This window comes from Streptomyces sp. 7N604, from assembly GCF_052245475.1.
Classification (GTDB): domain Bacteria; phylum Actinomycetota; class Actinomycetes; order Streptomycetales; family Streptomycetaceae; genus Streptomyces.
In genome coordinates this window covers 113,810-217,206 of record NZ_JBQQBX010000011.1, presented here as the reverse complement: position 1 = coordinate 217,206, position 103,397 = coordinate 113,810, and the positions used below count along the sequence as shown (strand labels likewise).

At 69.2% G+C, this 103,397-nt stretch carries 96 protein-coding genes, 1 tRNA gene and 10 pseudogenes (1 of these 107 cut by a window edge); 46 read left to right on the top strand and 61 right to left on the bottom strand.

What is annotated here, in order from left to right; translation table 11 throughout:
* Window positions 1–218: 218 nt before the first annotated feature.
* From ACTWP8_RS14670 to ACTWP8_RS14635, 8 genes are all read right to left on the bottom strand, one after another.
* Window positions 219–1,925: an MFS transporter gene (locus ACTWP8_RS14670; protein WP_443322573.1), complete on the bottom strand. Its 1,707-nt coding sequence runs from the start codon at window positions 1,923–1,925 to the stop codon at window positions 219–221.
* A gap of 467 nt (window positions 1,926–2,392) precedes the next feature.
* Complete coding sequence (gene fbaA, locus ACTWP8_RS14665; RefSeq protein ID WP_443318267.1) at window positions 2,393–3,415, bottom strand: class II fructose-bisphosphate aldolase; 1,023 nt, start codon at window positions 3,413–3,415, stop codon at window positions 2,393–2,395.
* Between the two features lie 222 nt (window positions 3,416–3,637).
* Window positions 3,638–4,183: an orotate phosphoribosyltransferase gene (gene pyrE / locus ACTWP8_RS14660; RefSeq protein WP_443322572.1), complete on the bottom strand. Its 546-nt coding sequence runs from the start codon at window positions 4,181–4,183 to the stop codon at window positions 3,638–3,640.
* Between the two features lie 49 nt (window positions 4,184–4,232).
* A complete protein-coding gene (locus tag ACTWP8_RS14655; protein ID WP_443322571.1) occupies window positions 4,233–5,057 on the bottom strand; it encodes an aldose epimerase family protein in 825 nt (274 codons plus the stop codon).
* Window positions 5,058–5,090: 33 nt separating this feature from the next.
* Window positions 5,091–6,152, bottom strand: coding sequence for an SRPBCC domain-containing protein (locus ACTWP8_RS14650; protein WP_443322570.1), 1,062 nt, complete (start codon window positions 6,150–6,152; stop codon window positions 5,091–5,093).
* 258 nt (window positions 6,153–6,410) lie between these two features.
* Window positions 6,411–7,073: a PepSY domain-containing protein gene (locus tag ACTWP8_RS14645; RefSeq protein ID WP_443322569.1), complete on the bottom strand. Its 663-nt coding sequence runs from the start codon at window positions 7,071–7,073 to the stop codon at window positions 6,411–6,413.
* Window positions 7,074–7,110: 37 nt separating this feature from the next.
* Window positions 7,111–8,685 (bottom strand): polyamine aminopropyltransferase, encoded by a 1,575-nt coding sequence (locus ACTWP8_RS14640; RefSeq protein WP_443322568.1) that lies wholly within the window; start codon window positions 8,683–8,685, stop codon window positions 7,111–7,113.
* An 81-nt stretch (window positions 8,686–8,766) separates the two neighbouring features.
* Entirely contained in the window at window positions 8,767–9,309 is a 543-nt protein-coding gene (locus ACTWP8_RS14635) for a DUF2617 family protein (RefSeq protein WP_443318273.1), read from the bottom strand.
* A gap of 857 nt (window positions 9,310–10,166) precedes the next feature.
* On the opposite strand from ACTWP8_RS14635, the gene ACTWP8_RS14630 reads away from it, so the two are divergent.
* A complete protein-coding gene (locus ACTWP8_RS14630) occupies window positions 10,167–11,369 on the top strand; it encodes a pyridoxal phosphate-dependent aminotransferase (RefSeq protein ID WP_443322585.1) in 1,203 nt (400 codons plus the stop codon).
* Window positions 11,370–11,847: 478 nt separating this feature from the next.
* Window positions 11,848–13,080, top strand: coding sequence for a hypothetical protein (locus ACTWP8_RS14625; protein ID WP_443322567.1), 1,233 nt, complete (start codon window positions 11,848–11,850; stop codon window positions 13,078–13,080).
* Between the two features lie 53 nt (window positions 13,081–13,133).
* Here the strand turns inward: ACTWP8_RS14625 and ACTWP8_RS14620 are convergent, their stop codons facing one another.
* The 9 genes and pseudogenes from ACTWP8_RS14620 to dnaK all read right to left on the bottom strand — a co-directional run bounded on the left by ACTWP8_RS14620 (window position 13,134) and on the right by dnaK (window position 21,738).
* Window positions 13,134–13,676, bottom strand: a complete 543-nt coding sequence (locus ACTWP8_RS14620; RefSeq protein ID WP_443322566.1) for a YbjN domain-containing protein — start codon at window positions 13,674–13,676, stop codon at window positions 13,134–13,136.
* Window positions 13,677–13,713: 37 nt separating this feature from the next.
* Window positions 13,714–14,790: pseudogene (locus tag ACTWP8_RS14615) on the bottom strand (AAA family ATPase); the annotation flags it as partial.
* Window positions 14,791–14,924: 134 nt separating this feature from the next.
* Window positions 14,925–16,437, bottom strand: a pseudogene (locus ACTWP8_RS14610) (Clp protease N-terminal domain-containing protein); the annotation flags it as partial.
* A gap of 214 nt (window positions 16,438–16,651) precedes the next feature.
* A complete protein-coding gene (locus tag ACTWP8_RS14605; RefSeq protein ID WP_443322565.1) occupies window positions 16,652–16,948 on the bottom strand; it encodes a hypothetical protein in 297 nt (98 codons plus the stop codon).
* Window positions 16,949–16,953: 5 nt separating this feature from the next.
* Entirely contained in the window at window positions 16,954–17,322 is a 369-nt protein-coding gene (locus ACTWP8_RS14600; RefSeq protein WP_443322584.1) for a cupin domain-containing protein, read from the bottom strand.
* Between the two features lie 138 nt (window positions 17,323–17,460).
* Complete coding sequence (locus ACTWP8_RS14595; protein ID WP_443318278.1) at window positions 17,461–17,931, bottom strand: heat shock protein transcriptional repressor HspR; 471 nt, start codon at window positions 17,929–17,931, stop codon at window positions 17,461–17,463.
* A gap of 1 nt (window position 17,932) precedes the next feature.
* Window positions 17,933–19,117: a molecular chaperone DnaJ gene (dnaJ, locus tag ACTWP8_RS14590; RefSeq protein ID WP_443322564.1), complete on the bottom strand. Its 1,185-nt coding sequence runs from the start codon at window positions 19,115–19,117 to the stop codon at window positions 17,933–17,935.
* A 42-nt stretch (window positions 19,118–19,159) separates the two neighbouring features.
* Window positions 19,160–19,882 (bottom strand): nucleotide exchange factor GrpE, encoded by a 723-nt coding sequence (grpE, locus tag ACTWP8_RS14585; protein ID WP_443322563.1) that lies wholly within the window; start codon window positions 19,880–19,882, stop codon window positions 19,160–19,162.
* The gene (dnaK, locus tag ACTWP8_RS14580; RefSeq protein WP_443322562.1) at window positions 19,879–21,738 is read right to left on the bottom strand and encodes a molecular chaperone DnaK; all 1,860 of its coding nucleotides are present in this window, start codon (window positions 21,736–21,738) and stop codon (window positions 19,879–19,881) included. Before dnaK ends, grpE begins: the two co-directional genes overlap by 4 nt.
* 287 nt (window positions 21,739–22,025) lie before the next feature.
* Between dnaK and ACTWP8_RS14575 the strand changes: the two genes are divergently transcribed.
* Entirely contained in the window at window positions 22,026–24,290 is a 2,265-nt protein-coding gene (locus ACTWP8_RS14575) for a heterodisulfide reductase-related iron-sulfur binding cluster (protein ID WP_443322561.1), read from the top strand.
* Window positions 24,291–24,380: 90 nt separating this feature from the next.
* Here the strand turns inward: ACTWP8_RS14575 and ACTWP8_RS14570 are convergent, their stop codons facing one another.
* Window positions 24,381–27,125 carry a SpoIIE family protein phosphatase gene (locus ACTWP8_RS14570; RefSeq protein ID WP_443322560.1) on the bottom strand — a complete coding sequence of 915 codons (2,745 nt, stop codon included), beginning with the start codon at window positions 27,123–27,125 and terminating at the stop codon, window positions 24,381–24,383.
* Between the two features lie 364 nt (window positions 27,126–27,489).
* On the opposite strand from ACTWP8_RS14570, the pseudogene ACTWP8_RS14565 reads away from it, so the two are divergent.
* From ACTWP8_RS14565 to ACTWP8_RS14545, 5 genes and pseudogenes are all read left to right on the top strand, one after another.
* Window positions 27,490–28,779 (top strand): annotated as a pseudogene (locus ACTWP8_RS14565) (FG-GAP repeat protein); the annotation flags it as partial.
* A gap of 640 nt (window positions 28,780–29,419) precedes the next feature.
* Window positions 29,420–30,400, top strand: a complete 981-nt coding sequence (locus ACTWP8_RS14560; RefSeq protein ID WP_443322559.1) for a hypothetical protein — start codon at window positions 29,420–29,422, stop codon at window positions 30,398–30,400.
* Window positions 30,401–30,570: 170 nt separating this feature from the next.
* Window positions 30,571–31,848, top strand: coding sequence for an FG-GAP repeat protein (locus tag ACTWP8_RS14555; protein WP_443322558.1), 1,278 nt, complete (start codon window positions 30,571–30,573; stop codon window positions 31,846–31,848).
* 179 nt (window positions 31,849–32,027) lie between these two features.
* Window positions 32,028–33,488, top strand: a complete 1,461-nt coding sequence (locus ACTWP8_RS14550; RefSeq protein WP_443322557.1) for an FG-GAP and VCBS repeat-containing protein — start codon at window positions 32,028–32,030, stop codon at window positions 33,486–33,488.
* Window positions 33,489–33,806: 318 nt separating this feature from the next.
* Window positions 33,807–34,772 (top strand): Yip1 family protein, encoded by a 966-nt coding sequence (locus tag ACTWP8_RS14545; protein WP_443322556.1) that lies wholly within the window; start codon window positions 33,807–33,809, stop codon window positions 34,770–34,772.
* Between the two features lie 117 nt (window positions 34,773–34,889).
* On the opposite strand, the pseudogene ACTWP8_RS14540 reads toward ACTWP8_RS14545, so the two are convergent.
* Window positions 34,890–35,207: pseudogene (locus ACTWP8_RS14540) on the bottom strand (phosphoribosyltransferase); the annotation flags it as partial.
* Between the two features lie 359 nt (window positions 35,208–35,566).
* Between ACTWP8_RS14540 and ACTWP8_RS14535 the strand changes: the two are divergent.
* Both ACTWP8_RS14535 and ACTWP8_RS14530 read left to right on the top strand, forming a co-directional pair.
* A complete protein-coding gene (locus ACTWP8_RS14535) occupies window positions 35,567–36,259 on the top strand; it encodes a hypothetical protein (RefSeq protein ID WP_443322555.1) in 693 nt (230 codons plus the stop codon).
* 30 nt (window positions 36,260–36,289) lie between these two features.
* A complete protein-coding gene (locus tag ACTWP8_RS14530) occupies window positions 36,290–37,381 on the top strand; it encodes a helix-turn-helix domain-containing protein (RefSeq protein ID WP_443322554.1) in 1,092 nt (363 codons plus the stop codon).
* A gap of 267 nt (window positions 37,382–37,648) precedes the next feature.
* On the opposite strand, the gene ACTWP8_RS14525 is transcribed toward ACTWP8_RS14530, so the two are convergent.
* From ACTWP8_RS14525 to ACTWP8_RS14500, 6 genes are all read right to left on the bottom strand, one after another.
* Window positions 37,649–38,893 (bottom strand): tyrosine-type recombinase/integrase, encoded by a 1,245-nt coding sequence (locus tag ACTWP8_RS14525; protein ID WP_443322553.1) that lies wholly within the window; start codon window positions 38,891–38,893, stop codon window positions 37,649–37,651.
* A gap of 42 nt (window positions 38,894–38,935) precedes the next feature.
* A complete protein-coding gene (locus ACTWP8_RS14520; RefSeq protein WP_443322552.1) occupies window positions 38,936–39,127 on the bottom strand; it encodes a helix-turn-helix domain-containing protein in 192 nt (63 codons plus the stop codon).
* Complete coding sequence (locus tag ACTWP8_RS14515) at window positions 39,124–40,512, bottom strand: replication initiator (protein ID WP_443322583.1); 1,389 nt, start codon at window positions 40,510–40,512, stop codon at window positions 39,124–39,126. The genes ACTWP8_RS14520 and ACTWP8_RS14515 overlap by 4 nt, the downstream gene beginning before the upstream one ends.
* A gap of 295 nt (window positions 40,513–40,807) precedes the next feature.
* The gene (locus ACTWP8_RS14510; protein WP_443322551.1) at window positions 40,808–41,002 is read right to left on the bottom strand and encodes a hypothetical protein; all 195 of its coding nucleotides are present in this window, start codon (window positions 41,000–41,002) and stop codon (window positions 40,808–40,810) included.
* The gene (locus ACTWP8_RS14505) at window positions 40,999–42,303 is read right to left on the bottom strand and encodes an FtsK/SpoIIIE domain-containing protein (protein WP_443322550.1); all 1,305 of its coding nucleotides are present in this window, start codon (window positions 42,301–42,303) and stop codon (window positions 40,999–41,001) included. The genes ACTWP8_RS14510 and ACTWP8_RS14505 overlap by 4 nt, the downstream gene beginning before the upstream one ends.
* On the bottom strand, window positions 42,304–42,657 hold the full coding sequence (locus ACTWP8_RS14500; protein ID WP_443322549.1) for an SCO3933 family regulatory protein: 354 nt from the start codon (window positions 42,655–42,657) through the stop codon (window positions 42,304–42,306).
* A gap of 160 nt (window positions 42,658–42,817) precedes the next feature.
* On the opposite strand from ACTWP8_RS14500, the gene ACTWP8_RS14495 reads away from it, so the two are divergent.
* The 6 genes from ACTWP8_RS14495 (at window position 42,818) to ACTWP8_RS14470 (ending at window position 47,579) form a co-directional block, all read left to right on the top strand.
* Window positions 42,818–43,600, top strand: coding sequence for a GntR family transcriptional regulator (locus ACTWP8_RS14495; RefSeq protein ID WP_443322548.1), 783 nt, complete (start codon window positions 42,818–42,820; stop codon window positions 43,598–43,600).
* Window positions 43,601–44,020: 420 nt separating this feature from the next.
* On the top strand, window positions 44,021–44,656 hold the full coding sequence (locus ACTWP8_RS14490; RefSeq protein ID WP_443322547.1) for a hypothetical protein: 636 nt from the start codon (window positions 44,021–44,023) through the stop codon (window positions 44,654–44,656).
* Between the two features lie 84 nt (window positions 44,657–44,740).
* Window positions 44,741–45,094 carry a phage holin family protein gene (locus ACTWP8_RS14485; protein WP_443316255.1) on the top strand — a complete coding sequence of 118 codons (354 nt, stop codon included), beginning with the start codon at window positions 44,741–44,743 and terminating at the stop codon, window positions 45,092–45,094.
* The gene (locus tag ACTWP8_RS14480; RefSeq protein WP_443322546.1) at window positions 45,070–45,780 is read left to right on the top strand and encodes a DUF3618 domain-containing protein; all 711 of its coding nucleotides are present in this window, start codon (window positions 45,070–45,072) and stop codon (window positions 45,778–45,780) included. Before ACTWP8_RS14485 ends, ACTWP8_RS14480 begins: the two co-directional genes overlap by 25 nt.
* Before the next feature lie 112 nt (window positions 45,781–45,892).
* Entirely contained in the window at window positions 45,893–46,867 is a 975-nt protein-coding gene (locus ACTWP8_RS14475; RefSeq protein ID WP_443322545.1) for a YihY/virulence factor BrkB family protein, read from the top strand.
* 139 nt (window positions 46,868–47,006) lie between these two features.
* Entirely contained in the window at window positions 47,007–47,579 is a 573-nt protein-coding gene (locus ACTWP8_RS14470; protein ID WP_443322544.1) for a phosphatase PAP2 family protein, read from the top strand.
* Between the two features lie 665 nt (window positions 47,580–48,244).
* On the opposite strand, the gene ACTWP8_RS14465 is transcribed toward ACTWP8_RS14470, so the two are convergent.
* From ACTWP8_RS14465 to ACTWP8_RS14450, 4 genes are all read right to left on the bottom strand, one after another.
* On the bottom strand, window positions 48,245–48,532 hold the full coding sequence (locus tag ACTWP8_RS14465) for a hypothetical protein (protein WP_443322543.1): 288 nt from the start codon (window positions 48,530–48,532) through the stop codon (window positions 48,245–48,247).
* Between the two features lie 412 nt (window positions 48,533–48,944).
* Window positions 48,945–49,208 (bottom strand): hypothetical protein, encoded by a 264-nt coding sequence (locus ACTWP8_RS14460; protein ID WP_443322542.1) that lies wholly within the window; start codon window positions 49,206–49,208, stop codon window positions 48,945–48,947.
* Window positions 49,205–49,435, bottom strand: a complete 231-nt coding sequence (locus tag ACTWP8_RS14455; RefSeq protein ID WP_443322541.1) for a DUF7848 domain-containing protein — start codon at window positions 49,433–49,435, stop codon at window positions 49,205–49,207. Before ACTWP8_RS14455 ends, ACTWP8_RS14460 begins: the two co-directional genes overlap by 4 nt.
* Window positions 49,436–49,910: 475 nt before the next feature.
* A complete protein-coding gene (locus tag ACTWP8_RS14450; protein WP_443322540.1) occupies window positions 49,911–50,402 on the bottom strand; it encodes an ATP-binding protein in 492 nt (163 codons plus the stop codon).
* Window positions 50,403–51,146: 744 nt separating this feature from the next.
* Here ACTWP8_RS14450 and ACTWP8_RS14445 point away from each other — a divergent pair.
* Entirely contained in the window at window positions 51,147–52,043 is an 897-nt protein-coding gene (locus tag ACTWP8_RS14445) for a hypothetical protein (RefSeq protein WP_443322539.1), read from the top strand.
* A gap of 6 nt (window positions 52,044–52,049) precedes the next feature.
* Here ACTWP8_RS14445 and ACTWP8_RS14440 read toward each other — a convergent pair whose 3' ends face one another.
* The 4 genes from ACTWP8_RS14440 to ACTWP8_RS14425 form a co-directional block, all read right to left on the bottom strand.
* Complete coding sequence (locus ACTWP8_RS14440; RefSeq protein ID WP_443322538.1) at window positions 52,050–52,970, bottom strand: phosphotransferase enzyme family protein; 921 nt, start codon at window positions 52,968–52,970, stop codon at window positions 52,050–52,052.
* Window positions 52,971–53,349: 379 nt separating this feature from the next.
* Window positions 53,350–53,847, bottom strand: coding sequence for a phosphoribosyltransferase (locus ACTWP8_RS14435; protein ID WP_443322537.1), 498 nt, complete (start codon window positions 53,845–53,847; stop codon window positions 53,350–53,352).
* A gap of 31 nt (window positions 53,848–53,878) precedes the next feature.
* Window positions 53,879–54,454, bottom strand: a complete 576-nt coding sequence (gene dcd / locus ACTWP8_RS14430; protein WP_443318291.1) for a dCTP deaminase — start codon at window positions 54,452–54,454, stop codon at window positions 53,879–53,881.
* 213 nt (window positions 54,455–54,667) lie between these two features.
* Window positions 54,668–54,838: a hypothetical protein gene (locus ACTWP8_RS14425; protein ID WP_443322536.1), complete on the bottom strand. Its 171-nt coding sequence runs from the start codon at window positions 54,836–54,838 to the stop codon at window positions 54,668–54,670.
* A gap of 267 nt (window positions 54,839–55,105) precedes the next feature.
* Here ACTWP8_RS14425 and ACTWP8_RS14420 point away from each other — a divergent pair.
* Window positions 55,106–55,179, top strand: a tRNA-Gly gene (locus tag ACTWP8_RS14420).
* A gap of 39 nt (window positions 55,180–55,218) precedes the next feature.
* Here the strand turns inward: ACTWP8_RS14420 and ACTWP8_RS14415 are convergent.
* The 5 genes and pseudogenes from ACTWP8_RS14415 to ACTWP8_RS14395 form a co-directional block, all read right to left on the bottom strand.
* Window positions 55,219–55,971: pseudogene (locus tag ACTWP8_RS14415) on the bottom strand (site-specific integrase); the annotation flags it as partial.
* A 74-nt stretch (window positions 55,972–56,045) separates the two neighbouring features.
* Complete coding sequence (locus ACTWP8_RS14410) at window positions 56,046–56,474, bottom strand: ester cyclase (protein WP_443322535.1); 429 nt, start codon at window positions 56,472–56,474, stop codon at window positions 56,046–56,048.
* Between the two features lie 348 nt (window positions 56,475–56,822).
* A complete protein-coding gene (locus ACTWP8_RS14405; RefSeq protein WP_443322534.1) occupies window positions 56,823–57,197 on the bottom strand; it encodes a hypothetical protein in 375 nt (124 codons plus the stop codon).
* Between the two features lie 391 nt (window positions 57,198–57,588).
* Window positions 57,589–58,452, bottom strand: a complete 864-nt coding sequence (locus ACTWP8_RS14400) for an alpha/beta fold hydrolase (RefSeq protein WP_443322533.1) — start codon at window positions 58,450–58,452, stop codon at window positions 57,589–57,591.
* Between the two features lie 1,857 nt (window positions 58,453–60,309).
* A complete protein-coding gene (locus ACTWP8_RS14395; protein WP_443322532.1) occupies window positions 60,310–60,501 on the bottom strand; it encodes a hypothetical protein in 192 nt (63 codons plus the stop codon).
* Window positions 60,502–61,700: 1,199 nt separating this feature from the next.
* On the opposite strand from ACTWP8_RS14395, the gene ACTWP8_RS14390 reads away from it, so the two are divergent.
* From ACTWP8_RS14390 to ACTWP8_RS14375, 4 genes and pseudogenes are all read left to right on the top strand, one after another.
* Entirely contained in the window at window positions 61,701–61,904 is a 204-nt protein-coding gene (locus ACTWP8_RS14390) for a cold-shock protein (protein WP_443322531.1), read from the top strand.
* 372 nt (window positions 61,905–62,276) lie between these two features.
* Window positions 62,277–63,809 (top strand): DEAD/DEAH box helicase, encoded by a 1,533-nt coding sequence (locus tag ACTWP8_RS14385; RefSeq protein ID WP_443322530.1) that lies wholly within the window; start codon window positions 62,277–62,279, stop codon window positions 63,807–63,809.
* A gap of 47 nt (window positions 63,810–63,856) precedes the next feature.
* Window positions 63,857–64,249: pseudogene (locus ACTWP8_RS14380) on the top strand (CBS domain-containing protein); the annotation flags it as partial.
* Window positions 64,250–64,298: 49 nt separating this feature from the next.
* Complete coding sequence (locus ACTWP8_RS14375) at window positions 64,299–64,607, top strand: SCO5918 family protein (protein WP_443322529.1); 309 nt, start codon at window positions 64,299–64,301, stop codon at window positions 64,605–64,607.
* A 138-nt stretch (window positions 64,608–64,745) separates the two neighbouring features.
* Here ACTWP8_RS14375 and ACTWP8_RS14370 read toward each other — a convergent pair whose 3' ends face one another.
* Window positions 64,746–65,120 carry a hypothetical protein gene (locus ACTWP8_RS14370; protein WP_443322528.1) on the bottom strand — a complete coding sequence of 125 codons (375 nt, stop codon included), beginning with the start codon at window positions 65,118–65,120 and terminating at the stop codon, window positions 64,746–64,748.
* A 776-nt stretch (window positions 65,121–65,896) separates the two neighbouring features.
* On the opposite strand from ACTWP8_RS14370, the gene ACTWP8_RS14365 reads away from it, so the two are divergent.
* Window positions 65,897–66,235, top strand: a complete 339-nt coding sequence (locus ACTWP8_RS14365; RefSeq protein ID WP_443322527.1) for a helix-turn-helix domain-containing protein — start codon at window positions 65,897–65,899, stop codon at window positions 66,233–66,235.
* 134 nt (window positions 66,236–66,369) lie between these two features.
* Here the strand turns inward: ACTWP8_RS14365 and ACTWP8_RS14360 are convergent.
* Window positions 66,370–66,753, bottom strand: a pseudogene (locus ACTWP8_RS14360) (IS5/IS1182 family transposase); the annotation flags it as partial.
* On the opposite strand from ACTWP8_RS14360, the gene ACTWP8_RS14355 reads away from it, so the two are divergent.
* Both ACTWP8_RS14355 and ACTWP8_RS14350 read left to right on the top strand, forming a co-directional pair.
* Window positions 66,729–66,986: a transposase domain-containing protein gene (locus ACTWP8_RS14355; RefSeq protein WP_443322526.1), complete on the top strand. Its 258-nt coding sequence runs from the start codon at window positions 66,729–66,731 to the stop codon at window positions 66,984–66,986. The pseudogene ACTWP8_RS14360 and the gene ACTWP8_RS14355 overlap by 25 nt on opposite strands.
* Window positions 66,908–67,129: a transposase domain-containing protein gene (locus ACTWP8_RS14350; protein ID WP_443322525.1), complete on the top strand. Its 222-nt coding sequence runs from the start codon at window positions 66,908–66,910 to the stop codon at window positions 67,127–67,129. Before ACTWP8_RS14355 ends, ACTWP8_RS14350 begins: the two co-directional genes overlap by 79 nt.
* Window positions 67,130–67,965: 836 nt before the next feature.
* On the opposite strand, the pseudogene ACTWP8_RS14345 reads toward ACTWP8_RS14350, so the two are convergent.
* Both ACTWP8_RS14345 and ACTWP8_RS14340 read right to left on the bottom strand, forming a co-directional pair.
* Window positions 67,966–68,330: pseudogene (locus ACTWP8_RS14345) on the bottom strand (IS5/IS1182 family transposase); the annotation flags it as partial.
* A 47-nt stretch (window positions 68,331–68,377) separates the two neighbouring features.
* Entirely contained in the window at window positions 68,378–68,581 is a 204-nt protein-coding gene (locus ACTWP8_RS14340) for a hypothetical protein (protein WP_443322524.1), read from the bottom strand.
* A 176-nt stretch (window positions 68,582–68,757) separates the two neighbouring features.
* On the opposite strand from ACTWP8_RS14340, the gene ACTWP8_RS14335 reads away from it, so the two are divergent.
* Entirely contained in the window at window positions 68,758–69,309 is a 552-nt protein-coding gene (locus ACTWP8_RS14335; RefSeq protein WP_443322523.1) for a tellurite resistance TerB family protein, read from the top strand.
* 543 nt (window positions 69,310–69,852) lie between these two features.
* Here ACTWP8_RS14335 and ACTWP8_RS14330 read toward each other — a convergent pair.
* Entirely contained in the window at window positions 69,853–70,254 is a 402-nt protein-coding gene (locus ACTWP8_RS14330) for a DUF4234 domain-containing protein (RefSeq protein WP_443322522.1), read from the bottom strand.
* A gap of 663 nt (window positions 70,255–70,917) precedes the next feature.
* Between ACTWP8_RS14330 and ACTWP8_RS14325 the strand changes: the two genes are divergently transcribed.
* From ACTWP8_RS14325 to ACTWP8_RS14300, 6 genes are all read left to right on the top strand, one after another.
* Window positions 70,918–72,387 (top strand): FG-GAP repeat protein, encoded by a 1,470-nt coding sequence (locus ACTWP8_RS14325; protein ID WP_443322521.1) that lies wholly within the window; start codon window positions 70,918–70,920, stop codon window positions 72,385–72,387.
* A 378-nt stretch (window positions 72,388–72,765) separates the two neighbouring features.
* Window positions 72,766–72,930 (top strand): hypothetical protein, encoded by a 165-nt coding sequence (locus tag ACTWP8_RS14320; RefSeq protein WP_443322520.1) that lies wholly within the window; start codon window positions 72,766–72,768, stop codon window positions 72,928–72,930.
* 144 nt (window positions 72,931–73,074) lie between these two features.
* A complete protein-coding gene (gene lanKC, locus ACTWP8_RS14315) occupies window positions 73,075–75,672 on the top strand; it encodes a class III lanthionine synthetase LanKC (RefSeq protein WP_443322519.1) in 2,598 nt (865 codons plus the stop codon).
* 63 nt (window positions 75,673–75,735) lie between these two features.
* Window positions 75,736–75,867, top strand: a complete 132-nt coding sequence (locus ACTWP8_RS14310; RefSeq protein ID WP_443318312.1) for a SapB/AmfS family lanthipeptide — start codon at window positions 75,736–75,738, stop codon at window positions 75,865–75,867.
* 125 nt (window positions 75,868–75,992) lie between these two features.
* A complete protein-coding gene (locus ACTWP8_RS14305; RefSeq protein WP_443322518.1) occupies window positions 75,993–77,759 on the top strand; it encodes an ABC transporter ATP-binding protein in 1,767 nt (588 codons plus the stop codon).
* A 5-nt stretch (window positions 77,760–77,764) separates the two neighbouring features.
* Complete coding sequence (locus ACTWP8_RS14300) at window positions 77,765–79,510, top strand: ATP-binding cassette domain-containing protein (RefSeq protein WP_443322517.1); 1,746 nt, start codon at window positions 77,765–77,767, stop codon at window positions 79,508–79,510.
* A gap of 15 nt (window positions 79,511–79,525) precedes the next feature.
* Here the strand turns inward: ACTWP8_RS14300 and ACTWP8_RS14295 are convergent, their stop codons facing one another.
* On the bottom strand, window positions 79,526–79,828 hold the full coding sequence (locus ACTWP8_RS14295) for a LuxR C-terminal-related transcriptional regulator (protein WP_443322516.1): 303 nt from the start codon (window positions 79,826–79,828) through the stop codon (window positions 79,526–79,528).
* 869 nt (window positions 79,829–80,697) lie between these two features.
* Here ACTWP8_RS14295 and ACTWP8_RS14290 point away from each other — a divergent pair.
* The 3 genes and pseudogenes from ACTWP8_RS14290 to ACTWP8_RS14280 all read left to right on the top strand — a co-directional run.
* A pseudogene (locus ACTWP8_RS14290) lies at window positions 80,698–81,156 on the top strand (Na+/H+ antiporter NhaA); the annotation flags it as partial.
* A 61-nt stretch (window positions 81,157–81,217) separates the two neighbouring features.
* On the top strand, window positions 81,218–81,727 hold the full coding sequence (locus ACTWP8_RS14285; RefSeq protein ID WP_443322515.1) for a S8 family serine peptidase: 510 nt from the start codon (window positions 81,218–81,220) through the stop codon (window positions 81,725–81,727).
* A 248-nt stretch (window positions 81,728–81,975) separates the two neighbouring features.
* Window positions 81,976–82,137 (top strand): hypothetical protein, encoded by a 162-nt coding sequence (locus tag ACTWP8_RS14280; RefSeq protein ID WP_443322514.1) that lies wholly within the window; start codon window positions 81,976–81,978, stop codon window positions 82,135–82,137.
* Window positions 82,138–82,233: 96 nt separating this feature from the next.
* Here ACTWP8_RS14280 and ACTWP8_RS14275 read toward each other — a convergent pair whose 3' ends face one another.
* Window positions 82,234–82,404, bottom strand: coding sequence for a hypothetical protein (locus tag ACTWP8_RS14275; protein WP_443322513.1), 171 nt, complete (start codon window positions 82,402–82,404; stop codon window positions 82,234–82,236).
* Between the two features lie 36 nt (window positions 82,405–82,440).
* The gene (locus ACTWP8_RS14270) at window positions 82,441–82,797 is read right to left on the bottom strand and encodes a PRC-barrel domain-containing protein (RefSeq protein ID WP_443322512.1); all 357 of its coding nucleotides are present in this window, start codon (window positions 82,795–82,797) and stop codon (window positions 82,441–82,443) included.
* Window positions 82,798–83,549: 752 nt separating this feature from the next.
* Here ACTWP8_RS14270 and ACTWP8_RS14265 point away from each other — a divergent pair.
* Together ACTWP8_RS14265 and ACTWP8_RS14260 are read left to right on the top strand one after the other, a co-directional pair.
* Window positions 83,550–84,266, top strand: coding sequence for a GAF and ANTAR domain-containing protein (locus tag ACTWP8_RS14265; protein WP_443322511.1), 717 nt, complete (start codon window positions 83,550–83,552; stop codon window positions 84,264–84,266).
* A 77-nt stretch (window positions 84,267–84,343) separates the two neighbouring features.
* Window positions 84,344–85,072, top strand: coding sequence for a GAF and ANTAR domain-containing protein (locus ACTWP8_RS14260; RefSeq protein WP_443322510.1), 729 nt, complete (start codon window positions 84,344–84,346; stop codon window positions 85,070–85,072).
* 24 nt (window positions 85,073–85,096) lie between these two features.
* On the opposite strand, the gene ACTWP8_RS14255 is transcribed toward ACTWP8_RS14260, so the two are convergent.
* The 3 genes from ACTWP8_RS14255 to ACTWP8_RS14245 all read right to left on the bottom strand — a co-directional run bounded on the left by ACTWP8_RS14255 (window position 85,097) and on the right by ACTWP8_RS14245 (window position 87,813).
* Entirely contained in the window at window positions 85,097–85,585 is a 489-nt protein-coding gene (locus ACTWP8_RS14255; protein ID WP_443322509.1) for a hypothetical protein, read from the bottom strand.
* A gap of 488 nt (window positions 85,586–86,073) precedes the next feature.
* The gene (locus ACTWP8_RS14250; RefSeq protein WP_443322508.1) at window positions 86,074–86,502 is read right to left on the bottom strand and encodes an STAS domain-containing protein; all 429 of its coding nucleotides are present in this window, start codon (window positions 86,500–86,502) and stop codon (window positions 86,074–86,076) included.
* 768 nt (window positions 86,503–87,270) lie between these two features.
* On the bottom strand, window positions 87,271–87,813 hold the full coding sequence (locus tag ACTWP8_RS14245; RefSeq protein ID WP_443322507.1) for a GNAT family N-acetyltransferase: 543 nt from the start codon (window positions 87,811–87,813) through the stop codon (window positions 87,271–87,273).
* Window positions 87,814–88,055: 242 nt separating this feature from the next.
* Here ACTWP8_RS14245 and ACTWP8_RS14240 point away from each other — a divergent pair, with 242 nt between their 5' ends.
* From ACTWP8_RS14240 to ACTWP8_RS14230, 3 genes are all read left to right on the top strand, one after another.
* Complete coding sequence (locus tag ACTWP8_RS14240; protein WP_443322506.1) at window positions 88,056–88,634, top strand: DUF5994 family protein; 579 nt, start codon at window positions 88,056–88,058, stop codon at window positions 88,632–88,634.
* Window positions 88,635–88,639: 5 nt separating this feature from the next.
* Window positions 88,640–88,939 carry a hypothetical protein gene (locus ACTWP8_RS14235; RefSeq protein WP_443322505.1) on the top strand — a complete coding sequence of 100 codons (300 nt, stop codon included), beginning with the start codon at window positions 88,640–88,642 and terminating at the stop codon, window positions 88,937–88,939.
* A gap of 120 nt (window positions 88,940–89,059) precedes the next feature.
* On the top strand, window positions 89,060–89,365 hold the full coding sequence (locus ACTWP8_RS14230; RefSeq protein ID WP_443322504.1) for a GNAT family N-acetyltransferase: 306 nt from the start codon (window positions 89,060–89,062) through the stop codon (window positions 89,363–89,365).
* Window positions 89,366–89,400: 35 nt separating this feature from the next.
* Here the strand turns inward: ACTWP8_RS14230 and ACTWP8_RS14225 are convergent, their stop codons facing one another.
* The 8 genes and pseudogenes from ACTWP8_RS14225 to ACTWP8_RS14190 form a co-directional block, all read right to left on the bottom strand.
* Window positions 89,401–90,465: an NAD(+)/NADH kinase gene (locus tag ACTWP8_RS14225; protein ID WP_443322503.1), complete on the bottom strand. Its 1,065-nt coding sequence runs from the start codon at window positions 90,463–90,465 to the stop codon at window positions 89,401–89,403.
* A gap of 311 nt (window positions 90,466–90,776) precedes the next feature.
* Window positions 90,777–91,718 carry an NAD-dependent epimerase/dehydratase family protein gene (locus ACTWP8_RS14220; RefSeq protein WP_443322502.1) on the bottom strand — a complete coding sequence of 314 codons (942 nt, stop codon included), beginning with the start codon at window positions 91,716–91,718 and terminating at the stop codon, window positions 90,777–90,779.
* A 79-nt stretch (window positions 91,719–91,797) separates the two neighbouring features.
* Window positions 91,798–92,412 (bottom strand): GAF domain-containing protein, encoded by a 615-nt coding sequence (locus tag ACTWP8_RS14215; RefSeq protein ID WP_443322582.1) that lies wholly within the window; start codon window positions 92,410–92,412, stop codon window positions 91,798–91,800.
* Window positions 92,336–93,007: a GTP-binding protein gene (locus ACTWP8_RS14210; RefSeq protein ID WP_443322501.1), complete on the bottom strand. Its 672-nt coding sequence runs from the start codon at window positions 93,005–93,007 to the stop codon at window positions 92,336–92,338. Before ACTWP8_RS14210 ends, ACTWP8_RS14215 begins: the two co-directional genes overlap by 77 nt.
* Complete coding sequence (locus ACTWP8_RS14205) at window positions 92,985–93,377, bottom strand: DUF742 domain-containing protein (RefSeq protein WP_443322500.1); 393 nt, start codon at window positions 93,375–93,377, stop codon at window positions 92,985–92,987. Before ACTWP8_RS14205 ends, ACTWP8_RS14210 begins: the two co-directional genes overlap by 23 nt.
* A gap of 3 nt (window positions 93,378–93,380) precedes the next feature.
* Window positions 93,381–93,776 carry a roadblock/LC7 domain-containing protein gene (locus ACTWP8_RS14200; protein WP_443318609.1) on the bottom strand — a complete coding sequence of 132 codons (396 nt, stop codon included), beginning with the start codon at window positions 93,774–93,776 and terminating at the stop codon, window positions 93,381–93,383.
* Window positions 93,777–93,808: 32 nt separating this feature from the next.
* The gene (locus ACTWP8_RS14195; RefSeq protein WP_443322499.1) at window positions 93,809–95,437 is read right to left on the bottom strand and encodes an ATP-binding protein; all 1,629 of its coding nucleotides are present in this window, start codon (window positions 95,435–95,437) and stop codon (window positions 93,809–93,811) included.
* A gap of 256 nt (window positions 95,438–95,693) precedes the next feature.
* Window positions 95,694–96,289, bottom strand: a pseudogene (locus ACTWP8_RS14190) (DUF2867 domain-containing protein).
* A 96-nt stretch (window positions 96,290–96,385) separates the two neighbouring features.
* Here ACTWP8_RS14190 and ACTWP8_RS14185 point away from each other — a divergent pair.
* Complete coding sequence (locus ACTWP8_RS14185) at window positions 96,386–96,946, top strand: TetR/AcrR family transcriptional regulator (RefSeq protein WP_443322498.1); 561 nt, start codon at window positions 96,386–96,388, stop codon at window positions 96,944–96,946.
* 125 nt (window positions 96,947–97,071) lie between these two features.
* Here ACTWP8_RS14185 and ACTWP8_RS14180 read toward each other — a convergent pair whose 3' ends face one another.
* The gene (locus ACTWP8_RS14180) at window positions 97,072–97,755 is read right to left on the bottom strand and encodes a DUF899 family protein (protein WP_443322497.1); all 684 of its coding nucleotides are present in this window, start codon (window positions 97,753–97,755) and stop codon (window positions 97,072–97,074) included.
* 338 nt (window positions 97,756–98,093) lie between these two features.
* Between ACTWP8_RS14180 and ACTWP8_RS14175 the strand changes: the two genes are divergently transcribed.
* The 3 genes from ACTWP8_RS14175 (at window position 98,094) to ACTWP8_RS14165 (ending at window position 100,912) form a co-directional block, all read left to right on the top strand.
* The gene (locus ACTWP8_RS14175; protein ID WP_443322496.1) at window positions 98,094–98,537 is read left to right on the top strand and encodes a MarR family winged helix-turn-helix transcriptional regulator; all 444 of its coding nucleotides are present in this window, start codon (window positions 98,094–98,096) and stop codon (window positions 98,535–98,537) included.
* Window positions 98,538–98,700: 163 nt separating this feature from the next.
* The gene (locus tag ACTWP8_RS14170; RefSeq protein WP_443322495.1) at window positions 98,701–99,822 is read left to right on the top strand and encodes a catalase family protein; all 1,122 of its coding nucleotides are present in this window, start codon (window positions 98,701–98,703) and stop codon (window positions 99,820–99,822) included.
* Window positions 99,823–100,012: 190 nt separating this feature from the next.
* Window positions 100,013–100,912 carry an SCO6745 family protein gene (locus ACTWP8_RS14165; protein WP_443322494.1) on the top strand — a complete coding sequence of 300 codons (900 nt, stop codon included), beginning with the start codon at window positions 100,013–100,015 and terminating at the stop codon, window positions 100,910–100,912.
* Here the strand turns inward: ACTWP8_RS14165 and ACTWP8_RS14160 are convergent.
* Window positions 100,825–101,010, bottom strand: a complete 186-nt coding sequence (locus tag ACTWP8_RS14160) for a molybdopterin-dependent oxidoreductase (protein ID WP_443322493.1) — start codon at window positions 101,008–101,010, stop codon at window positions 100,825–100,827. The two genes, ACTWP8_RS14165 and ACTWP8_RS14160, sit on opposite strands and share 88 nt — an antisense overlap.
* Window positions 100,925–101,110 carry a hypothetical protein gene (locus ACTWP8_RS14155; RefSeq protein WP_443322581.1) on the bottom strand — a complete coding sequence of 62 codons (186 nt, stop codon included), beginning with the start codon at window positions 101,108–101,110 and terminating at the stop codon, window positions 100,925–100,927. The genes ACTWP8_RS14160 and ACTWP8_RS14155 overlap by 86 nt, the downstream gene beginning before the upstream one ends.
* A gap of 198 nt (window positions 101,111–101,308) precedes the next feature.
* Between ACTWP8_RS14155 and ACTWP8_RS14150 the strand changes: the two genes are divergently transcribed.
* Both ACTWP8_RS14150 and ACTWP8_RS14145 read left to right on the top strand, forming a co-directional pair.
* Window positions 101,309–101,461, top strand: coding sequence for a hypothetical protein (locus ACTWP8_RS14150; protein ID WP_443322492.1), 153 nt, complete (start codon window positions 101,309–101,311; stop codon window positions 101,459–101,461).
* Between the two features lie 230 nt (window positions 101,462–101,691).
* Complete coding sequence (locus ACTWP8_RS14145) at window positions 101,692–103,179, top strand: UDP-N-acetylmuramoyl-L-alanyl-D-glutamate--2,6-diaminopimelate ligase (RefSeq protein ID WP_443322491.1); 1,488 nt, start codon at window positions 101,692–101,694, stop codon at window positions 103,177–103,179.
* 49 nt (window positions 103,180–103,228) lie between these two features.
* On the opposite strand, the gene ACTWP8_RS14140 is transcribed toward ACTWP8_RS14145, so the two are convergent.
* Window positions 103,229–103,397 carry the end of a DUF5994 family protein gene (locus tag ACTWP8_RS14140; protein ID WP_443322490.1) on the bottom strand. It continues 185 nt past the right edge of the window, so 169 of the gene's 354 nt are visible here — the last part of the coding sequence; the start codon falls outside the window, past its right edge; the stop codon is at window positions 103,229–103,231.

Sequence of the window (103,397 nt, the reverse complement as noted above, 5' to 3'; positions counted from 1 at the left end):
GCCTCCACACCGGGAATTCCGACCCACGCGCCCCTTCCCAAGGAGCAGGCAGTCGGCAGACCTTCCGGGTCCGCGAGGCCTACCCCAGCCCGATCTCGTACCTGCAGGTCACGCTGCTGGACCGGCAGCGGAAGGCCGCCGCGCGCGACGAGGCGCCGGACCCGCTGGGGCGGGCCCCTGCTGGCACCCAAAGCCTGGGGTCGCCGGGCACGCGTGCCCTAGGCGCCCACCGTGCCCGGCGCCGGGGCGGGGCGGGGTTCGCCGGGGTCGAGCGGGGGTGCCGCGACCGCGCAGTGAGTGCGGCACTCCGCGCGGCAGACCTGCGGCTCGCCCGGCGCCGCAGGCGCCAGGACATCGGACCGTACGGCCAGCCACGCGATCAGCGCCCCCACCACCAGAACCCCGGCACAGATCGTCATCGCCCGCTCAAAGGTCTGGTCGAACTCCGTCGCCGACCGGTACGCCTCCGGGCCCGTCCCCGCGAGCAGCGGCAGCGCCGCCACCGCGATCAGCCCGCCCGCGCGCGCCACCGCGTTGTTGACGCCGCTCGCGAGCCCCGCGCGCTCCACGACGACCGACGCCAGCACGGTCGAGGTCAGCGGCGCGACCAGCAGCACCATGCCGAAGCCCTGGACCAGCAGCGCGGGCAGCACATCGGCCCAGTACGAGGAGCCGGGCCCGGCCCGCAGCATCAGCAGCATCCCGCACGCGCACAGCAGCGGCCCCGCGGTGAGCGGAATGCGCGGCCCGATCCGCTGCCCCAGCTCCCCGGAGCGCGCGGACAGCAGCAGCATCAGCAGGGTCGTGGGCAGCAGCGCCGTTCCGGCGGCGAGCGCCGAGTACCCGAGGACGACCTGCAGCTGGAGCACGGACAGGAAGAAGAATCCGCCGAAGGCGGCGTACACGCAGAAGGTCACGGCGTTGACGGCTGTGAACTGACGTGACGCGAAGATCTGCGGCGGCACCATCGGGTCGGCGCGCCGTCGCTCCATCCGTACGAAAACGGCGCCGAGCAGCAGCCCGGCGACTGCCGCGCCGATGATGACCGGGGAGGCGCCCTGCTCGGGCGCGTCGATCAGGGCGTACGTGATCGCGCCGAGCGCCAGCGCGCCGACCGCCGCACCTGCCACGTCGAACCGCCCGTGCGCCTGCGGATCGCGCGTCTCCGGGACATGCCGCATCGCCACGGGCACGCAGATGGCGGCCAACGGCACGTTCAGCAGGAAGACCCAGCGCCAGCCGGGCCCGTCGACCAGCCAGCCACCGACGAACGGCCCGACCGCCGCCGCGACCCCGCCGAGCCCGGACCACGCGCCGACCGCCCGCGCCCGGTCATCGGGGTGGAACGTCGACTGGATCAGGGCGAGCGAGCCGGGCGTGAGCAGCGCACCGCCGATGCCCTGGAGGGCGCGCGCTGCGATCAGCATGACGGCGTTGGGCGCGAGCCCGCACGCCAGAGACGCCAGCGCGAACCAGACGATCCCTACGACGAAGACCCGGCGCCGGCCGAACCGGTCGCCGAGCGCGCCGCCGAGCAGGATCAGCCCGGCGAGGGTGAGCAAGTAGGCGTTGACGGTCCACTGCAGGACCGCCAGGTCGGCGTTGAGATCGGCGCCGATACGGGGGAGGGCGACGTTGACGACCGTGCTGTCGAGCAGGGCCATACCGGAGCCGAGGACGGTGGTCAGCACCACCCAGCGCCCGGTCGCCTCGGACAGCCGGATCGTCCCGGCCCGCCCCGGCACGGTCACGGGCGGCCCCGCCACCAGGGGCTCCTCCGCCGCGGGCTCCTCCGCGCCGGCGTTCGGCCGGGGCTCCGGGCCCGGTCCGCCCGCCTCCGGCGGGTTTCGGGGACCGGGTTCCGGCCCGGCACGGGGCGGCTCGCGGCCGGGCTCGCTCGCCGCGCCGCGCGAGGAGTCGCTCATACCTGGATCATCCTCGCGTCACCCCAACGAGGCCACCCCCGCCGCCCACACCGCGCCCAGCCTCCCAACCGCGACCCGGCCGTCCCCCCAGCGGCGGCCACCCGCGCCGAGCAGGACGCCCACAACACGGCCACCCCGGCCGCTCAACACCACCCAACGCGCTGGGCCCGGCACCCCATATGAGGTGCCGGGCCCAGCAGGCGAACCCCGCGATCAACGGCGCGGTCGGCCCCGACGCGCGGAGCGCGTCACCTTCAGCTTCATGCCGTGGAACGCAGGTCCGCGCCGGCCCGCCGCTCAACACCACCCAACGCACTGGGCCCGGCACCCCATATGAGGTGCCGGGCCCAGCAGAGGAACCCCACGGTCAGCGGACCATCGGCCCCGGCGCCTGCGGCGGGCACCACTGGCGCCCCCGCGCCCGGCCCAGAGCCCGACCGCATCCGACATACGACGCGCGAAGCGCGTTACTTCAGCTTCGTGCCCGTGGAGCGGAGGTCCGCGCAGGCCTTCGTCACGCGCACGGCCATGCCCGCCTCCGCCTGCTTGCCCCAGCTGCGCGGGTCGTACATCTTCTTGTTGCCGACCTCGCCGTCGACCTTCAGCACGCCGTCGTAGTTGCGGAACATGTGGTCCGCGACCGGCCGCGAGAACGCGTACTGCGTGTCCGTGTCGAGGTTCATCTTCACGACGCCGTTCTCCAACGCCGTACGGATCTCCTCCTCCGTGGAGCCGGATCCGCCGTGGAAGACGAAGTCGAACGGGTCGGCCTTGCCGTACTTCGCCGCGATGCCGTCCTGGAGCTCGCGCAGCAGGTCGGGGCGGAGCACGACGTTGCCCGGCTTGTAGACGCCGTGGACGTTGCCGAAGGACGCGGCCAGCAGGTAGCGGCCCTTCTCGCCCAGGCCCAGCGCCTCGGCGGTCCGCTCGGCGTCGGAGACGGTCGTGTAGAGCTCGTCGTTGATCTCGTGCGAGACGCCGTCCTCCTCGCCGCCGGTCGGGGTGATCTCGACCTCGAGGATGATCTTGGCCTTGGCGGCCTCGGCGAGCAGCTCCTGCGCAATGGCCAGGTTCTCGTCGAGCTTCTCGGCGGAGCCGTCCCACATGTGGGACTGGAAGAGCGGGTTCTGGCCGCCGGCCACGCGCTCCTGCGAGATGGCGAGCAGCGGCCGTACGTACCCGTCGAGCTTGTCCTTCGGGCAGTGGTCGGTGTGCAGCGCGACGTTCACCGGGTACTTCTTGGCGACGATGTGCGCGAACTCGGCCAGCGCGACCGCGCCGGAGACCATGTCCTTGCTGTACTGGCCACCCAGGAACTCCGCGCCACCCGTGGAGATCTGGATGATGCCGTCGCTCTCCGCCTCGGCGAAGCCGCGGAGCGCCGCGTGCAGCGTCTGGGTCGAGGTCACATTGATGGCCGGGTAGGCGAACTTGCCTGCCTTCGCCCGGTCGAGCATCTCGTTGTAGACCTCGGGGGTTGCGATGGGCATCTGTCCGCTCCTTGTGATGTGCGGGGTTTCCGGATAGTGGCCCTGACCTAGGGGGCGACGTCATCGTCGGCCCCATCTTCCCAGACGCGGACGATTGGTCCACCCGGCCCGGCCCCGAACCGCCGCGAAACCGCCCCGGCAGACGCACCGAGGGGTGGAGAGTTTCACGTGAAACCCCCCACCCCTCGAAAAACCCGCAGGTCAGAAGCGTGACCGACCGACTCAGCCGAGGCCCAGGTCCGCCAGCCCGTACGCCTGGTAGTACGGAAGCCCGGCCTCCGCAATCGCGGGCGCGGCGCCCCGCTCGACGATCACCGCGACGGCGACGACCTCGGCGCCCGCCTCGCGCGCCGCCTCGACGGCGGTCAGCGGCGAGCCGCCCGTCGTCGACGTGTCCTCGACGACCAGGACCCGGCGGCCCTTGATGTCCGGGCCCTCGATACGGCGCTGCATGCCGTGCGTCTTCTGCGCCTTCCGTACGACGAAGGCGTCGAGCTTGCGGCCGCGCGCGGCGGCGGCGTGCAGCATCGCGGCCGCAACCGGGTCCGCGCCGAGCGTCAGCCCGCCCACGGCGTCGTAGTCCAGGTCGGCCGTGGTGTCCAGCATCACCTGGCCGACGAGCGGCGCGGCCTCCGCGTCGAGGGTGATCCGGCGGAGGTCGATGTAGTAGTCGGCCTCAAGCCCGGACGAGAGGGTCACCTTGCCGTGGACCACGGCCTTGTCCTTGATCTGCTGCAGCAGGGCGTCACGCGCATCGCTCATGCCCATGAGCCTAAGCGGTTCACGGACCCCGGCGCTCCGGCCCCGGCGCTCCGCGCTACAGCCTGCGCCAGCTCCAGGTTGTCGAGACCTCCAGCGGATCGACGGGGGTCACCAGGCGCGGCAGCGTGTTCAGGCCGTTCGGCGGTCCTGACTGCGGCTCGACGCACACCGCCTCGGCCTGCTCGTCGTAGACGACGACCCACTCGGCGCGGCTGGTGACCTTCAGCTCCAGCTGCCCGGGCCAGGTGAGGGTGACGTCCACCCCGTCCGGCATGCAGAAGCAGTCGTCCCACGGCCCGGGCTGCGGCTCGATACGGCGGCCGGTCGGCAGGTGGTCGTCCCCGCGCTCCTCCTGCCACGCGGGCGTGAACGCGATCTCGACATCGGCGCCGCCGCCCCCCAGGTTCCGCAGAAACCAGGGGTGCCAGCCCGCCTGCGCGGGGAAGGAGTCGTCGATCGTCTCGATCCCCATGGTGAGGGTCAGGGAGTCCTCGGCGAGCTCGACGAGCTGGGTGACCCGGCCCGCGTACGGCCACGGGTCGGCGAGGTCGTACGTGCAGACGGCGGAGGCCTTCTCGGTCCGGGCCGTGCGCCAGGCGGTGTCGCGGCCGGTGCCGTGAATCGCGTGCGGCGGATTGTTCACGGGCAGCTGGTGCTGCACGGCGCCGTCGAGGAACCGGCCGTGGTCGACCCGGCCGCACCACGGCACCATCGGGAACGCGCCGTACTTCGCGCCCTGCCGCAGCAGCTCCGTACCGCCGATGCGCAGCGAGCCGATCCGGCAGCCGAGGGCGGGGAGAAGGGTCAACTCGGCTTCGCCGGCCTCGAGTCGGATGCCTCGGGTGCCGGAGCCGGTTTCCGTCGTGTCCTGGGTGCTCACACCCCCGACCCTAGCCGCGGGCGGTGGCCGTGGTCAGCGACGGCGGCGCAGGATACGGCTGACGACGACGGCGGAGGCGATGAGCGCGGCCGCGGCGGGTGCGGCCCAGCGGAGGGGGACGGTGCTGGCGGTGGCCTCGGGGGCGGGGACCGGGGCGTACCGGCCGCGCGGGGGCGCGTGGTCGACCTCCTCGGCGCTGCGGCCGATCATCGTGCGGCGGGCGTGCGCGGCCTCGGCGGGCGGCTCGGCGCCGATCCCGCCGTCGAGCTCCTCGTCCAGCCCGCCGTCGAGCGATTCGTCGAGGCCACCGGCCGCGGTGTCGCTCCCCGGGCCGCCGTCCACCTCGTCGTCGGCGAGGCCGGGCTCGTCGTCCGTGCCGGACTGCGGGTCCAGCGACGGGGGCGGCACCTCGGTCTCGAAGACGGACGCCGACTCGGACCACTCGCGCCCGGGGACCGGCCCCGTGTCCGCGCCGCCTTCGGGCCCTTCCGCCCCTTCCGCCTCCGGTGCGGCGGTCTCCGCAGAGGTGGTAGAGGTGGTATCGCCCGGCCGGTCGTTCTTCGGTTTCTCCGGCGACGGGATCCCGGGGATGACGCGCTGATTGTCGTCCTCCGGGTCGCCCGTGCCGATGGGCGCCGATTCGAGGCCCGAGGCCAGCTCCGCGGCGAAACGGTCCAGCAGACGGCGCCCTGCCGTCGCGGCCGCCGTTGCGCCCAGGTCGGCGAGGCGGCCCTCGCTGCGCACCGTCCCGGTGCACGCCAGCCGCGACCCGCCATCCGCCGCGGACAGCCGTACGTTCATCGCGACCTTCACGGAGCCGCTGCCCCGCGCCTCCGTCCCCTCGCCTTCCACCGCGAGGTCGCCGCCGTCCTGCTCGGTGATACGGAGGCGGCCGCGATAGGTGATGGTCGAGCTGCCGATGCGCAGCCGCAGCCGGCCCGCGAGATCGACTGGCCCCGCGAGGGCGTCCGGTGCGTCCGACGACTCGTCGGAATCCCTCTGGAAGCCCGGGATACAGCGGGAGACGCGCGCGGGATCGGCGAGGGCCTGCCGCACGGTGTCGGCGGAGAACGGAACGAACACCTCATGCTCCATGGGGACCGAGCCTACCCAGCCATCCCCGTCCGGCACCCTCATCCGTCCGACATCTGCCCGACGACTTCCGTTCGCATCCGCCACGCGACTTCCGCCTTCCCGTCCGCCCTCTCGTACGTACCGTGCGCCCCGCACGCTCAGCCGCCCGCATGGATCCTGTCCGCACCGGCGGAGCCGCACGTCGTCGTCAGCCGGTGAGGCCGGGCCGTAAGACCGGTGAGGCCGGGCCGTAAGACGTGCCGGGAAGTCGGATACGCCCTAGCCGTCCGCCCCGGACGTCAGGACATTGCCCGTGGTCGCATCGAGGATCACCTCGCGGCCCGCGTCGTCGTCGCCGGCACCGGGCGTGGTCTGGGTGACCTGCCAGACGATCCTGCCGTCGGAGCGGGTGTCGATCTCCAGGGAGTCCAGCTCCGACGGCCGGTACGCGTAGGCCAGGCGTACGGCCTGCTGGGCGGTCGTCTTCGAGAACCGCAGCTTGGCGACGTCGTCGTCGGGCGTCAGATCGCGGTGCCTGCTGAGGAGCTTCGAGCCGTCCCCGGAGACCGTCACCTCGTACTCGTCCGCGTACTCGTCGTTGCGCTTGGACGCGACGACGACCTCCCAGATCCGTTCGCCCCGTGCGTCGCGCTCTCCCTCCACCTCGAAGGACGCGCCGCGCGGCACGGCCAGGTCGGCGGTGTTCAGCGCCCTGATGGCGGTCAGCACCGACTCCGGCGTGGCCTCCGGGGCGGGCATCGTGCGCGGGGCGCGGTCCGCCCTGCGGTCCCACGCGCGCGGGGCGGAATCGCCGCCGGAGTCGGAGGTGTCGGAGCTCGCGCAGCCCGTGAGGACGGCCGCGGCCGCGACGGCTACAGCGGCCGCGGCGGCCGGCCCTGTCGCGCCGCCGCGAAAGCGGTCGTACGTCCGGATTGCTGGCATGTGTCGCATGCCACCCGTTTCTACACCCGACGGGCCGTCAGTCCAGGTACCGCGGGTGCATCAGCGTGGACGCGGGCAGCCCGGTCACCCGCTCGCGCTCCGCGGCCCGCCCCGCCGCCCGCAGCGAGGCCGCGGTCAGCGAGCGCAGCCGGGGTCCGTGGGGTGCCAACTCCAGCCGCACCGGCCGCTGTCCCGCCGACGCCATGACGAATCCCCGGCCCCGCGGCCCCGCCATCCAATAGGGCGCCGTCCGCAGGCCCGCGGACCGCAGCGTCGCGTCCACCGTCCAGAAGACACGCGGCCGTACGGACGTCCGCCCTGCGTGGACGGCGAACCGGCCGTCCGGGACCATGACGCGCCGGACCAGCCCGTAGAACTCCTGCGAATAGAGCTTCGTGCTCGGCGTGAGGTCCGGATCGGGCAGATCGGAGAGCACCGCCTCGTACGGGCCCTGTCCCTGGCGCACCGCCTCCCGCAGCCAGTCGAAGGGGTCGGCCGTCACCACCCGCACCCGCCGGTCGCCGAAGGCGTCCCCGTTCAGCGCGGAGAGACCCGGGTCGGTGCGGGCGAGCCGGACCAGCTCCGGGTCGGGTTCGACGAGCGTCACCGCGGCGACGTCCTGGTGACGCAGCACCTCGCGCAGCGCGATCCCGTCGCCGCCGCCCAGCACCAGGACCCGGCGGTGGGGTCCGGCCATCGCCGGGTGGACCAGCGCCTCGTGGCAGCGGAGCGCGTCGCGGCCGCTGACCCGCAGCCGGCCGTCGACGAAGAGGGACCTCCCGGCTCCCCCGGTGACGACGACCTCCTGCACCCCCGTCCCCACGGCCACGCGCACGTCCGCCCCGTACACCGCGCGCCGCGCCGCACGCTCGAAGGGTTCGGTGAGGACCGTCCCGGCAGCGAGCAGCGCCAGCACGAGCACATTGGCGCCGAGCAGCAGCCACCGCGCCCGTACGGTCAGGTCGCGGCGGAACAGCCAGAGCACCACCGCGCCGCCCGCCATCGCGTTCACCGCGCCCGTCAGCAGCGCGCCGCGCGGCTGCCCGAGGGCCGGCAGCAGCAGGAAGGGGAAGGCGAGACCGCCGGCCAGCGCGCCCACGTAGTCCGCCGCGAAGAGGTCGGCGACCGCGCCGCCCGCATCCTGCTTCCTGATCCGCTGAATGAGCGTCATCAGCAGCGGCACCTCCGCCCCGATGAGCACCCCGATGGCGGCGGAGAAGGCGACCATCACGGCGCGGGACTGGCCGAGCCAGGCGAACGCGGCGTACAGCGCCATCGCCGACGAGCCGCCGACCAGCGCGAGCACCGCCTCGACACCTCCGAAGCCCGCGACGGGCCGGCACCGCAGCCGCTTGGCGAGCAGCGAGCCGACGCCCATCGCGGAGACCATCACGGACAGCACGACGGACGCCTGGGTGACGGAGTCGCCGGACAAGTACGAGGCGAGGGCGACGAGTTCGAGCTCGTAGACCAGTCCGCAGGCCGCGCAGACGAAGACCGCGGCCAGGACCAGGAAGCGGCCGAGGCCTGCCGGTACGGGGAGCGGCGCCGGGCCCTGCCGCTCCCGCGGCGGCACGGCTGGACGGACGCCGGCCACAGGCGGATCGATCATGCGAAGAACGCTACGGGAGGCGAATCGTCGGACATGTCACCCACACGGGTGCGATGGGGGCATGGGCTGCGGCGGCGCGCGCTACCCGTGCGCGGGCTTGTCCCGGCGTGTGCCCCGGCAGCCGTACCCGGCGACTTGCGTCCAGGTCGTGACGAGCCTCCCCTCCTGCGGATAGGAGTGCCAGGTCCGCCACCCCAACTGGCCCTCGCGGAACTGCGCCAGCATGGCGGTGAACGCGTACGGGCTGCCGGGGAAGGTGCCGGCGAGGCCGTACGGATGGTCGGCGACCAGCGCGAGCAGGTCCTGGGCGCGCCCGGCGAAGGAGGACTGCGAGAGGGTCTCCACGTGGGCCGCGAACTCGTACTCCCAGGCCCCGATGCGCTTGGCGACGCCCAGGGGCAGCGGCGTCGCGCTGCCGGGCATGCAGGCCACCGTCTCCGAGCACTGGCCGCGCTCCTCCTCGACGAGCACTTGGTGAGAGGCGCCGAGCAGCCTCAACTGAACGGTGGCGGACCCCAGTTGGAGCTTCATTTCGGCGAGGGCGGGCAGCGGCTCTCTGTTCAGCGCCCAGGCCAGGTCGGCGGCGCGGGTATCGGTGTATGCAGTCTTGAGGGTGGTGAGCATGGGTCGGCTCCGCAAACAGCACGCAGTGGAATCACGCAAGGAAAATGGGTGGGCCGGCCCGCCCCGGCAGAAGGGTGCGGGGGAGCAACGCTGGGCGGCTCGCGCCAGCGTGGGGTCCGGGGGGATACGAAATCATGAGATGCTCGGGGCCCACAGCGCTTTTACCCAACTTCGCCGGGTTTCCATCCTTCAGAGGGCCACGCGGTTCAACTGTTCAAAACCGAAGCGCCCGGCGGGAGTTGGGCCCGCCGGGCGCATATGCGGTGTTGCATGGGACAGCCGCACAACCTCCGGTCAGATGCGGCCACCGAGCCCCCCGTTCCCGGTGGCCGCCCGGATCAGCTGCCGCCGCCCCCGCCGCCGCATCCCCCGCCGCCCCCGCCGCCTCCACCGCAGGAGGAACCCCCGCCACAGGACGAGTTGCTTCCGCACGAGGAGCCGCCGCCACAGGAGGCACCCCCGCCGCCGCCCGCCCACCAGCTGCCGCTGCTGCCGCTGCTGCCCCTGCGTCCGCGCCGGTTCCTCGAGCGGCCCCCGCCGCTCGTCGCACCGACGACGCCGGCGAACACAATGACCGCGAAAACCGCGAAAAAGAAGATCTCCATCGTCCTCACTCTCCTTTCAAATCCCCCCGAAGCGAGGCTCCGCTCCTTGCGTGGGGACCTGATGCCCCCGGTCCCGAAGGCCCAAAGCAGAGTTGAGGAAGTCCAGAGGTTTGGGCGCGGCGCGCAGAAGGGGCGGCCGCCTCGCGGCGGTGCGGCCGGCAGTTGGTCCGCAGCATGCCCGCATTCGACGGCCGACCCAATTCGGCGCAGGCCAAGGTTCCAAGGTTGAGGAAACCAGCCGGTCCGCGCAGGATGTCCCGCATGGGACGACCACTCCTCAATCGCCGCCTCGCCGAATTCGGTACGACGATCTTCGCCGAGATGTCCGCGCTCGCCGTCCGCACCGGCTCGATCAACCTGGGGCAAGGCTTCCCCGACACCGACGGGCCCGAGGAGATCAGGGAGGCCGCGGTGCGTGCGCTGCGGGACGGGCGCGGGAACCAGTACCCGCCGGGCCCCGGGATCCCCGAGCTGCGCACGGCCATCGCCGAGCACCAGCGGCGGCGTTACGGGCTCGGCTTCGACCCCGACCGCGAGGTCCTCGTCACGGCGGGGGCGACCGAGGCCATCGCGGCGTCCCTGCTGGCGCTGCTCGAGCCGGGTGACGAGGTCATCGCGCTCGAGCCGTACTACGACTCGTACGCCGCGTGCATCGCGATGGCCGGAGGCACCCGGGTGCCGGTGACCCTGCGGCCCGACGCCTCATCCCTCACCTACCGGCTCGACCTGGACGAGCTGCGCGCCGCGGTCACCGACCGCACCCGGCTCATCCTCCTCAACACCCCCCACAACCCCACTGGCACCGTGCTGACCCCCGCCGAGCTGGCCGCCGTCGCCGAGCTGGCCTGCGAGCGCGATTTGCTGGTGGTCACCGACGAGGTCTACGAGCACCTCGTCTTCGACGGCGGCGAGCACCTCCCGATCGCGACCTTCCCGGGCATGCGCGAGCGCACCGTCACCATCGGCTCGGCCGGGAAGACCTTCTCCTTCACGGGCTGGAAGGTGGGGTGGGTGACGGCGACGGCCGAGCTGGTCACGGCCGTGCGGTCCGCGAAGCAGTTCCTGACCTACGTGTCGGCCGGGCCCTTCCAGTACGCGGTCGCCGAGGCGCTGCGCCTTCCCGACGCGTACTTCGACTCGCTGCGCGAGGACCTGCGCGCCAAGCGGGACCTGCTGAGCGGTGGCCTCGCCGAGGCGGGTTTCGAGGTGTTCCGCCCGGCGGGCACGTACTTCGTCACCACGGACATCCGGCCGCTGGGCGATAAGGAGTCGAAGGGCGGCGACGGCTTCGCCTTCTGCCGCGCCCTGCCCGAGCGCTGCGGGGTCGTCGCCATCCCGAACGCGGTCTTCTACGACCACCAGGGCGAAGGCGCGCCGTTCGTGCGCTTCGCCTTCTGCAAGCGGGCCGACGTCCTGGAGGAAGCGGTCGCCCGCCTGAAGAGCCTCGCGGCGTAACGCGCTCCGGCGTTCCGGCCGCCCCGCACGTCTTCCCGCCGCCGCCGCGGCCGACCACGACGGCGGCAACCGGCGGTGCCGAACGAGCCACAACCCACGCAGCGCTGCCGGGCGCGGCCGGTTCACCACCGCCGCTCTCCACCATGGTGGTCACTCGCCGTCGCGGCGACAGAAACCATCCGCCGCCGCCGCGGCCTGCCACGACGGCGGCAACCGGCGGTCCAGAGCGAGCCCCAACGCACGAGGCTCTGCCGGCGCGGCGGGACGTTCTTTCGGGGCCCTGGCCGATGGCCGCATGCGCATGCGGCCGAGTGGGTGCGGACGTCGCGGCCGAGTGGGTGCACTTCGCGCCACCGCCGGGCGTCAGCAGTCGCTGCGGGCGGAGGTGCCGCGCAAGGTCGGAGGTGCCGGGTCCCTCCTCCCGTGGCGGCGGGGGCGGGTCCGCTTCCGCCCGCTGCGCCGCACCGGAGGTGCCCCCGTGTCAGCCGACACCCACCTGCCCGCACGCGCCAGCAGACAGCGGCCCCCCGCACGGCTGCGGCCCCGCTGGCGCACACGGGTGCGCAGCGCGCTGCTGCGGGCCGCGCCGGCGCTCGCGCTCTACGCCGCTCTCCGGCTGGGCGGCATGCTCTCCATGGCGATCTGGTCCTGGCACGCCGGGAAGCACCCGCGCATGCTGCTCGGCCACTCCTGGGACGCCATCTGGTACGCGCGGCTCGTCGATCACGGCTACGGCACCGTCGTGCACAGCGACGACCCCACCCGCCTCTACAGCGATCTGGCCTTCTTCCCGCTCTACCCCGCCCTGGTCCGGGGCGTCCGCGCCGTGCTGTCCCTCGGCTTCGTCAACGCCGGGCTGCTGGTGTCCTGGGCGGCGGCGGGTGTCGCGGCCTGGGGGATCTACGCGGTGGGCGAACGGCTGCAGGGCCGCAGGGCCGCCACCCTGCTCGTCGTCCTGTGGGGCGCGCTGCCGCACGCGATCGTCCAGTCGATGGCGTACACCGAGTCGCTGATGACCGCCTTCGCGGCCTGGGCGCTCTACGCGGCGCTGACCGGCCGCTGGCTGTGGGCGGGGACGTGCGCCGTGCTCGCCGGGCTCTCCCGCCCGAACGGCATCGCGGTCGCGGCCGCGGTCGCGCTGGGCGCCGCATGGCAGATCTGCCAGCTGTGGCGGAACCGGACCCCCGACAGTCTCTCGCTGCGCGCCCGCCAGGACTGGCGGCTGTGGGCGGGGGCGGCCCTCGCCCCGCTGGGCTGGCTCGGCTACGTCGTGTGGGTGGGGTGGCAGAAGGGCAGCCCGCTCGTCGGCTACTTCCGGGTGCAGCGGCGCTGGGGCTCGGAGTTCGACTTCGGCGCCGACGCGTGGGGGTCGGTGCGGAACATGGTCCTGGGCCAGGAGCACATCACGTACCCGATGACGGTCGCGGTGGTCGTGCTGGCGGTGCTGCTGTTCGTGCTGCTGTTGCTGGACCGGCCACCGCTCGCGCTGATCGCCTACAGCGGTGTGCTGCTGGTCATCACGCTCGGCGGCGCCCGCTATTTCGGGTCCAAGCCGCGCTTTCTGCTGCCGGCCTTCCCGCTGCTGCTGCCGCTGGCGGTGGGCATGGCGAGAGCCCGGCTGCGCACCGTCGTGGTCACGGTCGGCGCGCTGGCCGGGCTCTCCTGGTGCTACGGGACGTATCTGCTGGCGATCGCCGCCACGGCACCCTAGCGGCGCCCGTCATCAGCGGCATCATCCGCATCACGTCATGACGTCGGACGGCGTCAGTCCTCGTCGTCGCCGTCCTTGTCCTCATCAGGACCTGCGGAGTCGATCTCCTTCTCCAGGCCGAGCTGCTCCACGACCCACCGGTCGAACTCGATCGAGGCCCGCACCCAGCTGACCGTGCTGGACACGAAGTGCTCCAGGCTGACGCCGGTGCCGATCAGCATCTGCGCCTCGCCGATCAGGCGGACGGTGCCGTCGTCGTTGGTGTGGCTGTAAACCTTCGGCCACAGCGTGCGGCGGTTCCAGTCGTCGATCGACTCCAGCAGCAGCGGCTTGGACTCGATGGGGTGCGGCCGGTCGTAGAACGTACGGACAGAGAAGACCTGCTGCTCGTCCTCGCCCCGGAACATGAAGTACGTGCGGAACTGCTCCCACGGCGCGGCGAGATCGCCCTCGTCGTCGACCACGTACTTCAGCTCCATCTGGTCGAGGAGCTGCTTGACCAGGTCCTGATCTGGAATGACGGGGCCCACCGGCCCCGACGGCTGCGGTTCGGGCTGGCCCCCGAAATTCGGAATCGAGGACGGGTCGATAGTCACCGTGGATTTCCCTTCGTACGGTTCCTGCCATCCTCCCTCACACCCGCCCGGTGCTTGCAACCCCGGCCTGTCCGGCGTGCTCCGCTGCGGCGACGGTCAGCCGGTTCGCGCCCTCGTCGAGGCCGACCCGCACGGTGTCGCCGTCCTGGACCTCGCCCGCCAGGATCGCGCGGGCCAGCTGGTCGCCGATCGCCGTCTGCACCAGGCGGCGCAGCGGCCGGGCGCCGTACGTCAGGTCGGGTCCCGCGTCCGGGGCGTCGATCACCGGCTGGTGGCCGAGCCGGGACAGCCACTCCAGTGCCTCGCCGGTGACGTCGAGCGTGAGGCGGCGGTCGGCGAGCCGGCGCTGCAGATGGTCGATCTGGAGCTGGGCGATCCGCTTCAACTGGCCGGTGCCGAGCGGGTGGAAGACCACCACGTCGTCGAGGCGGTTGAGGAACTCGGGGCGGAAGGAGGCCCGTACGGTCTCCAGCACCTTGTCCCGCTTCACGTCCTCGCTGAGCGCCGGGTCGACCAGATAGGCGGAGCCGAGGTTGGAGGTGAGGATGAGGATGGTGTTACGGAAGTCGACGGTCCGGCCCTGGCCGTCCGTGAGCCGTCCGTCGTCCAGCACCTGCAGCAGGATGTCGAAGACCTCGTGGTGGGCCTTCTCCACCTCGTCGAGCAGCACCACGCTGTACGGGCGGCGGCGCACGGCCTCCGTCAGCTGGCCGCCCTCCTCGTAGCCGACGTAGCCGGGCGGGGCGCCGACCAGCCGGGCCACGGAGTGCTTCTCGCTGTACTCGCTCATGTCGATGCGGACCATGGCCCGCTCGTCGTCGAAGAGGAAGTCGGCGAGGGCCTTGGCCAGCTCGGTCTTGCCGACGCCGGTCGGGCCGAGGAAGAGGAAGGAGCCGGTCGGGCGGTCGGGGTCGGAGATGCCGGCCCGCGAGCGGCGTACGGCGTCGGACACGGCCCGTACGGCCTCGGCCTGGCCGATCAGCCGCTTGCCGATCTCGTCCTCCATGCGGAGCAGCTTCTCGGTCTCGCCCTCCAGCAGCCGCCCGGCGGGGATCCCGGTCCAGGAGGAGACGACGTCGGCGATGTCGTCCGGGCCGACCTCCTCGCCCACCATGCCCTCCAGGGCCTTCTGCTCGGCGACGGCCTGGTCGAGTTCCTTACGGGTCTGCGGGATGACCTCGGAGCGCAGCCGTCCCGGGGTGACCCAGTCGCCGGTCTCGGGGGCCTTGCGCTCGGCGAGTTCGAGCTCGGTCTCCAGCTCGTCGAGGCGCTTCTTCAGGTCGCCGACCCGGGTGTGGATCTCCTTCTCGGCGTTCCAGCGGGCGCGCAGGCCGCGCAGCTTCTCCTCCTTCTCGGCGCGGTCCTTGCGCAGCCGGTCCAGCCGCTCGCGGGCGTCCGGGGAGAGGTCCTTCTCGCGGTCCTGCTTCTTCAGCAGCTTGCGTTCCTTCTCCCCGGCCTGGGCCGCCAGCAGCGATTCCTCCTCCATCAGAAGCCGGTCGACGGAGCGCTGGAGTTCGTCGATCTCGACGGGTGAGGAGTCGATCTCCATCTGGAGGCGGGCCGCGGCCTCGTCGACGAGGTCGATGGCCTTGTCGGGCAGGAAGCGGGAGGTGATGTAGCGGTCGGAGAGGGTTGCGGCCGCGACCAGGGCGGAGTCGGCGAGCTGCACGCCGTGGTGGGCCTCGTACCGGCCCTTGAGGCCGCGCAGGATCGCGATGGAGTCCTCGACGGACGGCTCGGCGACCAGGACCTGCTGGAAGCGGCGCTCCAGGGCCGGGTCCTTCTCGATCCGCTCGCGGTACTCGTCGAGCGTGGTCGCGCCGACCATGCGCAGCTCACCGCGGGCCAGCATCGGCTTGAGCATGTTGCCCGCGTCCATCGCCGAGTCGCCGCCGGCGCCCGCGCCGACGACCGTGTGCAGCTCGTCGATGAAGGTGATGATCTGGCCGTCGCTGGCCTTGATCTCGGCGAGCACGGTCTTCAGCCGCTCCTCGAACTCGCCGCGGTACTTGGCGCCCGCGACCATCGCGCCCAGGTCGAGCGCGACAAGCCGCTTGTTCTTCAGTGACTCGGGCACGTCGCCCTTCACGATCCGCTGCGCCAGCCCCTCGACGACGGCGGTCTTGCCGACGCCGGGCTCGCCGATGAGGACGGGATTGTTCTTCGTACGCCGGGAGAGCACCTGGATGACCCGGCGGATCTCGGTGTCCCGGCCGATGACCGGGTCCAGCTTGCCCGTGCGGGCCAGGCCGGTGAAGTCGGTGCCGAACTTCTCCAGGGCCTTGTACGTGCCCTCCGGGTCGGGCGTGGTCACGCGTCGTCCTCCGCGGATCTTCTCGAAGGCGTCGAGCAGCTTCTGTGCGCTCGCGCCCTGCTGGTCGAGCAGCGCACCGGCCTGGCCGCCCTTGGCGGCGACGCCGATGAGCAGATGCTCGGTGGAGATGTAGTCGTCGCCCAGCTCCTTCGCGCGCTGTGCGGCGTCGGCGGCGACCGCGAGCATGGTGCGGTCGGGCTGGGGGGCGGCGACGGTGGAGCCCTGGGCGCTGGGGAGCGCGCCGAGCAGCCGCTCCGCGCCGGACCGTACGGCCGCCATGTCGGCCTCTACGGCGGCCAGCAGGTCCTGGATGTTCTCGTTGTCCTGGCCTTCCAGCAGGGCGAGCAGCAGGTGCACCGGGGTGATGTCGGGGTTCCCTGCGGACACGGCGCGGCTGCTGGCGGCGCTGATGGCTTCCTGGCTCCTGGTGGTCAGCTCGGCATCCACGGGTGTGCGCTCCTCCTCGTCTGCGTCAGGTCGTCCGGCCGGTTTCCATCCTGCCAGACCTGCCAAACTCAACCTGCAGTAAGTTGAGTCTATCTCACTCAAGGAAGCCGTACAGCGCTACGGATGCAGCCCAGTACCCCCAGCCGGCCGCGTCCTCATCGGGATCGCGGCCGGGCGGGCACTGGGGTGTGTCCGGCCGCAGCCGGCGCCGCGGCTACGTCCGCTCGTCCTCGAGGACCTCCAGGTTGATGAACCGGGGCTCACTGGTGCACAGGCTCCGGAACTGCTCGGCGACGCGCTGCGTCTCCGGCAGGTCGTTGTTCACCATCGCCTGCTCGTACGAGGGGAACTCGACGATGTCGACGTAGTGGGCGGGGTTGTCGCGGTCCTTGGTGTGGACCTCGCGCGTCATCGTCCGCTTGCCTTCCGTGGCGCGCAGCCACTCGTCGAAGACCCGCTCCATCTCGTCCTCGCGCTCCGTTTCGTACTCGATGACCTGTACGAACGTCATGGGGATTACTCGCCTTCCCTCGGCTTTGCGTACTCCGTCGCCGTCTGTCCGGCGAAGTCGTACGCCACGACCGGCTCGTCGCCCACAACCCAGGCGTCGTGCCCGGGCGAGGCGACGAACACGTCGCCGGTTCCGACCTCGGACTCCTGGCCGTCGTCCATGCGGACGCGCATCCGGCCGTGCACGATGAACCCGTTGTGGTGCACCTGGCAGCTCTTCGTCCCGGCGATCGGTGCCACGGACTCCGACCAGCGCCAGCCGGGCTCGAAGGTGGCCACGGCGAAGTCCAGCCCGGTCAGGTGTAGGGCTTCGAGGTGGCCGCGGGGGAAGTCGCGCCGCTCATCCGGCTTGTCTATCGCCTTGACTTCCAGCATGTCCGTACCTCCCTTCAAAGACATACCTCCATCGTGCGACTCGGGGCCTATACGGCACAAAGGGACCGTCGGCCCCAAGGAGGGGCTGACGGTCCCTTTCCGGGCAATCCGGGTCGACCAGGCCTTGCCGGGCTACTCCTACTCCGGCCGCTTCGGGCGCCAGACGACCAGCGCGCTGGTCTGCTGGACGTCCTGATACGGCACCAGGTCGCGGCGGTACGAGGCGTGCACCGCGGCCTCGCGCTGCTGCATCGTCGCCGCCGCGCCCTCCAGTGCCTGCTGGAGCTCGGCCACGCGCGCCTGCAGCGCGGTCACCTGGTTCTCCAGCTCGATGATGCGCTTGATGCCGGCGAGGTTGATGCCCTCGTCCTGGGACAGCTGCTGCACCTGCCGGAGCAGCTCGATGTCCCGGGCCGAGTAGCGGCGGCCGCGCCCCGCCGTACGGTCCGGCGAGACCAGGCCGAGACGGTCGTACTGCCGCAGGGTCTGCGGATGCAGACCCGACAGCTGGGCCGCCACCGAGATGACGTAGACGGGCGAGTCGTCGGTGAGCTCGTAGGGGTTCCGGCTCCTGCCGCCCCTGCCTCCTGGCATTCCTCGGCCGTCCATCTCATGCTCCCTTCGCGGCCTGGAACAGCTCCGCCCGCGGGTCGTGACCCGCGGTGGCCTCGGCGAACGCCTCCAGGGCTTCCTTCGCCTTCTCGCCGAGGTCCTTGGGAACGGCCACCTCGACGGTGACCAGCAGGTCGCCGCGGGTGCCGTCCTTGCGCACCGCGCCCTTGCCGCGGGCGCGCATCGTCCGCCCGTTCGGCGTGCCGGGCGGCAGCCTGAGCGTCACCGGCGGCCCACCGAGGGTGGGTACCTTGATCTCGCCGCCGAGCGCCGCCTCCGGATACGTGACGGGCACGGTGACGGTGAGGTTGTCGCCCCTGCGCCCGAACACCGGGTGCGGGTCGACGTTCACGACCACGTACAGATCGCCGTTGGGGCCGCCGCGCTCGCCCGGCGCGCCCTTGCCGCGCAGCCGGATCCGCTGGCCGTCCGCGACGCCCGCCGGGATCCGGACCTGCATGGTGCGGGAGCTGGTGGCCCGCCCGCTGCCCTTGCAGACCTCGCACGGGTCCTGGGCGATCAGCCCGCGGCCCTTGCACTCCACGCAGGGGTCGGTGAGCGAGAAGCCGCCACCGCCGCCGCGCGAGACCTGGCCGGTGCCCACGCAGGTCGGGCACACCCGAGGCGTACCGTTTTTGTCGCCGGTGCCCGAGCAGGCCTTGCACGCCGCCGAGCTGGACATCCGCAGCGGGACCGTGGCCCCGTCCACCGCCTCGGTGAAGCTCAGCGTGACCTCGGACTCGATGTCCTGGCCGCGCCGCGGCTGGGTACGGGTCCCGGGACCGCCGCGGTTGAACAGCCCGCCGAAGACGTCACCGAGACCGCCGCCGAAGCCGCCCGCGCCGCCTGCCCCGCCCTGGGGAGTGCCCCCGAAGAGGTCGCCCAGGTCGAAGTTGAAGCCGCCGGGGCCGCCCGCGCCGGGGCCGGGGCGGAAGCCGCCGTTCCCGAACAGCGCGCGCGCCTCGTCGTACTCCTTGCGGCGCTTGGGGTCGGCCAGCACGTCATTGGCCTCGGAGATCTCCTTGAAGCGCTCCTCGGCCCTGGCGTCGCCCTTGTTGGCGTCCGGATGGTACTCGCGGGCGAGCTTCCGGTACGCCTTCTTGATCTCCGCCTCGGTTGCGTCCTTGGGGACGCCGAGGACCTTGTAGAGGTCCTTTTCCAGCAAGTCCCTGCTCAGGCTCATCCCCGACGTCCCTCCTCTCCCGCTCTCACACCAGCTGCTGCGTCAGCCCTCGTCCGGGCCACCGCTCTCCTCGTCCGGCGCCCGGTCGTCACCTTCCGCACCACCGGCCGCACCGCCCTTGGGCTGCGCGCCGGGCTGCGGCTCGGCGACCGCGACCCGCGCGGGGCGGATCGTCCGTTCGCCGATGCGATACCCCGGCTGCAGGATGGACACGCACGTGGTCTCCGTGACGTCCGGCGCATAACTGTGCATCAGCGCCTCATGGACCAGCGGGTCGAAGGGCTCGCCCTCCTTGCCGAACTGCTGGAGGCCCATCTTGGCGGCGATGGTCTCCAGCGACTCGGCGACGGACTTGAACCCGCCGACCAGCTCACCGTGTTCCCGCGCGCGTCCGATGTCGTCGAGCACCGGAAGCAGTTCGGTCAGGAGGTTCGCGATGGCGATCTCCTTGACCGTGATCCGGTCCCGCTCGACCCGGCGGCGGTAGTTCTGGTACTCGGCCTGGAGCCGCTGGAGGTCGGCCGTACGCTCGTTCAGCGCCGTGCGCACCTGGTCCAGCTGTGCCTGCAGGCCCACTGTCTGCAGCTCGTCCCCGGCCCGGCCCGCCGGGCCCGCCTGCTCGGCGGACCCGTTGGCCTTCGCTGCCTCGTCCGGACCCTGGCGGCCCGGACCCTGGGCAGGCGAGGTGGGCCCCTCCTCGCCGAAGGGGGGCGAGGAGGGAGGGACGTCGGGCCGCTCTTCGAAGCCCGGGGTCTCCTCCGTCACGCGGCACCATCCTTCGGCTTCTCGTCGTCCACGATCTCGGCGTCCACCACGTCGTCCTCGGGCTTCGCGCCGTCAGGACCCGCGGCGCCCGCACCGGCCCCGGCCGCGCCCGCGCCCTCGGCCTGGGCGTTGGCGTACATCGCCTGGCCCAGCTTCTGGCTGACGGCGGCGACCTTCTCGGTCGCGGTGCGGATCTCGGCGGTGTCGTCGCCCTTGAGCTTCTCCTTCAGCTCGCCGACGGCCTCCTCGACCTCGGTCTTCACGTCGCCCGGGACCTTGTCCTCATTGTCCTTGAGGAACTTCTCGGTCTGGTAGACGAGCTGCTCGGCCTGGTTGCGGGTCTCGGCGGCCTCGCGGCGCTTGTGGTCCTCCTCCGCGTACTGCTCGGCCTCGCGCATCATGCGGTCGATGTCGTCCTTCGGCAGCGCGGAGCCGCCGGTGACGGTCATCTTCTGCTCCTTGCCCGTGCCGAGGTCCTTCGCGGCCACGTGCATGATGCCGTTGGCGTCGATGTCGAAGGTGACCTCGATCTGCGGGACACCGCGCGGGGCGGGCGGCAGGCCGGTCAGCTCGAACATCCCGAGCTTCTTGTTGTACGCCGCGATCTCCCGCTCGCCCTGGTAGACCTGGATCTGCACGGACGGCTGGTTGTCCTCGGCCGTCGTGAAGATCTCAGAGCGCTTGGTCGGAATGGTCGTGTTGCGCTCGATCAGCTTGGTCATGATGCCGCCCTTGGTCTCGATACCGAGGGACAGCGGGGTGACGTCCAGCAGCAGGACGTCCTTGACCTCGCCCTTGAGGACACCGGCCTGGAGCGAGGCGCCGATGGCGACGACCTCGTCCGGGTTGACGCCCTTGTTGGCCTCCTTGCCGCCGGTCAGCTCCTTGACGAGCTCGGCGACGGCCGGCATACGGGTCGAGCCGCCGACCAGGACCACGTGGTCGATCTCGGACAGCTGGATGCCGGCGTCCTTGATGACGTTGTGGAACGGGGTCTTGCAGCGCTCGAGCAGGTCGGTGGTCAGCTGCTGGAACTGAGCGCGGGTGAGCTTCTCGTCCAGGTGCAGCGGGCCCTCGGCGGACGCCGTGATGTAGGGCAGGTTGATCGTGGTCTCGGTGGACGAGGACAGCTCGATCTTGGCCTTCTCCGCGGCCTCACGGAGGCGCTGGAGGGCCATCTTGTCCTTGGACAGGTCCACGCCGTGGCCGTTCGCGAACTGCTTGACCAGGTAGTCGACGATGCGCTGGTCCCAGTCGTCACCACCGAGGTGGTTGTCGCCGTTGGTGGCCTTGACCTCCACCACCCCGTCGCCGATCTCCAGGAGCGAGACGTCGAAGGTGCCACCGCCGAGGTCGAAGACCAGGATGGTCTGGTCTTCCTTCTCCAGGCCGTACGCGAGCGCGGCCGCGGTCGGCTCGTTCACGATCCGCAGCACATTCAGGCCCGCGATCTCGCCGGCCTCCTTGGTGGCCTGGCGCTCGTGGTCGTTGAAGTACGCCGGAACGGTGATCACCGCGTCGGTGACCTTCTCGCCCAGGTACGACTCGGCGTCCCGCTTCAGCTTCTGCAGGACGAACGCGGAGATCTGCTGGGGGTTGAAGTCCTTGCCGTCCAGGTTGATCTTCCAGTCGGTGCCCATGTGGCGCTTGACCGAACGGATCGTCCTGTCCACATTGGTGACAGCCTGGCGCTTGGCCACCTCGCCGACCAGCACCTCGCCGTTCTTGGCGAAGGCCACGACGGACGGCGTGGTCCTGGCGCCCTCGGCGTTGGTGATGACGGTGGGCTCACCGCCTTCGAGAACACTGACGACGGAGTTCGTCGTGCCCAGGTCGATGCCGACCGCACGTGCCATGGTTACTTTCCTCCAGCTGACTGCTGACTTGAGCCGAACAGGCTCAAGCGTGCATGATCCCCATTTACCTGTCAACAGACCTGAGTCGAGCTTACTCAAGTCTTGTGCCCTGGGTTCTGTCAGTGCTCTGTCAAGCGAGACGGGGGATGAAGGGGAAGGGTTGCCTGGGCGACACAGATCACCGGCCGGGCGACTTCAGGAGGCCTGCGATCCTGGGTAATGTCAGGCAGACTAGAGATAAGTTACCGCTTAGTAATCTCGCTCTCGCAGGCCCGAGGAGCCCTCCCATGCAACTCGCCGCGATCATCGTGTCGCTGGTCCTCACGGCAGTCGGCGTTGCCCTGCTCGGCCGCGCCGTCGCGCAGTTCGTGCGCTTCTTCAAGCTCGGCCAGCCGGTCCCGGCGGGCAGCCGGACCGACAACCCGTACCAGCGCAGCGTGACGCTGGTGAGGGAGTTCCTCGGGCACACCCGCATGAACAAGTGGGGCATCGTCGGCATCGCCCACTGGTTCGTGGCGATTGGCTTCCTCACGCTGCCGCCGACGATCCTCACCGCGTACGGACAGCTCTTCGAGGCGGACTGGACGCTGCCGCTCATCGGAGGTTTCCTCCCCTACGAGCTCTACATCGAGTTCATCGGGGCGATGACGACGCTCGGCATCGGCACACTCATGGTGATCCGGCTGCTCAACCTGCCCTCGCGGGCCGGCCGCAAGTCGCGCTTCGCAGGCTCGACCGCATGGCAGGCGTACTTCGTCGAGTACGTCATCTTCCTGATCGGCCTCGCCATCCTGATGCTGCGCGCCCTCGAAGGCGCGCTGCACGGCGTCGACCACTACGAAGCCGCGTACTTCGTGTCGTACCCGATCACCGCGGCCCTCGACGGGCTGAGCCTCTCCACGCTGCAGAACCTCGTCTATCTCTTCGCGATGATCAAGCTCGGCACGACCATGATCTGGATGATCACTGTCTCGCTCAACACCAACATGGGCGTGGCCTGGCACCGCTTCCTGGCTTTCCCCAACATCTGGTTCAAGCGCGAGGCGGACGGCGATGTCGCGCTCGGCGCGCTCCAGCCGATGGTCTCCGGCGGCAAGCCGATCGACTTCGAAGACCCGGGCGAGGACGACCAGTTCGGCGTCTCGCAGGTCGAGCACTTCTCCTGGAAGGGCATCCTCGACTTCTCCACCTGCACCGAGTGCGGCCGCTGCCAGTCGCAGTGCCCCGCCTGGAACACCGGCAAGCCCCTCTCCCCCAAGCTGCTGATCATGTCGCTGCGCGACCACGCGCACGCCAAGGCCCCGTATCTGCTCGCGGGCGGCGGCAAGGACATGGAGGGCGAGGAAAAGGCGACCGAGGAGCAGCTGAAGGACGTACCCGCCGCCGCCCTCGCCGAGGCCGAGCGGCCGCTGATCGGGACGCTGGAGGAGAACGGCGTCATCGACCCGGACGTGCTGTGGTCCTGCACCACCTGCGGCGCCTGCGTCGAGCAGTGCCCGGTGGACATCGAGCACGTCGACCACATCGTCGACATGCGGCGCTACCAGGTCATGATCGAGTCCAGCTTCCCCTCCGAGGCGGGCACGATGCTCAAGAACCTGGAGAAGAAGGGCAACCCCTGGGGTCTGGCCAAGAAGCAGCGGCTGGAGTGGACCAAGGAGGTCGGCTTCGAGGTCCCGGTCGTCGGCAAGGACATCGAGGACCTGACCGAGGTCGACTACCTCTACTGGGTCGGCTGCGCGGGCGCACTGGAGGACCGGGCCAAGAAAACCACCAAGGCCTTCGCGGAGCTGCTGCACATCGCGGGCGTCAAGTTCGCGATCATGGGCGGCGACGAGGCGTGCACCGGTGACTCGGCCCGCCGCCTGGGCAACGAGTTCCTCTTCCAGCAGCTCGGCCAGCAGAACGTCGAGATGCTGAACATGGCCTTCGGCGAGGACGCGGACGAGGGTGTCGTCGTCGAGAAGTCCAAGAAGAAGATCGTCGCGACCTGCCCGCACTGCTTCAACACGATCGCCAACGAGTACCCGCAGCTGGGCGGCGAGTACGAGGTCATCCACCACACCCAGCTGCTCCAGCACCTCGTCGACGACGGCAAGCTGATCCCGGTCACCCCGGTCGAGGGCCTCATCACGTACCACGACCCCTGCTACCTGGGCCGCCACAACAAGGTCTACACGCCGCCGCGCGAGATCATCGCCAAGGTGCCTGGCCTGCGGAACGAGGAGATGCACCGGCACAAGGAGCGCGGCTTCTGCTGCGGCGCCGGCGGTGCGCGGATGTGGATGGAAGAGCGGATCGGCAAGCGCATCAACACCGAGCGTGTGGACGAGGCGCTGTCCCTCAACCCGGACATCGTCTCGACCGCCTGCCCGTTCTGCCTGGTCATGCTGACCGACTCGGTCAACGGCAAGAAGAACGACGGGAAGGCCAAGGAGGACCTCCAGGTCGTGGACGTGGCCCAGCTGCTGCTGGACTCCGTGAAGACCCCGGCAGAGCCGGAGGGGGACGGCGAGACGGCCGAGGAGCCGGAGCCCCAGCCGGTGAAGTGAGCTGTACGGGCCGACCGTACGAGCGGAACCGTACGCGCGGCCCCGGATGAGCGAGCCTGAGCAGCCGCTGCCGAGGACGGCAGCGGCTGCTCAGGCGTTCACGGCCGATTGCGGCAGCGGCTGCTCGGTCCAGATGACCTTCCCCTCGGCCGTGTACCGCGTCCCCCAGCGCTCCGCGAACTGCGCGACCAGGAACAGCCCGCGGCCGCCCTCGTCCGTCGTCGCGGCCCGCCGCAGGTGCGGCGACGTGCTGCTGCCGTCGGAGACCTCGCAGATGAGCATCCGGTCGCGGACCAGCCGCAGCCGGATCGGCGCGCTCGCGTAGCGGATGGCGTTGGTGATCAGCTCGCTGATGATGAGCTCGGTCGTGAAGGCCACGTCGCCCAGATCCCACTCGTCCAGCTTCTCCGCCACCGCGGCGCGCACCCGCGCAACGGCCGACGGATCGGACGGCACGTCCCACTGGGCGATCCGCGCGCCCTTCAGCACCCGCGTACGGGCCACGAGCAGCGCGATGTCGTCGCTCGGCCGCTCCGGCATCAGCACGTCGAGCACCGCCTCGCAGGTCTCCTCCGGCGTACGGTCCGGGTGGGTCTCCAGGGCGCGGTGCAGCAGCGTCAGGCCCTCGTCGAAGTCCCGGTCGCGGTTCTCGACGAGCCCGTCCGTGTAGAGGACGAGACGGCTGCCCTCGGGCAGCTGCAGCTCCGCCGTCTCGAAGGGCAGGCCGCCGAGCCCGAGCGGTGGGCTGGTGGGCAGCTCGGTGAACTCCACGCTGCCGTCGGGGTGGACGACCGCCGGTTCCGGGTGACCGGCCCTGGCCATCGTGCAGCGCTGGGAGCCCGGGTCGTAGATCGCGTACAGGCAGGTGGCCCCGGTGATCGGCACGGTGCCGCCGTCGTGGGACGCCTCGCCCTGGTCGATACGGGCGACCAGCTCGTCGAGGTGCCAGAGCAGCTCGTCGGGCGGCAGGTCGAGGGTGGAGAAGTTGTGCACCGCGGTCCGCAGGCGGCCCATCGTCGCCGCGGCGTGCAGCCCGTGACCGACCACGTCGCCCACCACCAGCGCCACCCGCGCGCCCGGCAGCGGGATGACGTCGAACCAGTCGCCGCCCACGCCCGCCTGCGCCGGCAGATAGCGGTACGCGACGTCCAGCGCGCTCTGCTCGGGAAGGATCCGCGGCAGCAGGCTGCGCTGCAGCGTCACCGCCATGGTGTGCTCGCGCGTGTACCGCCGGGCGTTGTCGATGCACAGCGCGGCGCGGGCAGTCAGCTCCTCGGCGAGGGACAGGTCCTCCTCGTCGAAGGGGTCGGGCTTCACCGAGCGCCAGAACGTGGCCATGCCCAGAATGTCGCCCCGGGCGCGCAGCGGGACCGCCATCATCGAGTGGATCCCGAACTCGACGATCTTCCGCGCCCGGCTGGGGTCCTGCGTCTGCCACCCGCTGAATGCGGTCATGTCCGCCTCGACCACTGTCTGGCCAGTGGCGAAGCCCGCGCCCTGCGGTGTGCTGGGGACGAAGGTGATCAGCTGCCCGAGCGGGTAGAACGGAGGGTCTTCGCGGATACCGCTGAGCGCCGTGCGGCGCATGGGGTGGGGTCCCGAGCGCGGGGCCATGGACTCCTCGCCGCGCAGCACGGGCTCGGTCAGGTCGATGGTCACGTAGTCCGCGAAGCGGGGAACGGCGAACTCGGCCAGCTCCTCGGCCGTCCGCGCCACATCCAGCGTCGTGCCGATCCGCACCCCCGCGTCGTACAGCAGCTTCAGGCGCTTGCGCGCGACGTCGGCGCGGCCGGAGAGTGCCCGCAGCTCGGTGGTGTCGCGCAGCGTCGCCACGCTGCCCGGCGGCCCGCCTGCCTGGTCCGTCGGCCGGAGGTTCACGGCCAGCAGCCGGTCGCCCGACAGGTGCACCTCGTCCGAGGCGACCCGCCCCGACGCCAGCAGCTGGGCCGTACGGGGATCGAGGCCGAGGTCGTTGGCATGCCGCCCCTCCGCGTCCGGAGGCAGGTCGAGCAGCCGCCGCGCCTCGTCGTTGGCGAGCACCAGCCGACCGTCGCCGCCCACGATCAGCACACCCTCGCGTACGGCGTGCAGGACCGCGTCGTGGTGCTCGTACATCCGGAACATCTCGGCCGGGTCCAGGCCGTGCGTCTGACGGCGCAGCCGCCGCGTGATGAGCGCCGTGCTGACCGCGCCGAGGGCGAGTGCCGCCGCGCCGCTGCCGAGGATCACCGGCAGGTGCCGGTTGAGCTGGCCGGTCACGTTCGCGACCTTGAGTCCGGCCGAGACCAGGCCCACGACCTTGCCGTTCTCGCCCCTCACGGGGACGACGGCCTGCACCTCCTCGCCGAGCGGGCCGTCGACGCTCTCGACGAGGACGCGTCCGGCCAGCGACGGCTCGATGGTGCCGACGAACCTCTTCCCGATCCGGTCGGGGAGGGGGTGGGTGTACCGGGTTCCCTTCGTGTCCATGACGACAATGAAGTCGACACCGGCCGCCCTCCGGGTCTGCTCGGTGATCGGCTGCAGCACGGCGCTCGGGTCGGGGCCGCTCAGGACTTCCTCGAGTTCCGGGGAGCGCGCGAAGGCCTCCGCGACGGCCACCGAGCGGTGGCGGGCCTCCCGGTCACTGTCGCTCCTGGACTGCAGCACGAGCGCCACGACGGCACCGGCGACCAGGAGCACCACCAGCACGACCTGCAGGATGAAGACCTGGCCGGCGACGGTGCGTCCGCTCAGCACGGAGCGCGCGCGCTCGCGCCGACGACTTGGGCGCCGCCGGGCGGCGAGCGACGAGCGGACCGACGAGACCCAGGATCGGCCGAAAGGACCGGCCATGTCCCCCTTTCTAGCACTGCCCGCCGCCAGTGGGCGACTGGTGTGCTGCAAGGCGTCCGGCCGTGCGCCCCCGGGCATCGCGCCATCGCCCCGGCATCGGGCCGCACGGTCTCCGCGCATCGGGCCGTACGGTCCCGGCGGCCTCACGTACGGAGCGCGGCAGCTGGACGTACGGGCCCGGCAGCCGCACCCGTACCGCCGCTCGCTGCGCCACAGCCCTGTCGCAGGACTCATCCGTCACGGTCCTCACAGGGCTTACAGCCGCTTACGCCCTTTACAACCCTTCCGCCTCATCCGCCGTCCAACAGGCACCGGTTAGGACGGGCCCTTTCCGGCCCCCCGCACCAGCCCGGCGTTCCTCATCACAAGGAGCCGCGCTGTCATCCATCAGGACACCGCGGGCGTCCCGGGCGCGGCCGAGGCGGGCGACGCCTTCGGCAGGGCCCTGGCCTCCGGCGACCTCGACGGGGACGGCTACGACGACGCGATCGTCGGAATCCCGGGCGAGGACATCGGCGCCGTGGCCGACGCGGGCGGCATCGTCATCCTGTGGGGCTCGCCGCAGGGGCTGAGCGGGGCAGCCGCCCAGTGGCTGGAGTCCGCCGCGCCCGCGGCCGGGCAGAACTTCGGCACGGGCCTGGCCGCGGCTCACTTCACCGGCGAGACACCGGGCGACCTGCTGGCCGTACTCGACCGCGACGACCTGGAGCTGTACGGCTTCGAGCCCGCCCCGCAGCCGGGTGCGGCCCGCAAGGCGACCGGGGCCGGGGAGCGGGCGACCCTCCGCGACACCGGCCGGTCGACGATGGCCGAGGAGGGCCAGCAGGCTGAGGAAGGCCAGGAGATCGTGCCGAAGTCGCTCACCACCGGCGACTACGACGACAACGGCTACGCCGACCTCGTCGTGTCCGGCGTGAGCGCGGGCGAGGAGTCGGGCCACGGCTGGTCCGTCTTCTTCGCGGGGCAGCAGGACGGCCTGGTCTACGGCCGCGACCTGCGCGGCGGCCCCGTCGCCGCCTCCGGCGACATCAACGCCGACGGCTACGACGACCTGGTCACCGGAGAGCCGACCAGCCCCGACGACGGCGGAGATGCGCTGACCGGCGGCCTCATCGGCGTCTATTACGGCGGCGCGGAAGGGCCCGCGGGCACCGAGGGGCCCGGCAGCCCGCCGCAGTGGTGGACCCAGGACTCCGCGGGCGTGCCGGGCGCGGCCGAGCGCGGTGACGGCTGGGGCACCGACCTGTCGCTGGGCGACACGGACGGCGACGGGTACGCCGACCTGGCCATCGGGGCCGCGGGCGAGGACATCGGCACGATCGCCGACGCGGGCGCGGTCTGGGTGCTGCGCGGCTCGGGCGGCGGCCTGACGACGGCGAAGGTCAAGGAGTTCAACCAGAACACCGCGGCGGTGCCGGGAACGGCCGAGAAGGCGGACCGCTTCGGCGGCCAGGTCCGCCTCGTGGACCCGAACGGGGACGGCAGGTTCGGCCTGCTCGCCTCTGCCCCCGGCGAGAACACCGAGGACGGTGTGATGTGGGTCTTCTCGGCGGGCTCGGGCGGCGTGACGGCCTCCGGCTCGTGGACATACGGCGGCCGCTCACTGGGCGCCCCGTCCGCGGACGCGCGCTTCGGCGCGGCAATCGACGACTGAGGCCCTTCCGGCGAATCAAGACGCCTGCGACCGGGCTTCTCCCAGCCGCGACGCCCGCATGCCCCTGACTCGGCGCTTCGCGCCAAACCTTCCGGGGCGTGCGGGTCGCCCGACTCGGCGGGCCCGGCGAGCGGCGTCAACGCGATCCACCGGACATGACCGGGTGCGGACCGGCTGCGACGCGCGGCAGGACACGCCGTGACCGAGGCAGCAGGCGCCGCCTGGCCACCGCACGTACCGCACAGGTGCGACACGCCTCCGGGCTCGCATGTACGACCCGCACGCCATGCGGGGGGATCGCGCCGAGCCTTCGTCCCTGAACGGGCGTGCGGGTGGCCCGGGCGCCATGCCTGGCGAGCCGGGTCGGACGCACTCCACCGGACATGACCTGCCGTGGACCGGCTGCGACGCAGGGCAGAACAATGCGCTGGGCCCAGGCAACAGACGGCGCGCCCGGCCACCACCCGCACCGCGCGCGTGCGACACGCCTCCGGGCTCGCATGTACGACCCGCACGCCATGCGGGGGAAATATCCGACCATCCTTATGTCCTTAGTGCCGCCAGTGCGAAGAATCGTCCCTTTGGGTAGTTGCCGCCGTCCTGGTGATTTCCTGAGTTCCTCCCGGGCGTTGGTTCCGGCATGGAGCCGCGGCAGTTGTGGAACCGGAACACCGTCCTGGCAGAGGCGTTCTGCCTCAGCGATGAGCACGTGCGCTCGGCGCAGAGTGCGCTGGACGAGACGCAGGCGCACCGATCGCGCCTGCTCGCCGCCTTCGCCGTGACCGTCGGCAGTGACAGCGCAGTCGCGGATCTGCTCGGGCTGAGCGAACGCGAGGTCCGCGTTGCGCGCCGCACCGTCGGCAAGGAGGACGCACGGCGCATGGCCGAGGACGTCCTGGCCGCCGCCGCGGCGGCCGGGCCGGCGGAGAGCGTGCCCGCCCCGGCGCACGAGACCGCGCACGGAGCGCACGCCGCTCACACCTCCCACACTTCCCACGGCGCCCACTCCGCACCGGCATCGCCCCAGGCGTCGGCCGCGCCGCCGCCCCCCGCCCATGCCCCGCAGCACCAGTCACACCACCAGCAGCACCACCAGCAGCACCACCAAACCCAGCACCACCAAACCCAGCACCAACAGCCGCAGCACCAGACCGCGTACCAGCAGTACGCCCACCAGGCCTCCGGTCACTTCGACGTCCAGGCGTCCGCCGCCCCCGAGTCGCCCATGGCGTCGACCGCCGAGATCCCGGTGGTGCGCGAGACGGCGTGGACCTCGGCCATGGACCTCGTCCTCATCGACAGCTGGCAGTCCGGCATCGATCTGCGGGTGCTGGCGGACGAGTTCGGCCTCGACCTCGCCCGCCTGGTCACCCGGGTCCAGCAGCTGTCCGCCGAGGGGCGCCTGACCTCCGCGCAGCCGGCCGCCGGCGCCGAGGACCGGGCGGGCCGCCACCGCCGCGACGGGAACGGAACGTCCGGCGGCTCGTACGACACGTACGGGAACGGCGTCACGCCCTCCGGGTGGGAGGCGCCGTCCACCATCCCGGACGAGATGGTCGCCTCCTACCTGCCGCCGCAGCACACCTGGCCCAACTACATGGCGGGTTCGACGGTCCGCTGAGCGGTCGGTTCGCGGGTCCGCCACCCCGAACCCCCTTCCGCAGCGGGCGACTTCGACGCCGACCGCGCCGAATCGAATCCACCTCCGCGCCATCCCCCCACAACCCTTCGTACGCCTCACGGGTCACACCCACGGAACGCCGCGTTCCGTCCCCCTCCCCAGGAGTCCCCGTGCGCGTACGCACCTTGGCCATCGCCACGGCGGTCATCGCCGCCACCGGCCTCGCCCTGCTCGTCAGCCCCACGGCTACCGCCGCTCCCAGTGCCCCCGCCGCCCGCCGCGACGACTTCAACGGTGACGGCATACGCGACCTCGTCACCGCAACCCCAAAGGCGCCGGTGGACGGCAAGGCCCGCGCCGGGCACGTCGTCGTGACGTACGGCTCGACCTCCGGCGTCTCGCCCTCCCGTTCCGTCACCATCACCCAGAACTCTCCGGGCGTGCCCGGTGCGGCCGAAGTCTCACGAGGCGTGGCGGTGGCGGACCTCGACGGGGACGGGGGAGCGAACCTCGCCGTCGTCAGCGGCACCTGGCTGTGGTGGTTCGCCGACGGCTTCACGCGTACCGCGCCCTCCCGCGCCCTGGAGGCCGAGGGCGGATTCGGCGGGGCGACCGTGACCCCGGACGACGTGATCGCGGGGGACTTCAGCGACACGGACGGCGCGGATCTGGTGGTGCACGGCACGGACTCCTCCCCGTCGGGGTCCGGCAGCTGGCTCGGCTACTACACGGGCGGGCCCGGCGGCGTGGCGTACAACAAGGACCTGGCGCCCGGCAGGACCGCGACCGGCGGCACGGCGGCCGCGGGCGACATCGACCGGGACGGCTACGCGGACCTGGTCACCGGCCAGGGCAGCCGGCTCGCGGACGACGTCCCGGACCCGTCGGGCGGCGCGGGTTCGGTCACCGTACGGTACGGCGGCCCCGGCGGCCCAGCCGCCGGCCGCACCCCCGTCACGTACCACCAGGGCACCCCGGGCGTCCCCGGCGACAACGAGCTCGCCGACAACTTCGGCGCGGCGGTGGCGGTCGGCGACGTGACGGGGGACGGCTACGCGGACGTGGCGGCCGGCGCACCGTACGAGGACGTGAGCGGCGTGCGGAACGCCGGGAACGTGGTGCTGCTGAAGGGCGGTGCGGACGGGCTCACGACCGCCGGGGCGCAGTCCTTCCACCAGGCCACGGCCGGGGTGCCGGGCGCGGCCGAGGCGGGTGACCACTTCGGCAGCGCGCTGCACACCGCGGACGTCAACGGGAACGGCAAGGCGGACGTGGCGATCAGCGGGTCCGGCGAGGACGTGACGCCCGGCGGGTACGAGGACGGGGCGGTGTGGGTGCTGCGCGGCTCGGCGGCCGGGCTGACGGCGAGCAACGCGACGTCCTTCAGCGCACCGTCCTTCGGCTTCACCTTCGCGGACTGCAAGTTCGGCTCGGTGCTGAGCGACTGACCGCCGGCAGGGTCACGTAAAAAGTCGTCCGTTCCGTACAACCCTTGGCCCTCGGCCGCGGTCTCCTGATCGCCAACCGCGACCCAACCTCGGATTAACTCCGGGCGAACGCAGCGGATTGGCGCCCCATTGTCTCCGGGATGCCTGTGTGCATCCCCGCATGCCCAGGAGAACTCCGCATGCACAAGCGTTTCCGCACCGCCGCTCTGGCCACGGCCACCGCGACGGCCCTCACCGGCGGCCTGCTGACGGTCACCGCGGGTGTGGCGGCCGCCGCGCCGTCCGGCCTGCACGGCGACTTCAACGGCGACGGCTACCGGGACGTCGCCGTCTCGGCGGCCGGCGCCTCCGTCGGCGGCAGGTCCCAGGCGGGCCAGCTCATCGTCCAGTACGGCTCCGCCACCGGCCTCAGCGCCGCCAAGCGCACCGTCATCAGCCAGAACAGCACCGGCGTGCCCGGCACCGCGGAGGCGGGCGACTACTTCGGCGCCGACACCGCGTACGGCGACTTCAACGCCGACGGCTATGCCGACATCGCTACCGGCGCGGCCGGCGAGGACGTCAACGGCGACACCGACGGCGGCACGGTCGTCATCCTCTGGGGCTCGGCCGCCGGCCTGTCAGGCGGCACGACGGTCCCCGACCCGACGCCCACCCAGCACGACCGGTTCGGCCGCGGCCTGGAGGCCGCCGACTTCAACGGCGACGGCAAGGCCGACCTGGCCATCGGCTCGTCCTCCGCCACCCTCCAGATCTACCGGGGCGGCTTCGCCAAGTCCGGTACCACCGGCGGCCGTTACACCGTCACCCCCGCGATCCTCGGCGGCGGCGACACCGGCCCGCTCAATCTCACCTCCGGCGACGTCAACGGCGACCTGACCGCGGACCTCGTCGTGGACGGCTACGAGGCGGAGCCCAGCGGCGAGAACCACTGGAACGCCAACTACTACGTCCCCGGCTCCGCCTCCGGCCTCGACGCCTCCGGCGCGGTCAAGCTCCCCGCGGGCATCATCACCGCCATCGGCGACACCGACAGCGACGGCTACGGCGACATCGTCATCGGCATGAGCTGGGACTCCGAGGTCCCCGGCTCGTCCACGGGCGGCAAGGTCAACGTCGTCCACGGATCGGCCTCCGGCCCGAGCGGCGAGCAGACCACGATCACCCAGAACACCGAAGGCGTTCCGGGCTCCTCCGAGACGGAGGACAGCTTCGGGAACGAGCTGAGCCTCGGCGACATCAACGGGGACGGTCACCTGGACCTGGCCATCGGCGCGTACGGCGAGAGCCTCGACGGGATCGCGTACACCGGTGCCGTCACTGTCGTCTACGGGTCCGCCGCCGGCCTCGACCCAAGCGCGGGCAGCCAGTTCTTCAGCCAGGACACCGCGGGCGTGCCCGGCTCCAACGAGGCCGAGGACCTCTTCGGCAGCGACGTCCAGCTCGCCGACGTCAACGGCGACGGGAAGGCGGACCTGACCGTCGGCGCCGGGGGCGAGAACGGCGGCAACGGCTCCGTCACGGGGCTGCTGTCCGACGGCACCGGCATCGGCACGACGGGCGCGGTCTCCCTCTCCCCGTCGGCCGTCGGCGTCTCGACGGCGGGCTCGCCGGGGTACGGCTGGAACTTCGCCAACTGACGCCACTCAGCGGCCGGTTCCGGCTCCGTTACGGCGGGGCGGGGACCGGGCGGGGTCAGGGTGGGACGGGTCGGGGCCGGGGCCGGGGCCGGCGGGCGGGCCGCCGAGCCACTGAGCCGACGGCTGACGGCTGACGGCTGAGCGCTGACGGCTGAGGGCTGACGGCCGTGGGTCGGCGCGGGTCTCACTTGCGCCCCCCTGCCGAGCTGCGGTTATCCCCTCAGGGTCCCCCTAGGGGATGTCACAGCTCGGCAGCAAACCCGGGCCCGATCCTTCGGCCCGGCCGCGGCGATCCGCGCGACCAGGTACGTTCGAATGGTGGCTCGATTCAGGATGGGACGCGGCCGGAACTCCGCGCAGCAGCAGGGGCAGCAGCCGTACGGTCAGCAGTACGGGGGGCAGCCCGCACCCCCGCACGCTCAGCAGTGGTCGCGCGGCGCCGGGCCAGGCGGACAGCGCGGACAAGGCGGACATGGCGGACAACGGGGACACGGCGGCGGCCGGGACGAGCCGGAGTACTTCGGCGCCCCGGACCAGGGCTACGACCCGTACGCCGGACACGCGGGCCCCGGCCACGACCCGTACGCCAACAACCCGGGCCACACCCAGGCGTTCAGCATCGGCGAGGCCCCGGACGCGTACGGCCGGGGCGGCGGCTACGACCCGTACGGCGACGGTTACGGCGACGGCGGCGACCACGTCGGCACGTACCGCGCCGGCCACGCCACGGCCCCGCCCGCCGGCCCCCGCCTGCACTGGAAGCAGCTGCTGAGCGGCATCGTGCTGCGCCCCGGCCCCACCTTCATGCAGATGCGGGACTACGCGGTGTGGGGCCCGGCGCTCATCGTCACCTTCCTCTACGGCATGGTCGCTCTCTTCGGCTTCGACGAATTCCGCGAGAACGCCCTCAACACCACGCTCTCCAGCAGCATCCCGGCGGTCGTCGGAACCGGTGTCGCCATGATGATCAGCGGTCTGCTGATGGGCACGGTGACCCACACGCTGGCCCGGCAGCTGGGCGGCGACGGCACCTGGCAGCCGACAGTCGGCCTCTCCATGCTGATCATGTCGATCACCGATGCGCCACGGCTGCTCTTCGCCCTGTTCCTGGGCGGGAGCAGCTCCTTCGTGCAGATGCTGGGCTGGGCGACCTGGCTGGCGGCGGCCGCGCTCTTCACCTCGATGGTGAGCAAGTCGCACGACCTGCCGTGGCCGAAGGCGCTGGGCGCGTCGTCCATCCAGCTGATCGCCCTCCTGATCCTGATCAAGCTCGGCAACCTGTAGCGGGGAGCGCGTACGGGCGCGTACGCGGACGGCCCCCCCGACACGGCCGGGGGCCTTCCCGCATGTGCGGTACGCCGCCGCAGCTTGCTCGCGTTGCCTCCGGCCGGCTCCCGGAGTTCAGGCGTCGAGAATCTGCCCCTCACGCCGAACGACAGGCGGCTCGACCGACCACGGGAAGTCGACCCAGCGGTCCGTCCTCCTCCAGACGTACTCGCACTTCACGAGCGAACTCGGCTTCTCGTAGATCACCGCGCACCGCACGTCCGCGACGTGCCCCGCACAGAAGTCGTGCACGAGCTTGAGGGTCTTGCCCGTGTCGGCGACGTCGTCGGCGACGAGGACCTTCTTCCGGCTGAGGTCCACGACGTTGGGGACGGGCGGCAGCATGACGGGCATCGCGAGGGTGGTCCCGACGCCGGTATAGAACTCCACGTTAAAGACCAGAAGCGCAGTCACCAGGCAATATTCTTGATCACTGCGGCTTGAGTCAGCACCAGCTCAGTACGCCTCTCGGCGAGGATCAGCACGAAGGCACCGCCCCAGACGAGCCCCCGACCCGTGGCCCGCCTTGAGACGGAAGCGGGCGCGGTGCAGGTGCACCGCCGTCGGCTCACCGCTAACCAGTAGAGTCTCGCCCATGCGTTCGATACGAGCGGGCCGGGCTAGCCTGCCAAATCAAACGGGCATTCGAGGATGTCGAGTCGCCGCACGTTGTCGGAGGGGGCATGTACGCTAACTTATAGTTTCGGCCCCTCATTCGAGGGCCCGCATCCATAAGCGCCCCTGGAGGCAGGATGACCAGTCTGGAATCGGCGTACGAGCCGAGTCGGTACGAGGCGGAGCTGTCGCGGCTTGGTCTCCGATCAGAGACCATCAAGCAGGGGCTGGGGGCGAGCAACACCGAACGCAGCCTCTGCTCGAAGAAGCATGCCGCTCGCATCGCGCCCGGTATATATGCCTACAACGGACTGGTCACCAGTCTCAGCAAGCAGCTTACGGATGAGGGCTGGGATCGTGTCGATCTTGCAGGCGTGCTTCCCATCATGCTGAACCCCAGCACCCGAGTGGCCCTCGGTGTGACGAGCGGCAACGCCATGACCGGTATCCGGTCCGGCCGGCAGCAGCCAAGCTCTCGCTACCCGAAGGGGGAGCTGACCAGGAAGCTGGTAGGTAGGAATGTATCCCCGGGGCAGATCGAGTTGCTTGAGCGCTCCGCCTTCCAGGTGGACGAACTGCCGACTGACGAGCTGGCGGGTTACAACATCTGGTTGCTGCTGGTCTACTTTGACCAGCAGCAACAGGAGATTCGGCATGAGGTTTCTCTCCCCGAGCGGCTGAACGTCAAGGGGTACGTGAAGGACTGGTATGCCCGAATCACGCCGCAGGAGTTCTACTCGGTCGGTGGCGGAGAGTTCGAAATCAATGGGGATGACCCGAATGACGGATTCGGGCCGCCCGACGTCGTTGTGCCGGTCGAACCGCGCTAGGTGGATCGGCCAAACAAGGAAGATGAGGCTATGTTCACTCCATCCCGGTTGACTCTGGCTCGCAAGCGTCGAGGAATGACCCTTGTTGAGCTGGGTGACCGAGTTGGAGTGAGCAGCCAAAGTATCTCTAATTATGAGCGCGCGCGGCAGCAGCCTTCCACTGTGACTTTGCATAAGATTGCAGATGAGCTAGAGTTTCCCGTATCCTTTTTCAGTGCGGCAGAAATTGACGAAATTGACATCAGATCTGTCAATTTCCGTGCAAGAAGCAAGCTTGCCGCGTCTACCCGAGAGGCCGCTCTATCTGAATCTAGGCTTGCGGTAGAGCTTAGTCATTGGATGGATCGAAGGTTCAAGCTTCCTGATGTCGACATGCCCACCCCGGGCAGGAAGATGACTCCGGCGCTGGCCGTGGACTATCTACGCTCAGCATGGCGCCTGGGTGAGGACACGCCCATAAAGAACATGGTGCACCTCGTTGAGGCGCACGGGGTAAGGGTATTTTCCCTGGCGCCAGAATATCCCGAAGTGGATGCCTTCTCTTTCTGGCGTGATGGTCGACCCTTCATTTTCCTCAACACGCTCAAATCTGCCGCTCGTAGTCGTTTCGATGTGGCACATGAGCTAGGGCACCTCGTGATGCATTTTGATGACGACGCCGGCGTCCGCACGAGGGCTGCGGAGAAAGAGGCGGATGAGTTCGCCTCCAATCTCCTTATGCCTAGGCGTAGTCTGGCTGCTCGCGTGCCAGATAATCCAACCACTGACCAGATCATTAGAACCAAGAAATATTGGAATGTTTCGGCTCTGGCACTCACTTACCGTTTGCATTCTCTAGGCAGGCTAAGTGAATGGCAATACCGGCAGACCGTAATTGAGCTGGGTCGGCTTGGCTATCGCATGGGAGAGCCTGATGGAGGGCCGCACGAATCCTCCACCCTACTGCAGAAGGTATTTGGATTCTTGAGAGATCAAGGCGTCACTTCTCGTCAAGTCGCTAACGAGCTGGATAGCACTTTGAAGGAATTGAATAGCTGGGTCTTTGGTCTCGTTGTAACAGCTAAGGCTGGCGAGGGTCACCCGACGGACGCAAAGCGTCCCCGCTTGCACCTTGTCAAGTAGCTGTGACCTGCAGCTGTCAACGGTTGTCAGCGTTGGCAGTCGTGTGCGCCCTCGCATGGCCCAGTGCCTCGCCCGGCTCGGGTCAACTGCGTCCGTCAGCCTGGTGCTGCCGGTCCCGCCATGCATCCACCGGCCGCATCGCAGGCTTGCATCACGGCTGATATCAGAGGGAAAGCACTACGACGTCGGGCCCGGCGGGGACCCGGGCCGCGAGCGCCGAGCGGGAGCGAGCCGCCTTGATGAAGCAGAGAGAGTTGTATCGCAGCGCTAGTCGCCCTGGCTGAGGGCTCGGAGAGGCTCAACGTGCACCCGCGCGAGAGCTTCCGAAAGATCAGTCGCCACGGCCAGCGCCACAGCCCCTTTGATCCGCTCCTCCGCCCCTGGCAGCAGATGCACATAGACATGCTCAGTTGTCTTGCTGCTCGCGTGGCCCATCCACTTCGCCAGCTCGGGGAGCGGCACCCCTGCCCCGATGGCCACCGAGGCGAAGTAGTGGCGCAGAGACTTGGGAGTCAGCTTCCGGTCTTCCAGCCCAGCCTTTTCGATGGCCTTGTTCCACCGGGTTTGGAAGGTCGTACGGGCCGGGAACCGGCCCGCGTAGGTCTCCGACTCGTAGAACCACCCCTCGTCACCCCATGTCCCATACGTGCTGAGGTGATCACTCCACGCGCTACGCGCGATATCCGGCACGGGCACGAGACGACCGTTTCTCGACCACTTGACTTCACTGCGAATTGCTGTCTTCCGACCAGCCCCTTCGTTCTCGCCGAAGGTGGATAGCTGAGCATTCACCGCGAAGAACCCTGTTTCCTGGTCCCATTTCGCTTCGCACAGGGCCAGGGCCTCGCCTACGCGGTGGCCGCACCCCGCCATGCTCCAGATCGACGAGCGGTAGTAAGGCCGGATGCTCTCGAAGATCGCTTCCACTTCGCCCGTAGTCGGCACCTCAGACGGATCAATGGGCCGGTAAGCGGGATCCTTACGCTTGCGCGGGTCCGCCTTCTTACACGGGTTGCGCGCAATGATCTCCGCCTCCCATGCGTACTTGAACACAGACGCAAGGATGATCTTGCGCGTGTGAATCCCGTACGGCTTGTAACCCTTCTCCTTCTGGGCGGTCTCCCATTGCGTGATGTCGCTCGCGGTTATGGCTCCGATCGCGCGAGTCCCGAAGAATTCTGCGAAGTGATTCTTGTAGATGCTGCGGTATTGGACGCGCGACGACTCCGCAAGCGCGTTGTCATCAGCCCCAGCGTTTAACCACTCCTGCCACACATCTGCGAATGTGCGCTGAGACTGCTTGGGGTCGATGTAGGAGCCGGTGTCCTTCTCGCGCTCAACCTTGCGCTCAAACTTCTCAGCGAGCCTCTTTCCAGCTGAGCCCCTCTCGAACGACTTCTCCCGCTGTCGCCCCGACCGCCCGCCTGGCTCACGCCACCGGACCAGCCACGGGTGCGGGCAACGGTCCCACGCCGTGACCTGGCACTCGCAACGCTTGATGACAGAACCCATGAACTGATCCCCTCCGGTCGGCACTGACTCAGCACGAAGATTCTACACGCGATCATTGATCACTTGGCGCTCTATCCAGTTCTCCAAGTCCCTTTGCCTGAACCGGAGATGCTTGCCAACGCGGTACCCCTTGAGGCCCCACACGCGCCAGTTGCTGTAGAGAGTGCTGAGCTTCACCGCCAGGAACTCAGCCGTCTCCGGGGGCGTAAGCAGCCGGTTTGATCCGCCCCTCATGCGGCACCACCGCCACCCGACACTTCGTAACGCGCGAACTCACGATTGAGAGCGAGGTCTTCGGCGATGCCTGCTGCGATGAGTGCTGCGCCCGGGGTGTGGCCTGAGCCGACGTAGCGCCAGTGGGCATCGGTGACCGTGCCAAGGTCATCGGCGGATATCGCCTCGGGGCGTCGGTGCGCCGCGCGCTCCGCTCGAAGCGCCGTGTACGTGGTCGAGTACCGGCGCGACTTGGTGAGGATGTGGCCGCGGTAGCCGAGACTGTGAGCCCAGGCGCGCAGGCGCAGCGGCTCCAGCTCAGGGAGGCTGCCGAGCCGCCAGCAGGTGTGCATGAGGGTTCGGACGTGCGGAGATACGGGCGCGTGGTTGATGTCGTCCGTGGTGGTGACGCGGTGGTCGGTGCCGCCGGCGGATCCGGCAGCACCCGCGCCCTTGGTGACGTACTTGGCCACGTACGCGGCTACCGCCTCGTCGGCCAGCTCGTCAGGGCCACCGAAGGCCCGCAGCGGTCGAACATCGAGTTGCGCGCCCCAGGTCAGTTCGTGTTCGCCCAGGGCCCTGCTATAGGGGGTGCACAGGCGCACGGCCGCCGCAGCAGTCCGCACGATGTCGGCCAGCAGATCCGCACCGACCCAGACCGGGGGGTCATCGACCGGGCCGCGCGCACCGTCGAGGCGTACGACGGCATGTACGTGGACGGCCGCGCGGCTCTGGTACTCAGCGACTTTGGCGTAGGAGATGCGCACGGTGCGGCGCAGGCCGGTTCGGGTGTGTCCGGTGCGTGCGGCGAGGTGGTTGTAGAGGTTGTCGGTGAAGGCTTTCCACAGCCGTCCGGCGTGCGCGTGCCAGAGAACGTGCCCGGCATAGTTGTAGCAGTCGGGGCACAGCGGCTGGCCGACGACCGGATCGGCCTCGGTGTGGATGACCGAGCAGCCGAGCGGACGCCCGTGTTCGCACTCGCCTGCCGCGCGTCGAGGGCGGCAGCGTTCGCCGTCCGCAGCGTGGTGCACGGGCCCGAACGAGGGCGCCGTCAGGGTGACGAACAGCCGGGGTCTGTCGCGCACGTCGGTGGGGACGTTCTTGCCGCCGGTGAGTCCGGCGCGGACGAGGTGGTAGGTGTCGCCCGCGTGGAGGCGTGAGCAGGCCGGGCACACGGTGGCGCGGCGGTTGCGGCAGCGGACCAGGAGCCGTTCCCCGGGTTCGGCGGAGGTGTCGTAGTGGTGGAGCACGGTGCCGGTGGCGGCGTCGTAGACGGTGGTGGAGCCGGTCAGGTGGATGGGGTGGGCGCAGCCGCCGGTGGCGGTGATCTGCTCCAGCCAGCGGCCGAATTGCGGATCGTTGGCCCGGCGTATCAGGTCCTGGTCGACCTCGGTGAGTTGGCGCAGGCGCGCCGCGCGGTCGAGTGCGGCGCGCCTGTCCGCCGACGTTACGTCGGGGGTGATGGTGGGGACCTCCCAGGGTGGGCCGCCGTAGCGGCACGGGTGGATGGGGTTGGATGGGGTGCCTCCATGGCGATCACTCCTCGATGGTTCGGTCGTGCGGTTGGTCAGCGGATGGTTCCCTTGCCCCGGCAGCAGCGGCAGCGCCGCTTACGTCCGTTGCGGGTGATGCGGTAGCGCTCGCCCTTGCAGATGGGGCAGCGCACACGGCGCATGGGCACGAAGGCGCGTGCTCCTTTCGCTAGGTGTGGATGAAGCCGGAGAGGACCCAGTTCACGACGCCGAGCACGGCCCAGCCGATCGGCGTGAGCGCGGTGTAGAAGCCGAACAGGCCAATCAGCACGGCCTCCCACGCCTTCACATCACGGGAGCGGACCAGGAGGACGGTGATGATCCCGAAGACCACCACCAGCGGCATCGCGGCCGATGCACTCACGCCTGCTCACCTCCTGTCGGTGCTTCCAGGGCGCGGGTCACGCCGAGGATTTCGGGGGTGATCTCCCGGTATTCCTCGGCGATCTGCCGGGCCTCTTCGGTGGTGGTCAGGTGGGAGCGGGCCCGGCCCCAGCCGCCGTCCGTGGCTGTGCACACGGCAACGCCCTTCTCCTCCGGGCTGATCGACTGGGCCACCACCACGGCGTCTTTGTTCAGGTCCCCGAGGGCCATTTCGGCTGTGCCGGGGTCGTTGACGCGGTGGCAGATCCGCCCTGAGAGCTGGGCGCGCAGCGCGGTGACCCCGGGCCCGAGGTCGGAGCCGACCCGCTGCCCGGCGACCACCAGATGCACCCCGAGCGCGGCACCGAGCTGGGCCAGACGCAGCAGGGAGGTCGAGCACCGCTCCGCTTCCACCCGGCCCTCCCGGGTGCCATCGGACAGGTACAGCTCGGCCAGCTCGTCGACCAGGACCGCGATCGGCACCGGCCGCAGCTTCTCGGGCAGTTCCCAGATCGACCGGGCCCCGGCGGCGCGGCAGGCGTGCATGCGTGCCTGCACCTCAACCACCAGGGCGCCCAGCACCGCCACCGCCTCACGACGTGAGGTGGTCAGCGCCGACAGCCGCGCGCCGAACAGGCCCAGTTCCATGCCGCCCTTGCAGTCGATCCCCACCAGCGCCACCGGCTGCGGCGCCAACTCGGCCACCAAGCGCGCAAGCAGCGTGGACTTCCCGGACTGAGTGGCGCCGACGATGAGCCAGTGCGGCACCTGACGCAGGTTCATCACCCACGGCCCACCGGACTCCAGCACCCCGACCAGCGCTGAAAGGAGCGCGGCCGGAGCCGACGCCCGGCCCGGACGCTGAAGCGGATCACCGGCCGTGGCGACGAGCAGCACCACGCCGCGTTCGGGCGAGGTGACCCGTACGGCGTGCACGCGCCAGGCATGCGCGAGTGCATCGGCCGCCGCGATGAACGGCGCCGGGGTCTGCCCCGGGTGCAACCGCACCACCAGCGACAGGCCGTTGCGGGTAGCGCGGGGGAAGGAGATCCGCGGCGCCACCGGCCGCAGCGCCTCACCCTTGACCGCCAAGCTGCCGAGCACGGCCCGGGTGGGCTGCGGCGCCACCGACAGATCGTTGAGCCGCGCGACCTTGCGCCAAGTGGCCAGCACCCGCACGGCGGTAACCGGGTAGCCGGTGAGGATCCAGAACCACGCCGGATGCTTCTGCCGCAGCGCGGACCCGGCGACCAGCAGCCAGGCCAGCACGGCGAGAACGAACGCGAGTGCGATGGGGCCCATTTAGGCACCACCCGCCTTCCCGCCACCGGCCGAGGACGACGCCGGGACGGGGGTGATAGCGGCGGCGCGGAAGCTGATTCCGTGCCGGTCACCCATCGACCAGGCAAACGCCTCCAGCCCAGTCACGCGAACGGGCATGCCCTCTTCGACGCCCTTCGGCTCCCCGGTCACCGAGATCTCGATGACAGAGACCCGGCGTCCGTCCTGACGTACCGTCACGGCCACGGTGTAGATCGTGTTGCCGTCCCGGTCCTTCTTGACCTCCTTGCTTTCGAAGTCCGCGATCTTCGGTTCCGGCTTGACCACGCACATCAGCGCGCCCAGCCGGGACGTGTCCACAGGTATGGACTGCATGTGTTGTCGGCCTCCCTGGCCATCCAGGACGACAGCAGGCACGCTGTCGTCACTCGTCATTACGAGTGACGACTATGCGGCTCTAGCGCCGGGAGAGTCAAGCACTTATGCTGACGAGTGACGTTAAGGAGACCGACGACACACGACAGGAGACCCACGCATGGGAGAGATCCAGCGGCCCGGAGCGCTGTACCAGCAGGTCGCCGCCGCCATCCGCGACGCCATCACCGCAGGTGAGTTCCCGCCCGGCAGCCCGCTCCCCTCCGAGACCCAGCTCATCGACCGCTACAAGGTCTCCCGCCCCACCGTCCGCAACGCCATCGCCGCCCTCCGCTCAGAAGGACTCATCGAAGTCCGCCACGGCAAGGGCTCGTTCGTCCGCGCCGCCGCCGCACCTGCGGTGACCATCGAGCGGAACATCACCCGCAACGGCTCCGACCGTTTCGTCACCCACACCGGCACTGTCTGGGATCACGAGCAGGAACCGGCCGTCTACCGCACCCAGACCACCGCCGTCACCGGGCCGCTCCTCCAACTCCCCGAGGGTGAAGCACTCTTCGGCTGCGACCGGCTGATGATCGACCCGGGCACCGGGACCCGGCTGCTGCATCGCACTCTGATCCCGTTCGCCACTGCCGAAGGCACCCCGCTGGCCGACGCGCCCGACACCGAACCCGCAGAGATCTACGCCCTGCTCACCAAGGTGGGGCACAAGCTGTCGTGGTCGGAAACCGTCCGCGCCCGGATGCCCCTCCCCGACGAGCGCACCGCCCTGGAGCTCCCCGACGCCACACCGGTTGTTCACACATTGCGGATCACCCAGGGCGCCGAGGACGCTCCCCTGATCCTCGAAGAGCTACGGGCCAGCGGCGACCGTGCCCAGCTCTCCTACCGCATCACTGCTGATCCCCCGCGACGTTTGCGCAGCGTCAAGAACGCGTAGTCGGCGAATACGGCTCCCTATCCCCGTCTCAAGGAGAGGTGCGCGCGTTCGCCATCACCGCGTGCGAACTGTCGCTCCAGAGCCCCGACGTTCCTCCACGTCGCTGTCCGCATGCGTAAGGCGTGAGCTGGGACAGTGCAGACACCGGCTGAACGGCAACAGGACATTAGCTGAGAAACCCCAGCGCCCCGGGGCGAGAGTCAGCAACGCCCGACAGGGATGCAGCCCGCTGCGTCCAGGCGCAGGCTGGTGGTATGGGTCAGCGTCGCCCCGAGGCTGCAGCCCGATGGCTCGAGACACCTGCGGATGAAGATCAGGGCGATCTGGTCGAGAAACGCCCCGGTGGGCCGGGTCCGGATCTCCGGGAGTCGCCTGGGGAGCGGCGGGTACCCGCGCGTGTTGGTAGCCATGATGCGCCCTATGGAGGAGGCACTGATGAGTGAATCCCCGAACGAAAACACCGGGTCTGCGCAGCAGGCCGGGCAGGTGGCCAAGCAGGAAGCCTCGGCCACGGCGGGCCAGGCCAAGGTAGCGGCCGGTGAGGTGGCTGGCACGGCCAAGGAACAGGCGCAGGCGGTGACGGAACAGGCCAGTGAGCAGGTCCGCACCGTGGTGGTCGATCTGCGTGAGCGCGCTGGCGATGAGGTGCAGTCGCAGGCGCAGAAGGCCGCCGGCAACCTGCGCCAGTGGGCGGATGATCTCGCTGATATGGCCGAGAAGGCCCGTCCCGACTCCCCGGCGCGGAGCATGATCGCTCAGGCCGCTGATGGGGGCCGCCGTGCCGCGAACACTTTGGAGCAGCGAGGAGTGGGGGGCCTGGTCGAGGACGTCGAGACGTTTGCGCGCCGCAAGCCCGGAACCTTCCTCGCTGGAGCGGCGCTGGCCGGGTTCGTGGTCGGCCGCCTGGCTAAAGCGGGGAGGAAGGCTGGCCAGTCCGATTCAGGACCGTCGTCGACGAGCTCTCCGACACCGCAACGCACACCGCCTGGCCTTGGCACGGGCGGGCAGCCGGGTTACGGGGAACCGGAAGGGCCGCGTTACCGGGAGGTGAGCTGAAGGATGACTGACCTGTCCACGTCACCGCCCCGTAGTCGGGCACGCGGGCGCCCTGGCCACAAGGACCAGTCGGTTGGTGAGCTGATGTCCGAAGTGGTGGGGGATGTAGAGACGTTGTTCCGCCAGGAGGTGGAGCTGGCGAAGGCCGAGATCCGCGAGGAGGCCACCAAAGCGGGCAAGGCGGCCGGGATGTTCGGCGGGGCCGGTTTCGGCGGCTACATGGTCGCCCTCTTCGGTTCCCTGGCCGCGGTGTTCGGTCTGGCCAACGTCGTGGACTGGGGGTGGGCCGCACTGATCATCACCGGTGTTTGGGCGGTGATCGCGGCCGTGCTGTTCGTCAGGGGCCGGGCCAAGATGCGCAAGGTCTCTCCCAAGCCTGAACAGACCTTGGAGACGCTGAAGGAGGATGCGCAGTGGGCACGTCACCCGACCGCATAAGGTCCCAGATCGATACCACTCGTGAGGAGCTTTCCCGCGACGTGGAACGGCTGGCCGAGCGCACCAGCCCCCGCCGTGTGGCCCGTCGGCGTACCGAGCGGGTGCGCGGCAAGGTGTCCGGGATCCGGGAACGGGTCATGGGCAGTGCGCCCGACGGCGCGCAGCAGCGTGCAGGCCAGGTCCAGGACCGAGTCCAGGAGCGGACCCGGCAGACCGCGCAGTCGGTGCAGGAGAGCGCGGGGCAGGCCACCGACAAGCTGAGTGCCGCCGCCGAGCAGACAGGCGAAGCGGTGAAGTCGGCGCCGCAGCAGGCGATGCGTCAAACCGAAGGAAATCCCCTGGCGGCCGGCCTGATCGCTTTCGGCGCCGGTCTACTGGCCTCTTCCGTGCTCCCGAGCTCACAGGTCGAGGAGCAAGCGGTGGGCCAGCTGACCGAGCGGGCCGGCGACCTCGCCGAGCCGGTGAAGGACGCGGCCGTGGAATCGGCTCAGCGGTTGAAGGAGGACGCCACGCAGTCCGCGCAAGAGGCGGCCCAGCAGGTCAAGGAAACCGCCACCGGCGCCGCGCAGGAAACCGGCCAGCAGGCACGCGAGCGGGCCGATCAGGTCAAGGACCAGGCCCGCGAATCCGGGCAGAACGTGGCTGGCGAGGCACGCGGGCAAACTTCCGGTCCTGCCCAGCCCTGAACGGCCGCAGGGGCCGCCGCACGGGCTGAGTTCCTCCAGCACCCGGCCGTGCGGCGGTGCGGACGGCATGAGCCGAGTGTGGTGGCCCAGTCCTTCCTGGAGGCGGTAAGCCATGGCGCAAGACAAAGATCAGCACAGCGGCGCGTCCGGCACCGGGCCCGACGCGCAGCCCCCGGCCGAGAAACCGACGGACCTGTCCAAGCAGTCCTGGGTGGGAGTGCTCAAACGCACGGTGAAGGAGTTCAAGGGAGACAACCTCACCGACTGGGCGGCTGCCCTGACCTACTACGGAGTGTTGTCGATCTTCCCGGCCCTGCTGGCCCTGGTATCGATCCTCGGGCTGCTGGGCACGGACACCATCAGGCCGTTGATCGACAACCTGGGCAGTATCGCCCCGGGAGCGGCCCGCGACATCCTCACCAGCAGCCTGGAGCAGCTCGAGGGCAACCAGGGCCGAGCAAGCATCGCGCTGATCATCGGCATCGTGGTGGCCCTGTGGTCGGCCTCCGGATACATCGCGGCCTTCATGCGGGCCTCCAACGCGGTCTATGACGTCGGCGAGGGTCGGCCGGTATGGAAGACTCTGCCCACCCGGCTCGCCATCACCATCGTCGTGGTGGTGCTGCTGGCCGCCATCGCGGTGGGCGTGGTGTTCACCGGCACCCTGGCCGAGAGGACCGGGAAGATTCTGGGGCTCGGCGATACGGCCGTCACGGTGTGGAACATCGCCAAATGGCCCGTGATGATCATCCTGTTCATGCTGATCATCGCGCTGCTGTACTGGGCGTCCCCGAACGTCAAGCGCCCCTTCCGCTGGGTCAGCCCCGGCAGCATCATCGCTGTGCTCATCTGGATCATCGCCTCCGCTCTGTTCGCCCTGTACGTGGCGAACTTCAGCAGCTACGACAAGACCTACGGCAGCATGGCAGCGGTCATCATCTTCCTGATCTGGATGTGGGTCTCCAACATCGCCATCCTGCTCGGGCTGGAGTTCAACGCTGAACTCGAACGCGGACGCGCCATCGAAACCGGCCACCCACCGGGCGAAGAGCCCTACGTAGAGCCACGCGACACCCGCAAACTCTGACCCAGTACACCGCCCCCGCTTCCCCGCCCAGAAGCGCAAGTGGCGCCGGGCGCCGGTTGCCACTCGGCGTGCCGATGGATGCCACGGGATGCGGGCCTGGGGCGGGACACACCAGTGAGCCGGGCGAAGCGGAGGTGCCATGCTCGATGATGCACACCGCTGGGAGCGGCAGCAGGTTCGCCGGATCGCTTCATGGGATTCGCCATGGGTCCGGCATGGGCTGCCTGTCGTGGAATCCGCAGCCGAGCGCACCAGACTATGGTGGGGCGCTGCGGCGCTGATGGCCTCCCTCGGGGGACCGGCCGGTCGCACCGCCGCTGTGAGGGGACTGGTCAGCATGGGGGTGGCGGAACTGTTGTCCAACACGGTCGCCAAGCAGCTCGTCCGCCGTCGCAGGCCGCCTGCCCACCTGCTCCACCACGCCAACGTCCAGCGCAGACCGGCCAGCTCGTCCTTCCCCTCCGGGCACACCGCCGCAGCCACAGCCTTCGCCACCGCGGTCGCCCGCCACTCCCCTTGGTGGGGAGCCGCCGTCGCCGTACCAGCCACGATGGTCGCCGTGGAACGCCTCCACACCGGGGCCCACTACCCAAGCGACGTCACTGCCGGAACAGCCATCGGCGTGGCCAGCACCTGGCTGACCCACCACACGCATTGGCTCTCCGCATCCCGCCGGTCCAACCTTCCTTCACGTCGGTGTCCGCCCGCGTAAGGCGTGAGCTGGGACAGTGCAGACACTGGCTGAACAGCAGCAGGACACTGGCTGAGGAACCCCAGCGAACCGGAGCCAGAGTTAGCAGCCCCTATCGCCCAGCACGATCACGCCGTTATCGGCATACTCACCGGCGCCGCATTCATCCTCGGCACGTACGTCGGCTGGCCCGCCCGCACGAGGCGCGTCCCATGCACAGTGCCTACCGCACGGGTCCCGATCGAGCCGCCCGCCACAGTCCACGCACTCAGGAATCGGCGAACTGTCGAAACCTGGCTTTACTAACTCAAGGGCGCGCCTTGCGGCGCGCCGGGCGGCTGGGCCGCCCCGGCCGGGCATGCGGCCTGGCGGCCGGTCCCGTCCGGGCGCCCACCGCCCGGACACGCAGCGGCGGCCCAGAGCAGCGACGAGGCCGACGTTCCGCCAGTCTGTGGCGTAGCCGTTGTGGCTGATGGTCGACGGCCTCCGAGACTTTAGGCAGCCACCATGGGGCGAGCCTCTAAGATCGGGGGCCCAGATCGGGCACTGCGGGCAGGCGAGGAGCCAGCCCGATTTCGCGGGCCAGCGTAAGGGCCCCCGATCTCTCGCCCCATGGCAGCTCCAGCCCAAAGTCTCTCCGGCCGGCGACGTGGCCACAGCGCACCACCCGGCACCGCGCGCCCTCATCAACTGGCCTTGCGCCAGGTCGCGAAGTCCCGCACCAGCGCCGCCACATCGCGCACGGTGGCAGCAGACAGCCGCAGGTGGACCACCCCGGCACCGCTCGCCGAAGCGTCCGCACGCGCCTGCACGCCGGTTGCCTCGATGCCCGCCACGGTCAGCGCGTCCGCCAGCTCCGCCGCCGCGTCCTTCGCCTCCCGCCAGCCCGCGACGTAATCCACCCCGCGCACCCACAGCACCGCATCCGGGTCCAGCTCCTCGCTCCCGAAACCCGGTTCCCTTGGGTCGTCCACCTCTCAAGTCCCTTCCGCAAGTGGGTAGCTGATCTGGGGCATGGTTGTGCCGCATCGCGTCAGCGAACGACGCCCGCCCCGGTACCATTCGGCACCGGGGTTCTCAGCGAGGACTCCCGCCGGACCACCCGACTGCTGCCAGGCGACGGGGTGGTCCGGTCTTGTTCGGTGGTGTGGGACTGGCTCCTTAGCTCGACAGCTCCATAGAGGAAGGAACCAAGCAGCCAGGTGCGCCGGTTACTTGATGACTGCGCTACGGCAATTGCCGCACTCCCAGTACCACCCGGCGTCGTTCATGGGGCCGCATCCCTTGGGGCAATTCATTGTTTTCCCTTGCTCGTCTTCGGTCGTACGTGTGCGCTCCCCCGCCGTGAGCAGGTGGGGAATTGGTAGGTGCAGGGGCTACCGAGCGCTACGGCGGAGGCCGAAGCAGGCACGCCTCACGGTGCCGCCTGATCGCCGTATAGAGCCCGACCCGGGTGACGCCGAACCTCACCGCGATCTCCTCATGCGGCACCCCTTGGGCTCGCAGCTCGTCATACTCGGTCAACCGCTCGGCGCTCACGGCGACGTTGCCCAGCCACACCCGCACCCCATGCGCTTCCAGCAGCGACAGCATGCGCGCTCGTGTGAGCCCATACCGGCCCGCGACCCAGTGCTGTTCGGCGCCGCTCACTGGTCGCCCACCTTCTGGGCCCGGAAGAACGAGGTGGTGATGCCTCGGAATCCGGTATGACCCGTACGGCCCGCGTGCCGCAGGCACCAGGTCTCCGGCCCCTCCTTCTCATCCGCCGTGCCCGACGACTCGCCGCACGTCGTGCACTCCGATTCGAAGATCGGCCCACTGCCCGACAGGTCCACACTCAGCGACCAGTCGGCAAACCTGATCACTGACCTGGCCATCAGTGATCCTCCTGACGGCCACGTCGCCTGCCGCGCTCCACCGCGACCACATCCTTCGCACGAACACGGAGCGGAGCACCTGACTTGAGCACCATCACCACGTCCGAGGCGCGCCGACCCGAGCGAACCGCCTTCACCTCGCGCCGATCACCGCGCACACTCACCCTGTCGCCGCGCCGCACATTCAGCGCACGGACACGGTCCCGATCACGCGCCATCCCAATCGCCAATCTCGTCACGAGCCGTATCCACGGCTCACACCCGTCTGTGGAACTCTGACCAGTCCGTATGCCCCTCCCTCGGGGCTGCGCAGGTCTCGGGCAGCCCCCCGGCCGCGGCAGGGGAGCCCGGGAGTCCGGGAGGCTGCCCTCCGCTCGGAGCCTTCCTGGCCTCCCAGCGGCCCGGAGCCGCCTCCCTGTCCGTTCATCGCGAAGGGACAGGGCTGCCTACGGCGTCTCCGGAGTCGTGACACCGATCAGGCGTACGCCCTCTCGGCCACGTCGAAGCGACAGAAAACGCTCTTCCCTCCGAACTCCCGAGGCGCCCACCACACCGCGTCGGCCAGGCCCTGAACGATGGCCAAGCCGCGCCCACTGTTGGCAAGCAGAGCCTCCGGCAGCTCACCGGACAGTTCGGGGTCAAGGAACTCGCCCACGGGCAACGTCGGCGGTGTGGAATCCTCGTCGCCGACTTCCACGAAAAGCCACTTCGGCCAGGCCCGGAAGGCGATCGCCACGCGACGCGCACCGCCCGGCTCCGCAAGTCCGGCGTCCGGTACGGCGTGATGCACGGCGTTGCCGACGAGCTCCGATACGCACAGCTCCACATCCTCAGCGGGGAGCTTCAACCCCCAGTCCCGAAGGATGTCCGTGGCCATACGGCGTGCAACACGAGCTGAGTCGGGCGAGTCCGCGAGCAGCGTTATCGCGCGGAATCGGTCAGCAGTGGAGAAGATCGCGGCTTCCATGGGGGCAAGGTGCTCCGACCGCTTCGGTAGCGCTCGCGTCTCAGGCGCATCCATCGCTGTCCCCTTCATCCATCAGCGGAGTGGCGCTCCGCCGTCGTGAGATGTCCAGTGAACGGCTCTGGCCTGCAAGTCGGCAGTGTTCACAAGGGGGTTCGCGCGTACACCAGGGGGTTCACACACTCTCAGGGGGTTCGCTCGTGACCCCCCATCCCGCCAAGTCCTGTGACAACATGAACACTTGAAGTCATCTCGGGGATGGCAGGGAGCATGACCAGAGAGCCGAACCACCGGCTGGCCGCTCTCATGGCCGAAGCTGGTGCATCGAACAAAGGTCTGGCGAGGCGCGTCCGAGAAGTCGCGGCCCGACGCGGCGCACCCCAGGTGCGAACAACGCATGTCGCCGTACAGCGATGGCTCAACGGCGCGGGGATCCAGCCTCAGACAGCATCCTTCGTGGCCGAAGCTCTAAGCGCAAAGCTCCAACGGAGGGTCACACCGGCAGATCTTGGCTTTCCCTACGCAGCACCGCCGGTCTCAACAGTCAGGACCAGCTACGCAACGTCGGTACCCGAAGCGCTCGAAATGCTCGACGGTCTGGCACTGCGGAGCCTGGAGAACGCGCAGTCCTCGGAGCTCCTCCTGCCTGAGGGGGAACTGGACTCTGCCGTCCTCTCATGGCTCCTTTCTCGTCCCGACGGACTACCGGCGGAATCGTCCGCAGCGCGCCGCGTAGGAATGCGGGACGTGGCGGCAATCCGTACGGCCGGTCAGATGTTCATGCGCCTTGACTTCCTGTACGGCGGAGGCCACGGCCACAAAGCACTGCGGCACTACTTCCGTCAGGAAGTTCTCCCCCTCCTCAAAGCCAGTTACAGCGCGAAGGTAGGGAACGCCCTTTTCGAAGCCGCAGCAGAGATCTCCCAACTTCTCGGCTGGACCGCATACGACACAGGAAACCACGCTCTCGCGAACCGCTACCTGCTCTCGACGCTCCGTCTCACACAAGTCGTGGACTATCGGATGATGGGCGCGCGCATTCTGACCAACATGAGCCACCAAGCGAATTACCTTGGCGATATTTCGCGCGCAACTCGCTTGGCCCGCGCCTCAACCGAGGGCGGCAAAGGCCATGCGACGCCACGGGCCATGGCGCTGTTCGCCGCACACGAGGCCCGCGCGCTGTCCTCCGCCCAAGACCACAAAGGCGCGACCCGCGCGATGAACGAGGCAGAGAAGCATTTCGAGCAAGCGGAGACGGCGGACGACCCCGATTGGCTGTCGTACATGGACGAGGCAGAGCTCGTCGGAGAGTTCTGCCACTGCTTCCGTGACCTCAAGATGGGCTCCGAATCCGTGCGGTTCGCCGAACGCGCCGTTGCTCTCACCGATCCCCAGTACGCGCGTACGCTCGGCTTCTGCCGCATGGTTCTCGCACAGAGCCAGCTCCTGAACGGCGAGCTGGAGGCAGCAGTCACGACGGCCGGGTTGGCTGTTGCAGGAGGCGACGCACTCCAGTCCGCCCGCTTTCAGCGATACGTGGCCGACTTCCAACGAGAGGTCTCTGTGCACGCGGGTAACCCTGCCGTCCGGGACTTCAACGAACAGGTTCGCGACGCCATGACACAGTTGGACGACGAGTAGGCCGTATCAGCCCGGCTGCCAGTTCCGCGGCGCATCGTCATCGCGCAGAGAAGCGATACGTCGTTCGTATTCCTGAGCCACCTCAGGGCTCTCTGCAATGTTCTGCATGAGCCACGTAGTCATCTTGAATTCTTGGATCGCTCGCAGCGTCGCGAATCCAGGCCAGTCCCGCAAATCACGACCGTACGCGCTCACGAATGCCGCGTACTGCTCCGCTGTCTGCCACCCCAGACTGTCGTGTTCGGTAGCAGTAACCATCAGGTCCCACTCTGGGTGATCAAAACAGAAGCTCTCGAAGTCGATCAGGATTACTTGACCATGTCGGTCAACCATGAGGTTCTGCACATGGGCATCACCGTGGACAGGGCCTTTCGCGGACTCGAAGCGTACTTCCGCGAACCGGTCACGGAGTTCTCGCCCACGCTTCCGCAGAAATTCCCGATCGTCCTCGGGTATTCCGGTCACGCTCTCGATGCGAAGATCAACCCGACCGAAGGCAGCATACGGAGGCAGGTCCAGCCCGTCCGGGCGCCCCAGGGCGTGCAGGTCCCGCAGGATTGCGCCCAGCTCCCCGTAAGTGGCCTTTCGGTCGCCCTCGTCGATCAAGTGCCAGAAGGTCACCGGGTGGCTGTCCACGATCATGGGTTGTTCCACGTCATCCAAGACGCGCGCAGCAGGGAAGCCCTCTCGCGCCAGCCAGCGCGACACCTCCACCTCACCGCGGACCGAGGGCAGGTACTCCGATGATCTCGCAATACGAACGATCACCGGGTGCGCCGCCAGCCGGAACAGCGCGTTCTCCCCGAAGCGGATCAGGCTGGCCCCGTCAGCGGCGAATCCGGCTCTACGGCACGCTGCCGACAGCAGCTGCTCAGCCCTCACCGAGGTGAACCCCTCTTCCGCTTCCTGACCCGCGTGAGACGGCATGCCGCTACCCACTCCCCTTGTGCGCGCAATCGGCTGCGCGCCGCCTAGGCAGTAAGCGGCACGCAGCAGTTACGACCGACGGTACATACGGAAGAGGGCACCGACGAGGCCAGGGCGTGACCACCAGCCATCGCCATCAACGGCGGGCGCCGCGGACTGCGGGCAACCTCGCGGGAGACCCCCGACCGAGGCGACGCGAGCCGCCGAGTGGGTGATCAGCGTCTTTGCGAGTCGAACGGCCCGGGATCACGACCTGCGAGACTCGGGAACGCCCCCACACGGGTCAGCACCTGCTCAGCACAGGAACCGTGATCACCGGCACGCAACGAGAACAAACGGCAAAAGCGACGCCCGTCGCGGCCATCCATTTTGGACCGATTTAGGCGTCTCGTACTTGCCTCTCATGCTCCACGACGGGCGGTTCGACGGACCACGGAAAATTGATCCACCGGTCAGTCCTTCGCCATACGTACTCGCACTTGACCAGCGAAGATGGCTTCTCGTAGATCACCGCGGAGCGGACTTCCGCCGCACGCTCGGCGCAAAAGTCGTGGACCAATTTGAGCGTCTTGCCCGTATCTGCCACGTCATCGGCCACTAGGATCCTCTTCTCGGAGAAATCAACCGCATTGGGCAGAGGCGGGAGCATAACGGGTACTTCCAGAGTCCTCCCGACCCCCTCATAGAACTCCACGTTCATGACGTGGAGATTCTTCACATCCAGCGCGTAGCCCAGCGCGCCGGCGACGAAGAGCCCGCCGCGGGCGATGGAGAGGATGATGTCGGGCTCGTAGCTGTCGTCGGCGATGGTCCGCGCCAGCTCGCGGGCGGCCTGCCCGAAGAGGGGATAGGTCAGGATCTCGCGCTCGTCACTCACCGTGCTGTGGCCCCCTCCGGCTTGTGCGGTCTCACACCTGCGTGCGATGGAAGTTCTGGTAGGAGCGGGAGGGCGTGGGTCCGCGCTGCCCCTGGTAGCGGGAGCCGTACCGCTCGGAGCCGTACGGGTGCTCGGCGGGCGACGTCAGCCGGAACATGCACAGCTGCCCGATCTTCATCCCCGGCCAGAGCTTGATCGGCAGCGTCGCGACGTTCGACAGCTCGAGGGTCACGTGCCCGGAGAAGCCGGGGTCGATGAAACCGGCCGTGGAGTGCGTCAGCAGCCCCAGCCGCCCCAGGGAGCTCTTGCCCTCCAGCCGGGAGGCGATGTCGTCCGGCAGCGACACGACCTCGTAGGTCGAAGCGAGTACGAACTCACCGGGGTGCAGGATGAACGCCTCGTCCCCGGCCGGCTCGACGAGCCGCGTGAGATCGGCCTGCTCGACCGCGGGGTCGATGTGCGGGTACCGGTGGTTCTCGAACACCCGGAAGAAACGGTCGAGCCGTACGTCGATGCTCGACGGCTGCACCATGACGGGGTCGTACGGATCGATCCGCACCCGCCCTGCGTCGATCTCGATCCGGATGTCTTTGTCTGAGAGAAGCACGTGTCGAAGGTTACGCGGACGGGGCGGGCCCGGCCGAATCGGGCCGGGCCCGCGCGCCGCCGACGGTGCTCCGGTGCTCCCGCCAACACGTCTGCACTGACGCTGAGTGCACGGAAACTGACTGTCAGCGACTGCTGGCAGCGCGCCTCCTGCGCCTCAGCAATGGCGCCTTATTGCAGTGCCGCGGTTAACCGCCTCAGCGCGGTGACCGCCTCAGCGCTTCTCCACGACGACCGGCACGGGTACGGCATGCCGCAGCCGGGCGCACTTGGGACAGCGCAGTAGCCGACCGGGGCCGAGCCGGTCGGTTCCGAGGTTCTGCATCGGGAACGAGGTGGTGCTGAACACGTGCCCTTCGGCACAACGGACAACGGTGCGCTCCATCGAGACCCTTCCCCACGAGCATGAACGACAAAAGCCACATTAGGGGATGACCCGGGCACCACTCCACGCGGCACTCCGCGCCCCACCGTACGCCAACTCCCCCACCACACACGCACATCCCCGACCCGCTCCGGCCCCGCCCACCGGACCCGGCGGGCAGCCGCACCGGCCCGGCCGGGAACAGCGCGAAGGCCCCGCGGCGAATACACCGGGGGCCAGCGATGAGGTACAGTGAGCGACGTTGAGGCGCCTGGGTAGGCGTCTTACGCGGGTGTAGTTTAATGGTAGAACATGAGCTTCCCAAGCTCAGAGCGCGGGTTCGATTCCCGTCACCCGCTCCACGCGAAAGCCCCAGGCCAGCAGCCCGGGGCTTCTTTGTTGACCACGTGCCGCTTCCCCGCCTCCGACTTGGTCGGCCCTTCCGCCCGCTTCCCTGTCGTGAGCTCCGGGGCAGCCATGCGCACGCGAATGCTCATGGTGTCGAGGTCCACGTCCTTGCGCCGCAACTCCGCCTGCTCCTCAGACAGCAGCGGCCCGTACGCGCCCAGGTAGACCATGAGTCGCCAACGCCGCCCGAGCACATTGGCAAGCGCGTCGACCTCGTCGACCGTGGCAATCGGCCGCTCCGTCGCAGACTCCTTGCCCGCGCCCCTGACCCGGCACGGATTGCGGCGGATCAGCTCATCCTCGGTGGCCGTCTCCAGGATCCCTTTCAGAAGCCGGTAACTCTTGGCAATCGTCGTCTGGGCGCCTGTGGCGTCCAGACGTTCCGAGCGCCAGCTGCGAACACGCGGCGGGGTGATCTCGTCCAGGTTCAGCGCCCCGAAGGTGGGAAGGATGTGCAGCCGGAGAAGTCGTCGGTACAACTCCTCCGTGGTCGCCGAGAGCCGACGCTCCTTGACCCAGCGCAGCGCGTATTCCTCGAAGTTCACCGCCCCGGCGTCCGGATCCGCCCATTCACCGCGCCGAATCTCGGTCTGCTTCTCGGCAAGCCAGTCGTCAGCGTCGCGCGCCGTATCGAAGGTGAAAGGCGCAGGCCGCATGACACCGTCCGGACCTGGATACCGAGCCTGAAAGCGCCCGGAAGGCAGCTTCCTCACCGCACCGAACGTTCGCCTCCTCCCCCCGTCCAAACACCCAGGTCAGGGGCCGTTCTCACTGCTCAACCACGACGGTTTTCAAGATCGCTCAGGGGGAGTTGACTTGCTCATTGAGATTCCACCACCCCCAGCTGCCCCAGGAAGTCCATCTCGTCGAAGTAGAGCCGGTAGTCGACGATCCGGCCGTCCGCCACGGTGGCGATGTCCACCCCGCGGATCCTGATCTCCTTCTGGGTCGCGGGAAGCGTCTCCCCGGAGGGCAGATGCAGCGGCCCGGTGTTCCTGCCGCTGAAGATCCCCTCGTCGATGGCTGTGTCGCCGGCCTCGTACGCGTGCAACGACTCGAACCTGGCCTCGGGGACCGCCTCCATCATCTGCCGCCAGTACTCCACGATGTTGTCGCGCCCGCGGATCTCCCCCTCGTCGGGGGTGACGGCGACCGCGTCCTCGGCGTACAGCTCGGCGATGACCTTCAGATCCGGGTGTGTGGTGAGCGAATCCGTGAGCCGGTCCATGACCTCACGAGCCTGTCCCATGATCCACCTCCTCAACTGCGGATCATCCACTTCATTCTCCCACCGCGGCCGCGCACGAGCAGACCGGAGAACGAGATGACAGTCCACCTGGTTGCCCCACGCACTCAAAGCGGTGCTGAGAGAGCCGTGGACCATCTGTGGACAGAGGCGGCCAGTCCAATCGCGTGTGGAGTCGTGGCCAGCCGTTTTGATTGCTACGAAACAGCGAACGGCCTCGACCGTTTTTCCTGTTCAGAGGCCTTTTCGGCATAGTGTGGCGGGTGCAGGGTTCTAACGTGCGTAGGCGTAAGCCGACAGATTTACAGACTCTGACGACCATTGCGCGGGTCTACTCCGCATATATGGCGCTCAGCGCTCGCGGAAGCCACCAAGGAAGCGGCGGAAGACGCCGCCCTCCGGGGTCAGCGGGGCGGACGGCGGCGGAGCGGTGGGCCTCTCGCGGGCGATCGGCTGGTCGTAGTCGGCCCGGGCGATCGCGTCGACAGTCTGGTCGAGGTCGAAGCTCTCGGAGCCCTCGATGGACGGCACGAAGCCGACCAGGATCCCATCCCGCATGACCTGCGCTTCGAGGCCGGCGGTGTCATCGGTGTCCCAGACCGCCTCGCGGCCGTCGCCCAGGACCACGCGCACGCCGATCTGGTAGACGTCTTCGCGAGCAAGGTGAGCGCTTATGCCACGCTGCCGCAACGCGTCCACGACTCGAAGCGCTCGGTTTTCATCCACGTGGCCACGATAACGCCCGCGATCGTTCGAGCTCGTCGATGCATGCGATAGGCGTGCGCTGTGCACCGGAGTTCATGATCGTTGAGGCCAGGCAGCAGTCCGCTGACATCCACGTCTGACATCAACGAGGGCGAACAGGCCGGACGCAGGCGTCCTTCCGCGGAGTCGGCAACGCTATGCATAGCCCGCCGAGCGGGGGCCGGGCCGCGCGCCGGATCGAACTTACAAAGCAGATGTCGGCGGTTCGAATCCGTGCTTGCCCACCAGCCCCAACGCCCCCGCAACTCACTGCTGCGGGGGCATTGACGTCGATGCTTTGAGTGAAGCGGGGCAGTCAGGACGTCGCCGCTTCAGCAGCCCGGACATGTGCTCCTTCACCTTACGGCGGCTCTCAATGGAGGGTGGTCGGAGCCTCCGTCTCCTGCGCCGCCATGTGGTTGAGGAGCACCTCGGCCAGCTGCGGGACGACCGCGTCCGACAGGGCGTGGCCCAGTCCGGGGACGGTGACAAGCCGAGCGTTGCCCAGGAGCGTCGTGAGGTGCCGGGCGCAGGCAGTGCCGGCAATGGGGTCGGCCGGGGAGTCGATCACGAGAGCCGGCGTGGTGACCGCAGCCAGCTCCGTAGCGCGCTTGAGGCCGTCCTGGTCGGCCCGGGCGTGAGCCGCGGGATTGTCGTGGCGACCGGCGTGGTCGATGATCCGTTCTTCCCGGCGCCGGAACTCCTCAGGGTCGAAAGGCAACTCACCGCCGTTGAGGACGCGCCAGTGCTGGACACGCCAAGCGAGCTCGGCGTCACGGTCTCGCGGCTCGAACATCGTCTCCCACAGTGCCATCAAGACGGGGTCGGTCTCGGACGAGGCGGGGCCACCGTCCATGGGGGTGGTGCCGATGAAGGTTGCCGTCGTCAGCCGCTCCGGGTGGTCGAGCAGCAGTAGCTGCGTCAGCATGCCGCCCATCGACATGCCGACCACGTGGGCGCGATTGATACCGAGAGCGTCAAGGATCTTTACAGCATCGGTGGCGAGGTCGGTGAGTGCGTAAGGACTCTCGGCGAAGGCCCAGGTTGAGCGCCCGGTGTCGCGGTGGTCGTAGCGCACGACGCGGTAATGACGGCCTAAGGCGTCGAGCAGGGAGTCCGGCCAGGCCAGCCCGGAGGCGTTGGCTCCCATGATGAGCAGCAGTGCTGGGGCGGTCGGGACACCGCGCTCCTCGACCCACAGTCGGATACCAGGAGCAACATCGATCTTATGTTCCATGGTCTTACGGTGGCCGCTGATCACTCGTCCGTCCACCGAGTTAGTGAGCGGACTGGTCGAGGCCGTGTGCCAGGTGCGTGCCAGATCGGGCAGTCAATCACGGTCGACAAACTCGCGGCACAGACCTTGGCGGGATCCAATCTAGTCCTTGGGAGTCGGAACCTGGACGCCCTGCTCGCCGCAGACGGGACGGTGCCGTGGGTGCGGGCTGCGATCAGGTCATGGGTGCAGCCGGGCACAGCGCGGGCGAGCGCACTCGGCGAGGGTGCCGCCCAGCATCGGGCCAACCCTCCACCTGAGTAGCGCTTCGCGGTGATGCCAGCCGTGTGCCTACACCAGTTGGAGCCCACACCGAGCGCGCCGCCATGTCGACGCTCTGACCGCGCGGCAAGGCTTGGGCAGCACCCCGACTCACGGATCCGTGGCGGGATTGATGATCACCGGTCCTGTCGAATACGCGTCGAAGCTCGCTAGGTTAGAGATCACCGAATCCAAAAGGTGCAGGTCAGACCGATCATCGGCGCAGCAAGCCAGTCTCTTCTAAGAGCCGGGGCGCATCTGGGTGAGTGTCTAACTGCGTTACAACACCCGCGCACAGCAGCGGACAACCGCGCACACTCATGGACTGTCGCCGCAGGTGAGAGACGCCCAACCCCAAGGTGGAGCACCCACCCAAGTTGCTTCGGGACGAAGAGGTACTGGGGCCGGCCTGGTCAGGTAGCAGCGTCGTCAGGGGATCTTCTGGAATCGGCTCCAGCCAGCCTCTGGCGACCAAGCAAAGCCGACTCCCGACTCCCAGGTGCTCATCGCCCAAAGGTGCGTTACCTCAGGAGGGAGAGCAGGGTCCACTGTGGGAAGGGGTGCTGCGGGCCTAATCAGCAAGTCAAACGCTGCGAATGGAGCAACTGTGTGCCCAGGCAGGATCACGAACAAGTGCCGCTCGTCCGCTCCTGACCGCTGTAGCTTCGCAAGATTGTCTGCCTGCTTTGGCTCACCTATCCAGTCGCTGACCCAGTGAGCGAACGCGTCCCCCGTGGGGGCCGCCCAACCCCCGGCTTTTTCGGGTGGCTGCCTGATAAGGCAGTAGATGCTGCCCGGGAACTCCGTGGCGGGTGACTGGAAGGCGGAGACGACCCCCATCCGCTCCGCTTGGCTGATGAGTTGACTTCTGGCATCCCCGTCCGCGTCACGCAGAGTGCGGAAAGTAAGCCGCTCCATCTGAGCTAGGAGTTGTGGAAGCTCGGTCCTCACGGTGTTCATTCGGGCCGTTGGTAGCAGCTCGACGATCCAACCTCCCGCCAGACTTGCCTCGATCCAACGACCACCACGGGTCATGCTCTTCCAGAGAGCGATCGACTCTGCATCCGCTGCGGCCGTGACCTCCAGGGCCGCGTACCTACGTCCGTCCCGCACGAGGTCGAAATCATGCATGCTCGGTCGGGAGCCGTCGTCGTGGGGGCGCACTTCGACACCTGGCAGCGCAGCCTGAAGACACCTGTGCGCCCACAGTTCATCCTCGCGAATCCTCGGCATGTGGCCACTGTGACGGAGCCACCGCTGCTTTGGCGCCTGGTTTTGCGACTGCGCTGACATCAAGGGCAGCGGACAACGACGGCACCGCGCAGTCCGACGCAGCCACATTAGCGGCGGATCGACCGGGCATGGAGACGGTTCGCTCGAACTCCTAAAGCGGGTGTCGGTCGTGCATGCCGCTGATGGTCGGCACCACGAACAAACGGAGGGGCGGTCGCATCCCTCCGTTTTTTCACTTCCCCACCGCAATTCTTGGGACCCCGGAACGGGACCCGACGGGCAGAGGGACGCGTTCTTCGAGGCGACATCCTTCGAAGAGTAGCGTCAGGCTGTTGCGGCCGGGTACGCGACCAGCCCCGGGGGAATCATCCAGACATTCGGATCGTCGCTGCCGTGACCAGCCTCCCTCTCCTCGCCCTTCTTCTGCAAGAAGGCAAGGAGTTGGGCCGTGCCCGCGATGAGGGCGCCGAGGCCGCCAAGAAACGTACCGAGGGCTTGAAGAAAATCGAGGAACATCGCGCTCGCCTCCCCGCACGCGGGCCGGGCGCGCACTTGACGAATCACAACGATAGGAAAATGCTCCCTGGAGCGGAGAAGGCGAAGGATCCGGCCCTTCCAGCAGCTTCCCGCCACTTACGGCTCACGCGGCCCGGTGCGGGGCGCCCCGTGTTCGAGCTGTTCATGCAAATCAGCACGGCCTTCCACCTCCCCTTCTTCGTAGAAGCTATGAGGCCGTGTCACTTTAGTGGCATCCCACCCGTCCGTACAGAACCGGCACGGTCCAGCGTCGTAATCCGGCCACCCTCCGCAGGCTGTGCCAGATGCGTGCCAGAACGAGCGGGGAGCCACGGTCAACAGCGGTCAGCCTGCCGTCCCTCCCCTGGTGAGCCAAACGGCTCTTTCCGCAGGTCATAGCCGAAGTCAGGCCGTTCGAGCCAGTGATTCCCAAGCTCAGAGCGCGGGTTCGATTCCCGTCACCCGCTCTACGACAAAGGCCAGGTCACAGACCTGGCCTTGCTTGTGCTCTGGACCGCGCTAAGCCTCTTGCACAGAGTGCTCCATGCCGCCTTCTCAGCGCCCTTCTTCGGTCGGCTCGTACCCGGGCATCGATCCCGGCGCACCTCCTTCTGTTGGTCTCCGTGCAGAGCAGTTGGGCTGCGCTGGCGGCCCTCGAATCCCCCGCTGGCGAGGCTAGGGACGGCTTGCCTGGCAGCCGTGGTAGCCAACGCGCCTACTCGGACCACATCCCGGCGCCCTGGCCTGGCCGTCAGCTTCCTCAACCAGCCGAAAAACTCCGCGTCTTCACCCACATCGTCCACGAGCCCGAGAGAACTCCCGGCCAGCGGCCTGCCGGTCCTCTTGCCCAGCGAAGCTCATCGCATCCCTGACGCCCGCCCGACCCGCCTGGCGGAACGCTGTGTTCCGGGCGGACCAATATCTGTTGCCGTGAAGTGAGAAATCGACGCGACGCGCGATAAAGGTTTCTGACGCAACAGACGGAGGGTAATTAGTTACCGTGCACAGCCATCCCGCCGTGCTATTATCGGCTACAGTTGCAGTTGTGGTTCCCAAAAACTTCGAGTGCCCTCATTGGCTTTCCGTGTCAATGGGAGCCTTTTGTTGTTTCCGGTCATTTTCCGGGCGGGGCAATCATCGCGGCGACGGGACTCCGCACAGTGCGGACTCCGGGCACTGCCCCGAAGGAGATGTGACACATGGCTACTGGCATCGTGAAGTGGTTCAACGCGGACAAGGGTTTCGGCTTCATCGAGCAGGACGGTGGCGGCGCTGACGTGTTCGCCCACTACTCGAACATCGCCGCCCAAGGTTTCCGCGAGCTACTGGAAGGCCAGAAGGTGAGCTTCGACATCGCGCAGGGTCAGAAGGGCCCGACGGCCGAGAACATCGTTCTCGCCTGACGCTGACGCGCGCAGTTCGCAGCCGGGGCCCGCAGCTTGGGGTGCGGGCCCCAACTCGTTGGGTTTCAAGACGCAGCGCCTCCGTCACGCCGTGGCGATTTCACCGGCGGCAGGATTCCGAGGATTCTGCGATCTCACCGTGTGACGGATGCTCCATCAAGGCTCCGGACGCAAATCCGTCAGAGCTTTCCACTCGAAGCCCTGGCCTTTCCGACCCGGATCGCGCGCCGCCCGTTTCAGCGCCTCACCCCGTGAGCATTTCCCGCCGGACATATCCGCTTTCGCATTTGTTTTGGTCCGTTCTTGCGATTCCCTGTGCTGCTCATTGCTGCAGGAATTCCTTGATACGTGCCGCTTCGAGGAAGGTTCTGCATGAACCGCACACGTACGAACGACCGTTTCACCCGTACCCGTACCCGTACCCCGTACCGGCAGTTCCGGCTCCGGGAAGGGCGGCAGCCGCTTGGGCCGACGGCCTCCAACCGCTCCGGTGCCCCGAGCCGTTCGAATGGTTACGGGCGCCGCCTCGCTGCACCGCAGGGGGAGTTCGCCCTGCCGGTAACGACGACCACCCCTGCGCTCCCCGCCGTCGAGGCGTTCGCCGACCTCGACATGCCCCGGCAGCTGCTGGCCGCGCTCGTCGCCGAAGGCGTGAGCGTACCGTTCCCGATCCAGGCGGCGACCCTGCCGAACTCCCTCGCGGGGCGTGACGTACTCGGCCGCGGTCGCACCGGATCCGGCAAGACGCTCGCCTTCGGCCTGCCGCTGCTGGCCCGTACGGCCGGCCGGCGAGCCGAGCCCCGGCAGCCGCTGGGGCTGGTACTGGTACCCACCCGGGAGCTGGCACAGCAGGTCACCGATGCGCTCACTCCGTACGCCCGCTCTGTGCAGCTGCGGCTGGCCACGGTGGTGGGTGGGATGTCGATCGGCGAGCAGGCCGGTGCGCTGCGCGGTGGGGCGGAGATCGTCGTCGCGACGCCAGGCCGGCTGAAGGACCTCATCGAGCGGGGCGACTGTCGCCTGAACCAGGTCGGCATCACCGTCCTGGACGAGGCCGACCAGATGGCCGACATGGGCTTCATGCCGCAAGTCACGGCGCTGCTGGACCAGGTGCGTGCTGAAGGGCAGCGGATGCTGTTCTCGGCCACCTTGGACCGCGACGTCGACCTTCTGGTCCGCCGGTACCTGACCGACCCGGTGGTCCACTCCGTTGACCCGGCCGCGGGTGCGGTGACCACGATGGAGCATCACGTGCTCCATGTGCACGGCGCGGACAAGCATCAGGCGACGACCGAAATCGCGGCGCGAGAGGGCCGGCTGATCATGTTCCTGGACACCAAACATGCCGTCGACCAACTCACCAGCCACCTGCTGAACAGCGGTGTACGGGCCGCCGCACTGCACGGTGGAAAGTCGCAGCCGCAGCGCACCCGGGCCTTGGCCCAGTTCAAGACGGGGCATGTGACGGTGCTGGTGGCGACCAATGTCGCGGCACGCGGGATCCATGTCGACAACCTCGACCTGGTGGTCAACGTGGACCCGCCCAGTGATCACAAGGACTACCTCCACCGGGGAGGCCGCACGGCCCGCGCGGGCGAGTCCGGTCTCGTCGTCACCCTGGTTACGCCCGGCCAGCGCCGCGGCATGGTCCGTCTCATGTCGGATGCCGGGATCCGCCCTCAGACCACCCAGGTCCGCTCGGGGGAGGCCGAACTGGGCCGCATCACCGGCGCGCAAACTCCGTCGGGCGTCCCGGTCGTCGTCACCGCACCGGTGGTTGAGCGCCCCAGGCGCAGCGCCTCCACCTCTCGAGGTCGGCGCAGCCGTACCGCTAAGGACCGCCGGACCGGCCAGGCGGCGCGCCGCACAGCTCAGCGGCAGTCCGCCCTTGACCCGGCAGCCTAGAAACTTTCGTGATCAGGACTCGTACCCATCTCCACCGGAGGCGTCTTTTGACGCTGGTTCAGATGCAGGCCCGCCCGGCGGATTTCGCCACCAAGGCTGTGGTCGACGCCATGGACGCGTCCGGACCGCAGGTCTGGGACGACATGACCGTAGAGGTGGCCTTGTCCGTCATGGCCGGTGCCCGTTCTGGGCACCTGCTCGTCTGTGACGAGGACAGCCGGCGCACGGGCCTGATCACTCAGGCCCAGCTCACCGTCGTCCGCGACAGCTCCGCTTATACGGATCGGGTCCGTCTGCGGGACATCCTCGACGGCAGCGGACGTTCACCTCGCCCGTGACCATGATTGCCGAAGCGGAGCACGCGATGCCGTACCGGCAACTCGGGGCCTTGCCCGTCGTCGACGAGCACGGCTGCGCGTGGCGCTCTCACCCTCTCACGTGATCCGCCTCCCCCCGGTCAGACCTTTCTCCCTCTACCTGTGAGGCACCATGCGCTGCGTCATCGCCCGTTTCCCCTTCGACCTGTCCAAGAGCGGGGTGCTGGCGTCGATGAAGGGCGTCAAGCCCGAGCCCATCACGGGTGAGTCCGTGATCATCGGCCGCCGCCATTACCCCGCAAAGCAAGTAGGCCATGTCATCACTGGGCAGGACCGTCGCGACTTCACCGCCGGCGAAGTCATCAGGGCCATGACCCGTCTCGGCTTCACGTGCCGTGCCCTCCCCGCAGCCTCACCCGCGCGCGTCCTCACTCCGCTTCAGGAAGCGTCGGCTCAGCTCGGCACGCCCGCGCCCATGTAACCGACGGGCCCGGAGAAAGCCGAGACCAGGACAGCATTGAGGGCTCGACCGGCGCGCGCCGGTCGAGCCCTCAATGCGTTCAGCGTCCGGTTGACAAGACAGCACCTCCCGGGACGGCCAGGGTCCAGTAACGGTGACTCATTGGTCGGAGTAGCTGAAGTCGCCAACGGTCCAGCCGCTGACGTCCTTGATCGCGACGCGGTACATCCCGCCCGTCTCGGGGATCCCCATGCTGCCTTGCAGGATCCGGGCGACGTGAAAGTGCAGATGCGTGGGCAGCTCGCCGCGGTCAGGCCGGTCCTGCGTCTCGTCGGGGGTGAAGACACCGGAGAACGGGCCGAGGCGGTCCGAGTCCCTCAGGATCTCCGACACACGCTGCCTCCACACGGCTTCGGGAGCCAACCGTCCGGTGATGACAGCGCCGCCGGTGGCCACAGTCAGGGACATCTGAGTGCTCTGCTCGGACTCCACCATGGCAGCGACGTCAACGAGTAGTTCGTCAGCGTTCGACATGAGAGCCGATTCTATTCCTCGGCCCGGCCGGCTGGGCTGGGCCCCACTGGACGCATCGGCGGACGTGCCGACGCTTCCTGCCGAGGTGCAGCCCCTGAGCCGACCGGGTGACCGGGTGACCGGGACCATGCCTGCCGTTGAGGGCCGCAGATTACCTCGGCCCCAAGCACTCCAAAACCTCGGCCCCGAGCACTCCAAAATCTATGCTCGCCGGAGTAGACATTGGGCGATCGCATGGTTAAGGTTTCTCTCGTAGACGCAGTCAAACAAGACCCGCCAGACACGAACTGGCGCGTAGCAACACTGAAGTTCGCAGGTCGGTGCGGCTGCGGAGTTCCGAAGCCAGGTTGTTCGCAGGACGGTGACGGGACTGGCAGCCGCACCGGGCAGCCCGCAGGCCAAGGGGCGGCCGACAGCAACACCAGCAGTTCGAATCACCAGTCGGTACCCGGTACCGCAGTAACGAGCAGCACCAGCAGTACCAGCAGTACCCACGATCGCTGGCAAGTGGATGACTCAGCGAAGAACGGAGGAAGCAGACGCCATCAGGATCGCCCGGGCAAGGACGATTCCGCTCGGGTACCGCAAGACCCCGGAATGGAAGGTGGTCCACGGTCACGCATCCGCGATCCCCGCACTCCCGCCCTTTCCCGGGCTGCGTAGCGGAAACAGAAGGTCGGCACAGCAGTAGGGCCGACGGATGGTGTTGAATTTCCTTCAGGGCCCTGGTGCGTACGGCACCAGGGCCCCTCGACGCGTTGCACAACGAGGTGAGAATGACAGCAGACAGTCCGCTCAGTGGTCGTCTGGACGACGACGACTACCCTGCGTACACCATGGGACGGGCAGCCGAGATGCTCGGTACCACCCCCGGCTTCCTCCGCGCCATCGGTGAGGCCCGCCTTATCACCCCGCTCCGCTCGGAGGGCGGGCACCGCCGGTACTCCCGCTACCAATTGCGGATCGCCGCCCGCGCCCGCGAACTCGTCGACCAGGGCACGCCCGTCGAGGCCGCCTGCCGCATCGTCATCCTCGAGGACCAGCTCGAGGAAGCTCAGCGCATCAACGCAGAGTTCCGCCGCGCCGCAGCCGAAGAGCACGATGACTCTCAATGACTGCTTGCGGCATGCAACGACAGCGGTGCCCCATCCCGCTGCTCAGCTCGAAGAACACTCTCCCCGCTGACCCACCACCGGTATCCCGTCACCTTCTCCGCGTCGTGCCCCATCCGTGCCCTTTAGACCGTGTTCTATGTGGTGAGTTTGAGGAGCCGTTTGTAGCAGCACAGCGCAGCGGCGAGGCCGAGAAAGGCCAGATAGTTGCGGGGGTGGCGTTCGTAGCGGTGGTTGAGTCTGCGGTAGCCGGTCAGCCAGGACACCGTGCGTTCGATGACTCACCTGCGGCGTCCCGGACGTTCGCTGGACTCGATGCCTTTGCGGGCGATGCGCACCCCGATGCGCTTACCCCGTAACCATTTCCGCAGGTAAGGGACGTCGTAGGCCCAATGCCGTTGAGTTAGTTCGGGGCGTAGTCTGCTGGGACCGTCTCGGGGGTGGTGCCGGTGGCTGAGGGTGTGCGGAGTTATCGGGTCTTGGGTTACTGACCTGGGTGTATCCACCAGGCCTGGTGGACCGGGTGGTCGCTGCGTGCGGCCGGACCGAACAGCGCAGACGGCTGCTGCCCGCTCGCCTGGTGGTGTATTTCGTCCTGGGCCTTGCGTTGTTCTCGCCGGCTCCGTATCTGGAGGTGCTGCGGCACCTGGTTGAGCGCCTGCGCGGCGCCGGTTTGTGGGGTCGTGGCGGATCCCGGCGAAGTCCGCGCTGTTTCGGGCGAGGAATCGGCTGGGGTCGGAGCCGCTGCGGGTGATGTTCGCTCCACCGCGAGGCCGCTCGCGGACGCTGGGGCGCCGGGTGCGTTCTGGCGTGGGCTGCGGCTGGTGGCGGTGGACGGCACGTGCTGGGATGCGGCCGATAGCCCGGCGAATGAGAAGGAGTTCGGCAGTCCGGTGACCAGCCGTGGCCCGGAGAAGGCGGCGTTCCCGGATGGCCGCGCTGGTGGAGTGCGGCACGCATGCGGTGCTGGATGCAGAGCTGGAGGGCTGCCGGGTCGGTGAGCTGACCTTGTCCGCCCGCCCGGTGCGTTCCACTGGCCCGGGCATGCTGGTGCTCGCTGACCGGGAGTTCCTCGGCGTCCCGCTGTGGCGGGCCTTCACCGCCACCGGTGCCCACCTGCTGTGGCGGGTGCCGCCCAACCAGGTGCTGCCGGTGACCCAGCGACTGCCGGACGGCTCCTGGCTGTCCCGCATCCACGCGGGCACCGACAGCAAGAAACGCGACCCCGTACGGGTCCGGGTAATCGCCTACCGGCTCCACGGCGTCCCCGGCGCCGAGGCAGCTGGTGACCGACCTGCTCGACCCTGGCCCATCCCGCTGCCGAGCTGGCCGCGCTCTATCACCAGCGGTGGGAGATCGAGTCCGTTCTCGGGGAGATCAAGACCCATCAGCGCGGGCCGAAGGTGGCGCTTGTCCAGCAAGACCCCGGACGGGTCCGTCAGCAGATCTGGGCGCATCTGCTGGTCCACCCACGCACTGCGCGTCCTGATGTGCAGAACCGCCGCCTTACGCGGAGTCGATACCGACCGGCTCTCCTTCACCGACACCCTGCGGGCTGCCCGCCGCAGCGTCACCGCATCGCCAGGGATCTTTCCCCCTGAACAGCTGGTCACCGCACTGAACCCGCTCCGTGACGACCTCCTGGCACGGCTACTGCCGCCGCGCCGACTCCGCAGCCAGCCCCGCATAGTGAAACGCAAGATGTCCAACCACCGGCTCAAAAGAGCCCAGTCGTGGTCGGCGTTGTTCTCCTCCTCGCCCTTGAGAAGGGGCCGGCCGGGGAGTTTGCGGTGCGGCACGACCAGTCGGGTGTCGATGTACGCGCCGTCGCCAAGCAGGGTCACCCCCGTGGCAGTGCCCGGCCAGGCCGAAGTCGCGCCAGCCCTTGCATCGGCGGTGGTGCCGGGCACTGGGCGGGCCGCGGCCACCACCAGACGCGTATCCGTGTCCACGATGACTTGCACATTGGCCGAAAACCGGTAGTTACGGCTGGAGGCGGCCACGCGCCGGTCGCGCAGCGCGATCAAGGTGCCCGCCACGATCTGCAGCCGATGGACGGCCCCGCCCGGCGCCGGACCGGCTCCAGTGCGAGTAGCGGACTGGATTTTCCCCAGATCACATCGGAAGCCGACCAGTGGATCGAGCTCAGAGAGCGTCGTTGAGGCTGATGTACTTCGACTTCTGAGGAATTTCCCTGACCGAGCGGTTCACATCAACCAGAACATCTCCGGCGCGACTAGGTGCATTTTTGACAGTGACTTCGACGGCTGGCGTGCGGCCATATGTCGTGAGGACCTGAACGCCATCCTTCTCCATCCTGCCCTCGTCGAGCACGCGCAGCAAAGGCACTTCGGAGACGCCCTGGACTACCTCGGTGTCGGGTGATGCTTGACGTCTGTCCTTAGCGCACCGGGCGCCGACAGGCCGACCGCGGAACTTCCGGGGGCCGGGAGGCGTTGGCAGGAGGACGGGCGGAAAGCACGCGGACGGCCGGAACGACATTGGCAGAAGCCGAGGTGACACGAGTGGCGATGTGGGATCGGATCAAGGAGCAGGCCAAGAATCTGCAGCAGCAGTCGCAGGGGACGCGGGGCTCTGGTGGACACGGGCGGCCGGGTTCGGGGTCCTCCGGCGGATCGCGGGCTCAGCTGGTGAACATGCTCAAGTCCCAGCTCACCTCCCTCAAGGCGGAGCTGAAGAGCGGCGCCTACCGGGACGCCAGCATGGCTATGTGCGCCCTGGTCGCGGCCGCCGACGGGCATGTCGATCCGGCCGAGCGGCAGCATGTGGAGTCGCTGATCCTGAACAACGACGTCCTGCAGAACTTCCCGTCCGACCAACTGCGGCAGCGGTTCAACAAGCACGTCGACCAGCTGGCGTTCAACTTCCAGCAGGGCAAGGCGGAGGTCATGCAGGAGATCGCCAAGGCGGCGAAGAAGCCGACCGAGGCCAGGGCGGTCGTGCAGACCGGCTTCGTCGTCGCCGGGGCGGACGGATTCGTCGCGCCAGCCGAGGAGCAGGTCCTGCGAGAGGCGTGCTCGGTGCTCGGCCTGTCCCCGCAGGAGTTCGGCATCTGACCACCTGCCCCCACCGCACCGGGTTGCGTCGGCCAGCGAAGTACGGGAAGTGCCGCAACCCGTTCCGGCTCCGGCCGCGGAGCAGGCACACCGCTCTGGTGACGGACACCAGCACCTCGCACAAGCGCGGTAGACCTTTCCCTACTTCATGATGTGCGGCGGCTACCTGGCCGTCATTGGTCATCGTTGGCCACTACCGAGCGGCGTCCGACGGCCCGGAGACGGCCAGGCCTCCTACCTACGTGAACGACACCGAAGATTCCCCCCGAGATTTGCCCCAACAGACTTGTGGGATCAGGAAGAAGGCTTCCGCCGCCGCACGAGCTCTTCGTATCGGATCGTCGGTACGTATATGAAGTCGAGCAAGGCCTCACAGAGAGCGAGTGCATCGGCAGCGTCGTCGCGGTCGACGTCCTCCCCGGTGTCAGGTCATCGCGTGAAGGCGCTAGCAAGCGGAGATAGTGCTGTCAGTGAGGAGAGCGGTGGGCAGGGCTGATAGCGCTAGTTCATCCCTATGGGCTTGGCGCGGCGCGGCGTACCCGATCAGGTGGCCAAGGGGACGCGCTCGCCCTCTTCGAGGTGCTCGTACTGGGCCCAGATGCGGTTCATTTCTTGCTGGTAGTACAGCGGGTACAGGCCGAGGATAAACATGAGAATGATCCCGATCCACGGATTACAGGTGGGTTGCATCCCGGCTGTACGTTGCATTCGCGCAATTCGCTCACCCGTGTTGTAAACCGACACGAACGGGGGCACGATCACTAGCCAACCTACGGCGATGGCCAGAACAGCCAGCCCTGGTTTGACCTCGATACGCCCATCGAAGTCACGAGCTTCACGGTTCACCTTGAAGTACCAGACCAGGTGATAGATGCCCAAAGTGATCAACGGCCAGATGAGCCACACTAGAAGAATGTTCCTGGCTTTGCCTACGCGGCCGGTCATGAGTACCTCCGCTCCAGTGGAGGCGGTGCACGGCGACCACAGCAAGAGGTCCCGAAGGGACCGTTGCAGGCCACTTCGTCCACTCATTCCTCATGCATCTCTTAGGGACGATGCACGGTCCTACTCGTCTAGTGCATCACAACCGGTCCCATTGCGCGCGTCGGCGCCAACGCAGTATCGCTCGACGTCTACCGGTTGTCGCCTGACCACGTCGCCGAGCTGTTGAGCCAAGCCGGGCTTCCACGTTGAACGTGACGAAGCGCGCTTCCGCTAGCTGACAGCCGGATGCAATGCCCGTCTCAGTTTCCGTCTCGTTCAGGCACGTCCGTCCTCGTTCGATTCCCGTCACCCGCTCCACCTGACAGCCCCAGGCCAGCGGCCCGGGGCTTTTGTTACCTGGACCGACCTCGCTGCCAGGGCGCTGCGTAACGCCTTTGCTCCCACGACATGGGGCACGCGGAGGGCGCGACTCTATGGTGATCTCGCCGGAGACCCGCCGTGAAGTTCGCGCGGGCAGCCGACTCCGAGGGCGACAGATCCAATATTTGGCTGCCCACGTACAACCATCCGCGCACTCACGGTGTCGTATGGGCGGAGCCCCACGCTCCACTTCCGTCCCCTGAGACTGGAGCAGTTTTGCGCGTACGTACTTTGGCCGTTGCCGTGACCGTCGCCGCCGCGGCGTCCGCGGGCCTGTCCCTGACCCTCGCCCCCAAGGCGAGCGCCGTCACCGCCACGGCCGATGACTTCAACGGCGACGGGGTCGCCGACCTCGTCGTGGCCACCCCCGGAGCCCCCGTCGGCGGATACACCGACGCCGGCTCGGTCACCGTCCTCTACGGCTCCGCCGACGGGGCATCCCCCGCCCGTTCGGCGACCGTCACCCAGAACTCCTCTGGCGTCCCCGACGCCGCCGAAACCGGCGACCGCTTCGGCAGCACCTACACCACCGGCGACCTCGACGCCGACGGCTATACCGACCTCGTCGTCGGCGCGCCCGGTGATCAGGTGGGCTCCGGCGGGTCCTTCGGCGCCCTCACCGTCCTGTGGGGCGGCGCGGGCGGCCTGGCCAACGGCGGCATCCAGATCGCCAGCCCGCTCGCCGACAGCGCCTGGGAGGCCGAGAAGGACTTTGGCAAGAAGGTCGAGATTGCCGACCTGGACGGCGACGGCACCCCGCAACTCGCCGCCCTCAGCCGCAACAAGCTGTGGGTGTACGACGACCTCGCTGGCCGCACCGCCCCGGACGGCCCGAAGTACTCCGAGTACTTCAACGCCTACATCGAACCCCGCACCCTGACCGCGGGCGACTTCACCGGCGCCGGGCGCGCCCAGCTCGCCATCACGGGCCCCAAGAGCTGCGACGGCACCACGGACTGCCAGCACACCGCCCTCTACAGCTGGGGCGCCGAGCGGCTCGACTGGGTTGCCGTCGCCGACCCGGGCGCCGGCTCCGCCGGTGAGAACGAGGCACCCACCGTCTCGGCTGCCGCCGGGGACATCGACCACGACGGGTACACCGACCTGGTCACCGGCCACATCCCGGAGTCGTCGAGCACGGCAGGCGAATACTCGGACGCCGCGGGCTTCGTCCATGTCCGCTTCGGCAGTGCGGACGGCCTCGGCGCCCACCGCACCGCCAACCTGGACCAGGGCACCTCGGGCGTCCCGGGCGTGAACGAGTCCGGCGACAACTTCGGCGCGTCGGTCGCGGTCGGCGATGTCACGGGCGACGGATACGCGGATGTCGCGGTCGGAGTGCCGGGCGAGACCGTCAGTGGCGTGACGCAAACCGGCGAGGCAGTCCTGCTCAAGGGCACGGCCACCGGCCTAACCGGCACCGGTGCCCAGGCATTCCACCAGGCCACCAGTGGTGTGCCCGGGGCCTCGGAGGCGTACGACTGGTTCGGCTCCGGCGTGCGGATCGCCGACGTCGACGGCAACGGCATGGAGGACGTCGCGGTCGCTGCGAAGGGCGAGGACGTCTTCTCCGGATCGACGCGCGACGGAGCCGACTGGGTGCTGCGCGGCTCGGCGGCCGGCCTGACGGCGACCAACGCCACCTCGTTCAGTGAGAAGCCCTTCGGATTCGCCTACCAGAACAGCGAGTTCGGCTCGGTCCTGGGCAACTGACCTCTCGCCCGAAACCTCGTACGTCCCTTCGTGTGTGACTCTCGCACCACGGGAAATCACCACGTCCGCACGCCATCCCGTCGCGGTCCTGTGCTGTGTCGCCCTGCTCGCGGGCGCGGGGCAGCACAGGTTGCGACTCGGATGGCGTCGCGGAGGGCCCGCAAGGCGGTGAGGGCTGGGGCTCGCTCCAACGGGCCCAACGTGCCGAGCAGGACGTTGACATGGGACTTCACGGTCCCTGTCGGCACGCGGAGGGCGTCGGCATCTCTGCGTTGGTGAATCCCGCCGCGACCAGCGAGAGGACGTCGCACTCGCGCCGGGTGAGCGCCTACCCAACGAGCAGGCGATGGTTCGGGGGGCTCACCGCCCCATCCCCTGGTGTTCTCGCACCCGGACACCACCGTCTCCGAGCTCCGCCGCACCGCGTTCGCCCGGCGGCTCCCCACCGAGCTCTCGGAGCTCGCCGGCCCGGCCCGCGGCACCGTCGGTCTGACGCTGCACCTGGCGTGGTTCGCACGCGCCCTTGATGCGCAGGGCCCTTGATGCGACAGGGGTTGCAGTGGATCACTGCTGTGCTGCACCTCTCTGCCACCCATGGATTTCTTCACGGGTGGTTCATGACAATCGCAACTGTTGCAAACGCTGGTGACGTGAAAACGTCTGAACGACACCGGCCGAAGGAGTGCGATGAACAAGGGGTACGCCGTCTTCTGCGACGCGGACCGGCAGTTCTACGACGCTCCGCATCGGTCGCACGAGGAACGCAGCGGTTCTGCCGCTCTCTACGAGGCCGTGCGGCGCGAGCTTCCGGACGGCTGGCAGCGCCACCGGTCGGGCGACTGGCTGGCGTTCCGACCGCTCGACAGTGCCCTGCCCAGCCAGGGGTGGAAGATCCACGTTTCGGCCTGCCTGGACAACGCGGAGAAGGTGCTCGCCCAGGTCTGGGACTACTGCGTCCCTCGATCCGTCGCCTTCAAGTGCATGCCGAGCCGCTATTTGCTGCACACCCGCAACGCCAAATACGCCGACCGCGCCGCCAGTGGGAAGTTCCTCACCGTCTACCCCGCCGACGACGACCAGTGCCGCACCATTGCCGAAGACCTGGACCGTCTGCTCGGAGGCGAGCCCGGTCCGTACATACTCAGCGACTTACGCTGGGGCGCGGGTCCGGTCCATGTGCGCTACGGCAGCTTCACAGAGCGGCACTGTTACGACGACCGGGGTGAGCTGTGCCCCGCGGTCGAGGACAACCATGGACGGCTTGTCCCCGACCGGAGGGACCCGACGTTCCACGTCCCGGACTGGGTCACCCTCCCCGCGTTTCTCGAACCGCATCTGGCCGCCCGCTCCGCCACCACGCTCAACGACATCCCGTACCGGTTCGAGCGCGCGCTGCATTTCTCCAACGGCGGCGGCGTGTTCGTCGGCCGGGACCTGCGCACCGATGAGCAAGTGGTCCTGAAGGAGGCCCGGCCACACGCCGGCCTGGCCGCGGACGAGGCCGACGCGGTGACCCGGCTGGAGCGCGAGAGGGACGCACTGCGGCGGCTGTCCGGGCTCGGCTGCACCCCCGAGGTGCGCGACTGGTTCACCCTGGGCGACCACTCCTTCCTCGTCATGGAGTTCATCGAGGGCCGCCCGCTCAACAGCTTCTTCGCACACCGGCACCCGCTGATCGAAGCGGATCCCAGCCCGGAGCGGCTCGCCGAGTACACCCAGTGGGCTATGCGGGTGCACCGCCTGGTGGAGGACGCCGTATCGGCGATCCACGCGCGGGGCGTGGCCTTCAACGACCTGCACCTTTTCAACATCATGCTGTCCGAGGACGAACGCTCGGTGGTGCTGCTGGACTTCGAGGCCGCCGCGGTCGATGACGTGAACCGGCGTCAGGTGATCGCCAATCCAGGGTTCGTCGCACCTGCCGACCGCAAAGGCTTCGACGTCGACCGGTACGCCCTGGCGTGCCTGCGCCTGGCCTTGTTCCTGCCCCTCACCAGTCTGTTCGCCGTGGACCGGGCGAAAGCCGCGCATGTGGCGGAGATCGCCGCCGAGCAGTTTCCGGTGCCGCGCGATTTCCTCCAGGAAGCGGTCGCCGAGATCCTTCGCGGCCATCGTGGCGCGGACCTGCCAGGGGGCAGGACCCGCGGCGCAGCGGATCCCTACTTACCCGTGGAGCTCGCCGACTGGCCACGCAGCCGCGACTCCATGGTCCGGGCGATCCTGGCCTCCGCCTCTCCGGAACGGGAGGATCGTATCTTCCCCGGAGACATAGCCCAGTTCATGCCGGTCGGCGGCGCATGCTTCGCCTACGGAGCGGCCGGCGTCCTCTACGCCATGGCCGAGACGGGCGCCGAACCGGCTCCGGAGGCGGAAGAATGGCTGCTGAGGGCCGCGAAGACCCCCGCTTCCGGCAGCCCACTGGGTTTCTATGACGGCCTGTCCGGCATCGCCTGGGTCCTGGACCGGCTCGGGCACCGCGAACGCGCCCTGGACCTCGTCGACACGATCACCTCCCAGAGCTGGGAGGACATGGCCCCCGACCTGCACAGCGGACTGGCCGGACTCGGCCTGGCCCTCGATTCCCTGGCCACCTCCACGGGCGAGAGTGCCCTGCGCGACAAGGCGCTCCAGTGCGCACGACTCGCGGCCGACAAGGCCGGCGCTCCCTCACCCGGGCAAGTCGGCGCCGGGACCCCGCGGGCCGGACTCCTCCACGGAGGCACCGGAACGGCGCTGCTCCACCTGCGCCTGTACGAGGCGACCGGCGACCACGCCCTGCTGGACCTGGCCGCCGACGCGCTCCGCCGCGACCTGGCCCGTTGTGTACGAAGCGTGGGAGGAGCCCTCCAGGTCGACGAGGGCTGGCGGACCATGCCCTACCTGGGCGCCGGCAGCGTCGGCATCGGCATGGTGCTCGACGACTACCTCGTCCACCGCACCGACGAAGATTTCGAGAAGGCCAGGGGCGAAATCGTTCAGGCGGCGCAGGCCAAGTTCTATGCCCAGCCCGGCCTGTTCCGCGGTGCCGCGGGCATGGTGCTGCACTTGAGCCGCACCACGACCGGAGGCCCGGGCACCCACGCCGCCGATCTGCGCCGCCAGATCGACTCACTCTCGTGGGGCGCGATCCCCTACCAGGGGCATCTCGCCTTCGCCGGCGAGCAGATGATGCGCCTGTCCATGGACCTCAGCACCGGCACAGCCGGCTGCCTGCTCGCACTGGGCAGCGCGCTGCACGACCAGCCCGTGCACCTGCCCTTCCTCCCGCCGCCACGGCGGCCCTGAAGCCGGTCCCCTTACTCGGGGGGACCTGAGCAAGATCCGTCCCCAATGGAGAGGAACACCACCATGACACTTCTCGACCTGCAGACGATGGAAACCCCCAAGTCCGAGGCCACCGGCGAGCTCGCGACAGGCGGCAGCCGCGCAAGCCTGCTGCTCTGCGGTGACAGCAGCCTGAGTGTCACCACCTGTAACTGACCCATGGTTGCCACAGGACTTCGGCCTGTGGTGAACCGGCGCCGCGGTCCCGGGCGAACGACTTCGCCCGGGACCGCGGTGCGCCTGCCCCGCATCTCTCCAACGGAGGCGAGGACTGCACCCCTATGGCCCCGACCCCCCGCCCTGGAACGCCACGGAACGCCACCACGGAACTCATACCCCTCGCCCGTGCTTCAGGCATCCTGGCCGGTGCGGTACGGCACAGTTCGGGCCGCACCTTCGCCGTCTTCCTGTTCAGCGCGGCATCTGCCGCCGCGGCAGTCGCCCTGCCTGCCACGCTTGGGCACACGCTCGACCTGCTGCTCGAAGAAGCCGCGGGGGTGGAGCGAGCCGTCGTGCTGTGCGCCGTGCTGGTCGCCGCCGAGGTTCTCTTCGACGCCCTGGAGGCGCTGGTCGGCGGCGCGACCAGCGCCCGCAGTACCGCCTGGCTGCGCCGCCGCGGAGCCGACCACCTCCTGTCCCTCGCGCCGCACCGTGCCGCCGACCGCTTCACCCCGGGCGACCTGGTGACCCGGCTGACCGGCAACGCCGCAGAGGCGGGCACCGCGCCCACCACGGCGGCCATCGGCCTGGCTTCGCTCCTCGTCCCGGTCGGCGGTCTGGTCTCCCTGGCGCTCATCGACCTCTGGCTGGCCGTTGTCTTCCTCGCGGGGATTCCCCTGCTGGCCCTGTTGCTGAGGGTCTTCGCCCGCGGGTCCTCCGACAGCATCTCCCAGTACCAGCGCGTGCAGGCGGACGTCGCCGGCCGCCTCCTCGAGGCCCTCGGCGGCGCCCGTACCGTCGCCGCCGCGGGGACCGCCGAGCGCGAACTCGCCCGCGTGCTGGCGCCGCTTCCCGAACTGGGCGCGCAGGGGCGGCGCATGTGGCAGGTCTACGGACGCGCATCGGTCGGCAGCGGGATTCTGGTGCCCCTGCTGACCACGGTGGTCCTCGCCGTCGGCGGGCTGCGGCTGGTCGGTGGAAGCCTGTCCGTGGGCGACTTGCTGGCAGCCGCCCGCTATGCCGCCCTCGCCGCCGGCCTGGGCGCGGTGGTCGGACAGCTCAACTCCCTTCTGCGCAGCGGCGCCGCGGCCCGCCGCATCGCCGAACTGCTCGCCCTTCCCGCCGTACGCCACGGGACGCGTCCGCTGCCCGCCGACGGTCCTGGGCGCGTCGAGCTGCGGGCGGTCACCCTCAGCCGCGGCGGCGCTCCGGTGCTGCGGGGGGTCGATCTGGTCGTGCCCGGGGGCACGACGATGGCCGTCGTCGGGCGCTCCGGCGCGGGCAAGTCCACTCTCGCCGCCGTCGCCGGACGGCTGGCCGACCCCGACGCGGGGGTGGTGCTACTGGACGGCGTACCGCTGACCGAGGCCGATCCGTCGGAGCTGCGCCGGGAGGTGGGGTTCGCCTTCGAACGGCCGGTCCTGTTCGGCGAAACGGTCGGCGCGGCCATCGGATTCGGGCCGTACGAGCCCACCGTCTGCGAGATCGGGGCCGCGGCGCGGGCGGCGGGGGCCGACACCTTCGTCCGGCTCCTGCCCGGCGGGTACTCAGCGCCGCTCTCCGACGCCCCTCTGTCGGGCGGAGAACTGCAACGCCTCGGGCTGGCACGGGCCTTCGCCCATGCCGGCCGGTTGCTGATCCTCGACGACGCCACCTCCAGCCTCGACAGCATCACCGAACTCCACGTCGGCCGGGCCCTCGTACACGACGTCCGGACGGGTACCCGGCTGCTGATCGCCCACCGCGCCTCCTCGGCGGCGCGTGCCGACCTGGTCGCATGGGTCGAGGACGGCCGCATCCGCAGGGTGGGCCCACACGAACGCCTGTGGGAAGAGCCCGACTACCGAGCCGTGTTCGCAGACACCGGTCAGGACACGGGCGGGAGTTGATGAAGATGACCGGCTCACGGCTCCTGCCGCAGGCCGTGCGCTTCCTCGGACGCCGCAAACGCGTGCTGCTGAAGCTCAGTGGCTGGTCCCTGCTCGAATCGGCCCACACCTTCCTCGGCGGTTACGCCGTGGCGATGGCGCTCGACCGGGGCTTTCTCGCCGGCCGCACCGGCACCGGCCTGGCGTGGCTGGCGGTGGCCGCGCTGGCCATCGTCATAGGTGGCCTGGCCACAGGCGGCGTCTTCCGAGGACTCGCCGACCTCGTCGAACCGCTGAGGGACGGCCTGGTACGCCGGGTGGTGACACGGTCGCTGGACCAGGCGCTGGCCGAACCGGCGTACGCCACTGACAGCGCGGTAGTCTCCCGGCTGACCAACCAGGCGGAGATTGCACGGGACAGCTTCGCGGGGCTGGTGCTCGTGGCCCGGTCCTTCGTCTTCACCGCAGTCGGGGCGCTTTTCGGGCTTGCGGCGCTCGCTCCCGCACTGCTGGTCGTCGTGGCGCCACCGTTGCTGACGGGACTGCTGCTCTTTCTGGCCACGCTGGCGCCGATGGCCGCCCGACAACGCGACTTCCTCTGTGCCGACGAGGCTCTGTCGGCACAGTTCGGCTCGATGGCTCAGGGTCTGCGCGACGTGGTGGCGTGCGGCGCAGGGGCACCCATCTCGGCGCAAACGCACGCGCTGATCGAGCGGGAAGCCAAGTCGGCACGGTCCCTCGCCCGGTGGGCGAGCGCCCGCTCTCTGGCACTCGGCATAGCCGGACACCTTCCGGTGGTCCTGCTCCTGGTCGCCGCACCCTGGCTGCTGCGTCAGGGCGTCACGGCGGGCGCCCTGCTCGGCGCGCTGACGTATCTGACCCAGTCCCTCCTGCCCGCTCTGCACAACCTGATGAACGCGCTTGGCGCGGCCGGCACCAGGCTGCTCGTGGTCCTCGGCCGGCTGTCCCCCGGGCCGGACCCCCGCCCGACCGTCCCGGTGCCCGCGGGCGCCCCCGAGCGGCCGGCGCAGGCACGGGGACGCCCCGACGCACCGCGGGTCGAACTGCGTGCGGTGACGTTCGCCTACGGTCCGGCGGCGCAACCCGTGCTGCGCGGACTCAACCTGACGATCGAGCCCGGCGAGCACCTCACCGTGGTGGGGCCCAGCGGGATCGGCAAGTCCACGCTGACCTGTCTGCTGGCCGGCCTGCTCGAACCGGACAAGGGCGAGGTACGGCTTCACGGCCGGCCGGCGCACACGCACGCCCTGGACGACCCCTCCCGGCTGCGCGTGCTCATCCCGCAGCAGGCCTACGTCTTCACCGGCAGCCTGTACGAGAACCTGCTCTACCTGTGCCCGGACGGAGCTTCGCGGTCGGCGGTGGATGCCTCGTCGGAAGCGGTCGGCCTCGGCCCCCTGGTGCGCAGGCTCGGCGGGTTCGACGCGCATGTCGATCCCGCGGCCCTGTCGCAGGGCGAAAGGCAGCTCATCGCGCTCGGCCGGGCGCATCTCTCCCCCGCGCCTCTCGTCATCCTGGACGAGGCCACCTGCCACCTCGATCCGGCGGCCGAGACCCGGGCAGAACGGGCCTTCGCCCTGCGGCCCGGGACGCTGATCGTGGTTGCCCACCGGATCAGTTCGGCTCGGCGCGCCGACCGGATCCTGGTGCTCGACGGCCTCAACGCCACCTGTGGGAATCATCAGGAGCTGCTCGACCACTCGTCGCTCTACCGTGACCTGGTGGGACGCTGGCACGCCGAGAAGATCTGAGACGGCCCGCCCCGTCTACACCCAACCCGCCCCGTACGAAATACGGACGACGTCAGTCCAGTTACGGGCGTTGGTCTTGCGGATGATTGCGGACATGTAGTTCCGCACAGTCCCCTTGCTCAGTTGCAGAGTGCTGGCGGTCTCGGGGACGGAAGCGCCGTCCGAAGCGAGTGCCAGCACACTCAATTCACGGGGAGTCAGTGACATGTCGGCCGCCTGGACAAGGTCCGCAGCGAGCGAGGCGTCGACGTACCGCTTCCCCGCTGCCACAAGCCTGATCGCGTTCAGCAACAGGGTCGGCGACGCGTCCTTGTTCACGAAGCCCAGAGCCTTGGCCTGGGCGGCCCGCCGCAGAACTCCGGGCCTGCACGAGGTGGCCAGGACGAGCAGATCGCATCTCTGCCCGGTGGGGTGGGCCGGTAATCGCGAGGACCCCGGACAGTCCGCGTCCACAACGCAGAGGTCAGGCCGTAACGAGCGAGCCTGGCTCGGTGCCTTCTCCCAAGATGCGGCTGACACCTCGATGTCGTCCGCATGTTCCAGCAGCGCGGTCAGGGCCGATCGCATCAACCATATGTCGTGCACCAAGAGCACCCGGGTCACGTTTGCCTCACTTCGACAAGAAGTACCGAAACCTACGCCGCGCACGCCCATCCCTACCCGGCTCGGATGGAGCGATGGCTCGGCTTTCGGCCAGCTGCAGGTTGTCCCTTGTCCGAGCGGCGAGACTGGCCGCCACGGGGCGAGGTCGACTCCCTCCTGCCTGGGCTTCCATCTCGTGGCCGGACTCGACGGGCCGCTCAGGGGGCAGGGCACCGCGTCCGGTCTCCGGCTGGTCGTCCATGCGGCCGTCGACGGAGTCCAGGTGGCTGCCACCAGCGCCGACGTGCTCGGCACCGAGCCGGACGGGGAGCCGCCGGCCGGCCGGCGGCTGTGGCCGGTCCCCGCTGGTGGGCACCGCCTAGCCGAGGCAGTCACTCGCGGACGGCGCATCCAGGTGCCCGCCAGGGCGCCGCCCCCGCTCCCTTGCAGCCGCAACAACCTGCTCTGGCCCTGCTACGGGTGTCTCAAGCAGCCCGCCCTGCCCGAGGGCGGAAGAGGGGCCCAGGACGCCGAGTCGGCGGCGCTCGCGCCCCATCCGTGCTCGCGCGCGGCGCAGCGACGGCGGCTGCGAGGCCTGGCTCCGCATTCGACTGCCTCGCCGGACCGCCTACTTCGGGGTCGCCGCGCTCGGGCTGGACCTGTCGGTGGAGCACTGGACGGCCGATGGGCTGCTCACCATCTTCTTCCTGGTCGCGGGGATCGAGCTCAAGCGCGAACTCGTGACCGGCGGGCTGCGCACCAGGGCCGCGGCGGCCCTGCCGGTGGTCGCCGCGGTATGCGGCATGGCGGTGCCCGCTGCGATCTACCTGGCCACGGTCTCGGCCGGCGACGGGCGTGCGAGTGGCTGGGCGGTGCCGATGACCACCGACATCGCCTTCGCCCTGGCCGTACTGGCCGTGCTGAGTACGCACATGCCCACCGCTCTGCGGGCCTGCCTGCTGACTCTGGCGGTCGTCGACGACCTGGGCGCGATCCTGGTCGTGGCGTTGTTCTTCACCGGCGATCTGAACCCGGCCGCCCTCGGGGGAGCCTTCGCCGGGCTGTTCGGTCAACCTCAGCCTCGGCGGCTGGGACTCGCCCGAGACCGACCCGATGGAGGAGGCCGTGAACACCCTGTCGGCCAAGTCCGGGACACTGTTCGTCATCGCGGCCGGCAACAGCGGGCCCGGACAGCAGAGCATCTCCTCACCGGGCAGCGCGGACGCGGCACTCACCGTGGGCGCGGTGGACAAGTCCGACCGGCTCGCCGACGTCTCCAGCCGCGGCCCGACGGCCTCGGGCGCGCTGAAGCCCGACCTGACCGCCCCCGGAGTGGACATCGTCGCGGCCGAGGCGGCCAGCGGAGCGATCGGCGACCCGGTCGAGAAGGGCTATGTGTCCCTGTCCGGCACCTCCATGGCCACGCCGCACGTCGCCGGCGCGGCGGCGATCCTCGCCCAGCAGCACCCCGGGTGGTCCGGCACGCAGATCAAGGTGGCGCTGACCGCCTCCGCCAAGGGCGACCCGGTGCTGTCCCCGTTCCAGCAGGGGACGGGACGGCTCGACGTGGCTCAGGCCGTCAAGCAGACCACGGTGACCGAGCCGGGCACGTTCGACTTCGGCACGCAGCGGTAGCCGCACGACGACGAGCCGGTCAGCAAGACCCTCACCTACCGCAACGACGGCGACAAGGCGGTGACGCTGAACCTCTCCACCAGCGCCTTCGCCCCGGACGGCAGCGCCGGGCCCGCGGGTCTGCCGGGCGTGACGGCAAGCCGACGGGCAACTACTCCACCCTGCTCGCCGGTCTGGACACCGGCTTCTACTCCTACCCGCACGAGCAGGACGGCTCGGTCACCCTGCGGCTCCCCAAGGGCCGCTACATGGTGGACAGCACCCTTCTGTCCACGGCGGGCGGGCAGATCACCGGCACTGACTGGCTGATCCAGCCGATGCTGCACCTCACCAAGGACACCGTGGTCGGCCTGGACGCGCGCAGGGCCAAGCCCCAGACGATCTACCGGGCTTACACGACCAGGAAGTAGCCCAACCACCACCCCGGAGGGCGCCGCTGCGACGGCGCCCTCCGGCACACTCGCTCACCAGGGCCCGACCGGAGCGCAGATTCGTGGATGCCGGTGTTATCGGATGGGGCGCCGAGCAGAGCGCCGGGACCAGCGCACGGCGTGGAAGGCCAGGTCGGCCACGAAGAGCACGATGCCGATGATCAGCAGGTAGAACAGCCCCTCTGCTACCGCTCCGATGATTCCCAACACGACGGCGACCAGAACGAGAAGTAGGAAGAGAGCCATGACGCGAACACCTCCTTGGGACTGAGCGCTGGGCGGTCAGCGGCGCGCGAGTTGCCTCTCGCCGCCTGCCCCCGTCCGGTAGGCCATGTCGTAGTGCTGGAAGATCGCTTCCTCTGCCTCGGCGGGGAGGATGTCGTCCATGCCGACTGAGGGCGCCTTCTTCACCAGCGCCTTGGTGTAGGAGACCTTGACGTAGTCCGGTCCGAGGATCGCGTCGTCGAGGGGGACGAAGGCCAGCTGGTGACGGGTGGGGAGTCCGGTCCGGACCGTGGCCATGGCCGGTTCGTCGGTGGTGGTGTCCACATAGATCGCTTCGAGCACGCCGATCTTGTGGCCCTTCGGGTCGACGACGCTGTGGTTGCGCCACTCACGGATATTGGCTGCCTGGATCATGGCGTGTCCTCCTGAGCCGTTCGCCCGGTCGGCGCGAGCCGTGCCAGGGGTAGGCGCAGCCCGCCGAGGCCGATGTAGCTCTTTGCCTTCCAGGCTATCCAGGAACCTCCGCGTCGCGCCCTCGCGCGGTGCCGGTATCGACCGTGGTAGGCGACAGGCATGCCGAGGAAGCCTTCCCGTCTGCAGGCCGTTCCTCTCTGTTGCGGACGGCTACGCCGCGTGATCGCCCACTCACCAGTCGGACGGGGATGGCGGCGGTTCAGTGATCTCGAGCTGTGGTCGCGTTCTCTGGGCTTCGCGCCGCCTGGGTTCCTCACGCTGGTGCCGCTGGGGCTCGTTGTCTCCTCGGCCGATCCGGAGCGCGGGCGGCGTCTGGGAGCACTGAAACGGCGATGATGAGATGAGGCCTGGAGATGGTCACGTCTCAACCGGGGCTTACCCGGCCGCTGGTAGCAAGACAGTGACGCAAGGGCACATACTCAAGTCTCTTGGCTGCTATGCGCGTTTCGGGATTTCCACCGGGTGCGGTTGCCCGCTCTCCCCGGATTCCGTCGCGGCCGGTGTCAATGGTGGGGTGGAGATCTCCATGGCCTGGTGCTTCGAGTATGCGTGCCCGCTGAGGTCAAGTCCGTGCGCTCGCCCCGTGGCGACGTCCTGGCACGCTGCCGAGGCCGCGCCAAGTGGCGAGCCGGCGCCCCCGATACGGTCCGGGCATACACATGTCTAGCCGGACGGCCAGGATCCTGGGGCTGGTGGCCGATGAGGCGGCGCGACAGGGCACCCGGGTGGACGTGGCGGCTGTGTGTGCCGCGGCGGTGGCGGCATTGCCGGTGAACGGGGCAGGGTTGTCCGCCCTGTCGGGGATCCCCGTCGGGCACGTTCTCTGTGCCACCGACGAGGCCACTGAGCGACTGGAGGAACTCCAGTTCACCTTGGGGGAGGGGCCATGCGTGGACGCCTTCACCTTCGGAGGGCCGGTCCTGACGTCCGATCTGCGGGCCATGGAGATTCAGCGCCGCTGGCCCGCCTTCGCCGCTGCGGCCTCAAAGGAAGGGGCGGGTGCGGTCTTCGCGCTCCCCTTGCAGATCGGGGCGATCCGTCCCGGGGTACTCGACCTGTACCGCGGGCGGCCGGGTGGGTTGAACGCCGATGCGCTGGCCGAGGCGTTGGTGTTCGCCGACACGGCGACCCGGGTGCTGCTCGACACACAGGCCTGCGCGCGGACCGATCCGGCCGATGGTACGGCATTGGACGGGCAGTTCGAGGGCATGGGCGGATACAGGGCCGAGATCGACCAAGCCACGGGCATGCTTACGGAACAGCTTGGCGTCGGCATCGATGAGGCATTCATCCGTCTGCGTGCCTACGCCTACGCCTACGATCGTCGGCTGGCCGAGGTGGCCCGTGCCGTGGTGTCCCGCAGACTCCGCCTCAGTCCCGACCCCGACCCGGCGAGCGACGATGCCTGATCTCCCGGTGGCCGAGGAACACTTCCTGCCTTCCGGGCTCCCCGGGGCGGCAGTACCGTCATCAGAGGGTGAGCAGGATGGATGAGCAGCTCCTGGCCAGGACGTTCGTCGAGCTGGCCGACAACCTTGTTACGGACTTCGACCTGATCGACTTCCTCCGGTTGCTCACCGACCGATGCGTGGGAATGCTCGACGTGTCTGCAGCAGGTCTGCTGCTCGCGGACCGGGACGGCGAACTCCGGGTGATGGCGGCCTCCGACGAACAGGTGCGCCTGCTGGAGCTGTTCCAGCTCCAGAACGCCCAGGGGCCGTGCCTGGAGTGCTTCCGTCGCGGGTCAGCGGTGACGGTTCCGGACGTGGAGGCCGAGGTCGATCGGTGGCCCCGGTTTGTGGTGGAATCCCGGGCGAGCGGGTTCGCCGCGGTCCAGGCCCTGCCGATGCGTCTGCGCGACGAGGTCGTCGGAGCACTCAACCTGTTCCGGGCCACCCCCGGTCCCTTCGATCCCGGTACCACTCCCATTGCCCAGGCCTTGGCCGATGTCGCCACCATCAGCCTGTTGCAGCAACGCTCCGCCCATCGCAGTGGCGTGCTCAACGAGCAGCTGCAGACCGCGCTGAACAGCCGAGTGGTGATCGAGCAGGCCAAGGGCAAGCTCGCCGAACGCTTCGGGGTCGACATGGAGCACGCCTTCACAGCTCTGCGGAGCTACGCACGCTCGCACAATCGCCGCCTGTCCGACCTTGCCCACGCCTTCATCGACGGCTCCGAAACCCTCGCCGAACTGGATCTTCGCCCCCAGCCCTGACGGCAGCCTGCACGCCGGCTGTTGTCAGGGCGAGGGCGACGCATGGGCCGCAGCTCCGGCCGGACGGTTTCCCGGCGGTGCGTTCGTCACCTCGCGATGGCAGGGCGCGAAGAGCAGCCACAATCCCGAGCGCAGCCGTGCGGCGACGGCGTACTCGGGCAGTCCCAGGGCCTCGGAGGCCGTGGCACAGGTGCGGTCACCGATGAGGGTGAGGGCCGGCTCGACGCGGTCGAGGGGGGAAGCATCATCCGGGCACCGGCCCCCGGTGGCAACGGCGTCGAGGTGCGTGTGCCGCGGGCGTGTTCTGCGCGGTGCGAGCTGGTCGTCCGGTTCGGTGAGCAACTCGGCCAGGGCCGCACCGCTCATGTTCGGGGCGTCCGTCATGAGGGTGGACAGGGCGTGGATGACCGCAAGGTGGCGGTCGCACCAGGCGATGATCGAGCGCTGATGGGCAAGGAGCCTTTCGGCCCGAGAGTCCCGGGCCCAAGCGGCGGAATACGGCTCGGTCGGCATGTCACCACAGCCGCTTCGGGTCTCGCACCAGGACCGTGACGGCCCCTCGGACGCGTGGCGTTCGAAGGCGGGAGGTTGTCGCGCTGATGGTTGCGTTCATCGTCGCTCCCCAGATGCGGTTCCGTCCGGCGGGATGCCGGACTGTGGCCACGTCGGGGTCCGGGACGTTGAATGGCCAGCCTAGTGCCGGGTGTCTGTCCGGACCAGGGTGCCTGCCCTGCAGGGCCCACCTCGCGGGACGTCGGTTGTCCCGGGCGGGGTTGGGGTGGCGGAACACCCCCGTCTACTCCGATCGCTGACTGTGGGTGTCGTGAGCCAGGGCGTTCGGCCGAGCGGGGTTTCGGCGTTCCAGGGGATGGACCGATCCGCCAGGTCTTCGCGCCGGCGGTCGGCCTGCCAGGGGCACAGTCGGCGCAGGCGAACCGCTCCCGTTCTCCGCTGTCCACGGCCCGGCGACTTCGGGGACGGGCGGGGACCGGGCCGGTCGGTCATCGGGCACCGTCGGTCTCCGCGAGCGGAACGGGTGCGCGCCGCCCCTCCACCTTCGGGCGGGCCGGGGCGAGGTCGACCGCGGCACAGGTGTATTCACCGTCGACGGGGAGTACGAGCAGGTGGCTGTCGGTGTGGGTGAAGACGAAGAGCCTGACCAGCATCGGCCTCGGGTGGTGCAGCCGCAGGGACCCGCCGAGTGCGGCAGTGCGCTGCGCTGCACGGAGAAAGGCGTTGAGTCCGCTGCAGTCGCAGAAGGACACTGCGGTCAGGTCGACGTCGATGACGCGAATTCCGTCGCGCAGGCACCGGTCCAGGGCCTCGCGCAGACGGGGTTCCGAGCCCATGTCGATCTCACCGGCAAGGGTGATCAGGGCCCGGCCTTCGGTGTCGTGTCGAAGTGCGCTCAGCAACTGAGGGATGGGCATGGTGCCTCCATCTTGAGGTGACCCCGCCGCGCCAGCGGGGTTATGCGGGATCAGGGCGGGTGAGAGCCGGAACCCGAGGACGTCGCCAGGCAGGGGGCAGTCGCACCAGGTCGTGAGGGGGCAGCAACCTGTGTGCATCTCCGTGAGGCAGAGGAAGGCAGAGGGAACACCGAGGAACGGTCTCCCGCACCCCGGCACGGCTATTGGCTCCCGCACAGCGTGGATGGCGTCTCAGGGCGGCCACATGACAGGCCTCGAAAGCGAGCCGGTGGCCATCGGGGAAGCACCGGGCGGCCGATAGCTGGTTCGCCTCAGGTGAATCCGTATCAACTGACAGTGTGCCGCCGGGGTCCAGGACGTCTGCCCCAAGCGTAGCCCTATTCGGGCCTGAAAAAAGGGGCGCGCGACGTGAGCCCTGCACACCCCCCTCCGGGACCGTCGGGGGAGGGGCAGTCTCCGCACACCCGGCGCAGGGGAGATCCGAGCCAGGGTCACCGGTGCGTACCAACAGCCGAATGCCGCGACGGCGGCTCCGCCGGGGGCGAACAGCCGAATGCCGCGACGGCCTCCATCGCTCGGTGTCCTCGAGTGGGAAACCAATTCGGTTACGCCGGTTGCTCGGAGAGTGTTTCGTGCGTCGCGACCGCCTCGACCAGCGTCATAACCGCCCCGGCCTGCACCCACATCGCCGACTGGATCAACGACAGCGCAACAGGCGTCCACGCTCGGCGTCGTGGCCTTTGTTGACGGCGACGCCGACGAGGGTGATCAGCGGGGGGCGTGCCGGCCCCAAACGTCCAGGGGTGATGCTCCGGAGATGGATTGGAGCTGTCCGAGTTTCGTCCAGGCCCATGCCTGGCAAGTGTTCCGGGCCGGGCCGTTGCCCGGGTCGATGAGCGCGACGGCCAGGGCTGCGTCGCAGCGGGCCAGGAGGTGGTCCTTCAGGCGCGTGGCGATGTGACGTCGCCGGTAGGCGGGGAGGACCATCACCTCGGCCAGGACGAAGACCTGTCCCGAGGCGGTGAGTTCTTCGATCGCCGAGGGGAAAGCGCCCAAGAAGCCCTGCCACCAGGTGCCCGAGCGGTCGGCTCTGAACCCGTAGGCACAGCCCGCGAGTTCCGGCGTGGAGGCGATCACCATCTCGAAGCCGGGGTGCTGGACGTGGTCGGCGAACCGCAGCAGGAAGTCCTGGCGGTCGCGGAACTCCTCGCCCAGAACTCCCTTGTACGCCTCGACGTACACATCGGCCATGGCCTCCCGCTGCGTCTCGGCCTGCCAGCGGGTCAGCCTCCTGAGGAACACCTCTGCCATACGCCCTCCCCCACCACCGCCGTGTCAGCTGCGTGCCGAAACCGGGAACGTCCCGCCCTCACAGAATGACAGCCCGAAGGGGCACAGAGAATCCGGCACCTCGGCGCGGTCCGTTCAGCCCCACCGCGGAGTAGCCTTGGCCTATCGAGTGCATGTCGCATACCGGCTTTCATGCCGGCGTCGTTCTCGATGAGTGATGACACCCGGGCCCGTGTCCACGGGCTCGGAGACGGGTCCGCGCCATGTCCGCGACCACCGACCGCCCCCTGCCACGGCAAGAGACCGACGCAGCTGTGCCCGCCCGCCTCGCACTGAAAGCCGCGGGCGCCTCCCGTGGACTCCTGGACGGCGCCTGGTGGCCCCGCTCCCGCGACCTGCTACGCGAACTTCCCGCTCTGACCGACGTGCTGGACCCTCTGCGGGGAAGGGTCACCCGCATCGCCGTCAACCCTCAACACTGGCCGGTCATACCTCCCAAGGTGCCCGTCAACGGACACGTGGTGAAGGTCGGCTGGTTCACTGCAGAGCTGGACCCGCACAAGCTCCTGCTTCTGTCCCACACCACCGGCCGCTGGGACCTGCTGGTGATCCCGCCGCACACCAGTGCACCCGCAGCCGCCCGGCTGATGGCCGCCGCGACCGACGACGCCGGGCCGCCGCTCACCGCAAGCACGCTCATGGTGGTGGAGGAAGCCCGCCACGACATCTCAGCGGATGGCCCGGCGCAGGACCCCGGAGAGGCTTGGGAGGACGAGGGCGGCGCCTTCTCGACGTCCGCGCCCGTTCCGGCCCAGCCCGGCCGCCGGATCGTGGGAATGTGACCGTCATGGCCACCGCCCTGACCATCGCAGCCCTCCTGGCCCTGATCGCTGGGGCGGCACATGTGATCCAGCGGCTCAACGCCCAGCATGCTGGGCGCATCGCCCTCTTCCTCTACCACGGTCGGCTGCCCGGCCGCGAAGATCCCGCCCACGAAGATCCCGGCCGCGAAGGTCCCGGGCACGAGCCCGGACAGCCACTGCCCAAGCCGACCGCGCAGCCCGAACTCCGGCCCAGGCGCGACAACCGGGACGGCGGCCGGGGCCGACTGCGCCCGCGGCGCCGGAGCATACGGGCCCGGGGCTGACGCAACTGGCCCATCGTCCGCCGGCGCCCCGCCTGTGATCGACGTGGCGGGTACACGGCGCTTACACGGCGCTACGAGGCGGCAATGAGGCAGCGTCGAGGCAGTGACTAGGAGGACCGCATGGAGCCCCAAGTGCTGAACAACGCCGAGGAGTCCCGGTTCGAGGTCCACGCCGACGGAGAACTCGCGGGATTCTCCGAATACCACCGCTCCGGCGACGAGGTCGAGTTCACCCACACCGAGATCGACTCACGCTTCGAGGGGCGCGGCCTCGGCGGGAAGCTCGTCCGGGCGGCACTCGACAGCGCCCGCGAGCAGGGCCTCGCCGTACTGCCCCACTGCCCCTTCGTACGGGGCTGGATCGGCAAGCACCCCGACTACGCCGACCTGGTCCCGGAGGCCCAGCGCCCCCGCTTCGGCCTCTGAGGCGCCGACGGACCGGCGGACGCCGGAAGAGGCGGTCACTGGTCCGGCGGAGGCGGCGGCAGACGCAGGTGTCGCAGGTCCTCCGGCACCGGACTGGCCGGCCGGTACAGCGGCGGGGGCTGCCCGTCGGCGACCGCCGCCGGGGCATCGGCCAGCCGGAACCGGTCGCGCAGCCGCCCGTAGAAGTCCGTGGGCCCGAGCCGTACGAGCCGCAGCCGGCGCTGCGCGCGGTACACGCCCACCCAGTCGCCCGGATCCAGTACGCCCCGCAGCTGCCCGTCGATGCTCACCGCGACCTGCCCCGAGCGCTGCAGCACCTGCACCGCGACCGGCTCGTCCGGCGCCGCGACCAGGGTGCGGTTGAACGCCATGTGCGGGGCGACCGGTGTGAAGAGGACCGCGTCCATGTGCGGCGAGACGACCGGCCCGCCCGCCGCGAAGCTGTACGCGGTCGAGCCCGTAGGCGTCGCCACGACCACCGCGTCCGCCGAGTAGGCCGCGAACAGCCGCCCGGCCAGATACACCGCCACGCTTGCCTGCCGGTCCCTGGCCAGCTTCTCGAAGACGACGTCGTTGACGGCCGTGACGTCCATGGCCACTCCCCAGCCGACGTCCTCCGGCCCACTCTCCCGCACGGGCGGCGGGGGCAGCTCGGGCCCGCGCCCGTAGCGCAGCAGGGCCTCCATGCCCGGCGGGATCTCCAGCGGGCGCGAGGCGCGCAGGGTGAGCGTCATCCGGTCCTCGATCAGCACCCGGTCCTGGTCGACGGCGTCCAGGGCCCGCTCGACCTCGTCGCTCGCCGCCTCGGTCAGGAATCCCACCCGCCCCAGGTCCACCCCGAGTACGGCCGCGGCGCAGTGGGCGGCAATGCGCGCACCGCGCAGGAACGTCCCGTCGCCGCCGAGCGTGACGACCAGGTCCGGGCGCCCGGCGGCCTCCGCCTCCCGCAGGCTGCTGTGCCGGGGCCGGCCTTCCCGCCACACGTCGATGTCGGTGCAGCGGACGTCCCGCGCGTGACACCACGAGCGGACCGTTCGAGCGGCGCTCACGGCCTCCGAGCGGGCCTGGTGGACCACCAGGCCGATCCGATGCACAGACACCAGCGGACCTCTCCGTGCGGGGCGCCGACCGGGTTCTCACGACCACCACGCCCCATCCCAGTCTGGGTGCCCCGCGACCGCTTCGCCAGCACGGGCCGTACGGCGGCAACGCCCGGTGGAACGGCTGTCACTCTCGGCGTTCCCGACGCCTTCCCGACGCGTTCACGTCCACTAACCCTCGACGCCACCCTGGTCATGCTCCAGGCCAAGATTCCGCGCCCCCGGAAACCGGCAGGCCATCCCCACGATCGCGACGTCATCACGCCGCGCTCCCGCTGAACCCACTATGGAATCCTTCGCCGTCACAGATGTCACCCTGTGGCCGCCAGTCGCTCACGCCACCAGTCCACCGTCGCCTTGACCTGCTCATCGACGGGGGTGGCTCGTACCGTGAACTCGGCTTCGTAAGCGCTCGAATCGACTGCAAACGGCCGGTCGAACTGATAACGGATCTCTTTCAGTTCGCGGAGCAGCGGGGAGAAAACCGATACGACACCCAGCACGGCCGGCGACAGCCTGCGCACCGCGACCGGCCCCGTTCCCGACTGAGCGGCAAGGCGGTCGACCATCTCCCGGGTGGACAGCGCGGGCTCCGTGGGGACGTGCCAGGCCCGTCCCCAGGCCCGTTCCTCGCCCGCGACCTCGACCAGGGCCCTGGCCACATCGGGGAGATAGCTCCAGCTGTGCGGGGCGTCCGGATCCCCGAGCGTGGAGACCGGCTTGCCGCGCAGCAGTCGTGGCATGACCCGCGCGGCCAGGTGCCCGCCGTCGGTCACGCCGGGCCCGAAGAAGTCCGAGGCCCGCACCTCGACCGCCTTGATACGACCCTGCTCATGCAGTTTCCGCGCCTGCTCCCAAACGGCGACGCGCACCCGCCCCTTGGGGCCGGTCGCCGCGAGCGGCAGCTCCTCGGTCATGGCACCGTCCACGGGACCGTAGCCGTAGAGGTTGCCCAGCATGACCAGGACGGCCCCGGTCGCCTCGGCCGCCGCGCAGACCGACGAGGCCAGCGGCGGCCATTCACTCGCCCAGCGATGGTAGGGCGGAGCGGCACAGTTGTAGATCGCGGCCGCGCCCTGCGCGGCCTCGATCAGTCGCTTGCTGTCCGTCGCGTCCAACGCGACGTGCTCGATGCCGGGCTCCGGGCTTCGGCCCGACTTGGTGACGACCCGTACCGAATGGCCCTGTTCGACCAGCAGCCCAGCAGTGGCCGCCCCGGCAGGCCCGGATCCTAATACGACATAAAGGCTCATGCGCGCACACTAGTGCGCGTGTGTGTTGCGCTTGTGTCAGGTGAGTCCGGTCTCGGTCAGCTTCACGGCGGTCCGAAGGTCACCGGCCTCCAGAGCGGCCGCGCTCCGACCCCTCGATGCGCTCCATCAGTTCAGCCGCCATCGTCTTGATGGTCTCCAGCCCGTTGCTGCCCCAGGGATGCGGATCCTGGTCCACCGCGCAGATCGTGCCCAGCACCATGCCCGTGCTGTCGATCAGCGGCGCTCCCAGGTAGGAGTGGATTCCGATGGCATCGACCACGTGATTCCCCGCGAAACGGGGGAAGTCGCGGACATCGTCCAGCACCAGAGCCTTGCGCCGCCTGACCACATGCGGGCAGAACCCGATGTCGAAGTCACGAGGCATCACCCTGCCGGGTACGGGGTCCTCGAGCAGGGGGGACTCCAGATTCACGGTTGTGTCGGAGGCCGCGCTGTACAAGCCCGCGAAGTACTGGCGGTTCTCATCGACGAGGAAGTTGACCCCCGCGTAGCACGCCCCGGTGCGCTGCGCCAGTTCACGCGCGAACGCATCCAACTCCGGAACCGGCTTGTCCTCGATCCCGAGTTCCCGAAGCCGGCGTGCCCGGGCCTGTGCCTCAGGGTCCTCCGGGGGGAGAAGAAGATGACGCACGGCGATCGCTATCTCCCCCCCGAAGGGAGACTTGTACACCATCTCTGACATGGAAACTCCTTGAAGTGATCAGATGCTGCACGAGAGAAAGTAGAACCTGCATACCCGAGCTGGACAGGCGAGCATCACAAAGGACCACCGGCACCTCGGGCTTGAGGTCCAGCGCCGCCCGCACCTCTTCCGGCTGGTAGTAGTGCGCACCGTCGAACTCGTTGACCGCGACGAGAAATCTGATGCCACGCGATTCGAAGAAGTCGACCGCCGCGAAACTGTGGTCCAGCCGACGGGTGTCGGCGAGCACCACCGCACCGAGTGCACCGGCTGACAGCTCGTCCCACATGAACCAAAACCGCTCCTGGCCGGGCGTGCCGAACAGATAGAGCACGTGGTGGGGGCTGATGGTGAGTCGGCCGAAGTCCATCGCGACCGTGGTGGTGACCTTGTTCTCCACCCCGTCCAGCCTGTCCGTAGCAGCACTGACCTCGGTCAGGATCTCTTCCGTGCTCAGCGGATCGATCTCGCTGACAGCTCCGACAAAGGTGGTCTTGCCCACCCCGAAACCTCCGGCGACCAGAATCTTGATCCCCATCGGAAGGGAGCCGGCGCCGGGTGCCTCAGAGTCGTTTGAGGAGACCATCGCGCAACGCCTCCAATAGATCTAGATCGGGAACAGGAACTGGCCCCGGTTTTCCGAAGTCGAAGGGGCGTGTGACGACCGCGCCACGCTCCAGCAGGTCGGACAGCAGCACCTTGATCACCGTTGCGGGCATGCGTGTGTGCCCCGCGATCTCAGCCACCGTGACCGGCGTCCGGCACAGTTCGAGCACATGTGCGTGATCGAGCCCGACGTTTCTCCGAAGCTCGTTCCCGGTGGCGACCACCATGGTCATCAGGTCGAAGTCGCATGCGGGTGTGGTCCGTCCGTCGCTGAAGGTGTACGGCCGGACCAGCCGCCCGACGGCATCGTCGAGCAACCGCCCATCCGGATCGTCCGGGTCGTCCGGCATCTCTCACTGCCCCACCGGCTGACGAGGAGCGGCCCCCAGATGGCGGCGGACGCTCTTGACCAACATGGTCATCTCGTAGCCCAGCACCGACACATCCGCTTCGCGCCCGGCGAGCACCGCCAACAGGGCACCCTGCCCGGCCGCGGAGACAAAGAGCATCGAGCCGCTGAGTTGGGTCACGATCTGCTGTACCTCACCGCCGTCGTCAAATCGCTTGCCGGCACTGCGGGCCAGCGAGTAGAGCCCGCTGGCGAGGGCCGCCAGATGATCGGCTGCGTCTTTGTCCAGTCCATCCGAGGCCATCACCAGACCGTCCGAGGACAACAGCAGTCCGCTCCGCGTATTCGGGACGCGCTGCACAAGGCCGCTCAACAGCCAAGAAAGGTCTTCGCTCACCACGATCGCGTACTTCTCCTCAATGACGTGAACTGCTAAGGGACGGGGTCGGGACGGGTATGCCCGCCAAGGGACGGGGAGGTGTCAGTTTCCTTGGATTCCTCGGCCCGGCGGATACCGGTCTGGAAGGCGGCCATCAGGCCGGGATCGTGCTCGGCCTCCTCCGCTTCCTCCGGCATCACGGCAGCGTGGGAGTGCTGCCGCAACTCCGGGGCGAGGTGTTCCTGACGGCGGCGCTTGGGCAGCACGGGGCGACCCTCTGCCGGCGTGGAGTCCGCGACGGGGGCGAGTGGTGGCTCAGCCACCGGTGCGGGCACCGGCGCGGGTGCGGGTGCGGGTACGGACGCGGGTGCGGGTACGGACGCGGGTGCGGGTACCGGACCTCGAGAGGTGAGCGTGTCACGCGCACCTACCTGCTCCGCCGAGTCGTCGGCGTGTCCATGAGGGGCGGGGGGAGTGACGCTCGAGGGTTGTTGCTGCGATTCCACCACGTCCGGACGCTGGCCCAGCAACTCATGCGGCAGCACCATCACCGCCTGTGTACCGCCGTAGACATTGCTCTGGAGTTGTACGACGATGCCGTGCCGCCGGGCGAGCGCAGAGACCACATACAGGCCGATCCGGCCGTCCTGGAGCAGCTCGCCCAAAGCGACCCCGTCCGGGGAAGTGAGCAGGGAATTCATCTGATTCCGCTCGGCGGAGGTCATGCCCAGACCACGGTCCTCGACCTCGACGGCCAGCCCGGCGGTGACGTGCTCGGCACGCAGCAGCACCTGGGTCTGGGGAGCGGAGAACACCGTGGCGTTCTCCACCAGCTCCGCGAGCAGGTGGACCACGTCGACGACCGCGTGGCCGCTCACCATCCCCTCCACCGGAGGCACCATCTTGACCCGCGAATACTGCTCGATCTCGGCGATCGCGGAACGCAGCACGTCGGCCATGCTGACCGGTCGGGTCCACAGGCGGTGGGAGACGGCGCCGCCGAGCACGGCGAGATTCTCGGCGTACCGCCGGATACGGGTGGCCAGGTGGTCCACATGGAACAAGCCCTTGAGCAACTCCGGGTTCTCGACCTCGTTCTCCAGGTCGTCCAGCAGCCCGATCTCGCGGTGCACCAGAGACTCCAGCCTTCGGGCCAGATTGGCGAAGACCTCGAAGTGCTCGCCGCCACGCTCCCGTGCCGCGAGCTCCCCCACAGTCGCCTCGGCAGCGCGCTGGGCGGATGCGATCTCGTTCCCGAGCCGATTCAGGGCATCCCCCGTCTGCGCGGGCAACGGGCCGGCCTGGTTCCGCTGACGCTCTACCAGCTGTTGACCCTGCTCCATCTGCTGTCGCAACGCCGCCAGTTCGGCCCGACCGCGTGCTGCGAAGGACCTCAGCTCGGCATAGCGCCGAGCGTCGTCCCGCGCCTTCGCGGAGGCGAAGAGCCCTGCGCCCGTGAGGATCCCGCAGATGAGCAGCAGCACGCCCGTGAGCAGACCCCAGAAGGCCTCCTTGTCGATGTGGGCCACACCCGCGGTGAACAGGAGAGCGGCGGATGCGGCTCCAGTGACGGCGACCAGCCCGGCAGGCACCACCGCGAGAAGCACCATGTGGCCGTCAACTGCCTTGCGACGCCTGCCCGGAGTGCCCGGGAACTGCCGCACCTGGGAGTCGACTGACATCGTCTCCTGGTGGGCATGAGCGGGCGACGTCGAAAGTTCCTGCATCACAGCCCCTGGTTCGATGTCGGCCAGCAGTGGCCGAAAGTGTGCGATGTACGTTACATCCATCAGCCCGCTGCGTCACGAGCGGTTATGTCGTGGGGAACGATTAGCCTGGCAGCTCGGCGGCCGCAACGCCAGGGCGGGGAGGCCACTTCCAGCTGCCCGGCTGTCACCTCCGGCACTGACCGGCGATCAGGTCCCGGTGTGCGTGGTGTCAGCCCGCGCTCCCCTCGTCGACACCCGCCTGCCACCTGCGCCCGATCGCTCGAAGCAGCGCCGGATACACCCCCAGGTAGCGGAAGGGCTTGATGCCGGCCATGTATACGGCGCCGAGCGGGCCGTTCGCCTTCACCAGGACGGCCATCTGGGCGCGGTAACCGTCGGCCCCGTCCTGGACCCAGCCGATGTGCATCACCGCGTGCACGGTCCGGTTGGCCATCTCTGCCGCCCACTCGTCGTGCGTCTGGAAGACGGAGGTCAACGGAGTCACGCGGAAGCCGGGCCCCTGGGGACCCTCACGGAGATCCGCCGGCAACCGGTCCCGCAGCGTCCGCACCCGGGCGCCGATGCCGGCACCGGACTTGTCCCAGCCGAGCAGTGCCCCGAGCTTCCAGCGGACCGCGAAGAGCATGCGCGACACAGGGAGGAGAGGTGCGCCCCGTCGCCGTTCGTCATCTGCTGCACCAGTCGCGCGAGGTCGTCGGGACCGCCTGGTGTCGGTAACGCCCACACGTCCTCGAGGTGGAAGTCGCCGGCGATCTCGTGGATCCGCCAAGGACGGGAAGTGTGCGCGGTTCTGGGGAGTCTCATGAGCAGGCTCCTGTCTATACGATGCCGTATAGATAGACGCTGGCACCATCTATACGGGACCGTATAGATGAGGGGAGACATGAGGGGAGAAACATCATGGGCGTGGCCCGCACGCCTCGCGGCAGATGGATCGAGGAAGGGCTGCGGGCGCTCTCCGCCGGCGGCCCGGAGGCCGTCCGGATCGAGTCGCTGGCGCAGGCGCTCGGTGTCAGCAAGGGCGGCTTCTACGGCTACTTCGGCAACCGCGGCGCACTGCTCACCGAGATGCTCGACACGTGGGAGCGCGAGGTCACCGAGGGAGTGATCGAGCGGGTCGAGAGCGGCGGGGGAGACGCCAGGGCCAAGCTGGACCGGCTGTTCACGATCGTCGCCTCGTCCAGCGACGGACCGGTGATGGGCACCACGGCCGACCTCGCCATCCGCGACTGGGCCCGGCGCGACGAGGCCGTCGCGCAGCGACTCCGGCGCGCCGACAACCGGCGCATGGAGTACCTGCGCTCACTGTTCGGCTCGTTCTGCGCCGACGAGGACGACGTCGAGGTCCGCTGCATGATCACCTTCTCAGTGCGGATCGGCACCCACTTCATCGCCGCCGACCACGGCCGGCACAGCCGCGCGGAGGTGATGGAGCTGACCAGAAAATGGCTCCTGAGGTAGCTGTTCGGGGTGGGTCAGTCTCCTTCGGGTCCGCTGGGAAACGCCCTTGTACGTCACGAAGCCATGGCGCTGCTGCACCCGCCGGCGTTGCCGGGTTGCCGGGGATCCGTAGTCGTTGTCGGGGATCAGTAGTCGAGGCCCGCGTACCAATCGCCGCGCCCCTGCGGGGTCAGGTCGAGGAGGTGCCAGACGGGAGCCAGGAGGTCGATGCCGCGCTCGTCGATGTCGTCGGCCATGCGTGGGTGGGTGGAGTAGAAATGGCGGACCGTGCCGTCGCCGTCGCGGGTGAAGACGGAGATGGTGGAGTCCTGTTCGCCGTCCTTGTCCTCGCTGCCGAGGTCGTACTTGAACGTGCTGTCGCCGCAACTCAGGAGCCGCAGCCGGTGCCAGCCGCGGTTGCGGGCGTGCTGCCGCAGGACGGGCGGGTCGGCGGCCGCGGCGATGGCGAAGTCGGCGTTGCGGGCGATGTGGTGGGCGATGCCGTTGAAGCCGTCGATCCACAGGGTGCACATCGGGCAGGGGTCGGTCTGCAGCTTGCCGTACATGAAGTGGTAGACGATCAGCGGGCGGTCCGGGGCAGTGAACAGCCCGCTCAGGGCGACCTCACGAACCGGTGTGTCGCCGGCGTCGAGCTCGGCGGGGCCCTCGATGAAGAGGTAGTCGTCGACCGGAGGCCCCTGCGGGAGCGCCCGTCGCTGGGCCGCGACCTTCTCGCGGTGGCGCATGAGGTCGATCTCGGCCAGGCGCAGCTCTTCGCGGGCGGCGAGGTAGTCCGCTGATTCCCCGGCCAGTCTGGTGTGCCGCAACATCGCGTCCTCCTGGGGTGGTCATCCCCCGGCCCCGGCCCCGGCCCTGATCCCGGGCTCCCAGTCCCCGTCCCCGCGTCCCCGAACCGGTCCTTTTCAGTCTAGGGCGGCTCTGAGGTTCACCGACATGTGAGCAGCGCAAGCAGCACGCGTAAGGCGAAGGCCGCGGTTGACGCCCCGCACGAGTCCGTCTCGGGGCCCTCCGCACGCGCTCAGCAGGGCATACGAAGGGCCCCGATCGGTTTCCGGCCAGGGCCTTCGTCGTCCGGCGGACGGTTGGTCCGGAGCGGGTGGGGTGACGGCCTCGGCAGGGCGGGATGCGCCTGGCGGAGAATAGGGGGATGGGTGAAGAGAAGGCTCCGGCGGCGTCGATGGTGCTGGACGATCAGATGTGCTTCGCGCTGTACTCCGCCTCGCGGGCGGTGACGGCGGCGTATCGGCCGCTGCTGGAGAAGCTGGGGCTGACCTATCCGCAGTACCTGGTCATGCTGGCGGTCTGGGAGCGCGGCGAGGTCCCGATGAAGGAGCTGGGGACCGTGCTGGGCCTGGAGTACGGAACGCTGTCGCCGCTGCTCAAGAGGCTGGAGACGTCCGGGCTGGTGCGCCGGCAGCGGCGGCCGGACGATGAGCGGCTGGTGGTCGTGACGGCGACGGAGAAGGGCGCGGCCCTCAGGGCGCGGGCCGAGCAGGTACCGGCCACGATCGGGCGGGCCTACGGGATGACGGCGGAGGAAGCGGATCGGCTGCGGCGGCAGCTGAGGGAGCTGACGGACCGGCTGAGCTGAGCCGAACTGGGCCGATCCGAGCTGGGCCGATCCGAGGCGAGGCGCCCTCGGGCGTTCGCAGCGTGGGGTGAGTCACGCCCGCATCAATCGTGCACGATGGAATCGTGCACTATCTTTCTTGTGGAAGGTGACCCTCGCGAAGACAGGAACAGGAGAGACAGCCATGGGATTCGTCAAGTACGAGGACTACGCCCCGATCGAGCGCCCCAACTACCAGGAGGAGTTGGACGAGGTCGTCCGGGCCGTGGCACAGCGGACCCGGGATTCGGTCGAGCGCCAGGGCGTGGGCCGGGCCGTTCGTACGGCGCACGGCAAGAGTTACGGTCTGGCGAGGGCCGTGGTCAGCGTGCCGGAGTTGCCGCCCGAGTACGCGCAGGGGATTTTCGCCGAGCCGCAGGTGTACGACGCGGTCGTCCGCTACTCCAACGGACTCGGCCACCTGCGGGCGGATTCGCTGCTGGGGGCGGCCTGCGGCATGGGCATCAAGATGTTCGGGGTGCCGGGGATCTCGTTGCTGTCAGACGAAGCCGAGGCGACGACGTTCGACCTCAATCTGATCAACAACCGAACGTTCTTCGCCAACACCGCGCACGACTACATCGTGCTGGAGCAGCTGTTCGCCGAGCTGCCGGACGCGCTGGCGAACCCGGCCACGCGGAAGACGTGGCTGGGCGACTTCCTCACCCGCAAGGGGACCCTGCAGACCCCTGAACAGTGGCTGTGGGACGAGCTGTTCGCGATGATGTCGTTCACCGCGGTCCCGCGGAGGAACTTGCTGTCGTACACGTACAACAGCATGGGCGCCTTCCGGTACGGCGACTACATCGCCAAGGTGCGGACCGCCCCCACCGAGGAGTCACTGAAGAGCATCGTGCACGACACGGTCGATGTGGCGGCCGACGGTGAGGCGTTCCGGAACACGCTGGTCGCGGAGATGGGTGAGCGGGACCACGCCTTCGAACTGCAGGTGCAGCTGAACGTGGACCTCAGCCGGATGCCGGTGGACAACACCTCCGTGGAATGGCCGGAGCAGCTGTCGCCCTGGGTCACTGTGGCCCGGATCGACATCGCCGCGCAGGACATCTCGGGTGAGGAGAACCTGAAGATCGCGGACGGAACGTCGATCACCCCGTGGCGGGCGCGCGAGGAGCACCGGCCGATAGGGGAGATCCAGCGGGTGCGGGAGGAGGTCTACCGCCGGTCGTCGATCGAGCGGCACCGGATCAACGGTCAGCGGCGGCAGGAACCGGTGAGCAGCGCCGCACTGCTGGGCAACAGCCGCTGACCAGCGGAGTACCACTCTCGTATCCTCCGCACTCGCGCCGCAGGGCATACGAAGGGCCCCAGCGCTCAGCGATGGGGCCCTTCGCGATCCTGCGCCACTTATTGCAGATATTGAATATTTGAAGCTCTGAAGCATACGGGCCTATGCTCGGGGCGGCTTTGCTGTGTGCTGACGAGTGAAGGAGAGCACCGTGCCCGAAGAACACCATGCCGCCGGCCAGGCACGGGCCATGGAATTCCGGGTCGCCCGCGCGCTGCGGGACGTCCTGGAGCCGTACCACGCCGTGGTCATCCTGGCTCCGCGAGCCCAGCAGGCATTCCACGACCTGGGGCTCACGGATCCGTGGAGCGGGTACTTCGCCGGGCGGGCTGCGCCTCTCGGCGCCGTGCCGCCGTCGGTCGTGGACGCGGTCTTCTACCACTTCAACCCGGCCATGATCGAGCGGAATACGGCGTCCCTGTGGGCCGCGGCCGCTCCCGAGAAGGTGCTCTCGGCGCGACTGGTCGGCGTGGACGCGGCGCTGCGAGAGATCCTTGGGGAGGAAGCGCTCGGCTCGGAGGAAATCATGGAGGCCTCGACGCTGGCGGTCGAAGCAGCGCGGGCCTGCACCGCGCCAGGCCGCCCGCTGGGCGCCGCCAACGCCGCACTGCCGGTGCCTGCCGAGCCGCATCTCGCACTGTGGCAGGCCGCCACCACGCTGCGGGAGTTCCGCGGCGACGGCCACAACGCCGCTCTGCTGCAAGCGGGCCTGGACGGCGTTGAGGCGCTGGTCACCATCACCGCGGCAGGCGGCGAAGTGCGCAAGAGCATCCAGCGCCGCCGCGAGTGGACGGACGCCGACTGGGCAGCAGCCGAGCGCCGACTCGCCGAGCGCGGCCTGCTCGCCCCGGACGGCACGCTCACCGCCGAGGGTCGCGCAGTTCGAGACTCCGTCGAGGATCTGACCGACCGGCTGGCGCTCCCCCCATGGCAGAAGCTGGGGACCGTGAAGGCCCTGCGCCTCTACGATCTGGCCCGGCCGATCGCCAACCGCATCATCGAGGCGCTCAGGCTTGCGATGCCGCCGCTGCCGGAGTCGGCGCAGGTCTGACGGGCCGGCCTTTTACGAACCTCGTCGAGCAGCAGCCGCAGCGGCACACCCGTCCACTCCACGGTGCCGACCGCCTCGGCCGACCACGGCCGGCTCACGGGCCGGGGCGTCAGCAACGCCCGGGCCATTGCCCGCACACTCCATCGTCACCCGCTCCGTGACCGCGGGAAACGACCGCAAGTCCGCCACACCGAGCAGAAGCGGACGACGAACCCGGCCGCCGACAGCCAGCCGCCGGCTTCCGGCATCCGCGAACGGAATGTCGTCAACCCCGGGCCGATCCGACGCCGGTGCCGCGGCGCAGAAGGGCTGTCACGCGGCGGCGAGCGGGTCGCCGGCTCGGCGGGCGCGCCGGATGCGGATTTCGAGCCGCGCGACCGGACGTACACTCGGGCCATGGGTCGCACAAGTGCCGTGAGGGAGTGCCTGCAGCAGGCCCCCCGTGCGCTGCGCGCGGCCGTTGCGGCTTCGGCAGTCGTCGGCCCGGCGACCGCGGCCGACGTCGAGGCGCCCGTAACCGGCCGCACTGCGTTGCACGGGCACGGCTAGCGATTTCCCGGGGTTCCTGCCCGGGCCCTCTGCCCCCGGCCGGCTGATCTTCCAAGAAGATCGCAGGACGTCTTCTGCCGCGCGGAGCTGACACGTCCGGCTCTCATCGGACGTGTCTGCGCCACTGCTCCGCATCATCACCATCACCACCGCAGCTTCCGGCACGCCGCCGGCGCTGCCGCCTGGCGACGGCCGCACGACCGGCCCGATCCACCTTCGAAGGGATCATCGTGAAGCTGAGCGAGCTACTGGCCGGGCAGGAACACCACGTTCTGCAGGGCGACCCGGAGAAGACGTGGATCACTGCGGGAACCACCTTCGACGCCAACCGGGTGACGCCGGGTCTGCTGTTCATCGCGGTGCCCAGCCACCGTGAAGGCGGCCCCGGCTCCGTGGCACCGGCCCTCGCACGCGGCGCGGCGGCGGTACTCGTCGACGGTAGGGCACCGGCTCTTCCGCCGTCGGTGTGGGCGTCGGCGGCGGCTGTGTGCGCCGTGCGGGTGCCGGATACCCGGACAGCGGCCGCGGTCATCGCGTCCCGCTACTTTGGCGAGCCGGGGCGGCAGATGGACATGGTGGCGATCACCGGCACCAACGGGAAGACATCGGTGTCGTACATGGTCGAGTCGGTGCTGCGGATCTCCGAGGACGCGAGAGTGGGTGTCATCGGGACGGCCGGCAGCCGGATCGGCGACGAGTTGATCCCGATGCCCAGGTCGGTGCTGACCACGCCGGAGTCGCCGGACCTGCAGTACCTGCTGGGGTGCATGCGCGACCGCGGAGCCGGCAGCGTGGTTCTGGAGGCTACGTCAATGGCCCTGCTGACACACCGGGTGGACCGTACGTTCATCGATGTCGGGGTCTTCACCAACCTGACACAGGATCACCTGGACGATCACGGCACGATGGCGAACTACCGGGATGCCAAGTTGCGCCTGTTCCAGGGCTTGTGCCGACGCGCAGTGGTCAACATCGACGACCCTGTGGGCGCCGGGATCCAGACGATGATGCCCGGTGCGGTGACCACGTACGCCCTTGACACCGAGGCGGACTACCGGGCCACCGACATCAGCGTGGACGCCTCCGGCACGCGGTTCACCCTGCACCACGACGGCCGGAAGTATCCGGCGGCGATCCCCGTCCCGGGCCGGTTCTCGGTGTCCAACGCGCTGGCCACCGTGGCGGCCTGCCACGTTCTGGGGCACGACTTGGGCGGACTGGTCGCCGCGCTCGACCGGATGCCTCCTGTCCCGGGCCGGTTCGAACGCTTTCAAACCCCGTGCGGTACGTCGGTGATCGTGGACTACGCCCACTCACCGGACTCCCTGAACAAGGTCCTGACCACCATCCGCGGCTTCGCCCGCGGCCAGGTCATCACCGTCTTCGGCTGCGGCGGGGACCGGGACATCACCAAACGGGCCGACATGGGGAGGATCGCCGGGACCCACTCCGACCTGTGCGTCCTCACCTCGGACAACCCCCGCAACGAAGACCCCCGGACAATCCTGGACCAGATCGCCCCGGGCCTCGAGGCGACCGGCACACCATTCGAGCGGTTCACCGACCGCCGTCAGGCGATCGCGTTCGCCCTCTCCGTCGCGGACCCGGACGATATCGTCCTGATCGCCGGCAAAGGCAGCGAGCCTCACCAGATCGTCGGCGAAAACTTGCTCCCCTTCAGCGACATGGCGACAGTGCGCGAGCTCGCCGTGCCGTAGCGGCCCTCTCCCTCCTCAGGCGCGATCCCGCCCTCGCCGAGCCGGTTCGTCAGACAGAGGCCGGCGCGGCGGCGGCTGCCATGAGCAGCTCTGCCTCCGTCTCGGTCGTTTCGGGCGGGACGACCAGCAGATCCCATCGGCCCTGGCCGGGGGCGAGCAGGCAGATGGTGGGCGGGTCGTGGTGCGTGGTCGATCTGCCCAGTCGTACGACGTGGTTG

Coding starts and splice junctions, on each gene's coding strand:
- ACTWP8_RS14395 (WP_443322532.1), bottom strand. CDS start 60,501: ATGTTCCTCGATTTTCTTCAAGCCCTCGGTACGTTTCTTGGCGGCCTC.
- ACTWP8_RS14210 (WP_443322501.1), bottom strand. CDS start 93,007: ATGGTCTCCTCAAACGACTCTGAGGCACCCGGCGCCGGCTCCCTTCCG.
- ACTWP8_RS14425 (WP_443322536.1), bottom strand. CDS start 54,838: ATGGAGCGCACCGTTGTCCGTTGTGCCGAAGGGCACGTGTTCAGCACC.
- ACTWP8_RS14530 (WP_443322554.1), top strand. CDS start 36,290: ATGTTCACTCCATCCCGGTTGACTCTGGCTCGCAAGCGTCGAGGAATG.
- ACTWP8_RS14300 (WP_443322517.1), top strand. CDS start 77,765: ATGACCGGCTCACGGCTCCTGCCGCAGGCCGTGCGCTTCCTCGGACGC.
- ACTWP8_RS14275 (WP_443322513.1), bottom strand. CDS start 82,404: ATGGCTCTCTTCCTACTTCTCGTTCTGGTCGCCGTCGTGTTGGGAATC.
- ACTWP8_RS14175 (WP_443322496.1), top strand. CDS start 98,094: ATGGGTGAAGAGAAGGCTCCGGCGGCGTCGATGGTGCTGGACGATCAG.
- ACTWP8_RS14450 (WP_443322540.1), bottom strand. CDS start 50,402: ATGGAAGCCGCGATCTTCTCCACTGCTGACCGATTCCGCGCGATAACG.
- ACTWP8_RS14250 (WP_443322508.1), bottom strand. CDS start 86,502: ATGCCCATCCCTCAGTTGCTGAGCGCACTTCGACACGACACCGAAGGC.
- ACTWP8_RS14375 (WP_443322529.1), top strand. CDS start 64,299: ATGCGCTGCGTCATCGCCCGTTTCCCCTTCGACCTGTCCAAGAGCGGG.
- ACTWP8_RS14230 (WP_443322504.1), top strand. CDS start 89,060: ATGGAGCCCCAAGTGCTGAACAACGCCGAGGAGTCCCGGTTCGAGGTC.
- ACTWP8_RS14630 (WP_443322585.1), top strand. CDS start 10,167: ATGTCCCGCATGGGACGACCACTCCTCAATCGCCGCCTCGCCGAATTC.
- ACTWP8_RS14505 (WP_443322550.1), bottom strand. CDS start 42,303: ATGGGCCCCATCGCACTCGCGTTCGTTCTCGCCGTGCTGGCCTGGCTG.
- pyrE (WP_443322572.1), bottom strand. CDS start 4,183: ATGGGCATGAGCGATGCGCGTGACGCCCTGCTGCAGCAGATCAAGGAC.
- ACTWP8_RS14490 (WP_443322547.1), top strand. CDS start 44,021: ATGGAGGAGGCACTGATGAGTGAATCCCCGAACGAAAACACCGGGTCT.
- ACTWP8_RS14385 (WP_443322530.1), top strand. CDS start 62,277: ATGAACCGCACACGTACGAACGACCGTTTCACCCGTACCCGTACCCGT.
- lanKC (WP_443322519.1), top strand. CDS start 73,075: ATGAACAAGGGGTACGCCGTCTTCTGCGACGCGGACCGGCAGTTCTAC.
- ACTWP8_RS14640 (WP_443322568.1), bottom strand. CDS start 8,685: ATGATCGATCCGCCTGTGGCCGGCGTCCGTCCAGCCGTGCCGCCGCGG.
- ACTWP8_RS14605 (WP_443322565.1), bottom strand. CDS start 16,948: ATGACGTTCGTACAGGTCATCGAGTACGAAACGGAGCGCGAGGACGAG.
- ACTWP8_RS14645 (WP_443322569.1), bottom strand. CDS start 7,073: ATGCCAGCAATCCGGACGTACGACCGCTTTCGCGGCGGCGCGACAGGG.
- ACTWP8_RS14635 (WP_443318273.1), bottom strand. CDS start 9,309: ATGCTCACCACCCTCAAGACTGCATACACCGATACCCGCGCCGCCGAC.
- ACTWP8_RS14180 (WP_443322497.1), bottom strand. CDS start 97,755: ATGTTGCGGCACACCAGACTGGCCGGGGAATCAGCGGACTACCTCGCC.
- ACTWP8_RS14245 (WP_443322507.1), bottom strand. CDS start 87,813: ATGGCAGAGGTGTTCCTCAGGAGGCTGACCCGCTGGCAGGCCGAGACG.
- ACTWP8_RS14495 (WP_443322548.1), top strand. CDS start 42,818: ATGGGAGAGATCCAGCGGCCCGGAGCGCTGTACCAGCAGGTCGCCGCC.
- ACTWP8_RS14550 (WP_443322557.1), top strand. CDS start 32,028: ATGCACAAGCGTTTCCGCACCGCCGCTCTGGCCACGGCCACCGCGACG.
- ACTWP8_RS14205 (WP_443322500.1), bottom strand. CDS start 93,377: ATGCCGGACGACCCGGACGATCCGGATGGGCGGTTGCTCGACGATGCC.
- dnaK (WP_443322562.1), bottom strand. CDS start 21,738: ATGGCACGTGCGGTCGGCATCGACCTGGGCACGACGAACTCCGTCGTC.
- ACTWP8_RS14455 (WP_443322541.1), bottom strand. CDS start 49,435: ATGGCCAGGTCAGTGATCAGGTTTGCCGACTGGTCGCTGAGTGTGGAC.
- ACTWP8_RS14575 (WP_443322561.1), top strand. CDS start 22,026: ATGCAACTCGCCGCGATCATCGTGTCGCTGGTCCTCACGGCAGTCGGC.
- ACTWP8_RS14255 (WP_443322509.1), bottom strand. CDS start 85,585: ATGCCGACCGAGCCGTATTCCGCCGCTTGGGCCCGGGACTCTCGGGCC.
- ACTWP8_RS14370 (WP_443322528.1), bottom strand. CDS start 65,120: ATGTCGAACGCTGACGAACTACTCGTTGACGTCGCTGCCATGGTGGAG.
- fbaA (WP_443318267.1), bottom strand. CDS start 3,415: ATGCCCATCGCAACCCCCGAGGTCTACAACGAGATGCTCGACCGGGCG.
- ACTWP8_RS14150 (WP_443322492.1), top strand. CDS start 101,309: ATGGGTCGCACAAGTGCCGTGAGGGAGTGCCTGCAGCAGGCCCCCCGT.
- ACTWP8_RS14410 (WP_443322535.1), bottom strand. CDS start 56,474: ATGGGACAGGCTCGTGAGGTCATGGACCGGCTCACGGATTCGCTCACC.
- ACTWP8_RS14215 (WP_443322582.1), bottom strand. CDS start 92,412: ATGGTGTACAAGTCTCCCTTCGGGGGGGAGATAGCGATCGCCGTGCGT.
- ACTWP8_RS14195 (WP_443322499.1), bottom strand. CDS start 95,437: ATGTCAGTCGACTCCCAGGTGCGGCAGTTCCCGGGCACTCCGGGCAGG.
- ACTWP8_RS14560 (WP_443322559.1), top strand. CDS start 29,420: ATGGAGCCGCGGCAGTTGTGGAACCGGAACACCGTCCTGGCAGAGGCG.
- ACTWP8_RS14390 (WP_443322531.1), top strand. CDS start 61,701: ATGGCTACTGGCATCGTGAAGTGGTTCAACGCGGACAAGGGTTTCGGC.
- ACTWP8_RS14400 (WP_443322533.1), bottom strand. CDS start 58,452: ATGGAACATAAGATCGATGTTGCTCCTGGTATCCGACTGTGGGTCGAG.
- ACTWP8_RS14475 (WP_443322545.1), top strand. CDS start 45,893: ATGGCGCAAGACAAAGATCAGCACAGCGGCGCGTCCGGCACCGGGCCC.
- ACTWP8_RS14650 (WP_443322570.1), bottom strand. CDS start 6,152: ATGGAGCATGAGGTGTTCGTTCCGTTCTCCGCCGACACCGTGCGGCAG.
- ACTWP8_RS14280 (WP_443322514.1), top strand. CDS start 81,976: ATGGTGGACAGCACCCTTCTGTCCACGGCGGGCGGGCAGATCACCGGC.
- ACTWP8_RS14595 (WP_443318278.1), bottom strand. CDS start 17,931: ATGGACGGCCGAGGAATGCCAGGAGGCAGGGGCGGCAGGAGCCGGAAC.
- ACTWP8_RS14235 (WP_443322505.1), top strand. CDS start 88,640: ATGGCCACCGCCCTGACCATCGCAGCCCTCCTGGCCCTGATCGCTGGG.
- ACTWP8_RS14525 (WP_443322553.1), bottom strand. CDS start 38,893: ATGGGTTCTGTCATCAAGCGTTGCGAGTGCCAGGTCACGGCGTGGGAC.
- ACTWP8_RS14310 (WP_443318312.1), top strand. CDS start 75,736: ATGACACTTCTCGACCTGCAGACGATGGAAACCCCCAAGTCCGAGGCC.
- dnaJ (WP_443322564.1), bottom strand. CDS start 19,117: ATGAGCCTGAGCAGGGACTTGCTGGAAAAGGACCTCTACAAGGTCCTC.
- ACTWP8_RS14260 (WP_443322510.1), top strand. CDS start 84,344: ATGGATGAGCAGCTCCTGGCCAGGACGTTCGTCGAGCTGGCCGACAAC.
- ACTWP8_RS14185 (WP_443322498.1), top strand. CDS start 96,386: ATGGGCGTGGCCCGCACGCCTCGCGGCAGATGGATCGAGGAAGGGCTG.
- ACTWP8_RS14170 (WP_443322495.1), top strand. CDS start 98,701: ATGGGATTCGTCAAGTACGAGGACTACGCCCCGATCGAGCGCCCCAAC.
- ACTWP8_RS14500 (WP_443322549.1), bottom strand. CDS start 42,657: ATGCAGTCCATACCTGTGGACACGTCCCGGCTGGGCGCGCTGATGTGC.
- ACTWP8_RS14220 (WP_443322502.1), bottom strand. CDS start 91,718: ATGAGCCTTTATGTCGTATTAGGATCCGGGCCTGCCGGGGCGGCCACT.
- ACTWP8_RS14440 (WP_443322538.1), bottom strand. CDS start 52,970: ATGCCGTCTCACGCGGGTCAGGAAGCGGAAGAGGGGTTCACCTCGGTG.
- ACTWP8_RS14670 (WP_443322573.1), bottom strand. CDS start 1,925: ATGAGCGACTCCTCGCGCGGCGCGGCGAGCGAGCCCGGCCGCGAGCCG.
- ACTWP8_RS14470 (WP_443322544.1), top strand. CDS start 47,007: ATGCTCGATGATGCACACCGCTGGGAGCGGCAGCAGGTTCGCCGGATC.
- ACTWP8_RS14240 (WP_443322506.1), top strand. CDS start 88,056: ATGTCCGCGACCACCGACCGCCCCCTGCCACGGCAAGAGACCGACGCA.
- ACTWP8_RS14600 (WP_443322584.1), bottom strand. CDS start 17,322: ATGCTGGAAGTCAAGGCGATAGACAAGCCGGATGAGCGGCGCGACTTC.
- ACTWP8_RS14305 (WP_443322518.1), top strand. CDS start 75,993: ATGGCCCCGACCCCCCGCCCTGGAACGCCACGGAACGCCACCACGGAA.
- ACTWP8_RS14570 (WP_443322560.1), bottom strand. CDS start 27,125: ATGGCCGGTCCTTTCGGCCGATCCTGGGTCTCGTCGGTCCGCTCGTCG.
- ACTWP8_RS14270 (WP_443322512.1), bottom strand. CDS start 82,797: ATGATCCAGGCAGCCAATATCCGTGAGTGGCGCAACCACAGCGTCGTC.
- ACTWP8_RS14535 (WP_443322555.1), top strand. CDS start 35,567: ATGACCAGTCTGGAATCGGCGTACGAGCCGAGTCGGTACGAGGCGGAG.
- ACTWP8_RS14485 (WP_443316255.1), top strand. CDS start 44,741: ATGTCCGAAGTGGTGGGGGATGTAGAGACGTTGTTCCGCCAGGAGGTG.
- ACTWP8_RS14365 (WP_443322527.1), top strand. CDS start 65,897: ATGACAGCAGACAGTCCGCTCAGTGGTCGTCTGGACGACGACGACTAC.
- ACTWP8_RS14520 (WP_443322552.1), bottom strand. CDS start 39,127: ATGAGGGGCGGATCAAACCGGCTGCTTACGCCCCCGGAGACGGCTGAG.
- ACTWP8_RS14330 (WP_443322522.1), bottom strand. CDS start 70,254: ATGACCGGCCGCGTAGGCAAAGCCAGGAACATTCTTCTAGTGTGGCTC.